Annotated in this window: 151 protein-coding genes, 2 tRNA genes and 4 pseudogenes (1 of these 157 running past the window's edge); 93 read left to right on the top strand and 64 right to left on the bottom strand. The window is 24.0% G+C overall.

Annotated elements, in window-relative coordinates; all coding sequences use genetic code 4:
- From ACE38S_RS07470 to ACE38S_RS07445, 6 genes and pseudogenes are all read left to right on the top strand, one after another.
- On the top strand, positions 1-79 hold the 3' end of the coding sequence (locus ACE38S_RS07470) for a hypothetical protein (RefSeq protein WP_374697066.1). The gene continues 326 nt to the left of window position 1, outside the view; 79 of the gene's 405 nt are visible here — the last part of the coding sequence; the start codon falls outside the window, past its left edge; it ends in the stop codon at positions 77-79.
- A gap of 35 nt (positions 80-114) precedes the next feature.
- On the top strand, positions 115-255 hold the full coding sequence (locus ACE38S_RS07465) for a hypothetical protein (RefSeq protein ID WP_374697065.1): 141 nt from the start codon (positions 115-117) through the stop codon (positions 253-255).
- A 117-nt stretch (positions 256-372) separates the two neighbouring features.
- Positions 373-534 (top strand): hypothetical protein, encoded by a 162-nt coding sequence (locus ACE38S_RS07460; RefSeq protein ID WP_374697064.1) that lies wholly within the window; start codon positions 373-375, stop codon positions 532-534.
- 309 nt (positions 535-843) lie between these two features.
- Positions 844-1,098: a hypothetical protein gene (locus tag ACE38S_RS07455; RefSeq protein ID WP_374697063.1), complete on the top strand. Its 255-nt coding sequence runs from the start codon at positions 844-846 to the stop codon at positions 1,096-1,098.
- A 36-nt stretch (positions 1,099-1,134) separates the two neighbouring features.
- The gene (locus ACE38S_RS07450) at positions 1,135-1,281 is read left to right on the top strand and encodes a hypothetical protein (protein ID WP_374697062.1); all 147 of its coding nucleotides are present in this window, start codon (positions 1,135-1,137) and stop codon (positions 1,279-1,281) included.
- Between the two features lie 1,265 nt (positions 1,282-2,546).
- A pseudogene (locus ACE38S_RS07445) lies at positions 2,547-2,651 on the top strand (IS30 family transposase); the annotation flags it as partial.
- A gap of 507 nt (positions 2,652-3,158) precedes the next feature.
- On the opposite strand, the gene ACE38S_RS07440 reads toward ACE38S_RS07445, so the two are convergent.
- Both ACE38S_RS07440 and ACE38S_RS07435 read right to left on the bottom strand, forming a co-directional pair.
- The gene (locus ACE38S_RS07440; protein ID WP_374697061.1) at positions 3,159-3,368 is read right to left on the bottom strand and encodes a hypothetical protein; all 210 of its coding nucleotides are present in this window, start codon (positions 3,366-3,368) and stop codon (positions 3,159-3,161) included.
- 288 nt (positions 3,369-3,656) lie between these two features.
- Positions 3,657-3,959, bottom strand: coding sequence for a hypothetical protein (locus tag ACE38S_RS07435; RefSeq protein WP_374697060.1), 303 nt, complete (start codon positions 3,957-3,959; stop codon positions 3,657-3,659).
- A gap of 1,293 nt (positions 3,960-5,252) precedes the next feature.
- On the opposite strand from ACE38S_RS07435, the gene ACE38S_RS07430 reads away from it, so the two are divergent.
- The 5 genes from ACE38S_RS07430 to ACE38S_RS07410 all read left to right on the top strand — a co-directional run bounded on the left by ACE38S_RS07430 (position 5,253) and on the right by ACE38S_RS07410 (position 8,800).
- Positions 5,253-5,393, top strand: a complete 141-nt coding sequence (locus ACE38S_RS07430; protein ID WP_374697059.1) for a hypothetical protein — start codon at positions 5,253-5,255, stop codon at positions 5,391-5,393.
- 171 nt (positions 5,394-5,564) lie between these two features.
- The gene (locus tag ACE38S_RS07425; protein WP_374697058.1) at positions 5,565-5,744 is read left to right on the top strand and encodes a hypothetical protein; all 180 of its coding nucleotides are present in this window, start codon (positions 5,565-5,567) and stop codon (positions 5,742-5,744) included.
- Positions 5,745-6,176: 432 nt separating this feature from the next.
- Entirely contained in the window at positions 6,177-6,350 is a 174-nt protein-coding gene (locus tag ACE38S_RS07420; RefSeq protein WP_374697057.1) for a hypothetical protein, read from the top strand.
- Between the two features lie 952 nt (positions 6,351-7,302).
- Entirely contained in the window at positions 7,303-7,992 is a 690-nt protein-coding gene (gene pgsA / locus ACE38S_RS07415) for a CDP-diacylglycerol--glycerol-3-phosphate 3-phosphatidyltransferase (protein ID WP_374697056.1), read from the top strand.
- Positions 7,993-7,996: 4 nt separating this feature from the next.
- Positions 7,997-8,800 carry an SDR family NAD(P)-dependent oxidoreductase gene (locus ACE38S_RS07410; RefSeq protein ID WP_374697055.1) on the top strand — a complete coding sequence of 268 codons (804 nt, stop codon included), beginning with the start codon at positions 7,997-7,999 and terminating at the stop codon, positions 8,798-8,800.
- 578 nt (positions 8,801-9,378) lie between these two features.
- Here ACE38S_RS07410 and ACE38S_RS07405 read toward each other — a convergent pair.
- Positions 9,379-10,329: an IS30 family transposase gene (locus tag ACE38S_RS07405; RefSeq protein WP_374697054.1), complete on the bottom strand. Its 951-nt coding sequence runs from the start codon at positions 10,327-10,329 to the stop codon at positions 9,379-9,381.
- 709 nt (positions 10,330-11,038) lie between these two features.
- Here ACE38S_RS07405 and ACE38S_RS07400 point away from each other — a divergent pair.
- The 7 genes from ACE38S_RS07400 (at position 11,039) to ACE38S_RS07370 (ending at position 19,809) form a co-directional block, all read left to right on the top strand.
- Positions 11,039-12,421, top strand: a complete 1,383-nt coding sequence (locus tag ACE38S_RS07400; protein ID WP_374697178.1) for a DEAD/DEAH box helicase — start codon at positions 11,039-11,041, stop codon at positions 12,419-12,421.
- Positions 12,422-12,556: 135 nt separating this feature from the next.
- Positions 12,557-14,518, top strand: coding sequence for an ABC transporter permease (locus tag ACE38S_RS07395; protein WP_374697053.1), 1,962 nt, complete (start codon positions 12,557-12,559; stop codon positions 14,516-14,518).
- 2 nt (positions 14,519-14,520) lie between these two features.
- Entirely contained in the window at positions 14,521-15,501 is a 981-nt protein-coding gene (locus tag ACE38S_RS07390; protein WP_374697052.1) for an ABC transporter ATP-binding protein, read from the top strand.
- Between the two features lie 128 nt (positions 15,502-15,629).
- Positions 15,630-17,225 carry an MATE family efflux transporter gene (locus ACE38S_RS07385; RefSeq protein ID WP_374697051.1) on the top strand — a complete coding sequence of 532 codons (1,596 nt, stop codon included), beginning with the start codon at positions 15,630-15,632 and terminating at the stop codon, positions 17,223-17,225.
- A gap of 1,286 nt (positions 17,226-18,511) precedes the next feature.
- Positions 18,512-18,706: a hypothetical protein gene (locus ACE38S_RS07380; protein ID WP_374697050.1), complete on the top strand. Its 195-nt coding sequence runs from the start codon at positions 18,512-18,514 to the stop codon at positions 18,704-18,706.
- A 189-nt stretch (positions 18,707-18,895) separates the two neighbouring features.
- Positions 18,896-19,105, top strand: a complete 210-nt coding sequence (locus ACE38S_RS07375) for a hypothetical protein (protein ID WP_374697049.1) — start codon at positions 18,896-18,898, stop codon at positions 19,103-19,105.
- Positions 19,106-19,620: 515 nt separating this feature from the next.
- Positions 19,621-19,809 carry a hypothetical protein gene (locus ACE38S_RS07370; RefSeq protein WP_374697048.1) on the top strand — a complete coding sequence of 63 codons (189 nt, stop codon included), beginning with the start codon at positions 19,621-19,623 and terminating at the stop codon, positions 19,807-19,809.
- Between the two features lie 216 nt (positions 19,810-20,025).
- On the opposite strand, the gene ACE38S_RS07365 is transcribed toward ACE38S_RS07370, so the two are convergent.
- The 8 genes and pseudogenes from ACE38S_RS07365 to ACE38S_RS07330 all read right to left on the bottom strand — a co-directional run.
- On the bottom strand, positions 20,026-20,181 hold the full coding sequence (locus ACE38S_RS07365) for a hypothetical protein (protein ID WP_374697047.1): 156 nt from the start codon (positions 20,179-20,181) through the stop codon (positions 20,026-20,028).
- 66 nt (positions 20,182-20,247) lie between these two features.
- Positions 20,248-20,355 carry a hypothetical protein gene (locus ACE38S_RS07360; protein WP_374697177.1) on the bottom strand — a complete coding sequence of 36 codons (108 nt, stop codon included), beginning with the start codon at positions 20,353-20,355 and terminating at the stop codon, positions 20,248-20,250.
- Positions 20,356-20,499: 144 nt separating this feature from the next.
- Positions 20,500-21,291 carry a lysophospholipid acyltransferase family protein gene (locus ACE38S_RS07355; protein ID WP_374697046.1) on the bottom strand — a complete coding sequence of 264 codons (792 nt, stop codon included), beginning with the start codon at positions 21,289-21,291 and terminating at the stop codon, positions 20,500-20,502.
- A 7-nt stretch (positions 21,292-21,298) separates the two neighbouring features.
- A complete protein-coding gene (locus ACE38S_RS07350; RefSeq protein ID WP_374697176.1) occupies positions 21,299-21,625 on the bottom strand; it encodes a dihydrofolate reductase in 327 nt (108 codons plus the stop codon).
- Positions 21,626-21,636: 11 nt separating this feature from the next.
- A complete protein-coding gene (locus ACE38S_RS07345; RefSeq protein ID WP_374697045.1) occupies positions 21,637-21,744 on the bottom strand; it encodes a dihydrofolate reductase in 108 nt (35 codons plus the stop codon).
- A 24-nt stretch (positions 21,745-21,768) separates the two neighbouring features.
- A complete protein-coding gene (locus ACE38S_RS07340) occupies positions 21,769-21,921 on the bottom strand; it encodes a hypothetical protein (RefSeq protein ID WP_374697175.1) in 153 nt (50 codons plus the stop codon).
- A 62-nt stretch (positions 21,922-21,983) separates the two neighbouring features.
- Complete coding sequence (locus tag ACE38S_RS07335) at positions 21,984-22,187, bottom strand: thymidylate synthase (RefSeq protein WP_374697174.1); 204 nt, start codon at positions 22,185-22,187, stop codon at positions 21,984-21,986.
- A 213-nt stretch (positions 22,188-22,400) separates the two neighbouring features.
- Positions 22,401-22,619 (bottom strand): annotated as a pseudogene (locus ACE38S_RS07330) (thymidylate synthase); the annotation flags it as partial.
- Between the two features lie 1,190 nt (positions 22,620-23,809).
- Here ACE38S_RS07330 and ACE38S_RS07325 point away from each other — a divergent pair.
- From ACE38S_RS07325 to ACE38S_RS07290, 8 genes are all read left to right on the top strand, one after another.
- Positions 23,810-23,941, top strand: coding sequence for a hypothetical protein (locus ACE38S_RS07325; RefSeq protein WP_374697044.1), 132 nt, complete (start codon positions 23,810-23,812; stop codon positions 23,939-23,941).
- A gap of 159 nt (positions 23,942-24,100) precedes the next feature.
- Positions 24,101-24,385 carry a hypothetical protein gene (locus tag ACE38S_RS07320; protein ID WP_374697043.1) on the top strand — a complete coding sequence of 95 codons (285 nt, stop codon included), beginning with the start codon at positions 24,101-24,103 and terminating at the stop codon, positions 24,383-24,385.
- Complete coding sequence (locus tag ACE38S_RS07315; RefSeq protein WP_338954408.1) at positions 24,385-24,516, top strand: hypothetical protein; 132 nt, start codon at positions 24,385-24,387, stop codon at positions 24,514-24,516. The genes ACE38S_RS07320 and ACE38S_RS07315 overlap by 1 nt, the downstream gene beginning before the upstream one ends.
- Before the next feature lie 13 nt (positions 24,517-24,529).
- On the top strand, positions 24,530-24,742 hold the full coding sequence (locus ACE38S_RS07310; protein WP_374697042.1) for a hypothetical protein: 213 nt from the start codon (positions 24,530-24,532) through the stop codon (positions 24,740-24,742).
- Between the two features lie 219 nt (positions 24,743-24,961).
- Entirely contained in the window at positions 24,962-25,753 is a 792-nt protein-coding gene (locus ACE38S_RS07305; protein ID WP_338954774.1) for a hypothetical protein, read from the top strand.
- A gap of 2 nt (positions 25,754-25,755) precedes the next feature.
- A complete protein-coding gene (locus ACE38S_RS07300; protein WP_374697041.1) occupies positions 25,756-26,622 on the top strand; it encodes a recombinase RecT in 867 nt (288 codons plus the stop codon).
- Positions 26,607-27,080 carry a hypothetical protein gene (locus ACE38S_RS07295; protein ID WP_338955207.1) on the top strand — a complete coding sequence of 158 codons (474 nt, stop codon included), beginning with the start codon at positions 26,607-26,609 and terminating at the stop codon, positions 27,078-27,080. The genes ACE38S_RS07300 and ACE38S_RS07295 overlap by 16 nt, the downstream gene beginning before the upstream one ends.
- A gap of 4 nt (positions 27,081-27,084) precedes the next feature.
- Positions 27,085-27,264 carry a hypothetical protein gene (locus tag ACE38S_RS07290; protein WP_338954394.1) on the top strand — a complete coding sequence of 60 codons (180 nt, stop codon included), beginning with the start codon at positions 27,085-27,087 and terminating at the stop codon, positions 27,262-27,264.
- A gap of 25 nt (positions 27,265-27,289) precedes the next feature.
- Here ACE38S_RS07290 and ACE38S_RS07285 read toward each other — a convergent pair whose 3' ends face one another.
- From ACE38S_RS07285 to ACE38S_RS07250, 8 genes are read right to left on the bottom strand one after another with little or no spacing between them, the layout of a single operon-like run.
- On the bottom strand, positions 27,290-27,673 hold the full coding sequence (locus ACE38S_RS07285; RefSeq protein ID WP_374697040.1) for a hypothetical protein: 384 nt from the start codon (positions 27,671-27,673) through the stop codon (positions 27,290-27,292).
- A 45-nt stretch (positions 27,674-27,718) separates the two neighbouring features.
- Positions 27,719-28,369 (bottom strand): hypothetical protein, encoded by a 651-nt coding sequence (locus ACE38S_RS07280; protein ID WP_374697039.1) that lies wholly within the window; start codon positions 28,367-28,369, stop codon positions 27,719-27,721.
- 15 nt (positions 28,370-28,384) lie between these two features.
- Positions 28,385-29,407 (bottom strand): hypothetical protein, encoded by a 1,023-nt coding sequence (locus ACE38S_RS07275; RefSeq protein WP_374697038.1) that lies wholly within the window; start codon positions 29,405-29,407, stop codon positions 28,385-28,387.
- Positions 29,397-30,314: a hypothetical protein gene (locus tag ACE38S_RS07270; RefSeq protein ID WP_374697037.1), complete on the bottom strand. Its 918-nt coding sequence runs from the start codon at positions 30,312-30,314 to the stop codon at positions 29,397-29,399. Before ACE38S_RS07270 ends, ACE38S_RS07275 begins: the two co-directional genes overlap by 11 nt.
- A gap of 6 nt (positions 30,315-30,320) precedes the next feature.
- Positions 30,321-31,043: a hypothetical protein gene (locus ACE38S_RS07265; RefSeq protein WP_374697036.1), complete on the bottom strand. Its 723-nt coding sequence runs from the start codon at positions 31,041-31,043 to the stop codon at positions 30,321-30,323.
- 15 nt (positions 31,044-31,058) lie between these two features.
- Positions 31,059-31,607 (bottom strand): hypothetical protein, encoded by a 549-nt coding sequence (locus tag ACE38S_RS07260; protein ID WP_374697035.1) that lies wholly within the window; start codon positions 31,605-31,607, stop codon positions 31,059-31,061.
- On the bottom strand, positions 31,535-31,732 hold the full coding sequence (locus ACE38S_RS07255; protein ID WP_374697034.1) for a hypothetical protein: 198 nt from the start codon (positions 31,730-31,732) through the stop codon (positions 31,535-31,537). The genes ACE38S_RS07260 and ACE38S_RS07255 overlap by 73 nt, the downstream gene beginning before the upstream one ends.
- A 17-nt stretch (positions 31,733-31,749) precedes the next feature.
- Positions 31,750-32,211, bottom strand: a complete 462-nt coding sequence (locus tag ACE38S_RS07250) for a hypothetical protein (protein WP_374697033.1) — start codon at positions 32,209-32,211, stop codon at positions 31,750-31,752.
- Positions 32,212-32,525: 314 nt separating this feature from the next.
- On the opposite strand from ACE38S_RS07250, the gene ACE38S_RS07245 reads away from it, so the two are divergent.
- Both ACE38S_RS07245 and ACE38S_RS07240 read left to right on the top strand, forming a co-directional pair.
- A complete protein-coding gene (locus ACE38S_RS07245; protein WP_374697032.1) occupies positions 32,526-32,939 on the top strand; it encodes a hypothetical protein in 414 nt (137 codons plus the stop codon).
- Positions 32,940-32,981: 42 nt separating this feature from the next.
- Positions 32,982-33,539, top strand: coding sequence for a lipoprotein (locus ACE38S_RS07240; protein ID WP_374697031.1), 558 nt, complete (start codon positions 32,982-32,984; stop codon positions 33,537-33,539).
- 21 nt (positions 33,540-33,560) lie between these two features.
- Here ACE38S_RS07240 and ACE38S_RS07235 read toward each other — a convergent pair whose 3' ends face one another.
- The 7 genes from ACE38S_RS07235 to ACE38S_RS07205 all read right to left on the bottom strand — a co-directional run bounded on the left by ACE38S_RS07235 (position 33,561) and on the right by ACE38S_RS07205 (position 40,307).
- Positions 33,561-36,764 carry a hypothetical protein gene (locus ACE38S_RS07235; RefSeq protein WP_374697030.1) on the bottom strand — a complete coding sequence of 1,068 codons (3,204 nt, stop codon included), beginning with the start codon at positions 36,762-36,764 and terminating at the stop codon, positions 33,561-33,563.
- A 27-nt stretch (positions 36,765-36,791) separates the two neighbouring features.
- Positions 36,792-37,130 carry a hypothetical protein gene (locus ACE38S_RS07230; protein ID WP_374697029.1) on the bottom strand — a complete coding sequence of 113 codons (339 nt, stop codon included), beginning with the start codon at positions 37,128-37,130 and terminating at the stop codon, positions 36,792-36,794.
- Positions 37,131-37,363: 233 nt separating this feature from the next.
- Positions 37,364-38,185 carry a hypothetical protein gene (locus ACE38S_RS07225; protein WP_374697028.1) on the bottom strand — a complete coding sequence of 274 codons (822 nt, stop codon included), beginning with the start codon at positions 38,183-38,185 and terminating at the stop codon, positions 37,364-37,366.
- Complete coding sequence (locus tag ACE38S_RS07220; RefSeq protein WP_374697027.1) at positions 38,178-38,456, bottom strand: hypothetical protein; 279 nt, start codon at positions 38,454-38,456, stop codon at positions 38,178-38,180. The genes ACE38S_RS07225 and ACE38S_RS07220 overlap by 8 nt, the downstream gene beginning before the upstream one ends.
- Positions 38,456-39,487 (bottom strand): PBSX family phage terminase large subunit, encoded by a 1,032-nt coding sequence (locus ACE38S_RS07215; RefSeq protein WP_374697173.1) that lies wholly within the window; start codon positions 39,485-39,487, stop codon positions 38,456-38,458. Before ACE38S_RS07215 ends, ACE38S_RS07220 begins: the two co-directional genes overlap by 1 nt.
- 57 nt (positions 39,488-39,544) lie before the next feature.
- On the bottom strand, positions 39,545-39,925 hold the full coding sequence (locus ACE38S_RS07210; protein WP_374697026.1) for a hypothetical protein: 381 nt from the start codon (positions 39,923-39,925) through the stop codon (positions 39,545-39,547).
- Positions 39,909-40,307, bottom strand: coding sequence for a hypothetical protein (locus tag ACE38S_RS07205; protein ID WP_374697025.1), 399 nt, complete (start codon positions 40,305-40,307; stop codon positions 39,909-39,911). The genes ACE38S_RS07210 and ACE38S_RS07205 overlap by 17 nt, the downstream gene beginning before the upstream one ends.
- Positions 40,308-40,600: 293 nt before the next feature.
- Here ACE38S_RS07205 and ACE38S_RS07200 point away from each other — a divergent pair, with 293 nt between their 5' ends.
- On the top strand, positions 40,601-41,584 hold the full coding sequence (locus tag ACE38S_RS07200; RefSeq protein WP_374697024.1) for an IS30 family transposase: 984 nt from the start codon (positions 40,601-40,603) through the stop codon (positions 41,582-41,584).
- A 406-nt stretch (positions 41,585-41,990) separates the two neighbouring features.
- Here ACE38S_RS07200 and ACE38S_RS07195 read toward each other — a convergent pair whose 3' ends face one another.
- Together ACE38S_RS07195 and ACE38S_RS07190 are read right to left on the bottom strand one after the other, a co-directional pair.
- A complete protein-coding gene (locus tag ACE38S_RS07195) occupies positions 41,991-42,131 on the bottom strand; it encodes a hypothetical protein (RefSeq protein ID WP_374697023.1) in 141 nt (46 codons plus the stop codon).
- 162 nt (positions 42,132-42,293) lie between these two features.
- Entirely contained in the window at positions 42,294-42,416 is a 123-nt protein-coding gene (locus ACE38S_RS07190; RefSeq protein ID WP_374697022.1) for a hypothetical protein, read from the bottom strand.
- A gap of 928 nt (positions 42,417-43,344) precedes the next feature.
- Here ACE38S_RS07190 and ACE38S_RS07185 point away from each other — a divergent pair.
- Complete coding sequence (locus ACE38S_RS07185) at positions 43,345-43,614, top strand: hypothetical protein (RefSeq protein WP_374697021.1); 270 nt, start codon at positions 43,345-43,347, stop codon at positions 43,612-43,614.
- A gap of 919 nt (positions 43,615-44,533) precedes the next feature.
- Here the strand turns inward: ACE38S_RS07185 and ACE38S_RS07180 are convergent.
- Complete coding sequence (locus ACE38S_RS07180) at positions 44,534-45,484, bottom strand: IS30 family transposase (RefSeq protein WP_374695926.1); 951 nt, start codon at positions 45,482-45,484, stop codon at positions 44,534-44,536.
- A 296-nt stretch (positions 45,485-45,780) separates the two neighbouring features.
- On the opposite strand from ACE38S_RS07180, the gene ACE38S_RS07175 reads away from it, so the two are divergent.
- Entirely contained in the window at positions 45,781-46,254 is a 474-nt protein-coding gene (locus ACE38S_RS07175; RefSeq protein ID WP_374697020.1) for a hypothetical protein, read from the top strand.
- A 709-nt stretch (positions 46,255-46,963) separates the two neighbouring features.
- Here the strand turns inward: ACE38S_RS07175 and ACE38S_RS07170 are convergent.
- The 4 genes and pseudogenes from ACE38S_RS07170 to ACE38S_RS07155 form a co-directional block, all read right to left on the bottom strand.
- On the bottom strand, positions 46,964-47,155 hold the full coding sequence (locus tag ACE38S_RS07170) for a hypothetical protein (protein ID WP_374697019.1): 192 nt from the start codon (positions 47,153-47,155) through the stop codon (positions 46,964-46,966).
- A gap of 92 nt (positions 47,156-47,247) precedes the next feature.
- Positions 47,248-47,418, bottom strand: coding sequence for a hypothetical protein (locus tag ACE38S_RS07165; RefSeq protein ID WP_374697018.1), 171 nt, complete (start codon positions 47,416-47,418; stop codon positions 47,248-47,250).
- Positions 47,419-48,074: 656 nt separating this feature from the next.
- Positions 48,075-48,215 (bottom strand): annotated as a pseudogene (locus tag ACE38S_RS07160) (IS3 family transposase); the annotation flags it as partial.
- 462 nt (positions 48,216-48,677) lie between these two features.
- Positions 48,678-49,628: an IS30 family transposase gene (locus ACE38S_RS07155; protein WP_374697017.1), complete on the bottom strand. Its 951-nt coding sequence runs from the start codon at positions 49,626-49,628 to the stop codon at positions 48,678-48,680.
- 959 nt (positions 49,629-50,587) lie between these two features.
- On the opposite strand from ACE38S_RS07155, the gene ACE38S_RS07150 reads away from it, so the two are divergent.
- The 10 genes from ACE38S_RS07150 to ACE38S_RS07105 all read left to right on the top strand — a co-directional run bounded on the left by ACE38S_RS07150 (position 50,588) and on the right by ACE38S_RS07105 (position 55,905).
- On the top strand, positions 50,588-50,872 hold the full coding sequence (locus tag ACE38S_RS07150; protein WP_374697016.1) for a hypothetical protein: 285 nt from the start codon (positions 50,588-50,590) through the stop codon (positions 50,870-50,872).
- Positions 50,827-51,318, top strand: coding sequence for a hypothetical protein (locus tag ACE38S_RS07145; protein WP_374697015.1), 492 nt, complete (start codon positions 50,827-50,829; stop codon positions 51,316-51,318). Before ACE38S_RS07150 ends, ACE38S_RS07145 begins: the two co-directional genes overlap by 46 nt.
- Positions 51,299-51,697 carry a hypothetical protein gene (locus ACE38S_RS07140; RefSeq protein ID WP_374697014.1) on the top strand — a complete coding sequence of 133 codons (399 nt, stop codon included), beginning with the start codon at positions 51,299-51,301 and terminating at the stop codon, positions 51,695-51,697. Before ACE38S_RS07145 ends, ACE38S_RS07140 begins: the two co-directional genes overlap by 20 nt.
- A gap of 11 nt (positions 51,698-51,708) precedes the next feature.
- The gene (locus ACE38S_RS07135) at positions 51,709-52,167 is read left to right on the top strand and encodes a hypothetical protein (protein WP_374697013.1); all 459 of its coding nucleotides are present in this window, start codon (positions 51,709-51,711) and stop codon (positions 52,165-52,167) included.
- A gap of 17 nt (positions 52,168-52,184) precedes the next feature.
- Positions 52,185-52,526 (top strand): hypothetical protein, encoded by a 342-nt coding sequence (locus tag ACE38S_RS07130; protein WP_374697012.1) that lies wholly within the window; start codon positions 52,185-52,187, stop codon positions 52,524-52,526.
- Between the two features lie 3 nt (positions 52,527-52,529).
- Positions 52,530-53,000 carry a hypothetical protein gene (locus ACE38S_RS07125; RefSeq protein WP_374697011.1) on the top strand — a complete coding sequence of 157 codons (471 nt, stop codon included), beginning with the start codon at positions 52,530-52,532 and terminating at the stop codon, positions 52,998-53,000.
- A gap of 46 nt (positions 53,001-53,046) precedes the next feature.
- Complete coding sequence (locus tag ACE38S_RS07120; protein WP_374697010.1) at positions 53,047-53,409, top strand: hypothetical protein; 363 nt, start codon at positions 53,047-53,049, stop codon at positions 53,407-53,409.
- Positions 53,410-53,442: 33 nt separating this feature from the next.
- Complete coding sequence (locus ACE38S_RS07115) at positions 53,443-54,429, top strand: hypothetical protein (protein WP_374697009.1); 987 nt, start codon at positions 53,443-53,445, stop codon at positions 54,427-54,429.
- 96 nt (positions 54,430-54,525) lie between these two features.
- Complete coding sequence (locus ACE38S_RS07110; RefSeq protein WP_374697008.1) at positions 54,526-55,275, top strand: hypothetical protein; 750 nt, start codon at positions 54,526-54,528, stop codon at positions 55,273-55,275.
- Positions 55,276-55,722: 447 nt separating this feature from the next.
- The gene (locus ACE38S_RS07105; RefSeq protein ID WP_374697007.1) at positions 55,723-55,905 is read left to right on the top strand and encodes a hypothetical protein; all 183 of its coding nucleotides are present in this window, start codon (positions 55,723-55,725) and stop codon (positions 55,903-55,905) included.
- Between the two features lie 14 nt (positions 55,906-55,919).
- On the opposite strand, the gene ACE38S_RS07100 is transcribed toward ACE38S_RS07105, so the two are convergent.
- The 7 genes from ACE38S_RS07100 to ACE38S_RS07070 all read right to left on the bottom strand — a co-directional run bounded on the left by ACE38S_RS07100 (position 55,920) and on the right by ACE38S_RS07070 (position 60,766).
- Positions 55,920-56,423 (bottom strand): lipoprotein, encoded by a 504-nt coding sequence (locus ACE38S_RS07100; RefSeq protein ID WP_374697006.1) that lies wholly within the window; start codon positions 56,421-56,423, stop codon positions 55,920-55,922.
- Positions 56,424-56,435: 12 nt separating this feature from the next.
- Positions 56,436-56,855 carry an ETX/MTX2 family pore-forming toxin gene (locus tag ACE38S_RS07095; protein WP_374697005.1) on the bottom strand — a complete coding sequence of 140 codons (420 nt, stop codon included), beginning with the start codon at positions 56,853-56,855 and terminating at the stop codon, positions 56,436-56,438.
- A complete protein-coding gene (locus tag ACE38S_RS07090) occupies positions 56,774-57,292 on the bottom strand; it encodes an ETX/MTX2 family pore-forming toxin (RefSeq protein WP_374697004.1) in 519 nt (172 codons plus the stop codon). The genes ACE38S_RS07095 and ACE38S_RS07090 overlap by 82 nt, the downstream gene beginning before the upstream one ends.
- A 1,043-nt stretch (positions 57,293-58,335) precedes the next feature.
- The gene (locus ACE38S_RS07085) at positions 58,336-58,566 is read right to left on the bottom strand and encodes a hypothetical protein (RefSeq protein WP_374697003.1); all 231 of its coding nucleotides are present in this window, start codon (positions 58,564-58,566) and stop codon (positions 58,336-58,338) included.
- A 461-nt stretch (positions 58,567-59,027) separates the two neighbouring features.
- Positions 59,028-59,804, bottom strand: coding sequence for a hypothetical protein (locus tag ACE38S_RS07080; protein ID WP_374697002.1), 777 nt, complete (start codon positions 59,802-59,804; stop codon positions 59,028-59,030).
- Between the two features lie 184 nt (positions 59,805-59,988).
- Complete coding sequence (locus ACE38S_RS07075) at positions 59,989-60,627, bottom strand: hypothetical protein (RefSeq protein WP_374697001.1); 639 nt, start codon at positions 60,625-60,627, stop codon at positions 59,989-59,991.
- Positions 60,593-60,766, bottom strand: a complete 174-nt coding sequence (locus tag ACE38S_RS07070; protein ID WP_374697000.1) for a hypothetical protein — start codon at positions 60,764-60,766, stop codon at positions 60,593-60,595. Before ACE38S_RS07070 ends, ACE38S_RS07075 begins: the two co-directional genes overlap by 35 nt.
- Before the next feature lie 66 nt (positions 60,767-60,832).
- Here ACE38S_RS07070 and ACE38S_RS07065 point away from each other — a divergent pair.
- Positions 60,833-61,813, top strand: a pseudogene (locus ACE38S_RS07065) (IS30 family transposase).
- Positions 61,814-62,058: 245 nt separating this feature from the next.
- Here the strand turns inward: ACE38S_RS07065 and ACE38S_RS07060 are convergent.
- From ACE38S_RS07060 to ACE38S_RS07050, 3 genes are all read right to left on the bottom strand, one after another.
- Positions 62,059-62,385: a rhodanese-like domain-containing protein gene (locus ACE38S_RS07060; protein WP_374696999.1), complete on the bottom strand. Its 327-nt coding sequence runs from the start codon at positions 62,383-62,385 to the stop codon at positions 62,059-62,061.
- A 579-nt stretch (positions 62,386-62,964) separates the two neighbouring features.
- The gene (locus ACE38S_RS07055) at positions 62,965-63,165 is read right to left on the bottom strand and encodes a hypothetical protein (protein ID WP_374696998.1); all 201 of its coding nucleotides are present in this window, start codon (positions 63,163-63,165) and stop codon (positions 62,965-62,967) included.
- Positions 63,166-63,726: 561 nt separating this feature from the next.
- Positions 63,727-63,909, bottom strand: a complete 183-nt coding sequence (locus ACE38S_RS07050) for a hypothetical protein (protein WP_374696997.1) — start codon at positions 63,907-63,909, stop codon at positions 63,727-63,729.
- A 720-nt stretch (positions 63,910-64,629) separates the two neighbouring features.
- Between ACE38S_RS07050 and ACE38S_RS07045 the strand changes: the two genes are divergently transcribed.
- The 11 genes from ACE38S_RS07045 to ACE38S_RS06995 all read left to right on the top strand — a co-directional run bounded on the left by ACE38S_RS07045 (position 64,630) and on the right by ACE38S_RS06995 (position 70,578).
- A complete protein-coding gene (locus ACE38S_RS07045) occupies positions 64,630-64,974 on the top strand; it encodes a hypothetical protein (RefSeq protein WP_374696996.1) in 345 nt (114 codons plus the stop codon).
- 111 nt (positions 64,975-65,085) lie between these two features.
- Positions 65,086-65,415, top strand: a complete 330-nt coding sequence (locus tag ACE38S_RS07040) for a hypothetical protein (RefSeq protein WP_374696995.1) — start codon at positions 65,086-65,088, stop codon at positions 65,413-65,415.
- The gene (locus ACE38S_RS07035) at positions 65,403-65,609 is read left to right on the top strand and encodes a hypothetical protein (RefSeq protein ID WP_374696994.1); all 207 of its coding nucleotides are present in this window, start codon (positions 65,403-65,405) and stop codon (positions 65,607-65,609) included. Before ACE38S_RS07040 ends, ACE38S_RS07035 begins: the two co-directional genes overlap by 13 nt.
- Positions 65,610-66,129: 520 nt before the next feature.
- Positions 66,130-66,255 (top strand): hypothetical protein, encoded by a 126-nt coding sequence (locus tag ACE38S_RS07030; protein ID WP_374696993.1) that lies wholly within the window; start codon positions 66,130-66,132, stop codon positions 66,253-66,255.
- Positions 66,256-66,701: 446 nt separating this feature from the next.
- Complete coding sequence (locus ACE38S_RS07025; protein WP_374696992.1) at positions 66,702-67,223, top strand: hypothetical protein; 522 nt, start codon at positions 66,702-66,704, stop codon at positions 67,221-67,223.
- A 164-nt stretch (positions 67,224-67,387) separates the two neighbouring features.
- Positions 67,388-67,537: a hypothetical protein gene (locus tag ACE38S_RS07020; RefSeq protein ID WP_374696991.1), complete on the top strand. Its 150-nt coding sequence runs from the start codon at positions 67,388-67,390 to the stop codon at positions 67,535-67,537.
- Between the two features lie 1,116 nt (positions 67,538-68,653).
- Positions 68,654-68,812: a hypothetical protein gene (locus ACE38S_RS07015; RefSeq protein WP_374696990.1), complete on the top strand. Its 159-nt coding sequence runs from the start codon at positions 68,654-68,656 to the stop codon at positions 68,810-68,812.
- Between the two features lie 361 nt (positions 68,813-69,173).
- Entirely contained in the window at positions 69,174-69,407 is a 234-nt protein-coding gene (locus ACE38S_RS07010) for a hypothetical protein (protein WP_374696989.1), read from the top strand.
- A 178-nt stretch (positions 69,408-69,585) separates the two neighbouring features.
- Positions 69,586-69,840, top strand: coding sequence for a hypothetical protein (locus ACE38S_RS07005; RefSeq protein ID WP_374696988.1), 255 nt, complete (start codon positions 69,586-69,588; stop codon positions 69,838-69,840).
- 39 nt (positions 69,841-69,879) lie between these two features.
- A complete protein-coding gene (locus ACE38S_RS07000; RefSeq protein ID WP_374696987.1) occupies positions 69,880-70,026 on the top strand; it encodes a hypothetical protein in 147 nt (48 codons plus the stop codon).
- A 345-nt stretch (positions 70,027-70,371) separates the two neighbouring features.
- Positions 70,372-70,578: a hypothetical protein gene (locus ACE38S_RS06995; protein ID WP_374696986.1), complete on the top strand. Its 207-nt coding sequence runs from the start codon at positions 70,372-70,374 to the stop codon at positions 70,576-70,578.
- Between the two features lie 1,191 nt (positions 70,579-71,769).
- On the opposite strand, the gene ACE38S_RS06990 is transcribed toward ACE38S_RS06995, so the two are convergent.
- From ACE38S_RS06990 to ACE38S_RS06980, 3 genes are all read right to left on the bottom strand, one after another.
- Positions 71,770-72,153 carry a hypothetical protein gene (locus ACE38S_RS06990; RefSeq protein ID WP_374696985.1) on the bottom strand — a complete coding sequence of 128 codons (384 nt, stop codon included), beginning with the start codon at positions 72,151-72,153 and terminating at the stop codon, positions 71,770-71,772.
- A 280-nt stretch (positions 72,154-72,433) separates the two neighbouring features.
- On the bottom strand, positions 72,434-72,619 hold the full coding sequence (locus ACE38S_RS06985) for a hypothetical protein (RefSeq protein WP_374696984.1): 186 nt from the start codon (positions 72,617-72,619) through the stop codon (positions 72,434-72,436).
- A gap of 123 nt (positions 72,620-72,742) precedes the next feature.
- Positions 72,743-72,901, bottom strand: coding sequence for a hypothetical protein (locus ACE38S_RS06980; protein ID WP_374696983.1), 159 nt, complete (start codon positions 72,899-72,901; stop codon positions 72,743-72,745).
- Between the two features lie 305 nt (positions 72,902-73,206).
- On the opposite strand from ACE38S_RS06980, the gene ACE38S_RS06975 reads away from it, so the two are divergent.
- The 6 genes from ACE38S_RS06975 to ACE38S_RS06950 all read left to right on the top strand — a co-directional run bounded on the left by ACE38S_RS06975 (position 73,207) and on the right by ACE38S_RS06950 (position 75,803).
- On the top strand, positions 73,207-73,350 hold the full coding sequence (locus tag ACE38S_RS06975; RefSeq protein ID WP_374696982.1) for a hypothetical protein: 144 nt from the start codon (positions 73,207-73,209) through the stop codon (positions 73,348-73,350).
- Positions 73,351-74,267: 917 nt separating this feature from the next.
- Complete coding sequence (locus ACE38S_RS06970) at positions 74,268-74,474, top strand: hypothetical protein (protein ID WP_374696981.1); 207 nt, start codon at positions 74,268-74,270, stop codon at positions 74,472-74,474.
- A gap of 264 nt (positions 74,475-74,738) precedes the next feature.
- Positions 74,739-75,128 (top strand): hypothetical protein, encoded by a 390-nt coding sequence (locus tag ACE38S_RS06965; RefSeq protein ID WP_374696980.1) that lies wholly within the window; start codon positions 74,739-74,741, stop codon positions 75,126-75,128.
- A complete protein-coding gene (locus ACE38S_RS06960; protein ID WP_374696979.1) occupies positions 75,106-75,318 on the top strand; it encodes a hypothetical protein in 213 nt (70 codons plus the stop codon). The genes ACE38S_RS06965 and ACE38S_RS06960 overlap by 23 nt, the downstream gene beginning before the upstream one ends.
- Positions 75,299-75,556: a hypothetical protein gene (locus tag ACE38S_RS06955; protein ID WP_374696978.1), complete on the top strand. Its 258-nt coding sequence runs from the start codon at positions 75,299-75,301 to the stop codon at positions 75,554-75,556. The genes ACE38S_RS06960 and ACE38S_RS06955 overlap by 20 nt, the downstream gene beginning before the upstream one ends.
- Positions 75,557-75,584: 28 nt before the next feature.
- Positions 75,585-75,803, top strand: coding sequence for a hypothetical protein (locus ACE38S_RS06950; protein WP_374696977.1), 219 nt, complete (start codon positions 75,585-75,587; stop codon positions 75,801-75,803).
- A gap of 407 nt (positions 75,804-76,210) precedes the next feature.
- On the opposite strand, the gene ACE38S_RS06945 is transcribed toward ACE38S_RS06950, so the two are convergent.
- Positions 76,211-76,561 (bottom strand): hypothetical protein, encoded by a 351-nt coding sequence (locus tag ACE38S_RS06945; RefSeq protein ID WP_374696976.1) that lies wholly within the window; start codon positions 76,559-76,561, stop codon positions 76,211-76,213.
- A gap of 205 nt (positions 76,562-76,766) precedes the next feature.
- Between ACE38S_RS06945 and ACE38S_RS06940 the strand changes: the two genes are divergently transcribed.
- The 10 genes from ACE38S_RS06940 to ACE38S_RS06895 all read left to right on the top strand — a co-directional run bounded on the left by ACE38S_RS06940 (position 76,767) and on the right by ACE38S_RS06895 (position 80,365).
- The gene (locus ACE38S_RS06940) at positions 76,767-76,997 is read left to right on the top strand and encodes a hypothetical protein (RefSeq protein WP_374696975.1); all 231 of its coding nucleotides are present in this window, start codon (positions 76,767-76,769) and stop codon (positions 76,995-76,997) included.
- Between the two features lie 127 nt (positions 76,998-77,124).
- The gene (locus tag ACE38S_RS06935; RefSeq protein ID WP_374696974.1) at positions 77,125-77,640 is read left to right on the top strand and encodes a hypothetical protein; all 516 of its coding nucleotides are present in this window, start codon (positions 77,125-77,127) and stop codon (positions 77,638-77,640) included.
- Between the two features lie 12 nt (positions 77,641-77,652).
- Positions 77,653-77,820: a hypothetical protein gene (locus tag ACE38S_RS06930; protein WP_374696973.1), complete on the top strand. Its 168-nt coding sequence runs from the start codon at positions 77,653-77,655 to the stop codon at positions 77,818-77,820.
- Between the two features lie 294 nt (positions 77,821-78,114).
- Positions 78,115-78,246: a hypothetical protein gene (locus tag ACE38S_RS06925; protein ID WP_374696972.1), complete on the top strand. Its 132-nt coding sequence runs from the start codon at positions 78,115-78,117 to the stop codon at positions 78,244-78,246.
- Positions 78,247-78,279: 33 nt separating this feature from the next.
- Complete coding sequence (locus ACE38S_RS06920; RefSeq protein WP_374696971.1) at positions 78,280-78,585, top strand: hypothetical protein; 306 nt, start codon at positions 78,280-78,282, stop codon at positions 78,583-78,585.
- A gap of 15 nt (positions 78,586-78,600) precedes the next feature.
- A complete protein-coding gene (locus ACE38S_RS06915; RefSeq protein ID WP_374696970.1) occupies positions 78,601-78,912 on the top strand; it encodes a hypothetical protein in 312 nt (103 codons plus the stop codon).
- 276 nt (positions 78,913-79,188) lie between these two features.
- A complete protein-coding gene (locus tag ACE38S_RS06910) occupies positions 79,189-79,347 on the top strand; it encodes a hypothetical protein (RefSeq protein WP_374696969.1) in 159 nt (52 codons plus the stop codon).
- A 188-nt stretch (positions 79,348-79,535) separates the two neighbouring features.
- Positions 79,536-79,727 carry a helix-turn-helix domain-containing protein gene (locus ACE38S_RS06905; protein WP_374696968.1) on the top strand — a complete coding sequence of 64 codons (192 nt, stop codon included), beginning with the start codon at positions 79,536-79,538 and terminating at the stop codon, positions 79,725-79,727.
- A 311-nt stretch (positions 79,728-80,038) separates the two neighbouring features.
- Positions 80,039-80,194 (top strand): hypothetical protein, encoded by a 156-nt coding sequence (locus tag ACE38S_RS06900; protein WP_374696967.1) that lies wholly within the window; start codon positions 80,039-80,041, stop codon positions 80,192-80,194.
- A 27-nt stretch (positions 80,195-80,221) separates the two neighbouring features.
- Positions 80,222-80,365 (top strand): hypothetical protein, encoded by a 144-nt coding sequence (locus tag ACE38S_RS06895; protein WP_374696110.1) that lies wholly within the window; start codon positions 80,222-80,224, stop codon positions 80,363-80,365.
- A 289-nt stretch (positions 80,366-80,654) separates the two neighbouring features.
- Here the strand turns inward: ACE38S_RS06895 and ACE38S_RS06890 are convergent, their stop codons facing one another.
- The 6 genes from ACE38S_RS06890 to ACE38S_RS06865 form a co-directional block, all read right to left on the bottom strand.
- Positions 80,655-80,816, bottom strand: a complete 162-nt coding sequence (locus ACE38S_RS06890; RefSeq protein ID WP_374696966.1) for a hypothetical protein — start codon at positions 80,814-80,816, stop codon at positions 80,655-80,657.
- 954 nt (positions 80,817-81,770) lie between these two features.
- The gene (locus ACE38S_RS06885) at positions 81,771-81,938 is read right to left on the bottom strand and encodes a hypothetical protein (RefSeq protein WP_374696965.1); all 168 of its coding nucleotides are present in this window, start codon (positions 81,936-81,938) and stop codon (positions 81,771-81,773) included.
- 15 nt (positions 81,939-81,953) lie between these two features.
- The gene (locus tag ACE38S_RS06880; protein ID WP_374696964.1) at positions 81,954-82,277 is read right to left on the bottom strand and encodes a hypothetical protein; all 324 of its coding nucleotides are present in this window, start codon (positions 82,275-82,277) and stop codon (positions 81,954-81,956) included.
- A gap of 115 nt (positions 82,278-82,392) precedes the next feature.
- Positions 82,393-82,468: transfer RNA gene (locus ACE38S_RS06875), tRNA-Ala, on the bottom strand.
- A 17-nt stretch (positions 82,469-82,485) separates the two neighbouring features.
- A tRNA-Ile gene (locus ACE38S_RS06870) sits at positions 82,486-82,562 on the bottom strand.
- Positions 82,563-82,678: 116 nt separating this feature from the next.
- On the bottom strand, positions 82,679-83,737 hold the full coding sequence (locus tag ACE38S_RS06865) for a hypothetical protein (protein WP_374696963.1): 1,059 nt from the start codon (positions 83,735-83,737) through the stop codon (positions 82,679-82,681).
- Between the two features lie 525 nt (positions 83,738-84,262).
- Between ACE38S_RS06865 and ACE38S_RS06860 the strand changes: the two genes are divergently transcribed.
- From ACE38S_RS06860 to ACE38S_RS06830, 7 genes are all read left to right on the top strand, one after another.
- Positions 84,263-84,478 (top strand): hypothetical protein, encoded by a 216-nt coding sequence (locus ACE38S_RS06860; RefSeq protein WP_374696962.1) that lies wholly within the window; start codon positions 84,263-84,265, stop codon positions 84,476-84,478.
- 2,148 nt (positions 84,479-86,626) lie between these two features.
- Positions 86,627-86,809, top strand: coding sequence for a hypothetical protein (locus ACE38S_RS06855; protein ID WP_374696961.1), 183 nt, complete (start codon positions 86,627-86,629; stop codon positions 86,807-86,809).
- Positions 86,810-87,036: 227 nt separating this feature from the next.
- Positions 87,037-87,468, top strand: coding sequence for a hypothetical protein (locus tag ACE38S_RS06850; protein WP_374696960.1), 432 nt, complete (start codon positions 87,037-87,039; stop codon positions 87,466-87,468).
- A gap of 42 nt (positions 87,469-87,510) precedes the next feature.
- A complete protein-coding gene (locus tag ACE38S_RS06845; protein ID WP_374696959.1) occupies positions 87,511-87,900 on the top strand; it encodes a hypothetical protein in 390 nt (129 codons plus the stop codon).
- Positions 87,878-88,090 carry a hypothetical protein gene (locus ACE38S_RS06840; protein ID WP_374696958.1) on the top strand — a complete coding sequence of 71 codons (213 nt, stop codon included), beginning with the start codon at positions 87,878-87,880 and terminating at the stop codon, positions 88,088-88,090. Before ACE38S_RS06845 ends, ACE38S_RS06840 begins: the two co-directional genes overlap by 23 nt.
- A complete protein-coding gene (locus ACE38S_RS06835) occupies positions 88,071-88,226 on the top strand; it encodes a hypothetical protein (RefSeq protein WP_374696957.1) in 156 nt (51 codons plus the stop codon). Before ACE38S_RS06840 ends, ACE38S_RS06835 begins: the two co-directional genes overlap by 20 nt.
- A 134-nt stretch (positions 88,227-88,360) precedes the next feature.
- Positions 88,361-88,528: a hypothetical protein gene (locus tag ACE38S_RS06830; protein WP_374696956.1), complete on the top strand. Its 168-nt coding sequence runs from the start codon at positions 88,361-88,363 to the stop codon at positions 88,526-88,528.
- A 286-nt stretch (positions 88,529-88,814) separates the two neighbouring features.
- On the opposite strand, the gene ACE38S_RS06825 is transcribed toward ACE38S_RS06830, so the two are convergent.
- Positions 88,815-89,069: a hypothetical protein gene (locus tag ACE38S_RS06825; RefSeq protein WP_374696955.1), complete on the bottom strand. Its 255-nt coding sequence runs from the start codon at positions 89,067-89,069 to the stop codon at positions 88,815-88,817.
- A 38-nt stretch (positions 89,070-89,107) separates the two neighbouring features.
- Between ACE38S_RS06825 and ACE38S_RS06820 the strand changes: the two genes are divergently transcribed.
- From ACE38S_RS06820 to ACE38S_RS06810, 3 genes are all read left to right on the top strand, one after another.
- Positions 89,108-89,260 carry a hypothetical protein gene (locus ACE38S_RS06820; RefSeq protein ID WP_374696954.1) on the top strand — a complete coding sequence of 51 codons (153 nt, stop codon included), beginning with the start codon at positions 89,108-89,110 and terminating at the stop codon, positions 89,258-89,260.
- Positions 89,261-90,423: 1,163 nt separating this feature from the next.
- Complete coding sequence (locus tag ACE38S_RS06815) at positions 90,424-90,627, top strand: hypothetical protein (RefSeq protein ID WP_374696953.1); 204 nt, start codon at positions 90,424-90,426, stop codon at positions 90,625-90,627.
- A 37-nt stretch (positions 90,628-90,664) separates the two neighbouring features.
- Complete coding sequence (locus tag ACE38S_RS06810; protein WP_374696952.1) at positions 90,665-90,817, top strand: hypothetical protein; 153 nt, start codon at positions 90,665-90,667, stop codon at positions 90,815-90,817.
- Positions 90,818-91,735: 918 nt separating this feature from the next.
- Here the strand turns inward: ACE38S_RS06810 and ACE38S_RS06805 are convergent.
- Complete coding sequence (locus ACE38S_RS06805; protein WP_374696951.1) at positions 91,736-91,876, bottom strand: hypothetical protein; 141 nt, start codon at positions 91,874-91,876, stop codon at positions 91,736-91,738.
- Between the two features lie 752 nt (positions 91,877-92,628).
- Here ACE38S_RS06805 and rplI point away from each other — a divergent pair.
- From rplI to ACE38S_RS06765, 8 genes are all read left to right on the top strand, one after another.
- A complete protein-coding gene (gene rplI / locus ACE38S_RS06800; RefSeq protein ID WP_374696950.1) occupies positions 92,629-93,078 on the top strand; it encodes a 50S ribosomal protein L9 in 450 nt (149 codons plus the stop codon).
- Positions 93,079-93,081: 3 nt separating this feature from the next.
- Entirely contained in the window at positions 93,082-94,467 is a 1,386-nt protein-coding gene (gene dnaB / locus ACE38S_RS06795; protein ID WP_374696949.1) for a replicative DNA helicase, read from the top strand.
- A gap of 69 nt (positions 94,468-94,536) precedes the next feature.
- On the top strand, positions 94,537-95,763 hold the full coding sequence (locus ACE38S_RS06790; RefSeq protein ID WP_374696948.1) for a hypothetical protein: 1,227 nt from the start codon (positions 94,537-94,539) through the stop codon (positions 95,761-95,763).
- A 205-nt stretch (positions 95,764-95,968) separates the two neighbouring features.
- Positions 95,969-96,178 (top strand): hypothetical protein, encoded by a 210-nt coding sequence (locus ACE38S_RS06785; RefSeq protein ID WP_374696947.1) that lies wholly within the window; start codon positions 95,969-95,971, stop codon positions 96,176-96,178.
- A gap of 1,891 nt (positions 96,179-98,069) precedes the next feature.
- A complete protein-coding gene (locus ACE38S_RS06780; RefSeq protein ID WP_374696946.1) occupies positions 98,070-98,216 on the top strand; it encodes a hypothetical protein in 147 nt (48 codons plus the stop codon).
- Positions 98,217-98,223: 7 nt separating this feature from the next.
- Positions 98,224-98,346 (top strand): hypothetical protein, encoded by a 123-nt coding sequence (locus ACE38S_RS06775; RefSeq protein ID WP_374696945.1) that lies wholly within the window; start codon positions 98,224-98,226, stop codon positions 98,344-98,346.
- A gap of 402 nt (positions 98,347-98,748) precedes the next feature.
- On the top strand, positions 98,749-99,792 hold the full coding sequence (locus ACE38S_RS06770; RefSeq protein ID WP_374696944.1) for a rod shape-determining protein: 1,044 nt from the start codon (positions 98,749-98,751) through the stop codon (positions 99,790-99,792).
- 55 nt (positions 99,793-99,847) lie between these two features.
- On the top strand, positions 99,848-100,906 hold the full coding sequence (locus tag ACE38S_RS06765) for a rod shape-determining protein (protein WP_374696943.1): 1,059 nt from the start codon (positions 99,848-99,850) through the stop codon (positions 100,904-100,906).
- A gap of 80 nt (positions 100,907-100,986) precedes the next feature.
- On the opposite strand, the gene ACE38S_RS06760 is transcribed toward ACE38S_RS06765, so the two are convergent.
- Together ACE38S_RS06760 and mnmE are read right to left on the bottom strand one after the other, a co-directional pair.
- On the bottom strand, positions 100,987-101,757 hold the full coding sequence (locus ACE38S_RS06760) for a TatD family hydrolase (RefSeq protein ID WP_374696942.1): 771 nt from the start codon (positions 101,755-101,757) through the stop codon (positions 100,987-100,989).
- An 8-nt stretch (positions 101,758-101,765) separates the two neighbouring features.
- Positions 101,766-103,115, bottom strand: a complete 1,350-nt coding sequence (gene mnmE / locus ACE38S_RS06755) for a tRNA uridine-5-carboxymethylaminomethyl(34) synthesis GTPase MnmE (RefSeq protein ID WP_374696941.1) — start codon at positions 103,113-103,115, stop codon at positions 101,766-101,768.
- 1,442 nt (positions 103,116-104,557) lie between these two features.
- Between mnmE and ACE38S_RS06750 the strand changes: the two genes are divergently transcribed.
- Positions 104,558-104,893, top strand: coding sequence for a hypothetical protein (locus tag ACE38S_RS06750; protein ID WP_374695916.1), 336 nt, complete (start codon positions 104,558-104,560; stop codon positions 104,891-104,893).
- Positions 104,894-106,013: 1,120 nt separating this feature from the next.
- On the opposite strand, the gene ACE38S_RS06745 is transcribed toward ACE38S_RS06750, so the two are convergent.
- The 4 genes from ACE38S_RS06745 to ACE38S_RS06730 all read right to left on the bottom strand — a co-directional run bounded on the left by ACE38S_RS06745 (position 106,014) and on the right by ACE38S_RS06730 (position 107,862).
- Positions 106,014-106,280: a hypothetical protein gene (locus tag ACE38S_RS06745; protein WP_374696940.1), complete on the bottom strand. Its 267-nt coding sequence runs from the start codon at positions 106,278-106,280 to the stop codon at positions 106,014-106,016.
- 431 nt (positions 106,281-106,711) lie between these two features.
- Positions 106,712-106,891 carry a hypothetical protein gene (locus ACE38S_RS06740; protein WP_374696939.1) on the bottom strand — a complete coding sequence of 60 codons (180 nt, stop codon included), beginning with the start codon at positions 106,889-106,891 and terminating at the stop codon, positions 106,712-106,714.
- A 437-nt stretch (positions 106,892-107,328) separates the two neighbouring features.
- A complete protein-coding gene (locus tag ACE38S_RS06735; RefSeq protein ID WP_374696938.1) occupies positions 107,329-107,577 on the bottom strand; it encodes a hypothetical protein in 249 nt (82 codons plus the stop codon).
- A gap of 30 nt (positions 107,578-107,607) precedes the next feature.
- Positions 107,608-107,862: a hypothetical protein gene (locus tag ACE38S_RS06730; protein WP_374696937.1), complete on the bottom strand. Its 255-nt coding sequence runs from the start codon at positions 107,860-107,862 to the stop codon at positions 107,608-107,610.
- 173 nt (positions 107,863-108,035) lie between these two features.
- Between ACE38S_RS06730 and ACE38S_RS06725 the strand changes: the two genes are divergently transcribed.
- A complete protein-coding gene (locus ACE38S_RS06725) occupies positions 108,036-108,170 on the top strand; it encodes a hypothetical protein (RefSeq protein WP_374696936.1) in 135 nt (44 codons plus the stop codon).
- Between the two features lie 244 nt (positions 108,171-108,414).
- Here the strand turns inward: ACE38S_RS06725 and ACE38S_RS06720 are convergent, their stop codons facing one another.
- Positions 108,415-109,278, bottom strand: a complete 864-nt coding sequence (locus tag ACE38S_RS06720; protein ID WP_374696935.1) for a bifunctional 5,10-methylenetetrahydrofolate dehydrogenase/5,10-methenyltetrahydrofolate cyclohydrolase — start codon at positions 109,276-109,278, stop codon at positions 108,415-108,417.
- Between the two features lie 268 nt (positions 109,279-109,546).
- On the opposite strand from ACE38S_RS06720, the gene ACE38S_RS06715 reads away from it, so the two are divergent.
- The 4 genes from ACE38S_RS06715 (at position 109,547) to ACE38S_RS06700 (ending at position 111,848) form a co-directional block, all read left to right on the top strand.
- Positions 109,547-110,497 carry an IS30 family transposase gene (locus ACE38S_RS06715; RefSeq protein ID WP_374696934.1) on the top strand — a complete coding sequence of 317 codons (951 nt, stop codon included), beginning with the start codon at positions 109,547-109,549 and terminating at the stop codon, positions 110,495-110,497.
- Positions 110,498-110,800: 303 nt separating this feature from the next.
- Positions 110,801-110,953, top strand: coding sequence for a hypothetical protein (locus ACE38S_RS06710; protein ID WP_374696933.1), 153 nt, complete (start codon positions 110,801-110,803; stop codon positions 110,951-110,953).
- A 214-nt stretch (positions 110,954-111,167) separates the two neighbouring features.
- Entirely contained in the window at positions 111,168-111,584 is a 417-nt protein-coding gene (locus tag ACE38S_RS06705) for a UPF0236 family transposase-like protein (RefSeq protein WP_374696932.1), read from the top strand.
- Between the two features lie 42 nt (positions 111,585-111,626).
- Positions 111,627-111,848, top strand: a complete 222-nt coding sequence (locus ACE38S_RS06700; RefSeq protein ID WP_374696931.1) for a hypothetical protein — start codon at positions 111,627-111,629, stop codon at positions 111,846-111,848.
- A gap of 898 nt (positions 111,849-112,746) precedes the next feature.
- On the opposite strand, the gene ACE38S_RS06695 is transcribed toward ACE38S_RS06700, so the two are convergent.
- Together ACE38S_RS06695 and ACE38S_RS06690 are read right to left on the bottom strand one after the other, a co-directional pair.
- The gene (locus ACE38S_RS06695; protein WP_374696930.1) at positions 112,747-113,256 is read right to left on the bottom strand and encodes a redoxin family protein; all 510 of its coding nucleotides are present in this window, start codon (positions 113,254-113,256) and stop codon (positions 112,747-112,749) included.
- A 50-nt stretch (positions 113,257-113,306) separates the two neighbouring features.
- Entirely contained in the window at positions 113,307-114,116 is an 810-nt protein-coding gene (locus tag ACE38S_RS06690; protein WP_374696929.1) for a TlyA family RNA methyltransferase, read from the bottom strand.
- Positions 114,117-115,343 lie beyond the last annotated feature (1,227 nt).

The raw sequence follows: 115,343 nt of genomic DNA, 5'->3' as shown, positions 1-115,343 counted from the left end.
ATATACTTTATTAATTTTAGATGAAGATGCAAGTAAATTAAATATTAATGATTATTATAATTTTTATACTTGTATTTAATGACCATGGTTTAAATTTTGGTGGTGATATTAATCATGCACCCCAAGATAGACAATGATTATATCCATCAAACGTTATTAATTTATTATTCACCATATGATGGTGGTTTTTTATGACAAGAAATTACCTTTTCAAGTATTAATAACAAAATTAGTAATAGTGGTTTATCGGTGTAACAATTTATTAAAACATCAGGCGCCCCGGGGAAGGTTATTGTTTTCCTAAAATAACTTATAATGAAAAAATAAATAAAGGCATTGTTGAATTAGATGAGGTTTTATTAAAAGACCCTGGTGTTAGATCAATGACGGTTAAATTTTATGGGTAATCCGACCTTTTTTGATATGCCAGTTATTGATCGACCAATTATTAAAGGTCAATTTAATCCAAAAGTAATGAATTATCGTGATTTATTAATGTATAACACGTATCCTTTTGTCCACCCGACAAAGTAAATACTTATGCTTCACCCAAAGTAAGTTTATATAACATCCAAGGGATTCAACCAATTATGATAACTGGTTATAAAGATTGAAAAACAGATATGGATAGTAAATATGACTTTTTAAATCAAAAAAATAGTTAAATTATTGTTATAACTGATAAAACAAATTCAACAACAACAAATCCCGCTGTTGGCACAACTATTCATACAGAAGATAAGGATTCTAAATTTTATTGATCAAAAAATTGAAAAATAACACCACCAAACAAAATAAAAATAAACGGGTATAGTTGACAATATTATTAGTACTCAAGCATCATTGTATTTTAGAAGAAAAGATGAATTTGATAATACAGTTGACCAAGTTCAAATTGAATATAATAAAATGGGTGCATGTAATGTTTGGGATATTTTAAATATGAATAATTTTATTAACCGTCAAATAACTGCATTACCTTTAAACTATACTCAAAAATTAGTATTTAATCCTTTTACAATAACCGGTGGAGTTGGTAAATTATTAAACTTTATTTCATTTGGTATTCCTTGGGGTTGAGTAATTAATCAAGATTAAAAAACTTGACCTAATTTTCAATGATTAAATGGTTTTATGAGTGCTAATATTTATAGTTTTTATAATGATGCATTTTGAGGTGATAATGTGAAAGATAAAGGTTATTTACCATTTGAAATATTTAAAGAACAAGGGAATATGATAAAGTTGATGCTATCTTTGGAGCAAATGCTACTAGTTTAGGTTTTACAACTTTATTAACTGATAAATTAATGGGTACTGTTTTAACTAAGGATAGTAAACCAACAAATAATATAGTTTATTTAAAATATAATTTAAAATAATTAAATGAAAAAACTAACCAAGTTTATTTAATTAATGAAAAAACCAAAGCAGTTGATGCTCAAACACCAGTTAGTGATAGTGAAAAAGATAATGATTGTGAATTCTTACAAACACCTGATGGAACAAATTGTAGTTATATAATTGATATGTTTTCAATCCAAGCTTTATATAAAGGTAATTTTGAAATTATCTTTTATGCGGATAATACATATACCAATAATGAAAAAGATTATTTAAGATTATCATTACGAAGTTTTAGAGGTAAAACAAAAAGTGTATTAAATAATTATTTACGCAATATGACAACTAATTATAAAACTAGTTTCTTATTACCCCACGACTATGAAATACCAACATTTAATTACCCTGAATATGTATACTATCAGTATAAGTACCATATAAATATAAAACTTATATCAAAGATATTATTCAGGCTAATGCAAAATTACCCATTAACTTTAATTTTACAGTTCAACCACAATGTAAAGTTGGATTAAGTAATTGGTTTTATTTATTTGATTATATAGAAGAATATACGGGGTATTATGAAACTGAAATTGATTTAAAACAAATTGAAACAACAATTCAAAGTGTTAGTAAATTTCAAGATGCTTATAAAACGATTGAAATAAGTAATCTTAATAATTTTTCTATTACCAATAGTACAACTAAAATAGCAAATTATGGTTATTCTAATATAGAATTATTTGTAGGAAGATGACAATGCAATATTAGTGTTGGTGAAATATTTGATTTTAATTTTGAAGAAGATGGAATCAAACAAAAAACAAATGCTAATTTTTATCAAAATAAAATTATTAAAACAGATGAAATTTCAACATAAATTTAAACAATTTGTTATAAGTAAAGTAGATAAATTAGTATCGGTTTCTTTTTCAAAATATAAAACTAAATATCAAGACCAAATAATATTTATTTTTAATGCAAATATTAGATAATAACTTAAAACCCGTTAATAATATTCAAAATGTATGTTTATAAGCATATTATACTAATGATGTAAAATTAAAAATTAGATTTACAAATATTATATTATCAAGGTTTGTAGGAGCTGCTGGTTATCTTAATCGAGGACATAATGCTAATTTAACTTTTTCAAATAGTTCTTATTATTTAAACTTTACCTATAAAAGTAAAAATCAAGTAATAATTACTTTGCAGTGAAATTTAAAAATCATAGTGCTATCAAAATTGTAACAAGATTTAAAGATATTATTATAAACAATAATTTAATAGGTAAAATGAAAATATTTTGCTAAATTTTTATAGGGTAGCATTTTATATAGCAAGAAAAGGACAAAAATATAACAAATATACATCATAATTTATAACAAAAATCATTGAGGAAATTAAACAAAAAGTTGTTGAATAGCAGCAAAACAATATAATCTAAATGCAAATACATTAAAATCTTGATGAGCAAATCATAAAAAAAGGAAACCAAACAATCCTAAAGGACCTAAAATCTCTTTTGTCAAAAGAGATTTATAATATTATAAAACAAGGTATTAACTATTTAAAAACTCCATGATTTTTACAATTAAGCAAATTAAGATGGTTATATAAATAATTATAAGGTAACTTATAAAATTTAAGAAATTAGAACGCTTTAAGAATTTTACTTATATTTTTATTTTAAATCAAACTATTTTATTATCAATATTTATCTCTTATATTTTTCATTTTTAGTATTTTTACACACTAAAAAAATATCTTTTATTTAATTTACATTTTTAAAAGTAATAAATTAAAAACTAAATACTTAAATTTTGAACTTTAATAACTTTAACTAAATTATTTTTATTAACTACAATATTTTTTATTTCTTTATTATTTTTCATATTAGTTTCACTATTAGTTTTAATCATTGAAGCAGTTAATAAATTATTAAAAGTTCTTTTATTATATATTTCGCTTCCTCTATCTTTAACATCTTTTACTTTATGTGAAATATCACCTTCCATATGACAGCCAATATTATTAGAAAGATTTTGATTACAAATACCTTTTTCATTATTTTTAATGTATTTAATTGTTTTTAATAAATAATTTCGTTTATTTTAAATAATATATGGTAAAAGATAATTTAATAAATCTAATATCTCATCATATTTGTCAGTATAAAAATATTGTTTTGCTACATTATATTTTATTTATTGCATTTTATTTCTCTTTCGATATGATCATAAATGTTCAAATTTTTTAACTAAATGATACTTATCTAAATTTATATAAATAATATTATTTTTAAATTATTTCGCAATAGCAATAGCAATAGAAATAGTTTCAATATAATTTGCACCATTACACAAAACTAAAATATTTGTATCTTTTTTAATATTATAACTATGCATTAATTCAATAACTTTATTTATAAATACCTTAATATTAATTAAATTTTTAATTTTATGAGGAATATTATTAATTTCAAAAGTACCTTTTTTATCTTTAATTACTGATATTTTTTCGGTTGATTTTTCCTTATAAAACCCAGTATGTATAGTATAAACTAATATATGTTGTTTAAATTTTTCTTTGGTTTTATTGTATAACATGGTTTGAAATGTATCATCCGCTTGAACATATAAAGTATATACAAGTAATATCTATTTTATTACTTTGATTAATATGAATATAGTCAATTTTACCTAAATCAACATTTTTATAAATATTTAATACCATCATATTACTGATTTTTTAATTAACAACTGTATATACAGTATCATTATATCTTTTTCCATCCCTCATAAATGATAATATTTTTTCTCGCAATGAATTTTCTATTCTTTGTCATTTTTTAAATTTCAAATATTCGTATAACAAAAAACATATACATTTCTTTTTAAAATTTCATCAAAATAATAGTATCTTCTTCGCGTAATAGTTGTTCGTCTTTTTTTTATTAAAGTTTTACTTTTTGTTTATTTTATTTTGTATTTTTGATATTGTGGATCTTTTTTGTTATTTTAAACAATTAATCATCTTTTTCAATTAATTTTTTAGTAATATATTCAATATATTTTTTATCATTTTATTTTTCATAATCTTTAAAAAAGTCAATATTTGTAATCATTTTAGCATTTCCACTTGATAATTATTATCAAATAATAATCACACACTAACTCCACTTTAAATATTTGTCAAATTAATTTTAATAAAAAACAATATTAATAATAATTTTGTAAAGGATGCGACGATAATTATTATTAGATAGTTAATATTATTAACTATCTTTATTTTTATTAAAAAACAGATATGATTATCGCTCTATATATATGTATGGGAAATAAAATAAATAGAAGTTAAAAATAATTAATATTAATTATTTTAATAAGTAATGCAAGGAATCTAATAATCATTCCAATTATCCTACTTTCCTAAAATAGATCTAAAAGCGATTATATATATAATGTCAATAGATCTTGATAAAAAGTTTCAAGATAAGAAAGTTAAATAAATAATATGAAAAAACTTATAGGATTATTAGGGACAATTATTATAACTTGTAACACAGCAAGACCATTAGTTGCCAATAAAAATAATAACAATAAAGATAAAAATTAAAAACATTTTATAAACATTAAATCGCCAAAAAAGACAGGCTTTCAGTGATTTACATTTAGCAGTAAAAATTAAAAACTTAGTTGAAGTTAAATCATTATTAGAACACAAAGCTAATGTTAGTGAAGAAGATTTTTATGGTTGAACACCTTTATTTATTGCAACCATAAATAATTATATAGATATTTTTAAATAATTGTTAAAACAAACCAACATTAATTTTAATATTAATCTTAATATAAAAAACAAACTTCTTGGTGGTATTATTTTGCTTTGATCAGCAAAATATGGTTATAAATAAAATGTACAATTGTTGTTATAATATGGGGTGTGGTGATGATAATGTAACATATAATGAGGATAATACAGGATTAAAATTAGCACATAATCAAAATTATTCAGATATTGTTCAAATTTTATCTGAATAGTTTACAATAAGTTTAATCATATTTATGTTAACTTTCAAATAAAATATAATTATGAAGAAAGTAGGAATATAAAAATGGGGAATAAATTCATCGGTATATGAATTTAAAAAACAAATTGTTTTACTTTATCAAAATGGTAAAACCATTCTTGAAATTTTTAAATAATATAAGGTGTCAAAATCAACTATATATCAGTTAATTGAAAAATTTCATAATTCTGGATTTTTTAAAGCGAAAAATAATCGCACTGTTGAAGAAAATGAACTTGATTGCCTTGCAAAAAGAATTAATCTAATTATAATGAAAAACAACCCTTTAAAGCAAGCATTGCTGATAATTAGCAAAAAATAGAAATTATTAACAATAATAAAGAAAAATATTCCATGCGAAAAATTGGTCAAATAGGATCAAAATTAAAGATAGCAAAATCAACATATTACTATCAAATTAATAAATGTGGCTATTGTTGATGTTAATAATTATGAACAAGAAATTATCAATGCATTTATTATAATGATAATCGCCAAAATTTATGGATCTTGTAAAATTAAAGCTTTTTTAATTTAAAAAAATATTATCTTATCGCGAAGAAAAATTCACCAAATTATGATTAAAGATTAGTTAGTATCTAAATACACCAAATTAAAATATCGTAATCATAATTTGGTGGTTAATAACGACGAAATTAGCAACGTTTTAAACTGTGAATTTAATAATTAATAATAAAACACAACCCAATGAAGTTGTTGTTAGTGATTTAACATATGTTCAAGGTGGTGTTAAATGACATTTGACATTATCCTTTGTTTGTTGATTGACTTGTTTAATCGTGAAATAATTGGCTATAGTGTCGAGACAAATAAAATAGTACAACTAGTGCAAGAAACCTTTTATTCAATTATAAGATCATTAAAACAAATTACGTTATTTCATACTGACTGGGGGCAATGAATTTAAAAATAAAATCATTGATAATATCTTAAGTACTTTTAACACCAAACAATCATTAAGCAATAAAAGGGGGCTATCCTTATGATAATGCTGGGGCTGAAACAATTTACAAAAGTTTTAAAAAATAATTTGTCAAGAGGCAAAAATTTATAAATTTAACCCAATTAAAATACAAATTATTTGACTTTGTGCATTGATATAACAATATTTGAATTCATGGTAGTTTAAATTATTTAACATCTTTTGAATTTATAAAACAACAATACATATAAAAGTGTCATAAAAATGGTTGCCAATCCAGTTTTATTATCTTCCATGCTCCATTCCCTTTTCGCTTTAGTTATATCTTTTTTACTATTGATTTCTTGTTTCTTTATTAACATCCCATACAAATGTTAACCATTGTTTTAACCGTTGCTAATTTAATTTTTTTCTCGCGGTCAACTTGAATTAAACGTTAATGCTAAGGTTGTTGGTTGATTTCGATAAAGAATCGTTGCGAACACAGTCCCAACCGATAAATAGTCTAAATTGACGATTATCAGCATTACCAATAAAACTTATATCAAGATTATTATTAAATGGTTTTGATAAGCAAAAGCCATTGCCTCAGCTGTTTCCTTTGAGAACAACCCCGTATTTTGTAATTATTAGTTGTGGAATATGGCCAAGATTAATTTTAACTTCATTGGTTTACGTAACAATATTTCCTAAAAAACTTGACTAGCATTGGAAATATTTGTTAAAAACAACTAAAAGACTATACGCTATTGATACTCATATGATGCGATTGTTAAATGTTGCTTTTGAAGTAATTGTACTAGTTATTTTACAATTTTTCTTCCCATCTCATAAATTTTATTTAATATTATACATTTATATAATATAATTTATGTAATATAATATGTAAGTAATATTAAAATATCATCAAAGATAGCTTTAGAAAAGAGAACATAAAATGAATTGAGCTAATTATATTACATTAATTCGGATTTTTTTAATCCCAGTTATTATTGTTTTAATTGTAATTGTTCCTTTTGAAAATAATTCATTGTATAACGGTTGAGATCAACGCTTAGTAATTGAAGGGAATAATGTGACTTATTCATTGCCAATTAGTTATTTAATTGATGGAATTTTATTTATTATTGCTAGTTTAACTGATTTATTAGATGGTTATATTGCTCGTCGATATAATCAAGTTACAACTTTTGGGAAATTTTTTGATTCAATTGCCGATAAATTATTAACAAATACTGTTTTAATTGTATTTGCATGTGCTAACATTATTCCAATTTGAATAAGTGTAATTTTAATTGCCCGAGACTTTGTAATTGATGTAGTTCGCCAAATTTTAGCAATTAAAAAAGTAGTAATGGCTGCCAATCAATTAGGACGTATTCGCGCAGCAATGGAAATGTTTGGAATGACAATTTTATTTTTTGTTGGATTTCTTATGTTTAATGGTCATTCTTTACAAAACGGACAATGAGATGAATTTGGATGAGTAAACCAAATTATTATGATTCCAATATATTTATCAACAGTATTATCATTATCGGCGGCTGGTAGTTATATTTTTTTAAATCGAAAAACATTATTTGATATGACCGTTATTAAAAAACCAACATTAAAAAGTATACAATAAACCAATGGTACAAAAAAAGGAAAATAAATTAGAATGAGCTGTTGTTACTGGGTCTAGTAAAGGATTAGGCTATTGTTATTGCGAAGAATTATTAAAACTTGGCTATAATGTTATTGCAGTTGCTCGTGGCACCACCCCTATTGCTATTTTACAAAAAAAATATCCATCTCAATCAATTAAAATGATTAATTATGATTTAAATATTTTAGCAAATTGTCAAAAACTATTTAATGAGGTACAAACAGATAATGTAACAATTTTAATTAATAATGCTGGATATGGAGTTTGAGGTTACTTTAATGAATCTAGTTTAGAACAAGAAATTAATATGATTGATTTAAATATTAAAGCGTTACATATTTTAACAAAACTTTTTGTGCAACGATTTATTAAACAAAACAAAGGTCGTGTTTTAAACATTGGCAGTTTAGCGGCGTTTACCCCCGCTCCAGTCTTTGCTAGTTATTATGCTTCAAAAGCTTATGTTTGAAGTTTAGGCGTGGCAATTAATACTGAATTAAAGAAAACAAAATCACCAGTAAGGGTTATCACCTTATGCCCCGGCCCTTTAAAAACTGATTTTTGAAATCGAAGTAGCAATCAACACAATGCCAAATATCATTCAACTGTCAAAGTAATGAAAACGTCTACTTATGCTCGCAAAAGCATTGTAAAAGGTTTAAAAGTAAAACGAAAAAATTATATTATAACAGGAAGTATTAATAAGATTGTTAAGAAATTAACAAAATGGAGTCCCCAAAATTGAGTTTTAACATCAGTCTATAATTATCAAAGAAAACGAAAATAGAAACAACAATGTTGTTTCTATTTTTATATTTCATATTTTTTATTTTATATATATCCTTCATCAATACTATCAATTTCATTAATAATTTTTTGTTATTATTGTTTTTGTTCTGGCAAATTTGAAGTTATTTTTTTACCCCTTGGTGGATTTATTGTTGTGATATTATCTTTTACAAATTTCACTAATTATGGTGGTGTATTTTCTAATAATTAAATTACTAAGTCTGTAATTTTAGAAAATGCATTTAATAAAACATTTCTTATTTCTTCTGAAGAGATTTTTGCAAGTGCTTAATTATATTATTTTTCTAATTAAGCATTAATTGTTTTTAATTTAGTTACTAATTTTTTATATACTTTAATATGTTCTTCATATTATGCGATCTCTTCTTTTAAGAGATGAATAAAATTCAATGATCTTTTGATCATTTCAGCTTTATCAAAACCCGTTTTAATTAAAATTTTTTGATTAATTGCGTCATGTGATATTTTAAAAGTTTGTTATAAATAACCAATAATTTTTCAGATGATTTTTTTAGTTTGTTTTTTACTTTCGCCTAATTGTAAAGTTAAGTGCAACTAAATTATTTTTCTAACCAAATATTCGATTGGTGAAAGATAATTTAGTATTTTTCTTGGTCTATGGTTTAAAGACAATATAAATTTATGAACTGCATTTTTCGTGGTATTTGAAAAATTAAATTTTTTAGGAAATTTTTCTCTAATTAACCCATTAGTATTTTCATTAGTACCTCTTTGTCAGGGTGAATATGCATTAGCAAAATAAATTTTCACATTTAAATTTTTTTCAAGTTGTTGTCAATTAGCAAATTCTTTACCTCTATCAAATGTTATAGTTTTAACAAGATTATTTGGAAGAATTGATAAATAATGGCTAATGTTTTCGTTAATAACTTTAGTAGTTCTATTTTCAACTAACATTGCTAAAGTAAATCTTGATGTTCTTTCAACTAAAGTTATTAAACATGATTTACTTTTACCTCGCGATGATACTATAGTATCACCCTCTCAATGGCCAACAGTTATGCGATTATTAACATTAACATTTCGTTCTTTAATTGATTTACCATTAAATTTACCGCGATTTTCTTGAGATTTTCGTTTCTTACCTTTTCTTCTTAAATTTTTATTAGTAACCTTTTCAAGTAATCCAGAATAAATTCAATTGTAAATTGTTTTAAAACTAATAATTAATTCTTTATGAAAATTTTTAATTCTTCCATAAATTTGTTCAGGCGATCAACCTAATAATAATTTTTGTTGTACATATTTTACTAATTCTCTATTTTTAAACTTATGAAAATAAACATGTGATTGTTTTCTATTTTCTGCTTTATTTTGTGCAATTAATGAAAAATAATGATTATTATCTTTATTTCTATTAACTTCTCGAATAATAGTACTAATACTTCGATTAAGATTTTTAGCTATTTCACTAATTTTTAATTTAAATTTCAATTGATTCTCAATATAAATTCTTTCATCTATGCCAAGATGTTTATATCCCATATAAAAAACTCCTTACTTTAATTTTTCTAAAATAAACTTAGCATCATGAAATTTTTATATGAAATTTTTTGCAATTTTATTTACTTGCACCTACAAGTATAATTTAGCTTTCATATTAAAATTTTTCTTTTTAATAAAAATTCATTTATTTTAAAATAAGGCGTCCTGTTCGATTAACCAGCAAAAAACAATTATTATAAGATTATTTTTTTATTTTTATATTAAAAAACATAAATTTAGTTGCATTATTGATCGGATGGTATCTTTAAATTTAGAACTTTTATCATAAAAATAGATTAAGTTTTGTTTTTTCTACATAAAATAAAGTTTATTTTTATAAATCCCTTCAAATAAAGGTATTATCCGATCAATAATTCAACTCTTAAACTTATAATATTTTGATGCTGAAAAATTGATAACTCATCTATGGTGCAAAGCTTTAAAGAAAGTGTGAAAGCGATTGGGTTTTACTTTTATTTATTTATTTAATTACCAACAAGATTAACCCCTTGCCGAAATGTCATAGCGTGTGTTTTTTTGCTTGTTTTCATAAAAAAGTGTTGTTAAACCAAAAAACAATATCGGACACTAAAAAACAAGAGGGGCAAAATTAACCACAGCTATCAAAAAATAACATAATTACAAAATGAAATTATTGCTAATTTCATTTTGTAATTATGTTATAATTTTGGTGGTAGGGGGTTAAATTATTAGTAATTTTGATAAATTTGGTTTTAAACGGTTTTTAAATTTAGGTCTTGCCGAATTAAATTTTCCAGCCCCAACGAGTGCACAGGATAAGGTTATGCCGTTATTATTAAAGCATCAAAATGTTATTTGTAAAGCCCACACAGGGACGGGTAAGACATTTGCATTTTGTTTGCCAATTTTAAATAATTTAGATTATGACCAAGCAAATATTCAATGTATTATTGTAACGCCAACGCGCGAGTTAGCGAAACAAATTTACGATAATATCCGTTTTTTTAAAAAATTTCAACCAACATTACAAGTTAATTATTATATTGGTGGTGAAGACATTAAACGGCAAAGTGAACAATTACAACGCACACAGCCACAAATTGTCATTGCAACGCCAACGCGCTTAAAATATTTATTTGATAAACAAAGTTTAAACTTACGAAAATTAACCACTTTTATTATTGATGAATGTGATATGATGTTTGATTTAGGTTTTATTGAAAATGTGGACTATATTTTGAGTAAAGTTAATCCTAGTGTTCAAGTATCGGTTTTTTCATCGACAATTCCCGATGAATTAAAATCTTTCCTAATGAAGTATTTTAAAAATCCCCTTTATTTGGATTTAAGTTATAATCAATTAACAAACCGGAATATTACGCATATCTTAATTACAACCAAACATCAAAAACGAGAAACAATTTTATTAAAGCTTTTAAAAACATTTGACCCATATTTATGTTTAATTTTTGTTAATAAAAAAGAAGAAATTAACAAATACTATGATTTATTATTGGAACATAATTATTCAGTGACACAATTTCACGCAGGTTTAGAACCACGCTTACGCACACAAGTTGTGAAACGAATTCGTAATTTAGAATATAAATATGTTATTGCTAGTGATATTGCAGCGCGGGGAATTGATTTTGTTGGTGTTAGTCATGTTATTTCACTTGATTTACCAAATGATTTAGAATACTATATCCATCGTAGTGGTCGTACTGGGCGAGCAAATTATACTGGGTATAGTTATGTTTTGCATGATACTAAAAATTTAACTTTAGTACAACAATTAATTGCCAAAGGAATTATTTTTGAACCTAAAAAATGAAATAAAGCAGGAGAATTAGTTGAAACTGATATTGGTGGGGATAAACCTAAAAAGAAAGTTCCTCCAGCAGTTAATAATGAAATTAATAAAATTATCCATCGCTATAAATCAAGATATAATAAGAAAAAAGTCAAACCAGGCTATAAGAAAAAACGGAAAGCTGAAATTGTTGAATTTAAAAAACAAATTCGTCGTGATCATATTAAAACATCAATTAAAAAAATTAAAAAAGAAAAAGCAAGAGAACGCGCGATTAAATTATTTGATAAAGATTAGGAATGAAACACCAAATATCTTGTTAAAATTAATTTTTTTAAAAAGTAACAACAGTATTTTTTTTTGTATAATTATTCTGTATTTTTTAAAATTACAAAATATATATAATTTAATTAATACAAGAAGGAGGAAATTATGGAACAGAATGAAACAACGGAAATACTGTATAAGAAAGAAAAAACAAATGTTAATAAAAAAATAATGAATTTTTTTACAATAAAAATGTTTCGTTATAATTTAATTAAAATGTTAAAGGTTATATCGACATGAGTCATGTTTGTTTTAACATTGATTGTCGGATTAATTATGGTTTTATCATTAACGTTCGGGATGGGATATATTGCTAGTGGGGACTATATGGATACTGCCAGATCATTGTTTACAATTTATTCATGAATTTGATATATGTTGTACTTTGGTTTAACCTCAATGTTTATTGGTTTTAAAGTCGTCCAATTAATTCGGGATGAAATTGATGATGGAACATTACTAATTTTTTCATCCATCCCAATATCAAGAACAAGAATGATTATTGAAAAATGATTATCTTTACAATTATTATGTTTAGTTTATTCAGTAACTATTCTATTATTACCACCACTTTTAATATTAGGAACAGGACAAAAAGGGGCTGCGTTTGGAAAAGTAATTTTAAGCAAAATTAACTTTATGATTTTAACAAGTTTTATTTTACAATTATTTTTAACAACAATTGGAATTTTAATTTCGCTAGGATTAAATTCAAAAGGGGTTATTGGAATTTTATTTACCCTTGGTTTTTTAACAGTAATCGGAGCAATGATTCCTTTTATTTATAACACAAGTAAAATGGGGGAAAAATCATCACAATATTTAATTCAAACAGCGGATTTAGCAAAAAATTCCGTCAAATTTAAAGATTATGATGTTATTCAAACATATGATGATTTATTAAATCCAATTGGTTGACCAATTTGAACACAAAGATATGAGAAGATTATTATCGAATCTAACATTACACAAAATATTGGTGAGTTGGAAACAACTAGTTTAGTAAAAGATATTGAAGCGGTAGTTACAAAAATTGGTACAAATTCAATTGCTTGAAACGATTTTATCGCAGAAGCAAAGAAAACACCAACTGTTTATCCGGTCTTATCAAAGTTGATTAATGATAATATTTTACAGTTTGATGGCTATAAGACTCAAAAATTCCTTGGTCTTTCCTTGGAAGCTAGTAATGGGATTGAATTTAAAAATAATGCCGGTAAGGGAATTAATATTTTATCTGATTTTTATAATGATGTTAAATTACCAGAACATATTACTATTTCACAAGAAAAACCATCGACTAATAATAAAATTTCTTTAAGTGTTTTGAAACAAGATAAATTAAAAATTAAAACATCAAAAAATATTTATAAAATTATTAAAGCAATGTATGATAAAGCAATTTTTTCACCAACAGTTATTGGATATGCTAAAAATAGTTGTGCTTCATCAAGCGTAATTTCGCCATATAGTATAACATCACTTATTTATGGTTCATTATCAAGCACCACTAAAAATAAATTTAATAATTTTTATGACAATTTTGAAACGTTTTTAAAATCGAACTTATATAATGAAAATGTTTATATCGATGATTTAGTGATGACGATATATTCGCAATTTGTTTCACAAATGTTGTATTGATTAAATAAAGCAACATATGATAAATATGGTGGTGTTTATGATAAGAAAGCACAAACCCAAAGTGAATTAAATAAAGTTCAGAAAGAACAAACAAATTATAAATTAATGGCATATTTAAATATTTGACAACAATGAGTTGTTATGTGAACTGGAAATGCTAGTGTTAGTGTGTCGGGAGCAGGCTATATAGTTTCTTCAATATTATTACCAGTTAATAATTATTTAAATGTCAAAGTTAATAGTGTTACATACAACGAAAAAGATAAACCAGATAATATTAAAACAAATTATTTTTTAATGGGAAATTTCAATCAGCCGGTGGTATTAGATAGATTAACGAGCATGTATATTGGTTACTTATTAGTAACATTTGGTTTAGCCGGATTAACATTATGATGAATTACAAGAAAGGATTTTGTATAATTGTGAAAGTAAAGAAAAGTAATTTCACACCGAATCCAGATTTAGCAATTGAGATTCATGGATTTACCAAAAAATTTAAGAAATTTATTGCAGTTGATAATATTAGTATGAATGTTGGCAAAGGGAAAATTCATGGTTTTATTGGGCCAAATGGGTCTGGGAAAACAACAACAATTAAATCATTAGTTGGTGCAATTATTTCAACTAAGGGACAGTTTAGCATTGACGGTTTAAAAGCTGGTTCATCAGCAGCTAAAGGAATTATTGGTTACATTCCAGAAAATGCTCGTTTTCCAAAACACTTAAATATTTATAAATATTTAGTGGAAATGAGTTATTTACGTAATGTTAATTATAAAGAAGCTAAAATAAAAGCTAATAAAATTTTAGATAATTTGAATTTATGAAAATTTCGGACAAAAAATCCCAATACATTTTCATCCGGGATGAAGAAAAAGGTTTTATTAGCTCAAGCTTTAATAGCGGATCCAAAAGTATTAATTTTAGATGAGCCAGCGGCTAATTTAGATCCAACATCACGCCAAGAATTGTTTAATGATTTAATTAAAGTTAGAAACGAAGGAAAAACAATCTTAATTTGTTCACATATTTTAACAGAGTTACAAGATCTTGCTGATGAGATTACAATTTTAAATTATGGAAAGGTTGTTTTTTCTGGAAATGTTATTAACCATAGTCAAAATTATTATCAATTTACCGTAATAGAAAAACCGATGTTAGTAAGTTTAGAGAAGGTTGTTAAAAAATTAAATATTCCGGTTATTGAAAAATTAGACAATGCGTTAATTTTACATTTAGAAAGTGGCAATGAGCAAATAAAAAAAATTGCTTATAAAGCTTTTGAAGAAAAAGTAATTTTAATTACCATTAAACCGTTTGTCACAAATATTACCGAAATTTATGACCGTGTTGTCTTTTCAGTTAATAAAAATTTTGGAAAAGCAAGTGCTTTAGCTAATTAATTTCCAATTTTTTAATAAAAATCTATGTAAAATATTTTTTTGAGCTATAATTATAAATGAGGATTATTAATGTAATTTTAAAAATTATTTTACATTGTAAAGTTTTTTATTTTTTATAGGGGGTTAAATTGTCAAAAATTTTAACGATTCGTGAAAAAAAATTACGATTTGAAAAACCTTGAAAAACAATAGCGTACTTTTGTATTCCCACAGTTTTTATAATGGTTATACAGGGGTTATATAATATTGTTGATAAAAGTTTAGCTTTATCATTTGCGACACCGGATTTAATTCACGATCAGTTTTATATTGATGCATATAATCGTTTAAAAAATATTAATGTTACAGAAATACCATTAGCGGACATGCGATCATTTATTAATGTTGCGACCCAATATGCTTCACAAACATATAATTTACAATGATCATTTAGTATTATGATTGGAATGGGTTGTGCAATGAACTTTTCAATTGCTTATGGGCAACGTAATATCCCAGCAATGCGTCGAATTGCTGGGAATGGTCTTTCTGTAACATTTCTTTTTTCAATGTTAGTATCATTTGTTGTTTTTTGTATTGTCTTTCCAGGATGAAATGCTGTTTTTATTACTTCACAAATGGGTAAACATTATAATCCAATTACCGAAAGTTTATGTTGGGAATATTCATTCCCAATGTTAGCGGCGCCACCAATGATGTTTTTAAGTTATTATTTTATTTCATTAATTCGTAGTGAAGGACAAATTAAATGAGTAATAATTATGGTTTTAAGTTCATTATTAATTAATGCTGCTACTGCAATTTTCTTTATGCAAGTTTGTAATCTTGGAATGTCAGGAGCAATGTTAGGAACTGTTTTTTCGTGAACAGTGCAAGTAATTTGAGGATTTATTATTGTTTTTAAAACAAAGAATAGTTATTCAAAATTTTATTGAAGTGATTTATTTCATATTGAAGGGAAAAATATTGCGAATTTTGTCAAAGCAGGGTTACCAAATTTCATTAATAATGCTGCTTTAGTTGTTACCTCGTATGTTGCAACATCCCTTATTGTTCAGTTGCCAAACCAAGGCGAGCACAATGGGGTTGCAGTGTTACAAGAGATTTATTCTTCAATTGTGCCATGAATGACATTGATATTATCAGCGGGAGTTGGTGTAACGCAAGGGGCCCGCAGTATTATTGCTTATAATTATGGGGCGAAAAATAGTGCCCGGATTTGAGAAATTTTAAAACGCGTTAGTTTGTTAATTATTATTTGATTTTCGTTAATGTTAGTTGTCTTTGTTATTTTTGGAAAATATATGATGATGTTATTTGCTTTATCGGAAGAAACGGCAATTAAATATCGTTGATTAATTGTTTTAAACTTTATGACTTACCCGTTTTGTTCATTAACATATATTGCACTAACTTTATTTCAAGGAATTAATCGTTCGTTTTTAGCAACCTTTACTAGTAGTTTACGCTCAACTTTAGTTATTTTACCATTAATTGGAATAGGGTACGGGGTTAGTCGGATCACTGGTAATCCAATTTTTTATTATGTCTTTATTGGTTTAAATGATTTAATTTCAGCGTTAATTATTATTCCAATTTTAGTTTATTATTGAAAAAAATATCATATAAAATTGGTTGATGAAACAGATCCATATTTTAATGAATATCAAGATGATTTACGGAATAAAAAAGTTGTAAAAATAAATCACAAAAATAAAAATTAAGTAGATTGAATATCACGAAGAAAAATTAACCAAATTATGATCGTAATTGTAAATATATTTGAGACACTTTATTAAATATTTTGTATTAAATCCAATTAATTTTTATAATTTAATGATTTTCTTGGTATTAAATTTATTTTCAATGCTATTTTATTTAAATAATCTTGAGAAAATATTAATAAATCTATTTCTTTTGGTAAACTTCGTATCAAAATTCCATTATTATTTTCGTTTAATCCTTTTTGACCAAGACAACCAGTATCAGCAAAATAAACTTTTATTTTACAAATATTTTAAGTTTTTTTCACATAATAAATTATTTACCACGATCAAATGTAATTGTTTTTATTGTGCCAGATGGGTTTGTTTAAAATAAATTTTATTATACTTTCTATGACATCTTTGCTTTTTTGCTATTATTAGTTACTAGCGGGATTGATTTTTAGATCATATATCGGCTAAAGTTATAATTGCTGCTTCCATCCATCGTACATAATATATCTTTAAATATTTTTTTTTCGTTTTTCTTTTAAATATTTACTTGACATTATTCATCCGTCTATTAATTATTTAGAATAATCTTTTCATTGAATTTTAACATAATTTGTATAATTAATAATATTTTGAATATTTTCTGAAATATTTTTAAATTCAACTTGTTTTTAATTTTTTTCATAATTAAAACATTTAATATAAGAATCAAACCTTATTGCTTCACTTGTAATAAAAATAATTTTTGTTAAGTTATCTTTTTTTATTGGATTTTGATTATTTTCATTATCAATAAATGATAAATTTGTAATTGCATTTTTTAAATTTCAAATATTCGTATAACAAAAAACATATACATTTCTTTTAAAAATTTCATTGCGAGAAAAAATATTATCATTTATGAGGGATGGAAAAAGATATGGTGGTGTTATATATAAAGTTTTGAATTAAAAAGTTAGTGATATGACAATATCAAATATTTATAAAAATATTGATTTAGGTAAAATTGACTATATTCATATTAATCAAAGCAATAAAATAGATAGTATACTAGAAATACTTTATGTGTTCAAGTGGATGATACATTTTAAACCATGTTATACGATAAAACCAAAGAAAAATTTAAAGAACATATATTAGTTTCTACTGTACATACCTGTATTAGATAAGGAAAAATCAATCAAAAAATATCAGTAATTAAAGATAAAAAAGGTACTTTTGAAATTAATAATATTCCTCGTAAAATTAAAAATTTAACTAATATTAAGGTATTTACAAATAAAGTTATTTAATTAATGCATAGTTATAATTTTAAAAAAGATACAAATATTTTAGTTTTGGGTGATGGCGCAAATTATATTGAAACTATTACTAATGCTATTACAAAAGAATTTAAAAATAATATTATTTATATAAATTTAGATAAGTATCATTTAGTTAAAAAATTTGAACATTTATGATCATATCGAAAGAGAAATAAAATGCAATAAATAAAATATAATGTAGCAAAACAATATTTTTATACTGACAAATATGATGAGATATTAGATTTATTAAATTATCTTTTACCATATATTATTTAAAATAAACGAAATTATTTATTAAAAACAATTAAATACATTAAAAATAATGAAAAAGGTATTTGTAATCAAAATCTTTCTAATAATATTGGCTGTCATATGGAAGGTGATATTTCACATAAAGTAAAAGATGTTAAAGATAGAGGAAGCGAAATATATAATAAAAGAACTTTTAATAATTTATTAACTGTTTCAATGATTAAAACTAATAGTGAAACTAATATGAAAAATAATAAAGAAATAAAAAATATTGTAGTTAATAAAAATAATTTAGTTGAAGTTCTTAAAGTTCAAAATTTAATTATTTAGTTTTTAATTTATTACTTTTAAAAATGTAAATTAAATAAAAGGTATTTTTTAGTATGTAAAAATACTAAAAATGAAAAATATAAGAGATAAATATTGACAATAAAATAGTTTTATTTAAAATAAAAATGTAAGTGAAACGCGCTTTAAGCGTTCTAATTTCTTAAACTTTATAAGTTACCTATAATTATTTATATGACCATAAATATTATGTTTTTTAAGAACCACTAGTATTAATTGAAAATTTTAAAGATAAATTAAATAAAATTAGAAATAACATTATTAATTTAGAAAATTATATTGATAATTATAAAAAAGAAATTAAAAATAATTTAATTAATGTTCAATATGTTAAACAAAAAACTTTTTGTAAAAAATTAAAAGAAAACTCTGGATCAGAAGTTACGAAAGCAATTAAAAAATTTTAAATAATAATATTTTCAAAAACATAAATATTAAAGGAATTATTACCGATCAAGGTAAATAATTTAGTAACTGAAAAGAAATAAAAAAATTGCTTGTACTATGTTTGTTTTTGTGATGATGGAACACCTATTCAAAAACCACTAGTTGAAATAATTAATAGAGATATTAGACATTGATTTCCTAAAGGAACAGATTTTAACAATATTATGCAACAAGAAATAGATTGAATTATTGATATTATTAACAATAAACCAAGGCTTTGTTTACAGTGATTAAATTAACAACAATTATTTTTAAATTTATCATCACATATTTAATAATTTTTTATTGAATTAATCAAATAATTTATTAAACTATTTTTAGTGTGCCAAAATTAATAAATTTAAGATAAAAATACAATAATTTTAAAAATAAAATTATATTAAATACTTGTTTTTTTGTGTTATAATTTATAATTAAATTTAATAAAGTTTGGTATTGTAATTTACAATTTACATTTAATAATAATCATGAAATTCAGCAAAAGAAAGTTCAATTTTAAAACGAGGAATACTTTTTAGTTTATCAATTGTTACCTTTGTTTGTCCTAATCCATCTGTGCCCCCTCCCGACCTAACATTTTCGCTACTTTTAATTTTAAAAAGAGCAGCCACTAAATGCACATAAATTAAGCTAACTTTATTACCACAACCCCAATTGCTGATAAATGTTTATTAACTTTAAAACCTGGGATTCCACTTAAATCATATACTTTCCTCAGATTCAATTATTGTTTCGGTTAAAAATGAAATTTCGTAAATTGACATTGACTGAAAATAAATTGTCATTAAAAAAGTTGACATTTGATAATCAGAAATAATCCCGTCTTATAACATTTAATAAAAAAGTTAATTTCTTCGCGTAATAATTATTGTCCATTTTTCTTTTTATCAATTAATTTTAAAATATTAACTATTAGATACCTTCTTTTTTTAAGTATTTTTTTTCTTTAATGCATCTTTATATTCAATATAAGCTTTTTTATGATCCACATTTTGATATTGCTTAATTCCTTTTTGAATAATTTGTTTAACATTATTAGCAATTAACTCCGTTGGTTTTGTCATAAATGTATCGGGTTTAATTGGTTTATGAAAAACAACATGCACATACTTATTCCCGCGTTTTTTAAATTCTTTATTAAAAATTAGATAAGAATTAACAATTGAAACAGGAATAATTGGTGCATGAGCTTTTTGGGCAATTTTAAAACTTCCCGCATGGAATTCGCCAATTTCTTGACTACGACTACGTGTTCCTTCAGGAAAAACAACCATTGTTCGCGGTACACGAATTAAGTCATTAGCTTTTTTAATAATTTCTAGTGCTTGTCGAGGATTTTCACGGTCTAAAAATAAAACATCAATTAATGTTAAAAAATTTTTATATGTTCGATTATTTTCTAATTCTTTTTTAGCAATAAAAGCACATGGTGCTGTTTTATTAAAATTATTTAAAGCATACAATAATACTGGATCAACATTTGACTGATGATTTGCAATCATTAAACAACTTTTATCAATTCAATTATCCCGATCATGGGCAATTATTTTAACATCATATACTCATAACATATAACGTGTTCGTTTTTGCACTCAATGATAACGATATTCTTCTGAAACAATATTTGGATCATGTTTAATCTTTTTACTAATACCTATTGCTTTAGTAATTGTTCGCAAAAATCTTGGTCATGTTAGAATAATTTTTCAAATATTTACCATTTTAATTTTATTCCTTTCTCTTATAATATTTTATTAAACATTGTTGATATTCGGCTGTTTTAATTAACGTAAATTGTATTAAATCAAATTCTGGAAAATGAGTATCTAATTTGTAATTTACTTTAATATAACTAATAATTAATTCATCAGCAATTGGTAATGTTGCTTGATAAATCTGTTGACCCCCACAAATATAAATATCCTCTGTTGGATTTTTATAAAAATTAATAATTGCTGATAAATCAGTTACCACTTTAACATCAGGGTGGTTAATTTGATAATCTGGTTTGGTTGTTAAAACTAATGTTTTGCGGTTTGGAAGCAGATGATCAATTCCTTCATAAGTTAAATGCCAAATAAAATTGTTTGTCCACGAGTTGTTGCTTTAAAATGTTGCAATTCTTCAGCGATATGTCATGGTAGTCGGTTATTTTGCCCAATTAAATTTTTCATCAATTGTTCATAATAACTTAATCATTATACCGCAACAGTTCCTTTAATCAACGGGGCTGGTCCACAATCTATCAGTGAGATATATCTTCCAACTTTAAAATAAAATAAGGAAGTAATTGCTGGATTTAATTTTAAAGTTGGTAATTTGCGTGGTGCTCGTGTTAATTGTTTTTTAATTTGATTAAAATGATTTTTATAAATATGACAATCCCCAAAAGTATAGAAAAATCGCCAACCTTTTAATCAACAACTTGGTAATTAAATGAGTTAATAAAGCATAACTGGTAATATTTAAAGTAACACCTAAAAAAAACAACAGCACTACTTTGATATAATTGACAACTAAATTTATTATCTTTTGAAACATAAAATTGCATCAAAGTATGTCGTTTGTGTGGTGGCAAATCCATTTCATCAACTTCCGTTGTATTTCAATCACTAATAATATAACGACGAGAATAATGATTATTTTTTTAAATTATTTAGTAATTTTGATAACTAGCCCATAATCACTATCAAATTTTCGTTATTGTTTTCTATATACTGGTCCTAAATTACCAAACTCCTCAGCAAAATTTACATAAGTCTCAATTTTTTATACAAATTCAGCTAATGTTTTCATTATTATATTTTGTTTATGCTTTATATTTTTCATATGATCATTCATTTCAAATTCGAATATTATGATCAATCAAATATTTAATATTATTATCGCCTTTAATAAATTACATTAATTCATAAACAACTGATTTAAAATGAACTTTTTTTGTTGTTAAAATTGGAAAACCTTCTTTTAAATTAAAGCGCATTTGATAATCAAAAGCAGAAATTGTTATTTTTGTGTTTGTCCGATTATCTTTTTTTGCACATTCTATAAAATAAAATTAGCCATTTTAAAATATTGTTCAACCTTTTTCATCATATTTTCTATTATAACATACTTAAATATTACCTTATTTAAAAATAAAATAATCTAAAAAAACTTAACAAGATTATTTTTTTATGTTATTATATTAATAATTAAAATAGATTAACAATAATGAATAAATTGTTAAAAAAATAATTTAAAAAATAAAATTTTCATTAAGTTTATTTGTTATTGGTACGTTTAATCCCCTAACGTAGTAAATATGAAAATTAAAATTAGTTTGATTATTTCTATATTTTAAGTAATTCAATTAATCAATAAAATGTTATTAATTAAATGGTTTTTTTGTGGTTTTATTCATTATAAAATACCATTTTTTGTATTTATATTATTTTTTGATTTTAGTTCTTGTATCATGTACGATGAAGCGGCAAAAAAACAACTCTTGTTAAATAAAAAGGGTTGTTTTTTTATTTGTAAACCCATAATTATTAATTAATTCAGAGAAAGGACAGCATCTTAAATTCTTAAAATAGAAACTTTTTATTACAACTTTTTCATTAACTTAAAGTTGTTTACACATTTATTAAATATCTTATAAATCTTTACAAAGTGTACCTTTTTTTCTCCAATTTTAAGGTGTTGTCCTTTCTCTGTTTTAGTTAATTAATTTGGCTAATAAATGAAAAAACTTAATATTAAAGGAAGGGATGGGTAATGAAAATTAATAAGCAACAAAACAGTATGTGGTGTTGATAATTGCTATAAATCAATATCATTCATTACCGAAGAATTTTTATCAAATAAAATTTTATGAACTTGTGAAAAACATAAAGATTTATTAAATCGTACAAAAGATAAAAAACAAAAGCGATTTTATCAAAAACTAGAAAATTCAAAAATTATCTTTGATTGAGAAACTGGTTCTTTTAAACTTTGATTTTATAAAACAACTTAATGCAGTGTGGGACGGTTATTTTAAATAACTAAGTGCTTCCATAAGAACATGAGTTTAAACTCATTCCCACAGCCAGCCGAGGCAAGTACTGAAATAGTGTATGAGGAAATATGTAAATCGATGCTAGTTTATTAGAACTAAGCGGTAGTCGTGATAAGTGCAAGGTCAACATCGAACGACAATAAAAATAGAGATGGCCACTTTATAAATAAATTTGCGATAGATATTACTTCTTAGAAGTGGCAGCGGTTTTAAAAAACACAAAGCCAGCACCAGGCTCTTTAAAGTGCAAGTGAATTTATTTTAAAAACTGAACGTTTTGACCTGAAATGGCGCGGATGAAGAGAGAATTCTCTGGCTTTACCTTATAAAAACAACTGTCTATTATTTAATAATATACCGCCACCGCTCACCTTCAGTGAAGCGGATGGCGTAGTAAATAAATAGATAAATATTTATATAACTAATTATCGTTTTGGCACTTTCACTCGGGAGTGAGTGCCAACGAATTAAAAATAGGAGGAAATATAATGACAGAATATAAAAGTTTGTATATTAATAAAACTTGAAATGAAATAACAACATCATTTGATTGAGTTAATTGTCAACCTATTAATTGTCGTATTTCTCATCATAAAAATCATTATGATTTGCAATGTTTAGAATGGGCAAAAATGTATTTAAATTTATTTGAAGATAAATGAGATGTTATTGCTTCTTATATGCAACATTACAAAATTAACGATATTTTAGATTTAGCATCAGATGGTTGAAAAATATTACAAATTGAGAAAAAAATAAAACAAATAAATTAATGGAGGTAATTATAAAAAAGTTAAATAAAAAAATAACAACAAAATTAAATGAATTAATTTTAAGATTATATCCAGTTTCAACGGATGATATTACTGATGAATATTGAGCATTAAACAATAAAAAGAATTAGGAGGAATAAGAAAATGTCATATTGTATTAGTGATTACTTAAATGAAAAATGAATTAATAATAAAGCATTAAAAATTAGTAATAAAGATATTATTTATGCACAAATTGATAGTGATTATGATATGAGTTGAAAATTAAATTTATATCTTAAATTTGGTAATGAAGAAAGACATGTAGGTAATGTTTTATTGTCAACGGATTTTGACTTAAATTTAAAATGATATTAAATTGATAAGGTTAAAATTTTAATAACTGACTATTTATAAGATGAAGAAGTAGATTATGAGATGATAAATTATTAATAATATATGAAAAGATGAAGATGGTAAAATTTATAGCGAAGAAGACTTATTTAATATAGCATTAGAAGAATGTTATTCAGAAGAAAGTGCTTATGAATATATTGATAATTTAATTATGGATATGAATTTGGAGGAAATTTAATAATGGCAGATTTAACATTAAATAATCAAATTAAAAATATTACTTATCCATTTTATTTAAAAGGAAATGATTTTAAAGAATTAAGTTTAAAAGCATTACCAATTAAAGAATGATTTGATAATAACGGTCAAGATTTAGCAGAATTTATTCTTCGCCATCGAAATCATTGAGTAGCCACGAATTATGAAGATGTACGCTTAAAAGATATACCAAGTGTTATTAGTAAAATTGATTTTGTTTTTAGAGAACCATTGGAATTAATAAAAGCTTTCAAAGATGATTTAAATCGAATTCGTACTAATATTATTAATTTTGAAAAATCAATTGAAAATCATAAAATTGAAATTAAAAATAACATTAATCAAGTGCGAATACAAAAACAAAATGAATTATTTAAAGAACAAGAACTAAAAAAACAAGAACTAATAGAACAAGCAAATAATTTAAGTGAAGATATGGGTCTGGATATTGATCAAATTGAAGATGAGCAAGTTCGTGTAATGAAAGAAATTGAACAAATTGATAAATCACTTGACCCAAAACAATTAAAAAAAGTTGGAATTAATTTTATTAAAGAAAAATTATTAATTAAAGATATTGAAATATTAGGTATTAATGATGATTTTTTACAAAATTCCGATAAATTAGAACTTATTAATCTTATTAAAAAATATTTAATTGTTGATGAACAAGTTGTTAAAAATGAAATCAAAGAACAATGAGATAGCAATAAAGATATTAATACTATTGGTGTTAATGGAATTAAATTCAAAATAAATAAAGGAGAGAAATAATTATGAATAATCAAATGGGAATAAAAGAATTAGTAGCGACAGCAATTAAAGCATATGAATTAAATGTTAATGCTAAATATTTACAAGATAATTTAATTGCTTTACAAGAACTAAAATTAAAAAATAATCAAAGTTATATTAATTTGATTGGTAATGCTGATAATGGAAAAATTACAGCCTTAGGAATTATTAATTTAAGTAATAAAAGTTTAATTTTTGGAAAAGATTTTAATATTATTCCATTCAAAAATAAATTAACAACCATTATTGATAGTGGTGTGTTTCAAAAAAGAATGGAACAAGAAAATTGAATGTTAAAAAGAGGAATTATTTATAAAAGTGAAAAATTTGTATGAGATACCGATTTACAAAAACCAAAATTACACGAAATAGATTTTATGACAAATACAAGTCAATATGAAAATATTATTGGCGCTTATGCTTTTGGAATTAATCGTTTAACTGGCGAAACAAAAGGTATTTTATTAAGAAAAGCAGACATTGACCGTTTAAAAAATAGTAGTCCAAGTGGAAATAGTGAATATTCGCCTTGAAATAAATGACCAAAAGAAATGGTTGAAGCAAAATTATATCGTAAATTAGCACAAGAATTAGGTATAGATATTACTGACATTGATTTAGATGAAAAAGAAATTAAAGAAGATGGTAATTTTGATTATATACCCTTTAATGATATTACTGTCGCCAAAAATCAGGGTCAGATAAGTGACGAACCCTTATCAAATAATATAAATATTACCCCATTTTATAGAGAAATAGCGGACACAAACAATAATATAGTTAAAGAAGATGATATTTCTAATGTAGTACCAGTAGTTAACAATGATGAGCAATGAACCACTTGATAAAAATAGGTATTGACCCATCAGGAACCGGTACCAGTGCTATTGTTGTTTATGAAGACAATAAATTAATAGATAAAATGGAATATATACATTATGATTGAATTAAACAAACTGATAATATTTTATATAAATTAATACAAGATGCAATTATTAATATTGAGGATTGTTTATATACATCTGCTAATCCAAGTAAAGATAGGGATGATTTATTAAAAGTAATTGGAACAGTTAAATACAATACAGAAAAAGTACGCAACATTATTAATTGAGTATCACCAAAACATACTAAATCAATTGTTAAAAATATGGAAAATTTAAGTAAATATAATGACAGTTGTATATGAAAATTTGATAAAGATAATAATTTAACTTATCAATATGGTAAAGGTTGATTTTATAATAATGAGAAAATATCTCATCATTTAAGAGATGCAATTATTATTGCTAATTATAAAGGTTAATATTATGAAAGAATCATATAATCAAAAAACAGGAAAATATTATTCTTGTAAAATTCGAAATGTTAATATTTACTTAAATAAAAATGAAGAAAAAGTTTGAAATCAATTATCTAACTTTGATACCTATTCTCAACGAATAGAATATCTTATTAATTTTTATATAAGTCACAACAAAGAAAAATAAAAAATAACCTTAATTGGTTATTTTTTTAAATACTATTTGTTAATTTTCTAATAGAATCTTTTTGTGCTTGTTTTTTGTCGTTTACTTTAACTTGTTTTTTAACGTTTTTAATTTGACCTGTTTTAAGGGCTAATTCTGTTGCATAATCGGGCCCCTGTAAATGTTTTTCGTGGGCAATAACAGCAGTTCTTAATTCTCTAATTTCTGCTTTATATTTTTTAACTTTTTTAGCAGATAAGCCTAGAATCCCAAGACTACCCATTCCACCAGCACCAGCTAATACAAGTAAAGTAATTACTAATTCATTACTAATTTCCATTTTTATATTTCCTTTCTTATTCTTACTCAAACAGTGGCCATCTATTCTTTCGGAACAAAATAATTTATAAATTAAGCTATATATAACCACCCAAAAATATCTACCACCCCTATATATAGTCTATTTTAATAAAATTTAATTATTGGTTTCATAATTATTATTTATATTTAATTTTTTATTATTTTCTTGCTTTTGTTTTTTAATATTTTTATCTTGTATATTTTTAAATATTTCTTCTGTTATACCATCTAAATTATTTCACTGTTTTGCTATTCGTGGTTGAATAACACGCGGATTAATCCGACAATCTAAACAATATCTTAAATGGTCTTTTTTTCATTTTGATTTATCAATTCAAATAATAATTAAAGAAATTATTAAAGTAATTAAAGGTAAAATTGTAAATACTAATCCCATTTTAGATATTTTTAATCGTGGAATATCAATTTTCATATCTACTTTTGGTTTACTACTAGCAACAAATATTCCTTGAATTCCATGGGTAAATAAAGGTGTTAATAAAATAGCGATGCCATTACCTCAATATTGACCATAATTATATCAATCAATTTTACCTTTAATTGCATCAATCATTCCATATTCTAATCAACAATTTAATGCTAAAAATATTAAAGTATAAAAACTAACTACCCAACTACGAATTTTATATTTTCTTTCTCAATCTCTAATATTTTTATGAGTTCAATTATAAGTCGGAATAGGTTCTTTTTTAAATCAATTTCAAGGTAAGGCACCCTTTAATCAAGTTGTTTTATCTTGCTTCATTAATTAAAATCCTTTCTAACTTATATTTTTTCTTTCAATGTGTAAACAAGTAATTGTTCCATCTGTCCCACCAGTACGTATAGCAATAATTCCATCATCTTCTAATTCTACACGATGAGAAAATTTATTTTCTAAATCAAATGACCCAACAGTTATTTTTCCCTTAAAATTTTTGTACGTTGATAAATAATAATTATTTTGCATACTTGTTCCAATTCAAATATTGTATTTATAATTTTCTTTATCTCAATTTTGTATTTCATAATCAAACCTTGTATTATCTAAATCACTAGTGTCAACAATTTCTCAATCTGAAATATTTGTTTTTCAAACCCCATTATCATAATAAATCGTATCATTATCAAACGGAACAACAAGTTTAATATATTCTTTATAATCAATTTTACTATAATCATCAATACTTGGATGAGTAATATTAATAGTATTGTCAGTTTGCACTTTTTCTTTTAAAGAATATAATAATACTTCATAAAATGTTTTTTTAGTTATATGTTTATATTCTTCTTCTCATGGATGAGCATAATTCCCTAAATGATAATTATATGGTCTTGTAATTGTTTTACTAGATATAATATCAATTATTTCACCCGCTAATTTTAAAGCATTTTTAACATCACGAGTAATATTTTCATTTGCTTCGGGGTCATTTGTTTGTGAATATGCTACACCACCTTGTGAAAATGAAGCACTACCTGTTAAATCATTAACTCCTTTTGGCAAATATCAATTCATAACCGCTAATAAACAAGCAGATTGAATATAACTTAATCATTTATCATATTCAATTAAACCAGTATTATCTTTTTTAACTCATGGAAATAAATCTTTTTTATTTATTTTATCTGAAATTGTGCCACCTGATAATCTATCCATTCATAAACTAGTTTTTAAAATAGCATTATAAATTAAATTATCATTATAAGCAGATTGCTTACGGTCATTAATAGGTTGTCAAAGTTTACTTTCTTTAACATCTTTAACTGTTATAAATAACAAATTACTTAAATTATTTTCCATATAAAATACCCCTTAATTGATTACGATATTTATTTCTTAAATTAGATGGTTTATAACTATTAACATTTCTTTGTGTTTTATTAATTGTTTTAATAGTTTGATTAGTTTTATAAAGCATACTTTTAACTAGTGTTTTATATAAATTTTTAATATTTTTAACATCGCTTTTTCGCTCTCGATACCATTTTTTATTATTAATTTCACCAGCAAAATTGAAATTAAAGTGTCCAATCTTTAAATTATTAATAAACCTTTTAATTTGTTGTAATTTTTGAATATGTGGTAATGTTAATTTGATATTTCCTTTTGGATATTTTTCTTTTAATTCTTGTGGTAATCGTTTTTTAATATAATCTCTTAAATGACTAGGTAATCATTTTCTTAATCAATAACGCCAAAATAAAGTTCCAGCATTAGATGCTGCATTACTTAATAATTTTCAAATTTCAACTGGAACACTAGGATAAACATATGGACCATAAAACTTCGGGTGTTTTGCTGTTTTTGTATATATTAAAATAGTTAAATTGCCTGTTAAAGTTAATTTATTTGTTATATTAAACATACCACTATCAAGTCAACTACTATTTAAAGATTGTCAATTAGTATTTAGATAATTTTCTTTTTTAAACTGTTCTTTATTTTTAATATTGTTATCTTTTTCTAATTTATTTAATATTTGCTGTATTTCTTTTTGATGACCTTTTTTAATTAAATTTACATATGTGTAAGGATTTAATCATTGATAAATATCTTCAATTTTATTTGTAATTTTTTGGAAAGGATTAGCATAATATGAAGCAAATTTATTAACTTTATTAATTAAATTAACAAACTTATTTATTAAAGGTTTATTGCCTAAGTTCTCTGCTAATAAAGTTAAAACTCGTAATATTAGTAAATTCATTGTTTATTAAGAATTTTTAATTACTACTTCAATTGACTTTGTTTGACCAGTGGCGTTGTTTTTACCTTCAATTTTCACAAAAACCTTTGTATCATTTGTAATATTTATTGGTCAATCAACACCTTTACTTTCAATAAAGTAATTAAAATCACTTTCAGTTAAAGAATTATTTACTGCTTTAACTGCTTTTAAAATAACATCTTTAAATTGTGGTTTTAATTGGTCAGCTGTTGATTTTGTTGGGTCTGCAATATGAATAGTTGGTTTATCTAATTTATTAATTTTGCTAATATCTATTTTAACTATACTAGGTTCTATATTTGATACCGGGTCTAGATTTTGATTAGGCGCTGAAGTGATAATAGTATAATCAACAGGCACTCTAAATGTTTTATTTAGATTACTTTTAGCAATATCAATTTCTTCTTGTGTTGGTTCTTTTTCTAAAATAATTTTACATGTTTTTGGATATAAAATAGTTGGTGTTGCATATTGCACTTTACCAATTCATTTAGGGTTAGCAGTATCATTATCTAAAACTTGTTGAATAGTATCCATATTAATTGGATATGCTCATACTTGTTTATTAATAATTAAACCATTTACATTAGTAAAATTATAACCTTTATCTCGGTTAACTTGTCCTTTTGTATATGTTTTTTCTAAATGAAAACTTTTCGATATAGGAATACCCATTGCGGTATTTTCATATAATTCACCATTAACCATTGCTTTTAATTGGGCTTATGAACCAATTACTTTTAAATAAGCAGGTGTTAACCCTAAATAAGCTCTTCGCCCTAAAACCATAAACATTTTATCAGTTGGCAAACCAAAATATAGATTACTAATTTGATTTGTTAATTCAATCAAAGTTTCATTTAATGTAAAGAATGCTTTATTTACATCATCTGCATTTTCAGCTGTATAACCACGAAATGGAATTACTTCATATTGACCATCTGCTAAACAATAATCATAAATCCCCTGAATTAATTCACATTCTAAATTAACAAATTTATTCTGTACAATACTAGCAATAGCGTTAGCAATAACACCATTTTTAATATTTTGTTCTATTAATGCCAAGTCAAAAGCCTCATTCATTAATTTTAAATTAAATCTCTTATCAATAGGAACTGGAATTCTTGTTAATCCCATCGTTTGAGTTGCCCCACCATTTGGTAATGCATAATCATTTTGTCATACTACACGATTAGTTAAATTATATAATGCTTGTCCAGCATTTGGTAATCAAGCAACTTGTTCGGCTGTTGCTGTTGCATACTGCATAATACTTGCATATTCATTATATAAAGTCCACGCAATAATGCATTAACCATATCAACATAGGCTTTTTGACCTGTTGTATTACCTTGTAATGTAAAAGGTACTTGTGGCAAATTAATTGTTGCCATAATATTTCACTCCCTTATTATCTAAGGTTTTTAAGTGTATAATCAGTTAACTTTTTAATTTCATCAGGTGTATATGCACCTTTTTCTTTAATAGTTTCAATTTCATTATTTTTATTTTCAACCGAATTTTCAATCATATCTTTAATAAAATTAGTTGGTGAAACTGATGGTTGTTCTTGCACAAACAAATCAGGTTTTAATTCTTTTAAAGTTTGTATTTTTTCAGTTAAAGAATTACCACTAACTTTATTTAAATTAGTTTTAATATCTTCAATTTTAGTAGATGGAACATCTTTAAAAGCCTTTAATTCATCTAATTCATTAGATAATTTAATAAAGTCTTCTTTTGATATAACGTCTTCGCGTTTTTGCACACTTTCTCTAATTTGCTTTGCTTCATTATTAAACTGATTTAAGATATTTTCAGCAATCTCTTCACTTAAACCTTGTTCTATTAATTGTTCTTTTGTAAGTGCCATTTTATAAACTCCTCTTTTTTTATCCTTGTCCGATTAACAAGTCAGCGTAACTCTTTTTTACGGAAAAAGATTAAACCTATGCCTTAATTATATACTATTATTTTACTAATACAATACTTTTTATACATAAAAAAATACTAAACTTAATATATTTTATTACTATTTTAGGTCTTAAAACGCGTAATAAGAAGTATTTAACAAGATAAAATTTTGTAAATAATTCCTAATTTTTCTTGCTTATATATATATATATATATAATGTCAATAGATCTTGATAAAAAGTTTCGAGATTAAGAAAAAGGAGAAAAACAAGTATGAAAAAAATACTTAGTTTATTAAGTGTACTAACTATTAGTGGAACTGCTGTACCAACAACAATTGCCGCTAGCCCTTATCAAAAAGAAGAAAATATCAAAAATATTGATATTAATTATAAAAAAACAAATAATTTAAAAAATTTAAATAGAAATAAAAGAGATTTTTTAGGTATTGGAAGCTGAGTAAGTAATGCTGCAAAAGATACTGCAAACTGAACAATTGGTGCTGCAAAAGATACTGCAAACTGAACAGTAAACGTTTTTGGAAAATGTGTGGATAAAGATACTGGAATAGAAATAGGTGTTGCCACTACAACTGGAGCGGCAGCAGGCGCACCCGGCGGAGGGGTCGGAGCTGGTGTTGGTGCTGCCCGTCGGAGGTTTTGGTGCTGTTACAAATTGTTTAATTAAAGTAACAAACAAAATTATATAAAAAATAAAAAAGAGATAAATATGAAAAAAATATTAAGTATTTTAAGCACAATCCCTTTAATTGGAACAAGTACAACAAGTTTAGTTGCTTGTGATCCTCCACAAAAATATACACCCGAAGAATTAAAAGAACTTAAAGAAAAAAACAAAATAAATACAACAAATCAAGAAATTAAAAACAATTTAGAATGAATATCACCACAAGAAAAACCATTTAATGAAGTTGATGATAAATATTATTATGTAGTATGACACAGTAATTCAAGTGAAAATTGAAGAATTACAAAATTTAAAAATGATACAAAAACATCAAAAGAAAATGGAAAAAGAACAATTGTTAATGAACATGGTGTAGAAAAATTATTTATATTTATGGAAACAAAAGGTTTTATTAAAAATAAAGAAATAAAATTTCCAAAAGATATAACAGTTCAATGAAATTCTTCATTTCATTGAAAATTTAGTCAGCCAAATAGTGAAACAGTTTTTAAATCAGTTTATCGTTGAAATTGTAGTGATCAAAATTTGCCTGCTTTAATTGTTGATAATAATGGTAATGTAAAAGTTAATGGGGAATAAAAAATTATTCTCTTTTTATTTTTATCTTGGTTTAATTGTAATTTTGACAGGATTGTCACCTTTATTTCTAATACCTAATACATCAGGGTTATTAACATCTATTGTAATGTTTTTGTCATTACCAAAATATTTATAAAACTTCATAGTATTATGATTAAGATAAGCTAGTGATAATTCTAAATATAATACTTTTGAAAATCTAATTTTTAATTTTATATCATTAGTATAATATATTTGTAAATATGTTTCCTTAATTTTATCTTCAACTTTATTAGATAATGATGTTATTTGTAATAAAAATAATAAAGTGGCACCATAAGATTCATAAGTACTTTCATACAAATCTTTTGTTAAATCATTAGTATAAGCAGTAACGAAAGTTCTAATATCATTTACTTTTATGTTATCAGTATATAAAGTTATTGTATTATCAAAATTAATATTATCACTTTGTGATAGGCCTACGGAACGTAAATTTACATCAATTAGTGTTTTAAAATTATTTTTACAATCGTCAACACCACCTAAAATATTAACATTTCTATTGGGAATAAAATTTTCTATATTAAGAATTGCACATTCAACTTGTAAATTATTAAGGTTACTTATTTCTATTGTTTTATAAGAACTAATAAATTTATCAATACTTTGAATTGTTGGGTCAATTTGTTTTAAATCAATTTCTAATTCATAATAACTTTCATAATAATTATTATTAAATAAATTATAAAAATTATTTCCTCTAATTATTGAAAGATTATTAGAACACTGTGGTGTTACTGTAATTTTAGTTTTTAATGGCTGTACTTTATTAGCATCCCATATATCTTTTGTATATATTTTATAGTTATATGGTACTGGCGGCAATACATATTCGGGGTAATTAAATGTTGGTATTTCATAATCATGTGGTAATAGAAAACTAGTTTTATAATTAGTTGTCATATCGCGTAAATAATTATTTAATACACTTTTTGTTTTACCTCTGAAACTCCATACTGATAATCTTAAATAATCTTCTTCATTATTTGTATATGGGTTATCAGCATAAAAGATAATTTCAAAATTACCTTTATATAATGCTTGTATTGAAAACATATCAATTATATAACTACAATTTGTTCCATCGGGTGTTTGTAAAAATTCACAATCATTATCTTTTTCACTATTACTAACTGGTGTTTGAGCATCTGCTGCTCTTGTACGTTCATTAATTAAATAAACTCGATTAGTTTTTTTATTTAATTGTTTTAGATTATATGTTGAATAAACTATATTATTTGTTGGTTTACCATTCTTAGTTAAGACAGTACCTACTAATTTATCAGTTAATAAAGTAGTAAAACCAAAGCTAGTAGCATTAGCACCAAATATAGCCCCAACTTTATCATTACCTTGTTCTCTAAATATTTCAAATGGTAAATAACCCTTACCTTTTGAGTTTTCAGACCAAAATGCATCATTATAAAAACTATAAATATTAGCACTCATAAAACCATTAAGTCATTGAAAATTAGGTCATGATTTTTCATTTTGGTTAATTACTCAACCTCATGGAATACCAAATGAAATAAAGTTTAAGAATTTACCAACCCCACCCGGAATAGTAAAAGGATTAAAAACTAACTTTTGCGTATAGTTTAATGGTAATACAGTAGTTTGGCGATTAATAAAATTATTCATATTTAAAATATCTCAAACATTACATGAACCCATTTTATTGTATTCAATTTGAACTTGACCGACAGTATTACCAAATTCATCTTTTCTTCTAAAATATGATGATGCTTGGGTACTAATAATATTATCAACTGTGCCACCATTTACTTTTATTTTGTTTGGTGGCATTATTTTTCAATTTTTAGACCAATAAAATTTAGAATCCTTATCTTCTGTATGAATAGTTGTGCCAACAGTGGGATTTGTTGCTGTTGAATTTGTTTTATCAGTTATAACAATACCTTCACTATTTTTTTGATTTCAAAAATCATATCTACTTTCCATATCTTTTTTTCAACTTTCATAACCAGTTATCATTGTTGGTTGAATCCCTTGAATGTTATATCAACTTACTTCGGGCGAAGCATAAGTATTAACTTTGTCGGGTGGACACGGATACATGTTATACATTAATAAATCACGTGAATTCATTACTTTTTTATTAAATTTACCTTTAATAATTGGTCTCCCAATTACAGGCATATCAAAAAAGATAGGATTGCCATAAAATTTAACTGCCATTGCTCTAACACCCGGGTCTTTTAATAAAATCTCATCTAATTCAATAGTCGATGTATTTGTTTTTTCATCATAAGTTATTTTAGGAAAACAATAACCTTCACCGGGTGCTGATGTTTGAATAAATTGTCGCACTGATAAACCACTATTACTAATTTTGTCATTAATACTTGAAAAAGTAATTTCTTGTCATAAAAAACTACCATCATATGGTGAATAATAATTAATAACATTAGATGGATATAATCATTGTCTATCTTGGGGGGCAGTATTTATATTACCTCCACCAATATTTAATCCACGATCATTAAATACAGTATAAAAATTATAATAATCATTAATATTTAATTTCTCAGCATCTTCATCTAAAATTAATAAAGTATATTGTCTTTCGGTTGATTGTTGAGTAAATACTTGTTCAAATTTAGCTTCTCCAAATTGAACGGAACTCCTATCATCAATCATATAAGCATCTCAATATTTACCAACTTTAACCTCTTTTGTATAAAAGTTATCGGCTTTATTATCATTATTAATAAAATAACTTAATTTATATTGGTTTAAGTATTCTAACATTTTATTACTATCATAAATGTTTTCACCATCAATTAATTTTCAATAAACATTGCTATTTTCATCTTTTAATTTCATAGCAAAGGGTGTTTCATTATTTGCCCATATTGTTGAGTTAATGGATTGTTTACTAAAATCATCAATCGTTAAGATATTGATTTTTTCACCTTTATATTTTTGTACTATTTTTAAACTATCTTGTCATTGAGCAATCGTACTTTCCATATTATCAAATATTCGTGAATAACTACCATAATCACTAGGTTTTGCGTTATTAGGTTTTCATCCTGTTTCAGTATCGGGAATATATGAACTATAAACATTAAAAGGAAATACCATTCAATGTCTGTTATCTCGTATGTTTTCTCTGATATCTATTAAAGTATCGTGGGCGTGTCTTCTTAATTCTTCCATAACACTTGGATTAATTCTACTAATTTGTTAATTCTCCTTAATTTCTGTTCTACCTTGTAAGGCATTTTGATTATTACCAGTTTCATCATATTCCATTAATTTATTATTATGTTCAATTTCTTTGGCTTGTATTTTATCTTGTCATGCTTCTACTTTTTCAAAATATTTTGTTGCTTCTAATTCATCAATATTATCATATTCAGTTATGGCTCTTACTGGTTCCATTGTGCCATTATCTAATCTAGCAGTAATTAATTCATTTTGTCGCATTTGGTCAACTAAACTAGCACTAATAAAATCAAAACCATAAGGGCGTTCACCGCTACCGTCTCATAAACCATAATATTTTAAAACAGTATCAAACATTTTAGTATAATATTGCTTACGATATGCTTGTAAATATGTTTGTTTTTCTAAGTCTTTTGTTTTAGTTAATAATGATTGTGTTTTATTTTGATCATTATCTGATTTATCACCAAATGGACTAGAAAAATGACACGCTAAATATACTTGCTCAATGATCGCTTTTTGGTCTTCAGTATATGTTTCTAAGGTTGGTGTACCTTGTACTACTTGTAAAGATTGCGATAATTGTCCATCTACTGCTGATTGACCTGATTGAATAAAAATATCATCAAAAGCATCTTATAATGCTTTTTTATTTCCCATATTGTATAAGCATTCATTAAACTATCATCTAATACCCCATATCAGTGCGTACGATTAGCTCATCGTTCTTTTGATTTAATATTAAAACTATCTTCTAAATCAAATTGTAATTTATAACAATTCGCCATTGTAGGTCATGGATTTAATGTAGTTGAAGTTGATAAGAATAATGGATTAGGTTCATTTATCATTTCTCAGAAAAGGACTATACCTAATTTATTTTTAAATTCTTGGACTAAAACAGGTCTAACATCATCTTTAATTTGTGTTTTACTTTGTCCAACAACTACCTCATTATTTTTTGGTCAACCTTTAATAACTATTTTATCTTTGGTACAAATTAAATTTAAAATAAATCCACTGTCTGATTGATGATAATTTAATCAAATATCAGCCCCTTGTTCAATTTCATTTATTTTACTTACGCGTGATGTAAAGTTAAATGGGTTAATTCATAAATCAATATTTCCATCTGATGTTTCTAACAAACCAAAGATAGTTTTGCCCATTAAACTTGCTGTTAATTCATTTTTATCTAATTTTTCTTTTATTTTATAAGTTTCATATCATCAATTTAATTTTTCTAAAACGTCTTTACGATGAGACTTAAATAAAATATCTTTACCATTTATTAATCGCATTTGATGACGAGCAATAATATTTGCTAAATTAATTGTTCAATCATAATTATAAAATTTTAAAACACTATTAATATCATTTAAGTTTGGTAAACTAGGGAAAGTATTATTCATTGTTATTTTGCTCCTTTAATTTTAAGATAAGTGCATAATTAATAATATTTACTGTTAATAAATTTGGCTCATTTGCTAAAACTTCTACACATACTTTAATTTTTTGATATTTTTTAATATATTCGTTATATAAATTTAATTTACATATTGCGATATTATCTTTTTTTAATTCTTGACAAAGTCTTTTTTTAACTTGTCCACAAACAGACATATATGGTCTTTTTGCATTTATTACACGTTCATCATGTATTACATAAATATCTTTTTTCATTAAGTTATTCACTTCCTTTGTTGTCATAATTTATAATCTGCTGAACTATTATGTTTAACCATTGGTATTAATTCAAAATGTAAAGCATAAAAATCACTATCAAATGTATCATCGTATAAATCTAACATTCTTTCTTCTCTGGAATCTGGTTTATCTTCTCATTGGATTAATTCATATTGGATTTTACTTACAGAACATTTTTCTCATAATCATTTTAATTGATTGGTATTTATCAACATTGTAAATGCCTCTATACGATGCCTTATTTTAAATTTTTGTTTTTGTGCCGGTTTAAATGTCATATATTGCCCAAAAGTATAATTATATTTCTCTCGATTTAAACTTTGTAATGTTGAATAAGCACTATCATCAACATTTATACTAATACCTTGCTGTATTAAATTAAAGTATTGATTTAATTGATTGTTATAAAACTCTAAAATATCTTTTACTTGTTCTAATTCAGTTTTAAATTGCTGTGTAGCATTTGAATGGGTATACTCAGCAACTTTATATGCTTTTTTATCAAATGAATTATATATTCAAAAACTAGCTGCTGTTGTATGTACCCTAGGGCTAGTAGCATTAGCAATATCAACGCCACCTAATAATTTCGTTGGTTGTATAATATCTGTTACTTGCATAATATCAATATATCTTGCAAAGATTGAGCCACTAGTGTTACCAGGCACTCCTCAACTCCATACTCTTGCTCTTTCAATATCTAACTGTTCTAATCTTAATTGTTCATTAACTTTATCTTGTGGTAATTCATAATTTAATCTTCAACTAGAATAGTGAATAATAATTTTCATATTTCATTTTTCAATATATTTAATTTGTTCATATTTACTACGCATTATTTCTTCATTAAAAGCTAATAATTCATTACAATAACCAACAATATATCGTTTTAAACTTTCAGGATTACATGTATTAATTGTTATTTTATTTTGATACCCACGAATAGCAAACTCTAAATCACTTAAATCTTTTTGTTGAAATTGGTCACATTCTTCTCTTCAATCAATTACTAATTTATACTTATTTAAATCAGCAAATGCTTTTAATTTTTCTTTTCGACTTGGTTAATGTAAACCTTTACAATATATTTTGCTACCATTTAATAAAGTAAAAGTAAAATTTGATAAATTAATACTATAAGGTATATTATTTTCATCTAACATATTTCATATATTTTGAAAGACACTATCTTTTAAATCTTTACTCCAATACATACTAGCAATTATACAAATTGGCTCTTTAATTAATAAACTAATTTTTAATAATTCACCAAACATTTTAATATTTGAAATAGTCTTGCCACTATATTGTGTTCCAATCTGATTAATTTCATTTACTAATTCAAACTTTTTAGTAAATGGATATTTATTACCAATATTACTATTTTGTAATAACCAATAAGGAGTTTCTAATAAATAATTAAAATGATTAAGCATTATTATCACTTTCTTTTTTAATATCTCTAATATCAGTTTGTAAATTCACTATTATTGGTTGTTGGTTATTTAAGTTTAATTCTTTTTCAAGTTCTTTTTCTTGCAGTGAATACTTATAATTGAATGCTCGTTGTCAATATAATTTAGTACCATCAGGTGAACGCATCATATATTCAATTATTTCACTTTCAATTCTATTAATTTGTCTTTCAAGCAAAGGAACTATCTTTTCGCTCGCATAAGTATCATATCGTCATTTGCGAGAAAGGTTGAATTTATTGGTTAAATCATTCAAAGTATAGGGAATATTAGGTTTCTTATCGGCTCAAAATTCATCTATTTTACGCTTAAATGTGCTTAAACTTGCTGTTTTTGGATTAAATTCTTTCATTTTTACTCCTTTTTGCATATTAAAATTGCTATTATTTAATGAATATGATTAAATAAAAGAGTAAATAGAAATGTATAAAAGAACCAACTCGGTTCTTTTTTATTATTTATATTTTATATCAAAATAAAAAAAAGTAAACTTAATTACTTTATTTTTTATAAACAGCTTTAAGAGACAGAATTTACTTACTGTTTATTGTTTAAATTATATACCTATAAAAATATTTGTCAATATAATAATTTCATTTTTTTAATTTAATGTTATAAATAAATTAAAAGATTGGAGACAGAAAAATGCAATACTATACACATGTAAAATTTGATGAGAGATATTTGTTTAAAGATTTATTTTTATCTGATACTTGTAAAAAGAAAAATGGCACACTTAATTTATCTGAAATATCAAGACAAGCGGGTCGTGCAGTTAATACTGTTAAAAGAGAAATTAATAGATTTAAAAATATAGAAGATTATAATCCATATGAAGCGCAAAAAGATTATAAACAAAAGCGTAAAAAATCTATTAAAAAACCACCTACATTTACAGAAGAACAACAAGAATTTTTAAATTTACGATTTAATATTTTTTGTGATTCACCAGCAGAAATTATTCAGCGATTTTTAATAAAGTTTAGTGTCAAATTTCCTTCCTGCCTTAAAACATTTTATAAATGAATTTATTTAGGTCTTTTGGGTTTGTTAAAGAAAAATTTATTAAATGGTGGCAGAAGAAATAGAACAAAGAAAAGACCTGATAATCGTGGTAAATTAAATGAAAGATTTAGGTCAATATGAGATATTGAAAATAAAGAGACTGATGTTGGTTGATTTGAAATGGATACGGTAGTTGGTAAAGACCATCAATCTAGTTGTTTAGTATTAGTTGAACAAAATAGTAAAAATTATTTTGCAATGAAATTAGAAGAAAATACTGCTAATGAAGTTTTAGAAAAACTTGAAGAATTAGTTAGAATTAATGGTTTAGTTGGAAAAATTAAAGGAATTATAACTGATAGAGGAAAAGAATTTAGTAAGTTTGAAGAAATGGAAAAGATTACTGGTTCTAATGTTTATTGTTGTGACCCAGGTTCACCAAAACAAAAACCCTTAATTGAAAGAATGAACCGTGAATTTAGGAAACGATACCTTAAGGGAACGGATTTTAATAATGTTACTCAACAAGAAATAGATTGAGTAATTAATGTTATAAATGAAAAATTAAGACCTTGTTTAAATTGAAGAACATCTAAAGAAGTATTTTTAAATAATTTTAGATAATTTTATTTTAAAAATTTAATAAATTATTTTTTAGTGTGCTTAAATATGCTTAAAATAGACTAAATTTACAAATATTTTAATTTTTTTAAAAAAATAGTTGCATTTATTTTAAATGATGTTATTATCATACTAACAAGAGACAGAATTTGCTGCTTGAATTTACATAATACATCTTTTAATTTTGTTTTAGAATATTGTATATCGCAAGCAATTAAACTTATCATATTTATTCCAATTAAATTAGTTGTTTCTAAAATACTTAATATTTTTTTATGAAAAAAATATTTTATTTTTAAATTGTAAATTCAAATGCAATAGTTTGTTATTTAAAAATAAGGAGTTTTAATCTATATAAAAAGTGTTACATTTGATTTATAATTTACAATTATATTAAAATAACATTGTATTATGCTTTTAATTTTCCATTTATTTCATCATAAATGAATGCCCCCCCACTAAAAGTTATACTATTATCTTCATTAAGAAGAATTTCATCTGATAATAAATTATAATTTTGTAAAATTTGCATTGCTTCTTTAATTGACAATGTAACAGTTAGTTCTTCATTAGAATAACTAACTGTTTTAGCAATAACTGTCCTTATAACTTTTTGTTTTAAATTTAATATATTTTTAGATTTATTAATTATTAATGGAGAATAATCAATTTATAATTTTTCATTTGAGTTAAGTTCAAACTTATTACTAGACTAATTTAAATAATATATAGATGTTTCTTGTTCTTGTTTATTTATATTTGATAAATCAAAATTATTTGATAATTCATTAATAATCTCAGTATTTTCACTAACATTTGGATTTACAAATTCCACCAACTTCATTTAATCATCATAATTTATGCTTCAATCATTTAATTTATTTTCATTGTTTTTATTAATTAGTCCTGTTGCAATTTGAAATGTTAATTTATATTTTGAATTATATACACAAGTGGGTATATTAAATGATTTTACATTTGTAGTCTTATTTATAAATTCTTTATTAGAACATATACTTTTTTTATTAGTAGATTTTGATAATTAATTTATTTTTTTTTGTAACTTCAATATTTGAATAAATTAAATCATCCGTATTAATATTTGCCTAATTGTAAAGTTAAGTGCAACTAAATTATCTTTCACCAATCGAATATTTGGTTAGAAAAATAATTTAGTTGCACTTAACTTTACAATTAGGCTTTTATAAAACAATTTAATGCATTGTGGGCAGTTATTTTAAATAATTAAGTGATTTTTTTTATCACAAAACATGAGTTTAAACTCATTGCCACAGCCAGCCGAGGCAAGTACTGAAATAGTGTATGAGGAAATATGTAAATCGATGCTAGTTTATTAGAACTAAGCGGTAGTCGTGATAAGTGCAAGATCAACATCAAACCACAATAAATATTGAGATGATAACTTTATAAATAAATTTGGTGATAGATATTACTTTTTAAAAGTGGTAGCGGTTTTAAAAACCACAAAAATAGCACCAATCTCTTTAAGGTGCAAGTAAATTTATTTTAAAAACTGAACGTTTTGACCTGAAATGGTGCTGGTGAAGAAAGAGAGTTCTCTGATTATAAAAGTAAAAAAACAACTATCGATTATTAAACAATATACCGCTACTTTTCACCTTTATTGAAAAGGGTGGCATAGTAAATAAACAGATAAATAGATAAATACTTATATAACTAACTATCGCTTTAGAACTTTCACTTTAAAGTAAGTTCCAGCGAATTAAAAATAGGAGGAAAAAATGACAGAATATAAAAGTTTGTATATTAATAAAACTTGAAATGAAATAACAATATCATTTGATTGAGTTAATTGTCAACATTTTAATTGTCGTATTTTCCATCATAAAAATAATTATGATTTACAGTGTTTATACTTTGCAAAAATGTACTTAAATTTATTTAAAAATAAATGAGATGTTATTAATTCATATATGCGACATTACAAAATTAATAATATTTTAGATTTGTCATTAGATGGTTGAAAAATATTACAAATTGATAAAAAATAAATCAAATAATTTAGGAGATTTATATGAAAAAGAAAATTTATCTTAAACAAAAATACTGAGGTTATTGTTTTAAATGCAATATAGAAAATAAATTAAATTAATTAATGCTTAAAAGTTATCCAGTATCACAAGAAGATATTACTGATGAACATTGAGCATTAAACACTAAAAATAATTAGGAGGAATAAGAAAATGTCATATTGTATTAGTAATTACTTAAATGAAAAATTAATTAATAATAACGCATTAAAAATTACAAATAAAGATATTATTTATGCGGAAATTGATAGTGAATATGATTTAGGTTGATAATTAAATTTATATCTTAAATTTGGTAACAAAGAAAGATATGTGGTGATGTTTATTGTCAACAAATTTTAATTTAAATTTAAAATGATATGAAATTGATGAAGTTAAAGTTTTAATAACTGATTATTTATAAGATTAAGAAGTGGATTACAGGGTGATAAATTATTAATAATATATGAAAAGATGAAGATGGTAAAATTTATAGCGAAGAAGACTTATTTAATATAGTATTAGAAAAATGTTATTCAGAAGAAAGTGCATATTAATATATTGATAATTTAATTATGAATATGGAATTAGATGAAATTTAATTATGGCAGATTTAAAGTTAAATAATCAAATTAAAAAATATTACTTATTCATTTTATTTAAAAGGTAATGATTTTTAAGAATCAAGCTTAAAAGCATTACCAATTAAAAATTTAATTGATAATCATGGTCAAGAATTAACAGAGTTTATCTATTGTCATCTTAATCACTATACATTAAATAGTTATCAAGATATACATCAAGATATAAATTTAAAAGATATACCCAGCGCTATTAGTAAATTTTATTTTGTTTTTAGAGAACCATTTTAATTAATGCCTAATTGTAAAGTTAAGTGCAACTAAATTATTTTTCTAACCAAATATTCGATTGGTGAAAGATAATTTAGTATTTTTCTTGGTCTATGGTTTAAAGACAATATAAATTTATGAACTGCATTTTTCGTGGTATTTGAAAAATTAAATTTTTTAGGAAATTTTTCTCTAATTAACCCATTAGTATTTTCATTAGTACCTCTTTGTCAGGGTGAATATGCATTAGCAAAATAAATTTTCACATTTAAATTTTTTTCAAGTTGTTGTCAATTAGCGAATTCTTTACCTCTATCAAATGTTATAGTTTTAACAAGATTATTTGGAAGAATTGATAAATAATGGCTAATGTTTTCGTTAATAACTTTAGTAGTTCTATTTTCAACTAACATTGCTAAAGTAAATCTTGATGTTCTTTCAACTAAAGTTATTAAACATGATTTACTTTTACCTCGCGATGATACTATAGTATCACCCTCTCAATGGCCAACAGTTATGCGATTATTAACATTAACATTTCGTTCTTTAATTGATTTACCATTAAATTTACCGCGATTTTCTTGAGATTTTCGTTTCTTACCTTTTCTTCTTAAATTTTTATTAGTAACCTTTTCAAGTAATCCAGAATAAATTCAATTGTAAATTGTTTTAAAACTAATAATTCATTCTTTATGAAAATTTTTAATTCTTCCATAAATTTGTTCAGGCGATCAACCTAATAATAATTTTTGTTGTACATATTTTACTAATTCTCTATTTTTAAACTTATGAAAATAAACATGTGATTGTTTTCTATTTTCTGCTTTATTTTGTGCAATTAATGAAAAATAATGATTATTATCTTTATTTCTATTAACTTCTCGAATAATAGTACTAATACTTCGATTAAGATTTTTAGCTATTTCACTAATTTTTAATTTAAATTTCAATTGATTCTCAATATAAATTCTTTCATCTATGCCAAGATGTTTATATCCCATATAAAAAACTCCTTGCTTTAATTTTTCTAAAATAAACTTAGCATCATGAAATTTTTATATGAAATTTTTTGCAATTTTATTTACTTGCACTTACAAGTATAATTTAGCATAATTAAATTATACCAATAAATTACATTGGTAACACATATGCGTACAGTGAACTAAGTGATTGTGGATAAATTTATCCAATTACTATTAATTTTTTCAAGATAATAATAGTAAAAAATGATACATAACAGGTAGTCATAATAGTCTTATTTTAAATAATCTTTTATTAGTGAAAGTAGGAAAATAATATGAAAAATATTTTAAGTATTTTAGGTAGTTTTGTAATTGCAGGTATAAGCACATTACAAATAATAAGTTGTAAAATTGATAATGTAAGTGATTGCGAACGAAATGATATTGGTAATTGAAAACAAATGTGTCCAAAAGACCAACCATTTAAAAAAGTTGATAATAAATATTATGTAGTAATTTGAAGAACATCAAAAGAAGATCAATGAAAAATTAATTTATTTAATTTTAGAAATAGTGAATTTACAAATATTGCTAATTATGATGAATATATTGTTCAATACAGTATTAAAAAAGGTTACAATTCAGGTTTAATGCTAGTTAAACAAGCAAAAGTAGGAAATGTATTAATTAAAAGATGAAAAGATGATTCAAAACAACAAGAATTATTTAAATTTTTATATAAATGAAATAATGATTCATTTATTCCAGATTTACCTAAAATAGATGAAAATGGTAATTTAATTGCTTAAAACAAAAATAGGGTTTTATCCCTATTTTTGTTTTAAATTAAAATATGTCATTGGGCTTGTTTTAATATTAAACCTTCCTCTTTCTCAATAACATCCCAATTTAATAATCATCACCTTTAACATGTAATTAATAATTAACACGCATTTTTAATTTAAAACCATTGTTGTAAAATACAATTTGTGTTTTAAAATGAAACCTTGCTTATTTTCCAAAAGGAAAATTTACTTCTTATAAATTATTAAAAATAGAGTATCCATTTTCATTAATATCTTCCTTCTTATTTAATAATATTATTTTATTGTCTAATTCTTTATTCAAATGATTTGTAGGGGTTCCTTGCACATCTGCTAACCACGGCGGCCTGTGGACACATTATTAACAAATATAAAATTATCATAATTATCTTTTGACCTTGTTTTCATTAGGTTGCTCCAAATGTTCCGAAATCAAACAATAAAAAATCAGTTTAATTATAAGATTTGTTATCAGGTGTAGACGATCAACCATTTCTTTTAATTTTAACATTTAATTCACTATCTGCTTTGCTTAATATAATTTGTACTGGATAGAAATTAATACTTGGTGTTTGGCCGGGTAATTTAATAAGCCATTTGTGTGAACTATATCATCTTCTATAAATCGATCTAAATAACTAGGTTAATAAAGAGTTAATCAATCTCGTACTTAATTATTATATAAACTTGTCATTTATAAACTAAAAAAATAATTCATAATTGAATATAGATAATATAAATTAACATCATTTGAAAACATATAAATACGACATACTGTTTTACCTAAATTATAAAACCCAATTAAATCAATAATATATTTACCAATATATTTTTTACCACAACCAACAATATAAGTTAATAGATTTTCACTTTTCATTGTTGTCAAAATAAACTTTCTTCATTAATTAAATAAACACTATATTCATAATTAAATGATTGTGGTATAATTATAATGTTAATTATATAATTTTTCCCATATTATTTAATTTGTTTTTTATCTCATTTTGAGACTGTTATTTTAACTGTTAAAGTAAATAATCAACTTGTATTACTTATACTAGCATCAATAATATCATTTACCTCATCTTGAGTATTATATCTAAAAGCACCTAAAGGTGTGTTTACTTTGATTTTTTGCTTGTGTACCATCGTAACTTTCAACAATATGTCAATAACTTTCATCATAAAAATTATGATTTGCTTTATCTATAAATAAAAGTATACTAGTTTTAATATTTGGATATAAGTTATTAGTATTAATATCAATAGTTTTTCAATAAATCGTGATCTCTAAACTTATTGCATTTAAAAAAATATCAACAATAGGAATATCTCTTTGAGTTCATGCAATACTTTTTGTTATATCTATTGGTAAATTAATAATATAATTAATCATAACACTAAATAAATTTAACATATCTTTTAATTGACCACGATTTTTACTTGGATTAATTGTATTATGTCCATATCAACGTTATATTTAAAATATTAATTTACTCGTACATCAAAATCTTAAATAACTTTATTACCTCTATAATTTAAAGCAATATCTTTAACTGTTAAATTGTTTGAATTATTTTCTTGTGTTAATTTTCTATATGTATTTAAATAACCTTAATAATTATTTTTAATTTATTGGTTAGATTTAACTTGTTTTTTTGTATTATAAATAATTATAGAATAAATTATATAATTTAAGAAATTATAACGCTTTAAACATTCCACTTACAATATTACTTTAAATCAAACTATTTTATTGTCAATATTTATCTTTTATATTCTTCATTTTGGATTGGAAATCATTTTTATGACACTTTTAATATGGACTGTTGTTTTATAAATTCAAAAGGTATTAAATAATTTAAACTACTGTGAATTCGAATATTGTTATATCAATGCACAAAGTTAAATAATTTGTATTTTAATTGGGTTAAATTTATAAATTTTTGCCTCTTGACAAATTATGTTTTAAAATTTTTGTAAGTTGTTTCATCCATAACATTATCATAAGGACAATCTTTATTGTTTAATGATCGTTTGATGTTAAAAGTATTTAAGGTATTGGCAATGATTTTATTTTTAAATTCATTGCCCCCAGTCAGTATGAAATAACGTAATTTGTTTTAATGGTCTTGTAATTGAATAAAAGGTTTATTGCACTAGTTGTACTATTTTATTTGTCTCGACACTATAGCCAATTATTTCACGATTAAACAAGTCAATCAACAAATAAAGGATAATGTCAAATGTCATTTAGCACCACCTTGAACATATGTTAAATCATTAACAACAACTTCATTGGGTTGTTTATTATAATTAAATTCACGGTTTAAAACGTTGCTAATTTCGTTGTTATTAACCACCAACTTATGATTACGATATTTTAATTTGGTGCATTTAGATACTAACTAATCTTTAATCATAATTTGGTGAATTTTTCTTCGTGATAAGATAATATCTTTTCTGATTAAAAAAGCTTTAATTTTACAAGCTCCATAAATTTTGGTGATTTGCATTAAATGCGATGATAACTTTTTGCTCATAATTATTAACATCAACCCATTAGTATTTTCATTAGTACCTCTTTGTCAGGGTGAATATGCATTAGCAAAATAAATTTTCACATTTAAATTTTTTTCAAGTTGTTGTCAATTAGCAAATTCTTTACCTCTATCAAATGTTATAGTTTTAACAAGATTATTTGGAAGAATTGATAAATAATGGCTAATGTTTTCGTTAATAACTTTAGTAGTTCTATTTTCAACTAACATTGCTAAAGTAAATCTTGATGTTCTTTCAACTAAAGTTATTAAACATGATTTACTTTTACCTCGCGATGATACTATAGTATCACCCTCTCAATGGCCAACAGTTATGCGATTATTAACATTAACATTTCGTTCTTTAATTGATTTACCATTAAATTTACCGCGATTTTCTTGAGATTTTCGTTTCTTACCTTTTCTTCTTAAATTTTTATTAGTAACCTTTTCAAGTAATCCAGAATAAATTCAATTGTAAATTGTTTTAAAACTAATAATTCATTCTTTATGAAAATTTTTAATTCTTCCATAAATTTGTTCAGGCGATCAACCTAATAATAATTTTTGTTGTACATATTTTACTAATTCTCTATTTTTAAACTTATGAAAATAAACATGTGATTGTTTTCTATTTTCTGCTTTATTTTGTGCAATTAATGAAAAATAATGATTATTATCTTTATTTCTATTAACTTCTCGAATAATAGTACTAATACTTCGATTAAGATTTTTAGCTATTTCACTAATTTTTAATTTAAATTTCAATTGATTCTCAATATAAATTCTTTCATCTATGCCAAGATGTTTATATCCCATATAAAAAACTCCTTGCTTTAATTTTTCTAAAATAAACTTAGCATCATGAAATTTTTATATGAAATTTTTTGCAATTTTATTTACTTGCACTTACAAGTATAATTTAGCTTATATTAAAAAACATAAATTTATTTGCATTATTCATCGGATAGTATATTTAAATTTAGAATTTTTATCATAAAAACAGATATTATTCTGTTTTCCCTACACAAAATAAACGATATTTTTATAAATTTCCTTTTAAATAAAGGTATTATCCGATGAATAATGCAACCCCTAAAACTTAATATTTTTTGATGCTTAAAGATGGATAACCCATCTATGGCACGAAGCCTTAAAGAAAGAAAGTGTGAAAGCGAATGGATTTACTATCCTATTTATTTCTTTAATTCTCGGCAAGATTAATCACTTGCGAAATGTCAGAGCATGTGTTTTTTGGCTTGTTTTCATAAAAAGAGTGCTGTTAAACCGAAAAAAAACAATATCGGACACTAAAAAAACAAGAGGGTTGGAAAACTCCAAAAGGTTATTTTCTTTATATAAAGTTGTCTAAGGATGGATGAAGCGTAATTAATAACTAGGTAAACTGTTTTTTGTTTATTTCCGTATGGGGGATAAACTCTATCAAAATATCCTATCCGCTCCCGCTCACCTTCAAAGTGAAGCGGGCGGCGAAGTAATTAAATACTAATAAAATAAATTACTAAATATCAAAATATTAACCAATAAAGGAATATTATGTTTTTTTACAGAAAGGAAAATATTTGATGAAAGCAAATTATAAACTTTTTTCTTACTACCAACAAATAAAAAAGCAAGATGTTGTAGTACAAAAAAACACAATAAAAAAAATGAAAGTAAATTACAAGAATTAATGATACGAGCTTATCCGGTAACGGTAAATGATATTAATGATGAAATTTGAGCAACAAATAAAAAGAATTAAGGAGTATAGATAAATGACAAAATATAAAAGCTTGTATATTAATAAAACTTGAAATGAAATAACAATATCATTTGATTGAGTTAATTGTCAGCCTGTTAATTGTCATATTTCACATCATAAAAATCATTATGATTTGCAATGTTTAGAATGAGCCAAAATGTACTTAAATTTATTTAAAGACAAGTGAGATGTTATTGCTTCTTATATGCAACATTACAAAATTAACGATATTTTAGATTTAGCTTCCGATGGATGAAGAATATTACAAATTGAGAAAAAAATAAACCAAATAAATTAAAATATATTATTGCAATTGACCCTGTTGGAGTTGGTCAAACTGGTATTATTATTTATAACGTTTTACAAAAGAAAATAATTAATAATATTACCTTTCATTCTAAAAATGAAGAAGAAGCAATAAATAATATCTATTTAATATTAAATGAATTTAAAAATAAAACTTGTTCTTATTTAAATAAAGTTCTTGTAATAATTGAAGATTATCAACTTCATAAAGGTTTAAAAATAAAAAATCCATTATCTACTCCTAAATTTATTGGTGGTTTAAAAGTTTTATGTAAATATCGATTTAATTTAAATTATTTTTTACAATCACCAGTTGTTAAGAAAAATTATGTTTATAAAGGAAATATTAAAATGACAGAGCACGAACACGATGCTTGGAAACATTTACAATATTTTTTATCAAAAGGAGTTGATAAAAATGGCACAAACAAAAAGTAATTTACCTAAAAAATCAATAACTAATAAACCTAAAATGAAAAATAAAAGAGTTAATAAATTAGAATTAACTGTTAGATTACATGAAAATCCTATTAAAACTAAAATTAAGGCATTGGTTGCTGGTGGTGTTGAAGTTGATGCTTGCTCTGCTAAATGTCAATGAGACGGATTAAATTATTCAACATTATCAATATATAGTCTATCTATTTTAACCGAGTTTTTGAAATTAAAAAAAGATGATGAAATAAAAATTAAAGGCTCAGTATTTAATCAGTTAAATATAAAAACTAAACGCTATTTTTTATCTTTTCGAGTAGATAGTTTTGAAATTATACAAAAAGCGATTAGAAAAAGAACAAATACAAATATTAAAAAATAGGAGGAAAAACGATGGCATTAAAAAATGTAAAATATGTTCTTATTAATGAAAATAATGAACCAACTAAAAATGAAGATGGTAGTTTTGATATTAAAAATGCTGAAATTATTTTGGAAAATATTGATGAAGTTGAAGAATTTAATGCAAGTAATTTAGAAAATAGTAATCAACAAATCAACGAACTACGAACAAAAAATACTGAATTAACTTCACAAATTAAACAACAAACAATTCAATTAAAACAAATTGAAGTAATTGACTTTATTAATTCTTTAACTGATAATGAAGAATTTAAAAATGTTTTATTAAAGTCTTATGATATTACTGATGATATTGAAATCATTAAAACACAATTTCAAAGTGTTTATGATGAATTAATTAAGGTACAAACAGTTAATACTGGTGGCGTACCAAAAGTAGAAAACAAAGAAAACAATATTTTAGATACAGACAATGTATTTAATAAATAGAAAGAAGGAAATAAATTATGGCACAAAACCCACAAAGAATTTTTGGTGATATTGCTAACCAAGCAACAAAACAAGACCGAGAAACATTTGAACAATGATATTTACAAACTTATCAACAAAAATTTAGTTGAGAAGCTTTATTTGCGTGAAAAGAAGCAAATAAATTTGGTTTAACATATAAAAGAAAGAAAAATATTAAATACAATGAAGGTTTAGGAACTAACGGACAAGTATTTAATGCCGATGATAATCTACTAAAATATTCAACAGTGGAATTTGAAGATGGAATTGTTGAATTAGATACAATTTTAACTTTTGCTCGTAAATTATACCCTGTAGAAAGTGATTTTAATCCCTAATCTTTGGCTGCTGATATTGAGCAAGCAATGGATACTGAAGTTGCTTATAAACGCAATAAAATTTTAGAAATTATTAATAAAGAAACAGTTACAACTATTAAAGGACAAAAAGCAGATGATACAAACGCTTTACAAATTCATGATGAAATTATGGATAAAATATATGAAAATGGCTTTACTCCATCAGAAACAGTTGTTTTAGGTTCGGCTGATTTTATTCGTGGAATTCGTAATAAATTACAGTTACAACTTGGAGCAAATGACCAAATAAATAGTGTAATCACAACAAGTGGAGCAATGAAAACTGTTGAAGGAACAACATACTATATGGTGCCTAAAAATTATCAATTATTAATAAAGATGGTTCAGAAGGAACAATTAGTTTATTACCAGAAGGTGTTAATGCAATTGCCTTTAAATTTAGTAAAAAATATGGCCCTCTTATCTTACGCAAAAAAGACCATACTCCATTAAGGGTTGGTGCTGCTGCATTAGGCACTGGAATGGTAATACTTTAATTATGGAAAGAGTTTTATATTTAGGGGGAGCGGTAGTTGAACCGAAAGGAATTATTAAACATATCGTTGCTAAAATTGATATTAGCAAAATTAATAAATTAGATAAACCAACTATTCATGTAACAGACCCAACACAAGCAACAGCAGAACAATTAAAACCACAATTTAAAGATGCTGTTTTAAAAGCAGTAAAAACAGTAGATAGTTCTTTAACGGAAAGTGATTATGATTACTTTATTGAAAGCAAAGGTGAGGATTGACCAATTAATATTACAAATGATAAAACTGTTGAAGTTCAAATTCAAGGTAAAAATAACGCTACTGGTCAAACAAATCCGATTGATGTTAAAATTAAAAATTCTTAAGTACTAAAAATAGTACTTTTTCGTTTGATAGATATGCCAATTGGAACATCTAAAACAGCCCTTATTTATGCTGTTAAAAAAAATCCAACTAGATTGTCAATCCAACAACAAGAAAAAAGTTTTGGTTTACAGTTATTAGAATTTTTAGGAATTCAAGTTTTAGCCCTTGGTTTATCAGTTTTAACTGGTGGTATTGCATCTGCTTTTGGTTTTGGTGCGGGATTATCTAATTTTGCTGCAGCATTTATCTCATTTGGAGTAGAAACAGTAACAGATTTTGCTGTAAATCAAATATATGATAGTTTAACATCAGAAGTAACTGCAAAAAGTACTGCCTTAAATTTATTACCAGCAATTGGTGGTGTTGGTAAAATAACACGAGCAGCTCGAACAACTAGAATTTTAAAATTATCAAAAGAAACTAAATTACTTGAAAAATTAAGTGTAATAACTGCTAATAACTTAGAAGATGTTGTAAGACAAGTTACAGGTAAAAAAATTTTATCTGATAAATTAATATTTGATTTTACAAAGCAGGCTAATAATGAAACTTTATTATATACAATTGGTAAATTAGCCCGCAATGATTTTTATAAAGGTTTTAAAGTTTCTAAAATAAACACAATTAATAATTTGTTAAAAATTGAAAAAAACCTTCAAAAGATAAGTCCGACGTTAGTTCAAAAAATACCCCGCATAAATGAAAAAAACGCCAATAAATGACTATCTGAATACGAGTTAAATATTGATAAAATAAGCAAAATTAGTACTAATGAATGATATAACATTATGGCTAATCTTCATCAAAAAGGTGTTGGTAAAAATTTACTATTAAGCGCTAATTTAATGCGCGGCAGTAAAATATATCATAATAAATTATTAAATATCTTGCATCAAACACCAATTAAATTAAATAATGTTTTAAATCATTTAAACCCAAATTTTTATCTTCAAAAAGTAACTAAAAAATTATTAGCTCCAATTGAAAAACAAATAATTACGATTAAAAAAAGTAATTAGTAAAATTACAAAGAAAACTAAAAAAATATTTTCTAATTTTGAAACAAAAGCCATTCAAAAAAGACAATTATTATACCGTTTCCTTATGGTTCTGAGGTGTTTTTAGCCGTTAAAATTGTTCCTTTATCAGTTGCGGGTGAAGTTTGTGTTGCTTTAACAATATATTATAAAAACCCTAAATATGCCCCTATTGTCGTTATGACAACTTTAATCAAAGCAGAACAATTTGTTTTATCTCCTGAACCGTTTAAATTCTATATGAACAGTGAGTGGTTTATTGGTTGGGGATTTAATAAAACAAGTTTGTTTAATTTAGTTTCTTTTGCACCGGTTCCTTATCAGCAAGTAGTAAAAGATAGTTTTAAAATATATCGGACAATTGCTAAGATATTAAAGTTACAAGAACAATTTAAAAATAACTTTAATAAAGATAAATTGTTAAATACGCTAGAAGATAGTGCTGTTGCTAGTTTACTGGGCGGTGGCGTAGCATTTCAAACATACAAGCAACTAAGAACAAAACAAGATTTAAACAAAACAATTAAAACGCTAAATTATACTTGTAAGTGCAAGTATAATTTAGCAAATATATATAAATCTGCTATTGTTGCATTTTCTCATTGATGAGATAGAAGTGATGATTATTTTAAATCAGTTTATCTTTGAAATAATGATAGCGAGCCAAATACACCATTTATTTCACCTAAAATAGAACAAATTATAGATTGAAATTTAAAGAATCAAAATAATATCAACAATGATGATAATGAAATTAAAGTAACTGTTAAAAACAAAGATATTTCAGAAAATCATATTTATCAATTAGAAGCAAATTATTTTAATTAATTATCTATAACAAATGAATTAGAAACAAACAATATTCCTTCTCTTATTCCTGCTGAAATTAAATTATCAGATGGAGAATATGGCAAATATTTAACAAATTTAATTATTTCTAATGATAAAATAGAAGACTATTTAAACTATTTTTCGCAACAAGATAAATTACTTTATTCAAAAACAGTTTGGACAAGTATAACTAAAAATTTAGTTGAAGATAATATTAAAATAATTTATTATATTAAACTATTTGATTTAAATCAAATTGAAATATCAGGCATATGGGGCTATGGAAATTATGATATTATAATCTTTATAGAAAAAACAAATGAAAAAATTATTGAAGGAAAAGATATAAACTTAGAATTAATTCAAAATACTCCGATTGGAACAAAAGTTAATGGAAAAGATAGAAATACATATCTTCAATTAATTGAAGATAATACTTGATATTTGTATAAAAATGGCGTTGAAGATGAAAACTCATATTCAAATATAGCGGTTGTTAATTTTTTAAAACAATCAAATAGTATAATATTTTCCTATCCATATATAAAAGAACAAATTAATATTAATAATTTAGAATTATTTAATAAAAACAATGAAAAACTATCATTAATTAATTTAGAAATATAAAAAGTTATTTAAATTTATAAATTTAAATAACTTTTTAATTTATTTTTAACACCTATATTTGGCTCGCTATCATTATTTCAAAGATAAACTGATTTAAAATAATCATCACTTCTATCTCATCAATGAGAAAATGCAACAATAGCAGATTTATATATATTTAAATTAATACCCTTAATACCTGAATTAGTTAAATTTAAATTATAACCACTTAAATTATCAAGATTTCTTTTTCCTGCAGGAATATTTAAATCTATATTATTTTTAAATTTAACAATTCTTCAATCACTATTATTATCACCACACCACACAACAAAATATCATTTATTATCAATTTGATTAAATGGTTTTTCTTCTGGTGCTATTCATTCTAAAATACCATCTTTTGTTTTTATATTATTTTTTTCTTTTAGTTCTTTTAATTGTTTTTCACTATATAGTGATGTATTACAAGCAATTAAACTTGTTGTACTTGTTCCAATTAAAGTGATTGTTCCTAAAATACCCAGTATTTTTTTCATTATTATAATTTTTTAGACATTCAAAGGAATAATCTTTCCAATTTTAGTACTGTGAATAATTATTTCTTTCTTAATTTTAATATCATAACAAAAATTTATACTATCATCATTGTTTATTTTTATTTTTGAAGGTAAAATGCTTTTTTCTAATAAAGCCTTCATGACATCTTTAATTGAAATAGCAACCACAGTTTCATTATTATTTTCATTAATAATTTTTGCACTAACTGTACCTTCAACTTTTTGAAAAATATTTAAAATAATTTGTATATTATTTTTTCATGAATTATTATAAATTGTAATTTTACTGTGGGCAGGTATTTTTACTGGTTGAGATGGAATATTTACTGTTATAGTATTTGTATTTGTTTTAATTTTTGTATCGGCAGAACTTGAAGTCTCTGATATGGTATAGGTTTTTGACCCCCTCATGTATATCCGCCTCCAACTTCAATTCCAACTTCAACTTTTCCTTCTGTAACAAATGGTATACCAGCCGAACCACTAGCTTTTGTTGTAATTTTAGTATTTACATTTGCACTTCAATTCTTATTATCTGCTGTCGAATCTGATTTAGAAAATCCATTCATTTTTTGAATTGTATTTGTTTCTGTAAATTGTTTAGAACAAGAAATAGTATATTGAATTTGTTCAATATCAGTATCATTTATAAATGTTGATTCAGAATTTTTACAAACACTTTCAAGCTCTTTTTCTAAATTAAATGATTTATTTTTTTGTATTTCTTCTATAAAAATATTAGATACTATCAAATTTTCTAAATTAATATTTGAAATATTTTTTATTTTATAATGGGGGTTTTGTTTTTTATAATATAAATGTATTCCTTTTTCTACTTCATCTTTCATATTAATAATACTAAAATTATTTAATTCAAATGGATCATATTCATAAACATTATTATCATCTGATCCAATATAAAGTTTATTATTTAATATAACACCAGAAGAATGAACTTGTCCATTTGTTGTAATTACAACTTTTTGTTTTCTTATTAAAAATGGATCATATTCATAAACATTATTATCCAGTGAACTAAAATATAATTTATTATTAAATACAAACCCTGAAGTAAAATGATTATTTGCAATTATTACAACTTTTTGTTGTTCTGTTGCTGGATCATATTCATAAACTTTATTATCATCTGATCCAAAATATAATTTACTATCAAATACAACACAAGAATAAGTAAAATGATTATTTGCAATTATTACAACTTTTTGTTGTTCTGTTGCTAGGTTATATTCGTAGACTTTATGATCAAATGAACCAAAATATAATTTATTATTATATACGATCTTAGAAGATCAAATTTGTCCATTTGTTGTGATTACAACTTTTTGTTGTTCTGTTGCTGGGTTATACTCGTAGACTTTGCCATCTAATGAACCAAAATAAAGTTTATTATTTAAGATAACACCAGAAGAATTAATAATACCATTTGTTGTGATTACAACTTTTTGTTGTTCTGTTGCTGGGTTATATTCGTAGACTTTGCCATCTAATGAACCAAAATAAAGTTTATTATTTAAGATAACACCAGAAAAATGAAAAACTCTATTTGTTGTGATTACAACTTTTTGTTGTTCTGTTGCTGGGTTATACTCGTAGACTTTGCCATCTCATGAACCAAAATAAAGTTTATTATTTAATATAACACCAGAAGAATGAACTTGTCCATTTGTTGTAATTACAACTTTTTGTTGTTCTGTTGCTGGATTATATTCATAGACTTTGCCATCTCATGAACTAAAATAAAGTTTATTATTTAATATAACACCAGAAGAATCAATAATACCATTTGTTGTAATTACAACTTTTTGTATTTTTGTTTCTGGATCATATTCATATACTTTATAATCTTCTGATCCAAAATAAAGTTTATTATTTAAGATAACACCAGAAGAATTAATTGCACCATTTGTTCTAATAACGATTTTTGTTGGTTTGTATTTTCTTCTCTTTTAAATCTAGCTAAAACTTCTAGATTGTTTGCTTGTAAATCATTAATATCACTATTTAATTTTTCTCGTTTTCGATAAGAACTAGCAGCAATTGTTGTTGGTACAGCAGTTCCACTAATTGTTAATACACTTAATAAACTTAAAAGTTTTTTCATTTAATATATTTTCCTTTCTTTTATCCTGAAGCTTTTTATCAAGATCTATTGACATTATATATATATATATATATGCAAGTCAAGCACTTTAAATATATTTTAGAAAGGAGATTCATTTAGAATAATTATTATTGTGATTATATTACACTAATCTGGGCTCGCGGTGATTTTCATAAGTTTGTGATAAAATGCCTTAAAGTTTAAAAAAACTTTTGCAAGCTTTTTCAAAATTCTTGGGAAAAATTCTAAGCGTTAAGCGAAGAATTTTATAAAGGTTCCTAAATTTGTTTGAAAGAACCTCAAAACTTTTTTTAAACTTTAAGGCATTTTATCACAAACTTATGAAAATCAACCGCTCGCCCAAAACCTAAAAAAATCTGCTATTACAGATTTAATAAAAATATAGATAAAAATTAAGTGAAATATTCTCTAATCTTATTTCAATAATATTATAACATATTTTATATTCTCATTTTAAAACGATACGGATAAGAACCATAAAACAAAGCATCATATGGGTCATGATACATTTTACTATCGGGGGTGTTTGTTTTGCTATTGCTAAACCTTAATTCACTAATGCACTTATCTAAAAATGGGAAGTTATCTAATGTGCCATATATTTTGCCTTTAACAAACATTTTTCTTATTCATGTTACACGATTAATTATGCCCGCTTCTTTATTTAGTGATGTTTGATGTTTTTTGGCTTTAAACATTTTAATTTTATAACCTAAATAAGGATAAATATCTTCTTGCAATTTTTGCATAAAGTCATGAGCATTAATATCATAATGAAATGTAGCATATTCAAAACCATCAAATTTATCAAATGTATTAATTATTCATTGTCCGTAATATTCAACTATTTCATTTAAATTCATTGCGTTTTTTGGTGTAACAACATTTTCTTCAATTAAATACTTATCATATTCATTATTTTCATTAATTTTATAACCACTAAATAAAAACACCGTATGGTCTTCACTACCATTAGCATAATCGATACCAATTGAATGACTATTAAATTGATATTGTTTTGTATTGGTATTATAAAAATCTTGTAGATTATAATCTTTAATATATTTACGATAATTTCGTAAAACATAAATACCGGGGTCATTATCATTATATTCAAAACCATAGTATTCAAGTTCAAATAAATCGGGTCGTTCTTCTTTATTTGCTAAAACAAGTTTTTTTGTAATATCAGGTATTTTATTTCAAACAGCCCCCATTGTTAATCGTAAATTAAAAACACCTAAATCATTAAATGCTTGTTTATTTTCTGAATATACTTGATTGTGTTCTTTTAAAATAGTTTTAATTCTTTCATTTAATGGTAAAAATGGAGTTACAAATTTTTCATAAAATACATGGTATTTATCAAAGGGATTAAAAGTAAATTGATTAGAATATATTTTATGAAAATATGTTGTTACAGTTATGTATTTTTTTTGCTATATTATCTCATTCTTGAAATGTCCAAGATAATTCTTTGACTGGAATGGGATTATATAAATTATATTGTTCATTATCATTTTCATCCGTATATTTTTCATAAGATACTTTTAATCTTTTAGAACGGAACATTGAAACTCTTAAATTATTATATCTTTTATCTAGTTCTTTATCGGTTAAAATTTCTTTTTCTTCGGCATGGATCATTTCGTCAGTTCATGCCGATATAATCCCGCTTCCCTTACCAACTTTCCCCATAATTTTATTGCCATTCGCATATCCCGCAAAAGTAATACAAACACCACTAGGAAAAACAATTTCGCCACCTTCTTTAACATTTTTAGGTCAAACAATTCTATTTTCATTTTCGGGTCCTATATCAATTCCATATTTATCATATAGATAGTTACATACATTAATTGTATCGCCAAATGTAGTATCTTCATGGGTATTGGCATATCTTCGTAAAATATTAGATGAAGCATCGGTAAAATTAAAAGCAAAAAATAATTTTTCTGCTAAATAATTTCATGTTTTATTAGTACCTCTTCCAGCTGAAACAAATTTAAAAAAAACTTGGCGAAGTAAAATATCGAGCATAAGTATCACCAACAAAGTCTTTAAATACTTCTCAATCAAAACCAAAATTATAATCACTAAAATTTAAATCATATTTTTTATTTAAATGTTCATAACTAGTAATTCATTTTTTGTTGTTAACTTTACTAAATTCTTGCATATTTATTAACCTCTTTATTTTATATATAATACATTATAAGAAAAAATGAAGGGAATTTGTATAAAAATGAGAAAATTTAAACATTTAATATTTGATGAACGAAATTTATTTAAGGATTTATTGTTATCTGATAGTTGTAAAAAGAAAAATGGCACGATTAATTTATCTGAAATAGCAAGACAAATGGGCCGCGGGATTAATACTGTTAAAAGAGAAATTAAGCGATTTAAAAATATACAAGATTATAAGCCATCAGATGCTCACAAAGATTATAAACAAAAGCGTAAAAAATGTATTAAAAAAGTACCCGAATTTACAAAAAAGCAGTTAGACTTTATTAAAACAAGATTTAATAAGTACCGTGATACACCCGAACAACTTATTTATCGTTATTTTATAGAATTTGGTATTAAATTTCCTGCTTGTGTTAAAACTTTATATAAATGAATTCGCTTAGGAAAATTAGGGTTAAGAAAAGAAAATTTGCCTCATCATGGTAAAAAATATAAAACAAAACAAAAACCAGATAATCGTGGGAAATTAATTAATTTTAAATCAATTTGAGATATTGAAAATAAAGTTTCTAGTGTTGGTTGATTTGAAATGGATACTGTTGTGGGAAAATACCATCAATCTAGTTGTTTGGTATTAGTTGAACAATCAAGTAACAATTATTTTGCAGTTAAATTAAAAAATCATACCGCTAATTAGGTTTTAGTAAAATTTAAAGATATTATTATAAATAATAATTTAATTGGAAAAATTAAAGGAATTATAACTGATAGAGGAAAAGAATTTAGTAAATGAAGAGAAATGGAAATATTTGCTGAAACACAAATTTATTTTTGTGATCCCGGTAAACCACAACAAAAACCATTAATTGAACATATGAACGGCGAATTTAGATATTGACTTCCTAAAGGAACTGATTTTAATAATGTTAGTCAAAAAATAATAGATTGATTAGTTAATGTTATAAATGATAAACTTCGACCGTGTTTAAACTGAATAAGTGCAAAAGCAATGTTTTTACAAAATATTAAATAAATTTATTAGTTAAAATTTAATAAATCATTTTTAGTGTGCTTAAATATATTTAAAATAAGATGAAATTACAAAAATTTATTTTTTTTTGAAAAAATGGTTGCAATTTATTAAAAATATTTTATTATTAATTTAACAATATATAAATTTGCCGTTTGTATCTACAGAGCGCCTATAAAGAAAAATATTATTATCTTTATTAATAGACTTTTCCCATTGTATTAAAAATTTTCAATTAAAACTTTTTTTTATTTCTTTGTTGTTTGTTCTTCTCACCGATAGTAACCATAAATTCCAGTTGTTAAAACATAAGCATTTTGATATCCTAATTGGCGTAATTCTGATGCAGTTTCACTACTACGGTTTCCTCCATTACATAAAGTAATAATTAACTGGTCTTTATCTGGTAAATAGCGGGTTGGATCTTTAAGTAAATCAAAAATGTAAACATTAGTTGAATTAGGAATTTTATTCAAGGTTTTAAATTCAACATTAGTGCGGACATCTAATAATAACGATTTGTCTTTTTCAATATAAAAAGTAGCATTATCAAGATAAATTGGTTTTTGGTTCATTTTATTCTCCTTATTTTTTGTATTATGACGCTGTTTATATACAAACGGCAAATTTATATATTGTTAAATTAATAATAAAATATTTTTAATAAATTGCAACCATTTTTTCAAAAAAATATTTTTTGATTATTTTATTTCATTTTAAGTACATTTAAGCATACTAAAAATAATTTATTAATTCCTCTGGAATATAAATATATTTTATACACCCATCCACCCTATTGAATATTTTGTATTAAATACAATGAATTTTTATTATTTAATAATTTTCTTGACATTAAATTTATTTTCAATGCTATTTTATTTAAATAATCTTGATAAAATATTGATAAATCTATTTATTTTGGTAAACTTCGTCTCAAAATTTCATTATTATTTGGTCGTATAAATTATCTTGGGGTATTAAATTAATACCTTAAAAATTGTGGAATAATATATCACTTACTTAATTAGATTATATTACTTTCAATTTTATTGTCAATATATTTTTATATTTTTTTAAATTTTTCCACAACAAAAATACACTTTTATTAAAATTATTTAATTTCTTATATGAAAATAATAAAAATATAAGCTTAATTATAAATTATTATTTACAAAATTATTAACTGAATAATTAAATTTATTTTCTTCTAATAGTTGTTCACTAATATTAAATAAATTAATTTTATTTTTTAATCCCATCATACTAGCATTTAATTTATTTCTAATGGTTTTTTCACTATAAATAGCTTTTTTTATCATAGTGCCTTTTGAATAATGAAAAATATTATCCTCCATATGACAATCAACATTATTTCATAGTGTTTGATTTATGGCTCCTTATTTATTATTTTTAATTAATTTAATAGTTTTATTCAAAAAATCTAATTTAGCATCGCTTATAAAAGATTTACTATCTTTTAAGAATTGTAGTAATTCTTCATATTTATCATTATAAAAACAATCAACGGCTTTATGATATGCATCAATATTTTCCTTATTTTTATTTTTATAGGAATATAATTTTTAAAATATACTTGTAAGATGGGAATTTATCTATTGTATAGTTAATTTTATTTTTAGGAAAATATTTATACATAAAATTTTTAGTATTTTTAATTAAAAATACACCATCACCTAAAATCCATAATTTCAATATTGGGTGTCATGTTGTAATTAGTTTAAATTAAGGTAAATAATTTTATAAGAAATGGTTTTAAATTTGGCTCTTTTTTAAAGATAATATGGAATATTATCTTTAAAAAACACCTAATTTATTTGCAATTGCAGGTCTTTTTACGGTATATTTTTCTTCATCATATCCCAGCATGTACAGTAGATACTATAGTTGTGTTTTTTCTAATTTTTTGTTTTTTTTTTTTTTGCATCTAACATTTTCAAATAAGTACAGTCCATTTGAATATATAAAGTGTGCAAAATATCTATTTTTTTATTAGTTTTATTAACGTAATATTCTTCATCTGTTTTTGCGTTTTTCATAATATTAAATATTGCCATTAAACTAATTTTTACATGTTCCATAGTATTTAAAATATCATTATATATTTTTTTATCAGTAATAAATTATAATATTTTTCTTTAACATCATTAGTTACTCTTTTTCATTTTTCAATTCCAACAATTAAATCTAAAAGAAAAACATATTCTTCTTTACCTATTTCTGGATTAATTTTAAAATATCTTCTTCTTTTAAAGTTATTTCTCCTTTTAAAATTATTACTGTTATTTCAATTTTGTTTTTTACTTTATATTATTTTAAACTTTTATCATTCTTATAATTTTTAAAAATTAATTTATTATAATTTTTTAAATTTTGTTTAATCAAATCGATACTTTGTTTATCTAATAAGATATTAGAGTTGTTAAAAAAGTTTTCATCAATATTTATCATTTTTTACCCTTTTTTCCATAGTTTAGGACTTTATTATAAAAAATAATAAAAATGCAAAAAAATAATAATTTTTATTTAGTATGTTATAATTTAAGCGTTAATTATTAGCAAATTAATTTAACTGAAAAAATTAAAGTAATTTACTTTTTTGTTTTGATGTAAATTATCAATAACAATTAAATAACCATAGCGGTTCTTTATTATATTTTCATATATGGTTTACTCTTTTATTTAATCATATTTATTAAAAAATAGCAATTTTAATATGCAAAAAGGAGTAAAAGTGAAAAAATTTAATCCAAAAACAGCAAATTTACGAACATTTGAGCGTAAAATAGAGCAGTTTTGACGTGATAAATTACTTATATAATATTTTTTTTTATTTATATACTTTGAATGATTTAACCAATAAATTCAACCTTTCTCGCAAGTTAAGATATGATAGTTACGCGAGTGAAAATATAATTTCTTTATTTGAAAAACAAGTTGATAAAATAGAAAGTGAACTTATTAAACAAATGGTTAAAACACCAGAAAGTACTAGGTTGTTATATTGACAGTGTGAATTTAATCATAAATATTCACTGCAAGAAAAAGAACTTGAAAAAGAATTAAACTTAAATAATCAACAACCAATAATTATTAATTTACAAACAGGTGTTAGAGATATTAAAAAAAGTGATAATAATACTTAATCATTTTACTTATTTATTAGAAACTCCTTATTGGTTATTACAAAATAGTAGTATTGACAATAAATATCGCATTTACTAAAAAATATTAATTAGTTAATGAAATTAATCAAATTGGTACACAACGTAGTGGTTAGACTATATCAAATATTAAAATGTTTGGTTGAATTATTAAAAATTAATTTATTAATTAAAGAACCAATTTGTATAATTGCTAGTGTGTATTGGAGTAAAGATTTAAAAGATAGTATGTTTCAAAATATATGAAATATGTTATATGAAAATCATATCCCTTATACTATTAATTTATCAAATTTTACTTTTACTTTATCAAATGATAGCAAAATATATTGTAAAGGTTTACATTCACAAAGTCGGAAAGAAAAATTAAAAGCATTTGTTGATTTGAATAAATATAAATTATTAATTGATTGAAAAGAATAATATGACCAATTTTAAAAAAAGATTTAAGTGATTTAGATTTTGTTATTAGTTGTTATCAAAATAAAATAACAATTAATACATGTAATCCTGAAAGTTTAAAACGATATATTGTTGACTATTGTAATGAATTATTATCTTTTAATGAAGAAATAATTCATAGTAAATATGAAAAAATTAAATATATTAAAAAATAAAATATGAAAATTATTATTCATTATTCTAGTTGAAAACTTAATTATTAATTACCACAAGATAAAGTTAATGAGCGATTAAGATTGTAAAAAATTAGATATTGAAAGAGCAAGAGTATGGGATTGAGGATTACCAGACAACACTAGTTAATCAATCTTTGCAAGACATATTTATATTATGCAAGTAACCGGGGATATTATTAAACCAACGAAATTATTAGGTGGTGTTGATATTACTAATGCTACTAATCCAAAAGTACATACTACTACTAGTTTTTGATTATATAATTAAATTTGATAAAAAAGCTTATAAAGTAGCAGAGAATATACGCATTAAAATGCTACACAGCAATTTAAAATTGAATTATAACAAGTAAAAGATATTTTATAGTTTTATAATAATAAATTAAATCAATACTTTAAATTAATACAACAAGGAATATCAATAAATGTTGATGATAGTGCTTATTCAACATTATAAAGTTTAAATCAAAAGAAATATAATTACTCTTTTGGGCAATATATGACATTTAAACCAGTACAAAAACAAAAATTTAAAATAAGACATCGTATTGAAACATTTACAATGTTGATAAATACAAACCAATTAAAATGATTATGAGAAAAATGTTCTGTAAGTAAAACATAATATGAATTAATTAAATGATAAGATAAACCAAATGCCAGAGACGAACGAATGTTATACTCATATGATGTGATAAATTTGATAGTGATTTTTATACTTTACATTTTGAATTAATATCAATGGTTAAACATAATAGTTCAGCAGATTATAAATTATAACAACAAAGGGATTAAATAACTTAATTAAAAAAGATATTCATGTAAATACATGATGAGCGTGTAATAAATGCAAAAGACCATATATATCTGTTTGCGGACAAGTTAAAAAAACTTTGTCAAGAATTAAAAAAGATAATATCGCAATATGTAAATTAACTTTATATAACTAATATATTAAGAAATATCAAAAAGTTAAAGTGTGTTTTCAAGTTTTGGCAAATGATCCAAATTTATTAATAGTAAATATTATTAATTATGCACTTATCTTAAAATTAAAGGAGCAAAATAACCATGAATAATACTTTATCTGTTTTACCAAACTTAAATGATATTAATAGTGTTTTAAAATTTTATAATTATGATTGAACAATTAATTTAGCAAATATTATTGCTAGCCATCAAACGCTATTAATAAATGGTAAAGATATTTTATTTAAGTCTCATCGTAAAGACATTTTAGAAAAATTAAATTTATGATATGAAACTTATAAAATAAAAAAATTAGATAAAAATGAATTAACAGCAAGTTTAATTGATAAAACTATTTTTGGTTTATTAGAAAATAGTGATGGAAATATTGATTTATGAATCAACCATTTTAACTTCATATCACGCGTAAGTAAAATAAACGAAATTGAACAAGATGCTGATATTTGATTAAATTATCATCAATCAGATAGTGGTTTTATTTTAAATTTAATTTGTACCAAAGATAAAATAGTTATTAAGGATTGACCCAAAAATAACGAGGTAATTGTTGGGCAAAGTAAAACACAAATTAAAGATGATGTTAGACCTGTTTTAGTTCGATAATTTAAAAATAAATTAGGTATAGTACCTTTTTGAGAAATGATAAATGAACCTAACCCTTTATTTTTATCAACTTCAACCACTTTAAACCAATGGCCTACAATGGCAAATTGTTATAAATCACAATTTAATTTATAAGATATTTTTGATATTAAATTGAAAGAAAGATGAGCATATCGTACACGCATTGATATGGTCAATTAGATGATAATTTAATGACTGATTATAACAAAGGTAATAAAAATGTAATACAAAATGTTTTTGATGATATTTTTATTCAATCAAGTCAATCAGCCGTATATGGTCAATTATCCTAATCTTTACAAATGGTGCAAGGCACACCAACCTTATAAACATATACCGAAGACCAAAAATCCATTATTGAGCAAAAAAAATATATTTAGCATGTCATTTTTATAGTCCATTTGACGATAAATCAGATGGTGATCAAAATAAAACCCAATCATTATTAACTTAAAAAAACAAAAGACTTAGAAAAACAAGCCTATTTACAAACATACCGTAAGCAATATTATACTAAAATGTTTGATACTGTTTTAAAATATTATGGTTTATGAGATGGCACAGGCGAACGTCCTTATGGTTTTGATTTATTAGTGCTAGTTTAGTTAACCAAATGTGACAAAATTAATTAATTACTGCTAGATTAGATAATGGTACAATGGAACCAATAAGAGCCATAATTGAATATGACAACATCGATGAATTAGAAGCAACAAAATATTTTAAAAAAATAGAGGAATAACAAGATAAAATGCAAGCCAAAGAGATCGAACATAATAATAAATTAATGTAATATGATGAAATTGGTAATAATCAAAATTCCTTACAAGGTAGAACAGAAATTAAGGATAATTAAAAAATTATTATAATTAACCCACAGGGGTTATCGAATAATTAAGAAAACAGACCACAATACTTTAATAGATATAAGAGAAAACATAAAAGATAACGGACATTGAAATGGTATTTTCTTTTAATGTTTATAGTTCGTATATCCCCGATACTAAAACAAGTTGAAAACCTAATAACGCTAAACTAAGTAATTACGGTAGTTATTCACAAATATTTGATAATATGGAAAGTACGATTGTTTAATGACAAGATAGTTTAAAAATAGTACAAAAATATAAAGGTGAAGAAATTAATATCTTAACGATGGATGATTTTAAAAATCATCCAGTTAACTCAACTATATGAGTAAATAATGAAACACCTTTCACTATAAAATTAAAAAATAAAAATTGCTATTTTTATTGAAAATTAATTGATGGTGAAAACATTTATGATATTAATATAATGTTATAATACTTAAATCAATATAAATTAAGTTATTTTATGGATAATGATAATAAAACTGATAATTTTTATATACAAAAGAGGTTAAGATTGGTAAATATTGGGATGCTTATGTGATTGATTATAAAAGTTCAATTCAATTTGTAGAAGCTAAATTTGAACAAGTATTTACTCAACAATCAACCGAAAGACAATATACTTTATTAATTTTAAATGAAGATGCAAGTAAATTAAATATTAATGATTATTATAATTTTTATACTTGTATTTAATGACTGTGGTTTAAATATTTGTGTGGTAGTAATATTAATTATGCACCCCAAGATAGACAATGATTATATATATCAAATGTTATTATTAATTATTATTAACCTTATGATGGTAGTTTTTTATGACAAGAAATTACTTTTTCAAGTATTAATAACAAAATTAGTAATAGTAGTTTATCTGTATAAAAATTTATTAAAACATCAGGCGCCCCGGGGAAGGTTATTGTTTTTCTAAAATAACTTATAATGAAAAAATAAATAAAGGCATTGTTTAATTAGATGAGGTTTTATTAAAAGACCCTGGTGTTAGATCGATGACGGTTAAATTTTATGGGTAATCCGATCTTTTTTAATATGCCAGTTATTGATCGACCAATTATTAAAAGGTCAATTTAATCAAAAAGTAATAAATTATTGTGATTTATTAATGTATAGCATGTATCATTCTTGTCCACCCAACAAAGTAAATACTTATGCTTCACCCAAAGTAAGTTTATATAACATTCAAGGGATTCAACCAATTATGATAACTGGTTATAAAGATTGAAAAACAGATATGGATAGTAAATATGACTTTTTAAATCAAAAAAATAGTTAAATTATTGTTATAACTGATAAAACAAATTCAACAGCAACGAGTCCCACTGTTGGCACAACTATTCATACAGAAGATAAGGATTCTAAATTTTATTTATCAAAAGATTGAAAAATAACACCACCAAACAAAATAAAAATAAACGGGTATAGTTGATAATATTATTAGTACTCAAGCATCATTGTATTTTAGAAGAAAAGATGAATTTGATAATACGGTTGATCAAGTTCAAATTGAATATAATAAAATGGGTGCATGTAATGTTTGGGATATTTTAAATATGAATAATTTTATTAACCGTCAAATAACTGCATTACCTTTAAACTATACTCAAAAATTAGTATTTAATCCTTTTACAATAACCGGTGGAGTTGGTAAATTCTTAAAATTTATTTCATTTGGTATTCCTTGGGGTTGATTAATTAATCAAGATTAAAAAACTTGACCTAATTTTCAATGATTAAATGGGTTTTTTATGAGTGCTAATATTTATAGTTTTTATAATGATGCATTTTGAGGTGATAATGTGAAAAATAAAGGTTATTTACCATTTGAAATATTTAGAGAACAAGGTAATATGATAAAGTTGGTGTTATTTTTGGAGCAAATGTCACTATCTTAAGTTTTACAACTTTATTAATCAATAAATTAGTAGGTATTGTTTTAACTAATGATGATAAACAAACAAATAATATAGTTTATTAAACATATAATTTAAAACAATTAAACAAAAAAACTAACCGAATTTATTTAATTAATTAACTAACCAAAAGTGGTAAATGATCAAATACCAGTTGGTCGTAGTAAAAAAGATAATGATTGTGAATTATTACAAACACCCGATTGAACAAATTGTAGTTATATTATTGATATGTTTTAAATACAAGCATTATATAAAGATAATTTCAAAATTATCTTTTGTGCTTATAACCCGTATACTAATAATTAAGAGGGTTATTAAAGATTATTGGTATGAAATTTTCGTGAAAAAACAAAAAGTACATTAAATAGTTATTTACGCGATATGACAACTAATTATAAAAATAGTTTATTTATTTTACCCCACAACTACAAAATATCAACATTTAATTACCCAAAATATGTATTACAACCAGTTCCGTGTAACTATAAACCATATACAAAAGATATTTTAGATTGAAATAAACAAATTTAAATGTTATTTTCCACACTTTATCATAGTAACTGTGTTCAAATATCCAAACCTTATGATAAAGCCAGTCATAATTATTTTGATGAAAATATTACATATTATTCAAATTGTTAATTTTAAATTGATTTAAAACAAATTGATCCAACAATTCAAAGTATAGACAAATTTATTGGTTCTTATAATACAATAGCTTTATACAATGATAATATAATAGTAAATAATATTTTACATTTGCTACTGGATATACAAATGGTGTACCAACTGATAAAGATTATAGAAATAAAATTAGAACTGCATATGAATGAGAGAACGTATTTTTTTATCTTTTTCTACAAGTAACAAAAATATAAAATAATGATAATAATAAAATTAAAGAAACATATTTACAAGATTATTATACTAATGATTTAAAATTAAAGATTAGGTTTTCAAAAAATGTTATTCCTAAATTTATGGGGGTCGAGGGTTACGGAGATATTTATTACGTGGGGACATCAGTATTTCCTACATCATAAAGTGAAAATATAATATTTAGTACAAATAATGTAAAAATACACAATATTAGAAACACATCTAATTTTGCTATTAAAATTACAATTAATCCAATATAAAAAATATAGGAACAATTAAGTTTATATATGTTCTTTCCAATCAATAATTTTTCCAGTATCTTTGTTTATTGTTGGTATTTCTGGTTCATTATCGCCATTTCAACGATAAATTACTTGATTTACATAAAACCTCCACCAAATGCTATGTAATTATTTTCTGTTACAACAGCAAAAGATATTTTTTCTTTATCAATAGCAAATATATTTTCATTTTTATATTTAAAAAAGTAAATAATAGCATATAATTTATGAATTTTTTTATTAAATTCATTTTTATATTAATTTTTATTAACTAAGGATCAGTTATTATTTTCTGATGGTTTTGTTAACATTGGTGTTGATTGTTATTTCTAATCATAATAATATTTATATTTATTATTATCATTTTGACAACTAACTAAACTTGTTGTACTTGTTGTTCCGATTAAAGTGATTGTTAATAAAAGACTTAATATCTTTTTCATATTTATCCTTTTTTATATAGTTGTGTTTGTTAATTTAATTAAAAATGAAAATAAAATTTGTTTATTTCCATTTATTTATAGTTTAATAAACTTTATTTAATTTACTTATTACTATTAAATTAATTATTTCTAATATCAATATTAATTTTTGTTTCATATGAATTTTGTGTTTTTTCAATATTTTCTATTGTTTTATTTATATTTTTTAAAAATTGATCTTGATCTAATGAAACATACTTCACGGGGAGTTTTTCAAATTCATTTTTATAATTTAATAATTCTGTTTTAAATTGATTAATTTCATTTTTTTCATTTAAATCTTTTTTAAAATTATTTATGTTTTCATTACAAAAATCAAAATATTTATATATTTTCCCGTCTACTGTACCAAAATATAACTTATTATTAAGTTCAATACCATTAGATGGTAAACCAACATTTTCATTGTTAATAATAATTTTTTGATATCCTGATATATAATCAGTACTCATAAACATTACCATCAGTTGAAGCAAAGTATACTTTATTGTTAAATGTTAATCCTCTTAAATGAGATTGACCTTTCATATTTATAACTGTTTTTTATAATTTGCTATTGGATCTATTTCGTGAACTTTACTATCAGATACAAAATATAATTTATTATTTAATACAGCGTCATCAGATCATATATCACTCTTATTCCCTATTTTAATAACAAATCTATTTTGTTTTGTTTGTGGATTATATTTATATATATATTGCCTTCATTATTTGAACAAAAATATATTTTATTATTTAACACTAGTCAAAGGTTCGGATTTTATCTAAGTTTTGAATTATTTTTTGTTGTCCTGTTGAAGTGTCATATTCATAAACATTACTATCATTTGAACTAAAATATAATTTATTATTTAAAGCCACGCCAGAAGTACGAAAAATACTATTTGCGTTTATAATTATTTTTTTGTTGTTCTGTAACAGAATCATATTCATACATTTTTCCATTTATTGTAGTAAAGTATATATTATTATTTAATACAATAAGAGAAATAATTTGATATTTATCACCTATATCATTTAAATCAACAATTATTTTTTATAATTAATTTTTTATCTTTTACTTATTTTTAAATTTTTAAAATTATTTACAAGTAAATGGTTAATATCATTTAATTTTTCTTCTTTTTGATAAGTACTAGCGGCAATTGTTGTTGGTATGAAAGTTACACTAATAGTTAATAAACTTAATAAACTAAGTAACTTTTTCATACTTGTTTTTCTCATTTTCTTTTATCTTGAAACTTTTTATATATATCTACTATGAGTAGATATATATAAAAGCAAAATTAGGAATTATTTAAAAAACTTTATCTTTAAAATGCAATTAATTAGCGATTTTAAGTGCTAAATTAGCAATAAAATATACTAATTTTAGTATTTTTTTTATATATAAAAAGTATTGTATTAGTAAAATAATAGTATATAATGAAATTATAGATTTAATATTTTTTCATAAAAAAGAGTTTATGCTGACTTGTTAATCGAACAAGGATGAAAAAAGAGGAGTTTATAAAATGGCACTTACAAAAGAGCAATTAATAGAACGATGTTTAAGTGAAGAAATAGCAGAAAATATCTTAAATCAGTTTAATAATGAAGCAAAGCAAATTAGAGAAAGTGTGAAAGCTAATGGATTTTACTCCTATTTATTTCTTTAATTTTCAGCAAGATTAATCCCTCGCGAAATATCATAGCGCGGGGGTTTTTATCTTGTTTTCATTAAAAGAGTGCTGTTAAATCAAAAAACAACATCGGACACTAAAAAAACAAGATGGTTGTAACTCCAAAAGGTTATTTTATTTATATAAAGTTGTCTGGGGATTGATGAAGCGTAATTAATAACTCCTCAGTAAACTTTTTTTCTTCCTTGGTGGGGGGGATAAACTATGTCTAAATACTAAATAACCTTATAGCTGCCGCGCCGCGCTTCACTCTGGTGGTTAGCAGGCGGCGAAATGAATAAATACTAAAATAAAATACATTATTTACTAAATATCAAAATATTAACCAACAAAGGAATTTTCTGTTTATTTAAAAAAATAAAAATAAATAAGGAAAATATTATGGAAGAATATAAAAGTAAATATATTAATAAAAATTAAAATAAAATAACAACATCATTTGATTGAGTTAATTGTCAACCTGTTAATTGTCGTATTTCACATCATAAAAAGCATTATGATTTATAATGTTTATAATAAACAAAAATGTATTTAAATTTATTTGAAGATAAATGAGATTTTATTAATTAATATATGCAAAATTATAAAATTAATGATATTTTAGATTTAGCAACAGAAGGTTGAAAAATATTACAAATTAATAAAAAAATAAAACAAATAAATTAAAATATATTATTGCAATTTATCATACCGGAATTGGACAAACCAATATTATTATTTATAATGTTTTGCAAAAGAAAATAATTAATAACATTACTTTTAATTATAAAGATGAAGAATAAGCAATAAATAATATATATTTAATATTAAACTAATTTAAAAAGCAAACCTGTTTTTATTTAAATAAAGTTCTTGTAACCTATCCAAATATTAAAAAATAAAGAGGTGAAACAATGATAAAAAATGTAAAATATGTTCTTATTGATGAAAATAATGAACCTATTAAAAATAAAAATGGTAGTTTAGATATTAAAACTGCTGAAATTATTTTAGAAAATACTACCAAAGTTGGAGAATTTAATGCAAGTAATTTAGAAAATAGTAATCAACAAATCAACGAACTACAAACAAAAAACACTAAATTAATTTCACAATTATAACAACAAACGCTACAATTAAAACAAATTGAAGTAATTAACTTTATTAATTATTTAACTGATAATTAATAATTTAAAAATGTCTTATTAAAATCTTATGATATTAATGATGATATTGAAGTTATCAAAGCACAATTGCAAAGTGTTTATGATGAATTAATTAAAGTTCAAACTGTTAATACTGGTGGCGTACCAAAAACAGAAAATAAAGAAAAAAAATTATAGATACAGACAATGTATTTAATAAATAGAAATAAGAAAAAAATTATGACACGAGACCCAAAAAGAATATTTGGAGATATTACTAATCAAGCAACAAAAAACGATTGTGAAGCATTTGACCAATGATATTTACAAACTTATCAACAAAAATTTAGTTGAGAAGCTTTATTTGCGTGAAAAGAAGCCAATAAATTTGGTTTAACATATAAAAGAAAGAAAAATATTAAATATAACGAAGGTCTAGAAAAAGATGGTCATGTATTTAATACCGATGATAATTTATTAAAATACTCAACGGTGGAATTTGAAGATGGAATTGTTGAATTAGATACCATTTTAACTTTTGCTCGTAAATTAGACCCCGTAGAAAGTGATTTTACCCAATCTTTGAGCGGTTGATATTGAACAAGCAATGGATACCGAAGTTGCTTATAAGCGCAATAAAATTTTAGATATTATTAACAACGGAACAGTTACCACTATCCAAGGACAAAAAGCAGATGATACAAACGCTTTACAAATTCATGATGAAATTATGGATAAAGTATATGAAAATGGTTTTACCCCATCAGAAATGGTTGTTTTAGGTTCGGCTGATTTTATTCGTGGCATTCGCGCGTGATAAATTACAACTACAATTTGGAGTAAATGACCAAATAAACAGTGTAATTGCAACAAGCGGGGCAATGAAAACGGTTGAAGGAACAACATATTATATGGTTCCAAAAAAATTACCAATTATTAATAAAGATGGTTCAGAAAGAACAATTGAATTATTATCAAATGGTGTTAATATAATTACCTTTAAATTTAGTAAAAAATATGACCTCTTATTTTACACAAAAAAGACCATACTCCGTTAAGAGTTGGGCGGCGGCATTAGGGACTGGAATGGTAATACTTTGATTATGGAAAGAGTTTTTATATTTGGGCGGAGCAGTAGTTGAGCCAAAAGGAATTATTAAACATATTGTTGTCAAAATTGATATTAGTAAAATTAATAAATTATATAAACCAACTATTCATATTGAAGATTTGACACAAGCAACACCAGAACAATTAAAACCACAATTTAAAGATGTTTTTAAAAACAGGAAAAGCCATAAATAATTATTTAACTGAAAATGATTTTTATTGCTATATTAAAACCAAAAGCAAAGATTAACCAATTAATATTTATAAACGATAAAATTGTTAAAGTAAAATTGAGGGTAAAAATAAAGATACTGGTCAAACAAAACAGATTTATGTTAAAATTAAAAATTATTAATTAGTACTAAAAAATAGTACTTTTTCGTTTCGGATAGATATGCCACTTGATCGGAACATCTAAAACATCCCCTATTTGTGCTGTTAAAAACAGCTACCAACAATATTATCTGCTAAACAACAAGAAAAAGTTTTGGTTTATAATTATTATAATTTTTAGGAATACAAGTTTTAGTCCTTGATTTATCGGTTTTAATTGGTGAGATTGCTTCGGCTGTTGGATTAGAAGCAAAATTAGATAATTTTGCTTAAGCATTTATCTCATTTGGAATAGAAACATCAACCGATTTTGCCGTAAATCAAATATATGATAGTTTAAACTTCCGAAGTGACAGCAAAAGTACTGCCTTAAATTTATTACCAGCAATTAGTGGTGTTGGTAAATTAACGCGCGCGGCTCGAACAACTATAATTTTAAAATTAGCAAAAGAAAAAACTAAACTACTTGAAAAATTAGGTGTAATAACTGCTAATAACTTAGAAGATGTAGTCGGACAAGTTAGTGGTAAAAAGATTTTATCTGATAAATTAATTTTTGACTTTACAAAGCGGGCTAATAACGAAACTTTATTATATACAATTGGAAAATTAGCCCGCAATGATTTTTATAAAGGTTTTAAAGTTTCTAAAATAAACACAATTAATAATTTATTAAAAATTGAAAAAAACATTCAAAAAATAAGTCCGACGTTAGTTCAAAAAATACCCCGCATAAATGAAAAAAACGCCAATAAATGACTATCTGAATACGAGTTAAATATTGATAAAATAAGCAAAATTAGTACTAATGAATGATATAACATTATGGCTAATCTTCATCAAAAAGGTGTTGGTAAAAATTTACTATTAAGCGCTAATTTAATGCGCGGCAGTAAAATATATCATAATAAATTATTAAATATCTTGCATCAAACACCAATTAAATTAAATAAAATTTTAAATAATTTAAACCCAAATTTTTATCTTCAAAAAGTAACTAAAAAATTATTAGCTCCAATCGAAAAACAAATAATTACGATTAAAAAAAATAATTAATAAAATTACAAAGAAAACTAAAAAAATATTTTCTAATTTTGAAACAAAAGCCATTCAAAAAAGACAATTATTATACCGTTTCCTTATGGTTCTGAGGTGTTTTTAGCCGTTAAAATAGTCCTTTTATATGTTTTATGTTATTATGATGGGGCCGCCCCGAGCGGAGAAAAGTTGCTGCTTTTTAACAATATATTATAAAAATCCTAAATATGCCCCGATTGTTGTGATTACTACTTTAATCAAAGCCGAACAGTTTGTTTTGTCCCCTGAACCTTTTAAATTCTATATGCATAGTGAGTGGTTTATTGGTTGGGGATTTACAAAAACAAGTTTGTTTAATTTAGTTTCTTTTGCTCCACTGGCTTATCAACAAGTAGTAAAAGATAGTTTTAAAATATATCGAACAATTGCTAAGATATTAAAATTGCAAGAACAATTTAAAAATAACTTTAATAAAGATAAGTTGGTGCAAACATTAGAAGATAGTGTGATTACTAGTTTATTAGGTAACGGACTAATATTTCAAACATATAAAAAACTAAAAACAAAACAAGATTTAAGCAAAATAATTAAAACAAAAACAATGTCAAGTAGTAAAAAGTTTATCTTAAATAAAATCAAAACAAAAAGAAAGCAGTGATAAAGAGATGATTAAATGTTAAATGAATTATGAGCAAATGTTACTTTGGAAAATTATAATAATTTTAATCCAATAACAGGAAAAATTATCCAAGTTCCCGTTCGTTATAATAAATTCTTTAAAGGTGATGTCGAATTATGATTTAAAACTTTTGCATTAAGAGCCCAAAATATAATTAATTAATATTTAAACTATCCATTTTTAAAATTAAAATTTGAAACATTTAAAGACCCGTTATTAAAAAATTTGTATTAATATGGTATTTATTACGGTTTAACATTGAATATTTAATCGTATTCCAATTTAATTCTTTACTTCAGAAAATATGAGTGTCAATGCTATTAGCTATTCTTCACAAAATGACCTGATGGCAACATGACAAGGTTTATTACCTACTTATGCAAAGTCACTTGCTAATTTAACAACTTTAAAGAAAATGTTTTATTCTTTTCAAGAATTAAGGTATTGATTTAACAAATGATCGATTTAAAAGCATACTATATTCAGTTAGAAGTTGATGCATTACTAGATAAGGTTTTTATCGAAAAAATTAAAGATGATAAACTTGCAAAATTTAAAGAAAAACTTTTAGAAGAATTAAAAAAATAATTGTTATACCAGATGCGCCAAATTGAGAACAAGTTGACATTGGTGATTTTGTACCAAATAGTGATCATTCTTTCTTATGACATTAAAAATTATGATAAAGATAATTATAGTTATCAAGTTTTTGTTCAAAATGATGAAAATAATCCAACTGGCGGATATGGCGGTATGGTTACAACACATCCTAAATTTTCGTTTTCTGTTAAAGTTCCAATTGAAACAAATGATGGATTATATTTTTTTGTATCATTTTTTCAAGGGAGAATTATATCATATAAAGATAAACGCGGAACACCCGCTAAAATTCAATCATTATATATTCAAAGAAAAAAAGTAATTTAGAAGGGAGATGATTTTATGTCAAAAGCAACTATTAAAGATGTAATTATGTTTTTGAAAATCTTTGGAGTTTCATCCTTGTTTTTTATTGCCGGAATTATTATTTGTTTTTTGGGCCCTACTAAATTAGGGATTGCTTGACCTACATATGTAATTATTGGTGCAATGCTTAATAGTTTTGGGGTAATTGTTTTAATTATTGAAACAATTAGATTTATCAAAACACATAAAAAAGAACAAAAACAAGACAGCATTGAAGATGTTATTAAAAATAAGAAACAAATAAAGAGATGTTATAAATGGGATTGTTATCAGCAAAAAATAAATTAAAAAATAGTTATGATATTGATAGTTATTAGCTTAATTTAGCATCAACGATTACTAATCATAAAAATGATATTTTTCAAAAACATAATAAGATTTTAAAAAAATAATTTGTGAAGATAATGCTAATTTTTAAATATTGCGTATTTAAAAATTAGCATTATAATCCTGTTACTAATCAACAAATAAATTATCAATTAATTAATAAATTTTTAAAAATGCAGTACTTTACTAATAAGAATTGATATAACGAATATAAAATTAATAAGAATGGTAAGGGGTGTGTATTTTATTTTTGCTAATAATTCAAAACTTAATTTTATTACTATTGATTTTTATAATGACCAGTATGATGAATTAGGTAATTTAGTTTCTTGTACTTTTGATTATGACCTTTATCTTAAAAATGACCAGAGTGTTTTTATTACTGAAAAATTATAAATTGATTATGCAACTAAACAAGTAAAAGTTATTATAAAGTTAAAAACATAATTATACAGTAATATTACCGACTTATATTTTAATTGGATAAGTTACAAATAAGTTTGACCATATTTATGTGGACTTTCAAATAAAATATAATTATGAAGAAAGTAGAAATATAAAAATAGGAAGAAATTCATATACCGATGAATTTAAAAAAACAAATTATTTTACTTTATCAAAATGGCAAAACCATTCTTGAAATTTTTAAGGAATATAAGGTGTCAAAATCATCTGTATATCAGTGAATTGAAAAATTTCATAATTCTGGATCTTTTAAAGCAAAAAATAATCGCACTGTTGAAAAAATTAACTGATTGCCTTGCGGAAAGAATTAATCTAATTACGAATGGAAAAACAACCTTTTAAAGCAAGCGGTGCTAATAGTTGATAAAAAATAGAAATTATTAACAATAATAAAGAAAAATATTCTGTGAAAAAAATTGGTCAAATAGGATCAAAATTAAAGATAGCAAAATCAACATATTACTATCAAATTAATAAATGTGGCTATTGTTGATGTTAATAATTATGAACAAAAAGTCATCAATGCATCCAATGATAATCGAAAAATTTATGGATCTTGTAAAATTAAAGCTTTTTAAATCAGAAAGATATTATCTTATCGCGAAGAAAAATTCACCAACTTATGATTAAAAATCAGTTAGTATCTAAATGCACCAAATTAAAATATTATAATCATAAGTTGGTGGTTAATAACAACGAAATTAGCAACGTTTTAAACCGTGAATTTAATAATAAACAACCCAATGAAGTTGTTGTTAGTGATTTAACATATGTTTAATGTGGTGCTAAATGACATTATCTTTGTTTGTTAATTAACTTGTTTAATCGTGAAATAATTGGCTATAGTGTCGAGACAAATAAAACAATACAACTAGTGCAAGAAACCTTTTATTCAATTATAAGACCATTAAAACAAATTACGTTATTTCATACTAACTGGGGTAATTAATTTAAAAATAAAATCATTGACAATACCTTAAATACTTTTAACACCAAACAATCATTAAGCAATAAAGGCTGTTCTTATGATAATGTTATGGATGAAACAATTTACAAAAGTTTTAAAAAATAATTTGTTAAGAGGCAAAAATTTATAAATTTAACCAATTAAAATACAAATTATTTAACTTTGTGCATTAATGTAACAATATTCGAATTCACGGTAGTTTGAATTATTTAATACCTGTTGAATTTAGAAAAAACAACAGTCCATTATAAAAGTGTCCTAAAAAGGGCTGCTAATCCAGTTTATTTAGCATTATCCATCAACAATTGTTGATGGATAATGCCTCTCCTCTCCTCTCTCCTTTTCAAATTAAATATGTTACATCAATATATAGCATTGAAAACCTTGTTTTTATATCATTGAATTTACAATTAATTAAATCAGGATATTGCAATAAAATTTTTTATTTATTTATTATGTTTATATTTCATTTTTCTTCTCATTTTTATTACATATTCAGGTTGTATTTGATTATTAATCATAATTATTAAAACTTTTTTTGAATTATATTTTATATCATAATCTTCATTTAAATATTTAGTAATTCTTCGATGTCCAAATTGTTTTAAATTTTTTCATAGACTTTTACAATATCATTTATTATTTTTTATCTTTTTGCTACTGTCATAATTTTTATATTTATCTCAATAACTACGTTTTAACTCCGTTATTTCTAGTAATAATTTTATTGAATATTCACGACAATTTTGTTTAATAAAAGAGACGATTATTAATTTGTTTAATTGTAAAAGTCGTGGAGCTTTTTTAGTAACTCATACCTTGTTTTATAATATTATAAAACTATTTTGGTAAAAGATATTTTAGATCATTTAGGAATATCTAATTTCCTTTTTTATGATTTACTCATTAAGATCTTGCTGTATTTTCATTTATATTACATTGTTTTGCTGCTATTCAACAACTTTTTTGTTTAATTTCCTCAATGATTTTTGTTATAAATTTTGATGTATATTTGTTATATTTTTGTCCTTTTCTTGCTATATAAATGCTACCCTATAAAAATTTAGCAAAATCTTTTTATTTTACTTACTTTTTGGGGTGCACTCTTTTTTATTTTTTTAACAAATATCTAATAAATATAAATATAAGGCTGTTTTTTTAAAAATTATATTTAACCGTTTTTTATCACCAGTATCTTCTTGGTGTGTTAAATAATTACGATATTTTGTATATTGCATAAAACTAAAAATATAATATTTTAATTTAGGATTAAAATCTTTAATTTCAACGCACTTTTCTTTTTATTTTGTTACTGTTACTACTAAAACTTATTTTATTTTAAACCAAAACATTTAAATTTTAACTCGTTATTAATTGTATCGACAACTTAAATTGCAAATAAATCTAATAATTCATAAATTTTTGTTAAATAACTATTAAAAGCAACTGACTTATAATTATTTAAAGCACTAATAGTAGATCCATTAGTATCTATTGATAAATTAGTAATATTTAAAGTATATTCACAAAATTTTAATAGCTCTGAATCTTCCATAAAAAAATTATCAATTTAATTTATAATTAAATTGATAATTTTTTGACTCTTTTTTCTTATTTTTTTTCTTAACTCTAAGTAAAGATTATTTGTTAAATAAATATTATAACTTTCTTTAATAATTCATAAATCACGTAATTCACTATTATAATTTAAATTAATATCGAAAAACACAATTGCCTTGTCAACATTCATTTCAAATAATTTCATTGATGAATTATCTAATGATGATTTAATAAAATAATCGTTAACTATTGTTAATCATCCCACTAATATTTCTTTAAAATTCGTTAAAAAATATGCATATTTTTCGTTTTTATTATTATCAAAAATTGCCATATCACACCCTTGTTTATATTATGTTTTACATTAAATGTATTATACTAAAAAAAATAACTTTACTAAAGGGTTCCTTTTGAAAAATTATGGTAATATTGACAATTATAAATTTAAATGGTGGACCCGAACGGGATCGAACCGTCGACCCCCTGCGTGCAAGGCAGGTGCTCTACCGGCTGAGCTACGGGCCCAAAAATATGATAAAAAATGGTCGGGCTAAATGGACTTGAACCATCGACCTCACCCTTATCAGGGGTGCGCTCTAACCAACTGAGCTATAGCCCGGAAACCTAAATCATTATAACATTAAATTTGTTCAAAAAACAACCATAAATTTAAAATATTTTAAAAAAATAAAAAGCAAAGTACTTTTCTTTTTATTTCACAATTGGTTATAAATCCTAAATATCAAAAGATCCTCTACGTTTTTCTTTTTTAATATTTTGTTTCTCTAATTTTGTTTGCATTTTTGCTGATTTTAATTCTTCTTTCATTAACCGCTTGGTTTCTTTTTTAGAAGTTTTAACATTACGATTAAAATCATTATCATTAACAAAATTAAATAATTCATCATCATTATCTAAATTAATTGAGTTCGCCGCTTGTTGCGGTTGCTCTATTTGTTGTTTTTGCTGATTAAGAAAAACAGGGTCTGTAACAAAAACTTGTTCATAATATGATTGATTATTGGGTGGTTGTTCTTGATTTCCTTTTTCACAACTTGATCTTATAGGTTCCTCTGAACTCACCACCGAATTATTATTATATTTTTGTTCAACAATTGGTTCATCAAAAGGTACACCCCTTTTATTTTGGTTCATACCTGACCCATAATTATATTCTTCCGTTGGGAATTTATTTATTTGTTCTTTATACCTACGTTCTAAAGACCCATTATTTTCTTGTGGTAAAATGCTTGGTTCTTTTCTTAAATCATTATTGTTTTTGATATTAAAATCACTATTTGGTTGAAAATTATTATTAAAATTATCATAATAATTTGAATTATTATGGCAACAAGAACAAGTGCCACCACAATTATTATTTTGTGGTCCGTAGTAGTTTGGAAACATTCCTGAATATACCCCACCTTGTCACATTCCATTTCCCGTTGATGGATGTGAATGTGATGGCATCGTTGGATAAAATTGATATGGTTGTGGCATTACTTGCTGAGATGAAGCTGGTTGTTGAATAAAAAAGAATTGTGGTAAAGCACCATTAGTAGTCGGATATGGGGGGGGGGTAATAATCTGTTGCGGATTGTTTGCATATTGAGGTGCAGAAACCCCTGTTAAATAACCATTTGGATAAGAAGTAACCGGCGATAATGTTAAAGTACTGATAAATAATTCTGCATCACGACGACTTCTAAAAAGTGCAACTTCACTATTAGTATCATTTGACTTTATTAAATATCCTTCTTCATTTGGTAAGATATAAAAGCCATTATTATTCATTTTTGCACCCCATTTACCCAATTTTATATAAAATATACTTTATACCGTACATTATATCATAAAAATCAAAAAAAAATATAATATCATATTTATTTTTTAAAGAGAAGAAGTATAATTAAAAATTAAATTGAATCTAACGTTTCTAATCGTTCTAAAAATCTATTGATAGCTTTATTTTAATCCTGTTTTCATAATTGCAACAACGATATTAGTTAAAATTTTATGTATATTGTAAACCAAACGCAACACTTTATGAAAAACAAAGTGTTGCGTTTGGTTTACAATATACATAAAATTAAATGGGACAGTTAAACAAATAAAAATATTGTGTTAAATTTAAAATTTAAAAAAAGAGAAATAACAAAGTGTATCAAAAAATCACAATAGAAAAATTAATTTCAATCCAACAATATCAAAATTTTAATTATTAAATTAGAAAAACAGTTTATAAAATAAATCAAAGTAAAATAACTGTCCATAAAATTTATAAAATGTTGGCCGCTGATTTAAACTCAATTGAAATTTATGAAAATAGTAATAAAAACAAAAAAAGTCAGTAGCAAACAAAAAATATTAAATAAAATTTACCTCGAAATTATTAATTATTTAGTTAATTATGAACACTATTCACTAGATATTAATACAAATATAATAAGAAATATTAACAAAAATTTTATCTGTTCAAAGACTTTATTTATGTTTACCTTTTCTCGTTATAATTTTAATAAAAAAATTTATTAAGAAAAGGTAAACATAAACCACATAATAAAACAAAAAACCACAGAAAAGTTAATAATTGTCAAACAATTATTGAACGTAATATTGAATTTTCAAATATTAAAATATGAATGTCTCTGGTCATCTAGAGGGAGATACTATAGTTGGTAAAAACCATAAAATAGCAATTATAACTTTAGCCAATATATGATCCTAAAATATCAATCCCACTAGTAACTAATACTAATAACTAAATACTAGCAAAAGCAAAGATGTCATAGAAATTATAATAAAATTTATTTTAAACAAACCCATCTGGCACAATAAAAACAATTACATTTTATCGTGGTAAAGAATTTATTATGTGAAAAAAACTTAAAATATTTGTAAAATAAAAGTTTATTTTGCTGATAATGGTTGTCATATCCAAAGAGGATTAAACGAAAATAATAATGGAATTTTGATACGAAGTTTACCAAAAGGAATAGATTTATCAATATTTTCTCAATATGACTTAAATAAAATATCATTGAATTTATTTTCAATGCTAAAAAATCATTAAATTATAAAAATTCATTGGATTTAATATAAAATATTCAATAAAGTGTCTCAAATATATTTACAATTACGATCATAATTTGGTTAATTTTTCTTCGCGATAAGATAATATCTTTTTAAATTAAAAAAGCTTTAATTTTACAAGCTCCATAAATTTGGTAGTAAGAAAAAATTTATGTTTTATAAAAATTATAAATAAAGTAATTAAATGTAAATTAAGTAATCGCTTATTGAAGTGATTTTTTATTTGCATTATTGATCGGATATTATCTTTAAATTAAAAATTTTTATCATAAAAACAGATTTTTTACTGTTTTACCTACACAAAATAAAGGATATTTTTATAAATTTCTTTTCAAATAAAGGTATTATTCAATCAATAATGCAACTATCAAAATTAATATTTTAATGCTTAAAGATTGATAACTCATCTATGGCACGAAGAATTAAAGAAAGTGTGAAAGAGATGGATTTACTCCTATTTATTTCTTTAATTTTCGACAAGATTAATCCCTTGCGAAATGTTATAGCATGTGTTTTTGGGATTGTTTTCATAAAAAGAGTGTTGTTAAAAACCAAAAAAACAATATCGGACACTAAAAAACAAGATGGTTGTAACTCCAAAAGGTTATTTTCTTTATATAAAGTTGTCTAGGGATGGATGAAGCGTAATTAATAACTAGGTAAACTATTGTTTGTTTCCGTACGGGATAAACTTTATCTCTAAATATAAAGTTTTAGTATCGCCACCACCCACCACCCACCCATGAAGTGATGTGGGTGGTGGGTGGTGGAAATTTAACTAATTAAATAAAAATATAAATATTCTTACTAAATATCAAAATATTAACCAATAAAGGAATTTTCTGTTTATTTAAAATAATAAATTAGAATAAAATATTATACAATAATATAAAAATAAATATATCAATAAAAATTAAAATAAAATAACAACATCATTTGATTGAGTTATTTGTAAAGCTGTTGGTTGTCGTATTTTCCATCATAAAAATCATTATGATTTACAATGTTTAAAATAAACAAAAATGTATTTAAATTTATTTGAAGATAAATGATAAATATTATTAATTAATATATACAACATTATAAAATTAATGATATTTTATGTTTAGCAACAGAAGGTTGAAAAATATTACAAATTAATAAAAAATAAAACAAATAAATTAAAATATATTATTGCAATTGACCCTTCTGGAATTGACCAAACTGATATTATTATTTATAATGTTTTGCAAATTAAAATAATTAATAACATTACTTTTAATTCTAAAGATGAATAATATTAAATAGATAATATCTATTTAATATTCAATAACTTTCAAAAGCAAATTTGTTCTTATTTGAATAAAGTTCTTGTACTAATTGAAGATTATCAACTTCATAAAGGTTTAAAAATAAAAAAACCCATTATCTACTCCTAAATTCATCGGTGGTGTACAAGTTTTATGTAAATATCGATTTAATTTAAATTATGTTTTACATTCACCAGTTGTTAAAAAAATTATAGCTATAAAGGAAATATTAAAATAACAGAACATGAATACGATGCTTGAAAACATTTACAATATTTTTTAACAAAAGAAGTTGATAAAAATGGCACAAACAAAAAGTAATTTACCAAAAAAATCAATAATTAATAAACCTAAAACAAAAAATAAAAGAATTAATAAATTAGAACTAACTGTTAGATTACATGAAAATCCAATTAAAACCAAAATTAAGGCGCTGGTTGCCGGTGGTGTTGAAGTTGATGATTGTTCAGCAAAATGTCAGTAAAATGGATTAAATTATTCAACATTATCAATATATAATCCACCATTTGTATTTGATTTTTTAAAATTAAAAAAAGATGATGAGATAAAAATTAAAGGCTCAGTATTTAATTAGTTAAATTTAAAAACTAAACGATATTTTTTATCTTTTCGAGTCGATAGTTTTGAAATTATAAAAAAGGCGATTAGAAAAAGAACAAATACAAATATTAAAAAATAGGAGGAAAAATAATGGTATTAAAAAATGTAAAATATGTTCTTATAAATGAAAATAATGAACCTCTTAAAAATGAAGATAATAGTTTGGATATTAAAACTGCTGAAATTATTTTAGAAAATACTGCTGAAATTGAAGAATTTAATGTAAGTAATTTAGAAAATAACAATCAACAAATCAACGAAATACAAACAAAAAATACTGAATTAATTTCACAATTAGAACAACAAACGCTGCGATTAAAACAAATTGAAATTAATAATTTTAATAATTATTTAACTGATAATGAAGAATTTAAAAATGTCTTATTAAAATCTTATGATATTAATGATGATATTGAAGTTATCAAAGCACAATTGCAAAGTGTTTATGATGAATTAATTAAAGTTCAAACTGTTAATACTGGTGGCGTACCAAAAACAGAAAATAAAGAAAAAAAATTATAGATACAGACAATGTATTTAATAAATAGAAATAAGAAAAAAATTATGGCACGAGACCCAAAAAGAATATTTGGAGATATTACTAATCAAGCAACAAAAAACGATTGTGAAGCATTTGACCAATGATATTTACAAACTTATCAACAAAAATTTAGTTGAGAAGCTTTATTTGCGTGAAAAGAAGCCAATAAATTTGGTTTAACATATAAAAGAAAGAAAAATATTAAATATAACGAAGGTCTAGAAAAAGATGGTCATGTATTTAATACCGATGATAATTTATTAAAATACTCAACGGTGGAATTTGAAGATGGAATTGTTGAATTAGATACCATTTTAACTTTTGCTCGTAAATTAGACCCCGTAGAAAGTGATTTTACCCAATCTTTGAGCGGTTGATATTGAACAAGCAATGGATACCGAAGTTGCTTATAAGCGCAATAAAATTTTAGATATTATTAACAACGGAACAGTTACCACTATCCAAGGACAAAAAGCAGATGATACAAACGCTTTACAAATTCATGATGAAATTATGGATAAAGTATATGAAAATGGTTTTACTCCATCAGAAACAGTTGTCTTAGGTTCCGCTGATTTTATTCGTGGCATTCGCGCGTGATAAATTACAGTTACAACTTGGAGCAAACAACCAAATAAATAGCATAATAACAAAAAGTGGGGCAATGAAAACTGTTGAAGGAACAACATACTATGTGGTTCCTAAAAAATTACCAATTATTAATAAAGATGGTTCATAAAAAACGATTGAATTATTATCAAATGGTGTTAATATAATTGCCTTTAAATTTAGCAAAAAATATGACCCGCTTATATTATACGCAAAAAAGACCACACTCCGTTAAGGGTTGGGGCGGCGGCATTAGGGACTTGAATGGTAATACTTTGATTATGGAAAGAGTTTTTATATTTGGGCGGAGCAGTAGTTGAGCCAAAAGGAATTATTAAACATATTGTTGTCAAAATTGATATTAGTAAAATTAATAAATTAGATAAACTAACAATTCATGTTACAAACTCAACAAGTACAACACCAGAATAATTAAAACCACAATTTAAAGATGTTTTTAAAAAACAGTTAAAGCGGTAAATAGTTCTTTAACTAAAGGTGATTTTGATTACTTTTTTGAAAGTAAAGGTGAAGAATGATCAATTAATATTACAAATGATAAAATTGTTGGAGTTAGAATTGAAGGTAAAAACAATGCTACTGGTCAAACAAATCCGATTGATGTTAAAATTAAAAATTCTTAAGTACTAAAAAATAGTACTTTTTCGTTTGATAGATATGCCAATTGGAACATCTAAAACAGCCATTATTTATGATGTTAAAAACAGTTACCAACAATATTATCTGCTAAACAACAAGAAAAAAGTTTTGGTTTATAATTATTATAATTTTTAGAAATACAAGTTTTAGTCCTTGATTTATCGGTTTTAATTGGTGAAATTGCTTCGACTGTTGGATTAGAAGAAAAATTATCTAATTTTGCTTCAGCATTTATCTCATTTGGAATAGAAAAAGCAACCGATTTTGCCGTAAATCAAATATATAATAGTTTAAACTTCCGAAGTGACAGCAAAAGTACTGCCTTAAATTTATTACCAGCAATTAGTGGTGTTGGTTAAATTAACGCGGGCTGCTCGAATAACTATAATTTTAAAATTATCAAAAGAAACTAAACTACTTGAAAAATTAGGTATAATAACTGCTAATAACTTAGGAGACGTTATCAAACAAATTACAGGTAAAATATTACATCTGATAAATTAATATTTGATTTTACAAAACAGGTTAATAATGAAACTTTATTGTATACAATTAGAAAATTATCCCGAAATGATTTTTATAAATATTTTAAAGTTTCTAAACTAAACACAATTAATAATTTGTTAAAAATTGAAAAAAATATTCAAAAAGTAAGTCCTACATTAGTTCACAAAATATCACGAATAAATGAAAAAAATACCAATAAATGGTTATCTTAATACGAGTTAAATATTGATAAAATAAGCAAAATTAGTACTAATAAATGATATAAAATTATGGTTAATCTTCATAAAAAGGTGTTGGTAAAAATCTAGTATTAAATACTAATTTAATGCGGGTCAGTAAGATATATAACAATAAATTATTAAATATTTTGCACCAAACGCCAATTAAATTAAATAAAGTTTTAAATCATTTAAACTAAAATTTTTATCTTCAAAAAGTAATTAAAAAATTATTAACTCCAATTGAAAAACAAATAATTACGATTAAACAAAAAATAATTAATAAAATTACAAAGAAAACTAAAAAAATATTATCTAAATTTGAAACTAAGGCTATTTAAAAAGGACAATTATTACCGTTTCCTTATTGTTCTGAGGTGTTTTTAGCCGTTAAAATAACCCTTTTATCTGTTTTGTGTTGTGTTGTTGGCCGCGCGCGGGCGGGGGGAAGTTTTGTTGCTGCCTTATAACAAAATATATTATAAAAACTTCAAATATGCTCCAATTGTGGTTATGACAACGTTAATCAAAGCAGAACAGTTTGTTTTGGCTTCTGAACCATTCAAATTCTATATGAACAGCGAATGGTTTATTGGTTGGGGATGTACAAAAACAAGTTTGTTTAATTTAAGTTTCTTTTGCACTACTTGCTTATCAACAAGTAGTAAAGGATAGTTTTAAAATATATCGAACAATTGCTAAGATATTAAAATTGCAAGAACAATTTAAAAATAACTTTAATAAAGATAAATTGTTAAATACGGCCAAAGATAGTAGGTTATTAGTTTGTTGGGTGATGAAATAGTATTTCAAACACACAAGCAACTCAGAACAAAACAAAATTTAAACAAAACAATTAAAGAAAGAACACTATTAAGTAGTAAAAAGTTTATCTTAAATAAAATTAAATTAAAAAGAAAGCAATGATAAGGAAATGATTAAATGTTAAATGAATTATGACAAAATATTATTTTGAAAAATTATAATAATTTTAATCCAATGACAGGTAAAATTAACCGGGTTCCAATTCGTTATAATAAATTATTTAAAGGTGATGTCGAATTATGATTTAAAACTTTTGCCTTAAGGGCCCAAAATATGATTAATTCATATTTAAACTATCCATTTTTAAAATTAAAGTTTTAAACATTTAAAGACCCATTATTAAAAAATTTGTATTAATATGATATTTATTACGGTTGAAAATTGAACATTTAATCGTATTCCAATTGAATTCTTTACTTCAGCAAATATGAGTGTTGGTGATATTAATTATTCTTCACAAAATTACCTGATGGCAACATGACAAGGTTTATTGCCTACCTATGTAAAATAGTTGGATAATCTAACAATTTTAAATAAAATGTTTCGTACTTTTCAAGAAGAAGGCATTGATTTAATAATGATTGATTTAGAAGCATAATATACCAAGTTATAAGTTGATGCCTTACTAAATTGATAGTTTACAATAAGTTTAATCATATTTATGTGGACTTTCAAATAAAATATAATTATGAAGAAAGTAATAATATAAAAATAGGAAAAAATTCATATACCGATTAATTTAAAAAACAAATTATTTTACTTTATCAAAATGGTAAAACCATTCTTGAAATTTTTAAGAAATATAAGTTGTTAAAATCAACTGTATATAGGTGAATTGAAAAATTTCATAATTTTGGATCTTTTAAAACAAAAGATATAAACTTTTTTACCATTATCAATGGTGGGAATTGGAGGTACGGATATTTCAAATTTATTATTTTTATCATTACTATCAATAATTATATTTTTACTATCATTATCTAAATTATATTCATATACTTTTCCTTCTGAAACATAGAATAGTGCGCCCATTTTAGTAAGTACTAATAAAAAATATTTATTATTTTTTTAAAAAAATCTTTTTCTTTACAATTTAAATACTATATATTTCATTTTATAACATTTTTTATATATTATTTGTGTGGATTATATATTTTATTATGGATTATAGCTTTCTTAAGTAATGAATGAAAACTTTTTATAACAATAATATTATCTGCATAGTGGTATTTTTCCTTTATTGAAGTTATAATACCGTTAGATAAACATTTATTGTGATAAATAGCGAATTTATATTGATATTCGTGATCTGAGTGAATTATTATGCCATTCAGATCTTTTTTATCAATTTTATTTTATTAATTGCATAATTTAAATTATCTATTACTAATTTATTTTTGTTATATTTAGATAACTTTACACCAACTATTTATTTAGTATATTTATCAATAATTGTTGATTGATAATATCTTTCTCCTTTTCAAATTAAATATGTTACATCAGTATATAGTACTAAAAATCTTGTTTTTATATCATTGAATTTACAATTAATTAAATCAGGATATTGCAATAAAATTTTTTATTTATTTATTATGTTTATATTTCATTTTTCTTCTCATTTTTCCTACATATTCAGGTTGTGTTTGATTATCAATCATAATTATTAAAAATTTTTTTGAATTATATTTTATATCATAATCTTTCTTTAAATATTTAGTAATTCTTCGATGTCCAAATTGTTTTAAATTTTTTCATAGACTTTTACAATATCATTTATTATTTTTTATCTTTTTGCTACTGTCATAATTTTTATATTTATCTCAATAACTACGTTTTAACTCCGTTATTTCTAGTAATAATTTTATTGAATATTCACGACAATTTTGTTTAATAAAAGAGACGATTATTAATTTGTTTAATTGTAAAAGTCGTGGAGCTTTTTTAGTAACTCATACCTTGTTTTATAATATTATAAAACTATTTTGGTAAAAGATATTTTAGATCATTTAGGAATATCTAATTTCCTTTTTTATGATTTACTCATTAAGATCTTGCTGTATTTTCATTTATATTACATTGTTTTGCTGCTATTCAACAACTTTTTTGTTTAATTTCCTCAATGATTTTTGTTATAAATTTTGATGTATATTTGTTATATTTTTGTCCTTTTCTTGCTATATAAATGCTACCCTATAAAAATTTAGCAAAATCTTTTTATTTTACTTACTTTTTGGGGTGCGCTTTTAAATAATTCGTTTTTTTTTTTTTATTTATAATTATTTTAAGAAGTTTTTCCGTTATAATTTGTAGTAGGTGATTATGATGAAAGTTATTTTAGTGAAAGATGTTGAAGGTAGGGGTAATAGTAATGACGTGATTGAAGTTTCTGATGGATATGCTAAAAATTATTTAATTAAAAAGGGATTTGCCATTCCAACAACTCCGGCTAATTTAGCGAAGTTAAATGTCGTATTATCTCAACAAGTAGCTCAAGCAGCGGCGACAAAAGCAACTTTAGAGGAATTAAAAACTGCATTAGAACAATTAACATTAAATTTTAAATTAAAAGTACATGATAACAAAACATTTGGAAGCGTTTCTTTAACAAAAATTGAAGATCGTTTAGAAAAAGAATTTGATTTAAAAGTTGATAAAAAAAAATTTATTGATAATAATAATTTGACAAGTTTTGGTCTACATTATTTAAAAATTAAATTAACTAAAAATATTATCGCAACATTAAAAGTAATGATTGAAAAAAGAGGAAGTTAATTGATGGAAAATTTAAATAAAATAGAAATAAGTAAAACTGAAATAAATAAAATTAATGTTATTAGTGATGCCGAAAAAAATGTTTTAGCAATTATTGCCCATTCAATTGGTGCTGCTGAAGAAGTCTTTTCGATTTTAAACGAAGATGATTTTACTGTAATGAATTACAAAGTGATTTTTAAAGCTTTACAAGAACAATTTTTAGCAAGGGTTGCGATTAATGTTACAACATTGAGTAATTATATGTTAAAAAATAATATTTTGAATAAAATTGGCGGAATTGAATTTTTAACGGATTTATTTCAGTCATATACAACGGATACTAATTTATCAGAATATTTAGATATTATTATTAAAAATACAACATCACGTCGTTTAAAAGCAGTTGTTAATAAGATTAACATGTACATTGATGCTCATCAACCGATTGATGAAGTTGTTAGTCGGGCCGAAAAAGAAATTTTAGATGTTAAAAAAGAACGGAAAGGTAATTTATTTAAAACATCTTATGATGAAGTGGACAAAGTGTTACACAAAATTGAATTATTGGAAAATTCCGGAGAAATTTTAACAGGAAGTCCGAGTGGTTTTCATGATTTAGACCGTATGACTTCAGGATTTCAAAAAGGGGATTTTATTATTTTAGCAGCGCGACCATCAATGGGGAAAACTGCTTTAGCGTTAAATTTTGCTGTTAAATCAGCTGCTCAATCAAAGAAAGCTGTTACAATTTTTTCTGTTGAAATGCCAGCGGAACAATTAATTCAAAGAATGTTAGGGAGTTATTCAACGGTAGATTCGGTTAAAGTTCGAACAGGAAAAGGTTTACAAAGTTGTGATTGAAAAAATATTACCAAGGCGGCAGATTTTTTAAAACAGACAAAGTTATTTATTGATGATACGCCTGGTTTAAAGGTTATTGAGTTGCAATCAAAGTTACGGAAATTATGCCGAGAAAATGAAGTTGGATTAGTTGTAATTGATTACTTACAATTATTAAGCACCGGAACGCATTTTGGTGATTCGCGACAGCAAGAAGTTTCCACAATTTCACGGCAACTTAAAGCTTTAGCACGTGAGTTGGAAATACCAATTATTTGTTTATCACAATTATCACGGTTAGTTGAAAAACGAGAAGATAAAAGACCAATTATGTCTGATTTACGTGATTCAGGGGCAATTGAACAAGATGCCGATATTATTATGTTTTTATTTCGAGAAGAATATTATACTGCCCGTGATTCAGATAAGTTAGAATTAGGGGGGCCAGAAACTGAAAAAGCACAATTAATTTTATCAAAGCATCGAAATGGACCAACTGGTAACGTTGAATTGTTGTTTGTAAAAAAACATGGGTCGTTTACTGATTTTAGTTTGCAAAATACATAAACTTAAGATAGTATATTATTCAGTGAAAAGAATAATTATTAAATTAGTGTTTTAGAAAAGAGGTTTATAATGATTAAGCTACTATCAATTTTTACAGCATCAGTGTTATGTTTAACATCATTATCATCGCTTGTTGCATGTGGTGGAACCCCACGTGGTAGTCCAGTTTCTGTTTTTATATATAATGGGGATCAAAAATTTAGTCATTCTCCAACAGCAACCAGTAAATCAACAAATGGAATAGACGATGCCACTAAATCAGGAAAAGATGAAACCGATGCTCCTTTTGAATATAGTTTACAAGGAGGCCAAATGGGCTTAGTTAATAATGTCCTTAATCCTTTTTTACATGGAATAAATTTAACAAAAGACAATAGTGTAACAACTGGTAAAGGTACAAAATGAAGTGATGAACAAGTTGCTGCTGGGTTACAAAGGCAAAAAGATAACTTAATTGCCAAGGCGAAAAGTGATATGACAGATACTCTTGATAGTAGTAAGAAAATTAATCAAAAAGAAATATGAGAAGCTTTTTATAATGATTATTCAACTAGTTATGATTCAAATTATGTGCAAGTAGCTTTACTTGCCAATGAAAATCAAGCAATTCAGAATTCAACAAATAAAAATTTAATGACAACAACCGGAAATCCAGAAAAAACAAACGAAAAAGATTGAGTTAAAGAGTATACTTGACCTACTACTAGTAAAAAAGGGATTTTTACCCCACCATCATTAAAAACATTTTCACCAGTATCATCAATTATTGAATGGTTAAATAATCCTAAAAATGGATATAATGAGGGTTATGATAAAATTGAACAAAATCGTGGTTATCAATCAACCCGTTATGTTGCAATTATTATTTCAAATGTCACAATTCGTTTAGAATTCCAAGGGGAACACCATCGTTTTACCTTTAATGCAACAATTGATAAATTAGTCGTTTATGCTAATTACTTAGTTTATCTTAATCCAAACAATAAGAATAATAAAGCAACTTATGGTCATCAATGATTATTCCTTGGTTATGGTTTCTATGACTTTGATGATTTAAAGGATGATGATTATCACCGTTATAATTTAAATGATATTCCAAATGATGTTAAAATTAATCCTGATATTCAAGTGGCATTAGGATTTGTTAAAAAAGGGGATGAAAAAGGAATCTTAACAACAGATGAAGATAAAGAGGTTGACAAAAATGGCCAATTTCCAAGGCAAAAATCAGATTATACTTTCCCAGCTTTAAAATGAAAAATTAATGTTGATTCAATTACTAATAAATATAAATAATGAACATTAAATTTTTTACCATTGGAGCCTTAGATAAAAAATATTTAGTGATGGTTGTGAAACCTTTATTGAACAAATTAAACATTATGCTAAATTAGAAATTATTGAATAAAAAAACTAATAATAAAAATGAACAAGTGACAATTAATGAACAAACACAGGATTAGTAATTAATAAACCATTAGATTATCCGGATTATTATAAAGTGATATTAGCGTCACAAAGGAATATTTTAAAAAGTGATCAAATTTCAATTTGTATCACTAAAGTAAGAAATTTTAAAAAAGCAAGATTATTATTTATTGTTGGCAATGGTCATTATTTTAATCGTGAAATTCAAACAAAGGTTAATTTCCAATTAAGTTTTGGGGCGATAACATTATCCGCATCAATTGTGTCAGTTAGTATTTGTTAGAACAAATATATCGTAGTTTTAAAATTATTAATAATGAGGTTTATCATAAATAAGGTTAAAATTTTAAAAAAGAACCCCGAGGTTATATTTTATTACTTGGTTATTTTTTTATTTTATCGGGATTGTTCCATCATGGCAATTTTTCGTTTCCGCGACAATTCGGACAAAGCGACTGTATTTTTTCTAATAGTAATTGTCAATAATAGGTACTATTCTTTCACTAACTTAATAAGTTTAAATAAGTTAGCAACAGTAATATTATTAACATCAATATAGTTGGGTTATCTGTTTGAAAGAATTGCTTCTGTAATTGATTATTCTTTTTTTGTATTTAACAAAATTTTATACATTGGATTTTTTATCAATTATTTTTTTGATCTAACGGTGGTCTTTTACTAATTTTCCAATAAATTTCATGGACTCGGGATGTCCTTCCGAGTCAAACTTTCAAATTCGATTTTGATCATTTGTGCTCTATGTTTTTGATTTTTTTTGACAACGAAAATCATTGTCATTACCATTATTTTTTTCATATAATGGTTTTATCTGTTGTTTATTTTGTTATTTTACTCCCTGCTTTTAATATGTAATTATACTAATTTCATTATAATATTAATTATAACGATATTAAAAAAATAAGCGAAAAAGATAACATATTTCTAATTTTTTTCAAAAAATGTAAGATATCGCACTAATGGTGGTTATTCAAAATATTTAGCACATCGAATTACAAATTTAGAGAAATAAAGCAACAATAATAGTTGTATAAGTGGCAGTATTGAATTTGATACATATAATGACGGCATTGCTAATAAAGGCCGAATTTAACTAAAAACTGTATATTATATAAGTAAATTTCTAGTTAGTTTAATCGCTGATTATGGTACATGAGAGTTTAAATTTACCTATTAATACAATGAGATAGTAAAATTTACAATTGATTTATTTGATATTACTGATCAATTTAAATAGTTGATAGCCCTTATTTTATAAAGATTTTTATTTGTCAAAATGTCTTAACGCTCAGGTGCGGTTTTTCTAAAAAAATATTTTCCTTGACTCCCATTTAAAAATAGTGGGGAATAATATATATCTAAAAATCAGAATGTAATGAAGATTTTAATAGATTTATAATTGTATAGTATTTTAATACTTTTAGAATATGCCATAAGAAAAAAAATAATATAAATTGAGATGAACAAAAATATAATTTTAACATTGATGTACTAGCTAAGATTTTTATTTAAAAATTTTATTATCTAATATCACAGCCATCAATTTTTAAAATTTTAACTGAGACAAAGGGATTTGGAAAATAATATCTTATTTGTTTTGTTTATTAAATTTATTTTACACGTGAAATTTTTTAGATTTAAATTGTTTACTAACAAGATATTGTTGCATATCAGCAAAATACAATTACTATAAAAAAACCGACAATAGTAATTAATGATTTAAAAGATTACGTAGTAACTATCAAATAAATTGTTTCAAAAAAATTATAAAGAAAAAGTTAGTGATAATAGATTTTAATATATTTGACCTAACGGAAGAATTATTAAAATAGTTGGTTTTGACAATGGGAGCGAACAAAAAAAGGAGGAGATGTGTAACAATAGGGGATATTCTTTTTGGTCTTAATGAAGTAATCCTTTTGGACACAACAATACTTGATGAAAATGAATATTTATATCGATTGTTTAATATGATAATTAAAATCTCAAGAATAAAAAATATCATCACATTAAAATAATTAATTCCTAAATTAATTACACCGATAATGAAATAACAATGCAATTATATAAAAAACAAGTTATAATTTTTTGATTTAATAAATATAATGATGATCATATAATCTATTAAACATTTGTGTAGTATACTTTTCCGTTGTATGATGAAGTTAAAAAAACTAGATGAAAATGATATTTCTTATTTTAATTATCCAAATTATATGAACAGAATAGGGGTAACTGTTGTTCGTGGCACCACCAAAGTAAATGGTAAAAACCTTAGCCAGAGAGTTTTTGATTTAGAATAATTATTAAATGAAAATAAGACAGGAAGGAATATATGATTCATTTTTTTGTGGAATAAAAAAACAATTTAATGTTGAACGTTATAATTATAAAAATGATTTAATTATTGGTGTTAAATTTTTTGAACTATAAATTGTAATGCAAATATAGAATTTTATTAAAAAAATAATAAAGTGCTTTTTGTTTTGTAAAAAATACTTATATTAATTAGATTAATAGTTAGATTAAATGGGTTACAATAAGTTTATTTTGTGTATGGAAAACAGAATTTAATCTGTTTTTATGATAAAAGTTTTTAATTTAAAGATAATATCCGATTAATAATGAAAATAAATTTATGTTTTTTAATATAAAAATAAAAAAACACTTTATTTTTCATAAAATGTTGCATTTAGTTTACAATTTACATTATAATTAGTATGTGTTGTATTATCTGTTTAAAATTAAAATAGAGACCTGCAATTCATTTTACTGATTAATTAATTAGATTAATATAATTAATTAATTTAACAAGAAACAGGAGGACAAAATTACATGGCTTTATTTAATGGTGCAAAAAAACCAACTTTCGTTTCAATGGATTTAGGAACTGCTAATACATTAGTATATGTTTCTGGTTCAGGAATCGTTTACAATGAACCATCAATTGTTGCTTACAGAATTAAAGAAAACATAATTATTGCTGTAGGATCCGAAGCTTACAAAATGATCGGAAAAGGAAATAAGTCAATTCGCATTGTTAAACCAATGGTCGATGGAGTTATTACTGATATTCGTGCAACTGAAGCACAATTAAGATATATCTTTACAAAACTACGTATTACAAAACAATTAAAACATTCAATTATGTTGTTGGCTTGCCCATCAATAATTACTGAATTAGAAAAAGCTGCTTTAAAAAAAATCGCGGTAAACTTAGGAGCATCTAAAGTTTTTGTTGAAGAAGAAGTTAAAATGGCTGCTTTAGGCGGTGGGGTTGATATTTACAAACCTGCTGGAAACCTAATTATCGATATGGGGGGAGGAACAACAGATATTGCTGTTATAGCCTCAGGAGATATCGTATTATCAAAATCAGTTAAAGTTGCTGGAAACTACTTAAATGATGAGGCACAAAAATTCATTCGTTCACAATATGGTCTAGAAATTGGATCAAAAACTTCAGAACAAATTAAAATCGAAATTGGATCATTATCAAAATATTCTGACGAAAGAAGAATGAAAGTTTACGGACGTGATGTTGTGTCAGGATTACCAAGAGAAATTGAAGTAACACCAGAAGAAATTAGAGAAGTATTAAAAATACCAGTGTCAAGAATTATTGACTTGACAGTTCAAGTGTTAGAAGAAACACCACCAGAATTAGCTGGTGACATCTTCGGAAATGGAATTACAATCTGTGGTGGAGGGGCTTTAATTAAAGGAATTGACCGTTACTTTACAGATACATTACAATTACCATCAAAAATTGGAGAACAACCATTATTAGCTGTTATTAATGGAACTAAAAAATTCGAATCAGACATCTTTGATATCTTAAGATTAGAATCAATGAATGTTAAAGAATTAAATTACTAGAATAATCATTCGTTTGATTATATATAGTTATTAACTTGTTAAGGAGGAAAAAAACGTGAGACCAGAAACTAGACCATTTATTTCTCTTGACTTAGGAACCGCTAATGTCTTAGCATATGTTTCAGGACAAGGTTTAGTCTACAATGAACCATCATTAATGGCTTATAACAATAAAAATAATAGTTTAATTGCTTTAGGAAAATCTGCCTATGATATGGTAGGAAAAACACACGGAGATATCAGAATGGTAACACCATTGATAGATGGGGTTATCGCAGACATGGATGCTGCACAAGATTTATTAAAACATATCTTTTCAAAAATGAAAATGATGAATATTTGAAAAAATGCTATTGTATTATTAGCGTGTCCAAGTGGGGTTACTGAACTTGAAAGAGAAGCATTAAAAAATGTTGCTAAAGGAATGGGAGCTGAATTAGTTATCATCGAAGAGGAATCTAAAATGGCCGCTTTAGGAGCAGGAATTAATATCGAATTACCTAAAGGACATTTAATAATTGATATTGGGGGAGGGACAACTGATTTAGCTATTATTTCATCAGGTGATATTGTAGTTTCAAGATCAATTAAAGTTGCCGGAAACCATTTTGATGATGATATTCGTAAATACATTCGTTCAGAATATAACATTGCTATTGGGCAAAAAACAGCTGAAGATGTTAAAAAATTCATTGGTTCATTAGTTAAATACCACAACGAAAGATCAATGCAAATCTACGGACGTGATATTGTTTCAGGATTACCAAAAGAAGCAAAAATCTCTTCAGAAGAAATAAGAAATGTTTTATTAAATGCATTTTCTAAAATTACAGACTTAGTAATTGAATTATTAGAAAATACACCACCAGAATTAGCTGGGGATATTATGAGAAATGGAATTACAGTTTGTGGTGGAGGATCTTTAATTAGAAATATTGATAAATATTTCTTTGATATCTTCCAATTACCAACCAAAATAGCTTCAGATCCATTAAATTGTGTTATTGAAGGAACAAAAATTTTCGAAAAAACAATTAAGAAAAATATAGAAAATGGTTTATATAATTTCCAAGAAAAAGGATTATTATCATCATTAGGTAAAAAAAGAAAATAAATTGAAACAAAAAACATTAGGTTATAACCTAATGTTTTTTGTTTCAATTTATTTTTAATATTTTGAATTGAAAAATTAATTTAATCAAGTTTAAATATTTTTCGAGCATTTTTATTAGTAATACGGATCATTTCCTCAACTGGAATATTCTTTAATTCTGCCAACTTTTTAATTATATACATAATAAATTTAGGATAATTCTTTTCGCCACGGTATGGGTCGGGGGTTAGATATGGTGCATCAGTTTCCACTAAAATTTTATTTAATGGGACCATTTTTGCAATTTCCCGTAATTGCTCGGCATTTTTAAAAGTAATATTGCCAGCAAATGAAAGATAAAATCCTAAATCTAAAAATTTTTGTGTCATTTCCATTGATCCATTATAACAATGTATTAAACCTTGTGTTACTTTTTGTTCTTTTAATATTTCATAACAATCATCGTATGCATCACGGCAATGGATTTCAAGCGGAAGCTTATGTTCTTTCGCTAATTCAATTTGTTTAATAAATCAATGCTTTTGCAAATCTGGAGAAACAGTTTTATGAAAATAATCTAAACCAACTTCACCAACCGCAATTATTTTATCACTATTTAATAGCTTATCTAATTTTTCTAAATCTGAAACACCATATTTAGCAACATCAGTTGGATGAAAACCAATTGTTGCAAAAACATTATCATACTGCAAAGCATGACGTACTGCCGCTTGGCTAGAATCTAAATCATATCCAACGTTATTAAGTCAATATACACCACTAATTTTAGCGTCAGCAATAATTGCTGATGTTTCTTCATTTTCATATTCATGGGACATTAAATGACAATGTGTATCAAAGATTCCTTGCATATTTTCCCCTATTTTCCTAGACAATACTTATTAAAAATTGTTGTTAATAAATCGTCTTCATAATTTTCACCTATAATATCACCCAATATTTCTCAAGCCTCATGTAAGTCGACATTAATAATATCAACCGGAAATCCACTCGCACTATTATTATATGCATTTTTTATTGCATTTGCTACCCTCTCTAATAAAGAAACTTGTTTTATATTTGATAAAACTAGTTGATCATCTTTTGTAATCTGAGTTGTATTATATAAATTTAAAATTTTGTCAATTAATGCTTTAATATCCCGCTTTAAAGCTGAAATAATCAGAATATTTTGTTCTAAATTATCAGTTTGAGATTGTGGAACAAATAAATCATTTTTATTTAAAACTAAAAAGTACTCTTTATCTTTAATTAATTCTTTAAGATCTGGATTTAAATTAATTAAATCCTCATAATTATCCGCAACAATTAAAATTAAATCAGCATTAATAGCTTGTTGGAAAGCCTTATCAATTCCAATTTGTTCAATTTTATCAACTGCTTCACGCAACCCAGCAGTATCAATAATATTTAATGTTAATGCTCCCAAATTAATTTTTCCCTCAACAATATCTCTTGTTGTTCCTGGTAAATCCGAAACAATCGCTTTATCCTCATTCATTAAGGCATTTAATAATGATGACTTTCCAACATTTGGTTTCCCTAAAATTAAAACATTAATTCCATCATTAATCATTTTCCCAACTTTACTAATATTAACTAAATCGTTAATCTTTTGTTCTAACCCTAATAACTGTTGGTTTAATTCTTGCGTTGTCAAATCACAAACGCCATCATATTCAGGATAATCAATATTTACTTCAATATTAGCAATAATATCTAATAACTGATTGCGATAAGTAATGATTAAGTGCGTATTTTTATTTTGTAAATTGTTTAAAGCAATTTTTGCACTGGTATCATTTGTTGCGTTTATTAAATTATTAATAGCATCCGTTTGAATTAAATTAAGCTTACCATTCAAAAATGCTCGTTGAGAAAATTCACCTCTGTTTGCTAAGCGCGCACCATTTTTTAACAATAATTTAATAATATTGTTTGTAACTAATACGCCCCCATGACAGTTTATTTCAATAATATCTTCCCCAGTAAAAGAATTAGGCTTTTTAAAACAAACTAAAATAACATGGTCAATAATTTCGTTACCATCTTTTAAATAACCATAACAAACTTGATTACCATGAGGAGTAACCTTTTTTGAAAAAATTTTATTAATAATTTTATAACCATCAATTCCCGACATACGAATAATGGCAATTGCTTGTTTAACCATTGCAGTTGCCGGGGCAATTATTGTATCTTCAAACATTTTATAAAACTCCTTTTTTACCTCATTACATTATATCAAACTATAAATTATAAATTCAAGTCTTAAAAATTAATTTATTTTGGTTTTTGTTGCAACTTTTTCAGTCAAATTTATTTTTGAATTAATCCACTATTTAAAAAATGTTTTATCTTTGATAAGTTAAGAATTTAACTATATCAAAGATAAAAAATATAAAATCACCATTAATAAAAAAATCAATAATTTTATGTAAATTTAATAAATAAAAAACGGAAGCATATAAATTGTTTAAAATCATTGGTGTTTCCATAAATAATTAATTATAACAAAAACTAATTTAAAGATAATGTTTTAATACATTTTTTAAACTTTTTGGCGTAATTATCTATGGTAAAATTAATCGTATGATGTTTTTTTTATTTATTAAAATCACTATGAAAATAATAAATAAGAGGGGAGAGAATGTCCGATGAACATATTTTCAAAAACAATTTCTAATTTGAATATCTATTTATTAATGATAACGTTACTATACTTTCTTATTATTTCAACATTGTTGATATTAATTAAAAAATTTATTAATAGTAAAATTTAAAAATTTTCTGGCAGATTTTTTCGATGAATTAAAAGTAGTTTATATACTAGTTTAACTTTAATTAAAAACGTCGGAATTATTTTAACTATTTTTGTTGTCTTTTATCGGAATAATCCTTATTGGAATAATATTAATTAATTCAAAAAAATCAGTAATTCAAAGATTAGGTTACTTTTTCAGCGTTGGCGATGGTTTACTCTTTTATTGTGTGTGTCTTTCTCGCCTTTAATCTTTATAAAAACTGCTAGTATTAGTGATAAACTAATGATTTTTGTTTTAATAATACTATTCATATTTTTTGGTTTTAGCAGTGGTTTACTATTAATTGGATCAATATTTGACGTCATATCAGCAAAAACTGAGATTAATAATTATAAACATAAAGTAAAAATTAATAAAAATATTAGTTAATTTTATTTTATTAGAAATTGTAAATTAAAATGCAAAACTTTGCATATTCTTGAATTGTAAAATTAAATGGGACAGTTAAACAAATAAAAATATTGTGTTAAAATCCAAATTTAAAAAAGGATAAATAACACAGTGTATCAAAAAACACAATAGAAAAATTAATTTCAATCCAACAATATCAAAATTTTAATTATTAAATTAGAAAAACAGCTTATGAAATAAATCAAAGTAAAAAACTGTCCATATAATTTATAAAATGTTGGCTCTGGTTTAAACCAAATTGAAATTTATTAAAATAGTAATAAAAACAAAAAAGATGGTCGCAAAAAAACATTAAATAAAATTTACCTTTAAATTATTAATTATTTAGTTAATTATTAACACTACTTCACCAGATATTATTACAAATATAATAAGAAATATTGACAAAGATTTTATCTGTTCAAAGAATTTATTTATGTTTAACTTTTATCGTTATAATTTTAATAAAGAAAATTTATTACGAAAAGATAAAAATAAACCACATAATAAAACAGAAAACCATAGAAAAGTTAATAATTGTCAAACAATTGTTGAACGTAATATTGAATTTCCAAATATTAAAGCAATAAATGTCTTTGGTCATCCAGAGGGAGATACTATAGTTGGTAAAAACCAAAAAATAGCAATTATAACTTTGGTTGATATATTATTTAAAACATCAATCCCACTAGTAACTAATAGTAGCAAAAGCAAAGATGTCATAGAAATTATAATAAAATTTATTTTAAACAAAAACCACCTAGCACAATAAAAACAATTACATTTGATCGTGGTAAAGAATTTATTAGGTGAAAAAATTTGAAAATATTTATAAAATAAAAGTTTATTTTGCTGATACTGGTTGTTCTATCCAAAAATAATTAAACGAAAATAATAATGGAATTTTGAGACGAATTTTACCAAAATGAATAGATTTATCAATATTTTCTCAAAATTATTTAAATAAAATAACATTGAAAATAAATTTAATACCAAGAAAATCATTAAATTATAAAAATTCATTGAATTTAATACAAAATATTCAATAAAGCGCCCTAAATATATTTACAATTAAGGTATTAAAACTCCTTATTTTTAAACTTAATCGTTAAGCAAAGTATACTCATTCAAATGCTACTCAGCAATTTAAAAATAAATTAGAAAAAGTAAAAGATATTTTAGAGTTTTATAACAATCAATTAAATCAATATTTTAATTTAATACAAACAAGGTATATCAATAAATGTTGATGATAGTGCTTATTCAACATTACAAAGTTTTAAATCGAGAGAAATATAATTACTCTTTTGGTCAATATATAACATTTAAACAAAGCACAAAAACAGAAATTTAAAATAAGACAACCGTATTGAAGCATTTATAATTTTAATAAATACAAACCAATTAAAATTATTATGAGAAAAATGTTCTATAAGTAAAACACAATATGAATTAATTAAATGATAAGATAAACCAAATGCCAGAGAAGAAAAAATGCTAGACTTATATGGTGATATATTTGATAGTTATTTTTATACTTTACATTTTGAATTAATATCAATGGTTAAACATAATAGTTCAACAGATTATAAATTATAACAACAAAGGGAGTAAATAACTTAATTAATTAAAAAAAGATATTTATGTAATACATGATGAGCGTGTAATAAATGCAAAAAACCATATATGTCTGTTTGTGGACAAGTTAAAAAAATACTTTTGATTAATAACCTTTTTTAGGACACTTTTTATATGGACTGTTGTTTTCTAAATTCAACAGGTATTAAATAATTTAAACTACCATGAATTCAAATATTGTTATATCAATGCACAAAGTCAAATAATTTGTATTTTAATTGGGTTAAATTTATAAATTTTTGTTCCTTGACAAATTATGTTTTAAAATTTTTGTAAGTTGTTTCATCCATAACATTATCATAAGAACAACCTTTATTGTTTAATGATTGTTTGATGTTAAAAATATTTAAGGTATTATCAATTATTTTATTTTTAAATTCATTGCCCAAGTCAGTATGAAATAACGTAATTTGTTTTAATGGTCTTATAATTGAATAAAAGGTTTCTTGCACTAGTTGTACTATTTTATTTGTCTCGACACTATAGCCAATTATTTCACGATTAAACAAGTCAATTAACAAACAAAAATAATGTCATTTAGCACCACATTAAACATATGTTAAATCATTAACAACAACTTCATTGGGTTGTTTATTAATTAAATTCACAGTTTAAAACGTTGCTAATTTCGTCGTTATTAACCACCAACTTATGATTAAAGATTAGTTAGTATCTAAATGCACCAAATTAAAATATCGTAATCATAAGTTGGCGAATTTTTCTTCGCGATAAGATAATATTTTTCTGATTTAAAAAGCTTTAATTTTACAAGATCCATAAATTTTACGATTAGCATTAAATGCGCTGATAACTTTTTGTTCATAATTATTAATATCAACTATAGCCACATTTATTAATTTGATAGTAATATGTTGATTTTGCTATCTTTAATTTGATCCTATTTGACCAATTTTTCGCATGGAATATTTTTCTTTATTATTGTTAATAATTTCTATTTTTTGCTAATTATCAGCACTGCTTGCTTTAAGGGGTTGTTTTTCATTATAATTGGATTAATTCTTTTCGCAAGGCAATCAAGTTCATTTTCTTCAACAGTGCGATTATTTTTCGCTTTAAAAAATCCATAATTATGAAATTTTTCAATTAACTGATATATAGTTGATTTTGACACCTTATATTATTTAAAAATTTCAAAAATAGTTTTGCCATTTTGATAAAGTAAAACAATTTGTTTTTTAAATTCATATATCGATGAATTTCTTCCTATTTTTATATTCTTACTTTCTTCATAATTATATTTTTTTTTGAAAGTCCACATAAATATAATTCAACTTATTGGAACTTATACAGTTTTGTTTTGATAACGGTTAAAAACTCTATACATTGCATTGTTAAAACTTTGTAAACCAACATTAAAAATAGTGAAAACAATAATGAAAATAAAATCAATAAATCACGTTTGCTTGTACTCGCGATGCACCTGGAATCATTGGATTATTATCAATATTTAATAATGGATAAGGATAATCCTAATCGATATTTACATCTTGTGTTCAAGCGGGCCGCTTGAACAATAAATAACATACATTAAATAAAAAAATGGATAACTTAAAATAACTCATCAGTCTTTTGCAAAAATTCTTTTGTTCAACTCAAACGATGATCATCAAATGACAAGAAGGTATAACCAAAAAAGAGAATTGGCATGATAATTGACATAATAAAATGATTAACAATTGTACAACTAATTTTATCTTTACTATAATCAGCAATTGTTACTGCTCCGTTTTTATAATCAATGATAATTCCAATTCAAAAAATAAAAAACATTAATAAGTTTCAATTTATAATACTCAATTTTGCATTGGTGGAGAAAAATCAACTTTTTTATTCACGATGATGATTAAAAACGGCTAATAATAATCAAACAATCGTTATAATATTAACTTGTACAGAATAAAAACTTAATAAGATATTATAATTTTGTAAACTAGTAAGGTTTGTTCATTTAACACATCAAAATTTTTTAAAAATATCCATATAAAAACCATAAGTTAAAAAAGTAAAAGCTAAGATAGCAATTATTATTTTATAATATCAAAGATAATCTTTGTATCAAATTCGAAAATTTAAACGTTTCATAATTCCTCCATGATATATTTACATATTATCATAAAAATTATTTTTTAGTTACGTTACCTAACAAATCAATTGGGTCCTTTTTTATTTTAAAATAATTTTGTTTCGTAATAAAATTATTAGTTTTTATAAAATGTTTTGATATAATATTAATAAGTTAGAAAAAATGTGAGATAATGATAAATAAAATTAAATTTGAAATAATGAAATCTTTGATTGCTTTTGATTTAACAATTATTATGCAACACGAAATTAGCGATGATATTTTAAATAATTTATCAGTGAATGCGGTAAAATTATCAAATATTTAGGCCGTGTCAAGGCTTATTATTCAACATTATTAAATAAACCAGAAGCATAACTTAATACTATTGTGCAAAATTATAAAAGTAAAATCCGTAGTAAATTAGTGCATAAATTATAAATTTATTGTTGTCCTGATTTATAATTTATTTTTAATAATTCATTAGATAATACTAATAGTATTGAATCAATTTTACAAAATTTAAAATAACAAGAACTTTAATAAAAAAGCGGGTAACCCGCTTTTTTATTTTAAATTTCAGTTTGATTTATATGGTAAAGATATAAAATATTTTCTAATAATGAAGAAATTGTCATTGGCCCAACCCCGCCGGGGACGGAGGTAATCATTTTTACTTTTGGTAAAACGTTTTCAAAATCAACATCGCCACATAAATTATTATGTTCATCCCGATTAATACCAACATCAATAACAATAGCGTCTTCTTTAATCATTGATGCTGTTACAAATTTTGCTTTTCCAACTGCAGAAATTAAAATATCAGCTTGCTTTGTTAAAGCAGTTAAATCCTTTGTTTGTGAATGACAAACCGTTACTGTTGCTGAAGCATTTATTAAGATATTAGCAAGAGGTTTTCCAACAATATTACTACGACCAAGAATAACAGCGTGTTGCCCAGATAATTGAATTTGATAGTGTCTGAACAGGGCCATAATTCCTTTGGGTGTTCCCGGTAATAGATTATAATGACCAAGCATTAAATTTCCCAAGATTTCAGGTTTGAAACCATCAACATCTTTTTTTGTTGCAATTGTATTAATAATCTTTTCACTATTAATATGCTCTGGTAAAGGAAGTTGAACAAGAATAGCGTCAATCTCTGCATTATTGTTCAATTCATCAATAATTTTGATTAATGCTGTTTCAGAGAAAGTATCGAGATAATTTAAAACATTACAATTAATGCCAACTTTTTCACAAGCAATTTTTTTATTTTTAATGTAAGTACTACTTGCTTTATTATTACCAATTTGAATAATAGTTAAGGCAGGAATTCGTTGTTCTGCTGCTTTTATTTTTGTAACTTTTTCCGTAACTTTTGTTTTAATTAATTCACTAACCATTTTCCCATCAATTATTTTTGTTTTATCCATCAAATTTTCGCTCTTTTCTATGCTAAAATACTTTTATATGAATAATTGTATCTGAAAGGGTTATAAAATTAAATACATATTAAAGCGCGTAAAATATTCGTTGGTGGGATTTTCCAAAAAATAAGAAAAAGACAAAAATAAAATTATGTCTTTTTTAATTGCTAAATTATACTTGTAAGTGCAAGTAAATAAAATTGCAAAAAATTTCATATAAAAATTTCATGATGCTAAGTTTATTTTAGAAAAATTAAAGCAAGGAGTTTTTTATATGGGATATAAACATCTTGGCATAGATGAAAGAATTTATATTGAGAATCAATTGAAATTTAAATTAAAAATTAGTGAAATAGCTAAAAATCTTAATCGAAGTATTAGTACTATTATTCGAGAAGTTAATAGAAATAAAGATAATAATCATTATTTTTCATTAATTGCACAAAATAAAGCAGAAAATAGAAAACAATCACATGTTTATTTTCATAAGTTTAAAAATAGAGAATTAGTAAAATATGTACAACAAAAATTATTATTAGGTTGATCGCCTGAACAAATTTATGGAAGAATTAAAAATTTTCATAAAGAATGAATTATTAGTTTTAAAACAATTTACAATTGAATTTATTCTGGATTACTTGAAAAGGTTACTAATAAAAATTTAAGAAGAAAAGGTAAGAAACGAAAATCTCAAGAAAATCGCGGTAAATTTAATGGTAAATCAATTAAAGAACGAAATGTTAATGTTAATAATCGCATAACTGTTGGCCATTGAGAGGGTGATACTATAGTATCATCGCGAGGTAAAAGTAAATCATGTTTAATAACTTTAGTTGAAAGAACATCAAGATTTACTTTAGCAATGTTAGTTGAAAATAGAACTACTAAAGTTATTAACGAAAACATTAGCCATTATTTATCAATTCTTCCAAATAATCTTGTTAAAACTATAACATTTGATAGAGGTAAAGAATTTGCTAATTGACAACAACTTGAAAAAAATTTAAATGTGAAAATTTATTTTGCTAATGCATATTCACCCTGACAAAGAGGTACTAATGAAAATACTAATGGGTTAATTAGAAAAAAATTTCCTAAAAAATTTAATTTTTCAAATACCACGAAAAATGCAGTTCATAAATTTATATTGTCTTTAAACCATAGACCAAGAAAAATACTAAATTATCTTTCACCAATCGAATATTTGGTTAGAAAAATAATTTAGTTGCACTTAACTTTACAATTAGGCAATTTGATAGTAACTTTTTTAACAACTTTAATATTTTATTAGATAAACAAAGTGTTGATTTGATTAAACAAAATTTAGAAAATTATGATGAATTAATTTTTAAAAATTATAAGAATGATGAAAGTTTGAAATAATATAAAGTAAAAAACAAAATTGAAATAACAGTAATAATTTTAAAAGGATAAATAACTTTAAAAGAAGAAGATATTATAAAATTAATCCAGAAATAGGTAAAGAATAATATGTTTTTCTTTTAGATTTAATTGTTGGAATTGAAAAATGAAAAGAGTAATTAATGATGTTAAAGAAAAAATATTATCATTTATTACTGATAAAAAAATATATAAGGATATTTTAGATACTATGGAACATATAAAAATTAGTTTAATGACAATATCTAATATTATGAAAAATGCAAAAACAGATGAATAATATTACATTAATAAAACTAATAAAAAAATAGATATTCCGCATACTTTATATATTCAAATGAATGGTACTTATTTGAAAATGTTAGATGCAACAAAACAAGGAAGAAAAAAGATAAAAAAACACACGATAGTATCTACTGTACATACTTGGATATGATGAAGAAAAATATACTGTAAAAAGACCTGTAATTGCAAATAAATTAGGTGTTTTTGAAATGGATAATATTCCAGATTATTTTAAAAAAGAAGCAAATTTAAAACCAGTTCTTATAAAATTATTTACTTTAATTGAAACTCATTACAACTTGACACCCAATATTGAAATTATGATTTTAGGCGATGGTGCATTATGAATTAAAAATACTAAAAATTTTATGCATCAATATTTTCCTAAAAATAAAATTCAACAGACAATAGATAAATTTCATCTTACAAGTAGATTTAAAAAATTATATTCATTTCAAAATAAAAATAAGGAAAATAGAGAAACATATCATAAAGCCATTGATTATTTTTATAATGCTAAATATAAAGAATTATTACAATACTTAGAAGATAGTAAATCTTTTATAAGTGATTATAAATTAGATTTTTTGAATAAAACTATTACATTAATTAAAAATAATGAATAAGGTGTCAAAAATCAAACACTATGAAATAATGTTGGTTGTCATATGGAAGGTGATATTTCTCATTATTGAAAAGGCACTATGATCAAAAAATCCATTTATAGTGAAAAAACTATTAGAAATAAATTAAATGCTAATATGATGGGATTAAAAAATAGAATTGATTTATTTAATGGTAATGAACAACTATTAGAAGAAAATAGAATTAATTATTCAGTTAATAATTTTGTAAATAATAATTTACAACCAAACTTATATTTTTATTAGTTTTATATAAGAAATTAAATAATTTTAATAAAAATACATTTTTATTGTGGAAAAATTTAAAAAAATACAAAAATATATTGACAATAAAATTAAAAGTAATATAATTTAGCTAAGTAATTGGTATATTATTTCACAATTTCTAAGGTATTAATTTAAAACCCCAAAATAATTTATGCGACCAATTAATAATAGTTGGGATATCCTACTTGAATTTACATAATACGAAAATAAAAAAATAACATAACAATAATTGTTTTTTGGGTTCATCATACAGGACGCCTAATTAATAATTTCAAGATAAATTTTATTTAATATTTTTTATTTGCAACCAACTTTTTTGTCTTTATTACTATTTTCATAAATTTCAATTTAGTTTAAATCAGCGGCCAACATTTTATAAATTTTATGATTTTATGGACAGTTATTTTATTTTGATTTATTTCATAAACTGTTTTTCTGATTGAATAATTAAAATTTTGATATTGTTGAATTGAAATTAATTTTTCTATTGTGATTTTTTGATACATTGTGTTATTTATCCTTTTTTAAATTTGGATTTTAACACAATATTTTTATTTGTTTAACTGTCCCATTTAATTTTACAATTTAAGAATAAATAAACCATTTATTAAAATGGTTTATTTATTCTTATTAAATCTCTGAGTTTTTCAAAACCCTTCTTTTTTCATGCGACCAAAAATCGGCGCTAATGGTAAACATAAATGCCAATAAATGACAATAATTACAATTAATAGTTGATACAAATTTTGTTATATATTTTTAATAAAAATTAACAATGCTATTCCTTTCAATAATATTCATTATTAAGGAATTGGTGAAATAATTTGGTAATTTATAAAAAAACAAAAAAACTATAAGATAAAAGAGAGTTTTTTTTTTATTTTTGTAATGTAGTTAAAAATTGATAAACTTCATCATAATTTGGTTCTAAAGAAACTAGTGACACAATTTGTAAATAAATTGTTTCATTATTTTGATTCAAAACTATAACACTACGTGCTAATAAATTATTAAAAGTAAAATATAACTTTGTGTAGTTACCAAATTCACGATAATTAGTATCTGATAACAAAATATGTTCTGAATTAATAAATCCCGAGCAAGCGCGTTTTAAAGCAAACGGTAAGTCTCGTGAAATTGTTATTAATTGAACATCATTATATTTGCTAATAATTGTTTCATTAAATTGCTTTGTTTGAGTTAAACAAACACTGGTATCAATACTAGGCACTGATGAAATCACTTTATATGCTTTAGTTACCGTTGTTGTCAATTCAAAATCTTTTCAATCAACCATATCGGCTTTAAATATTATCTTATCACCAACTTTGAGGTGATCTTTTGCTAGTAAAGTTGTAACATCACAACTCATTGTTCCAACTGCCATAAAGTTTACTACCCCCTTCTGCTTTGAACATATTATATCTTAAAATGTTATTAAAATAGTAAACTATTTCAAGCATTTTCAATTATTGTTGTAATCATTTGATCAAAAAGATGGTTAATTGGTTTTGTTACTCGTTGTAATAAACAAATAAATTCAATGTTTTTCTTCTTATTTCCTAAAATCGGGGAGTAATCACAATTAATAACACTAAAACCATTATCAATAGCTAAATTAAATATTTTCTTAATAACATCATAATGAACTGTTTTTTGATTAATTTTCCCTTTATTAACCATTTCTTTGGTACTCTCAAATTGGGGTTTAATTAAGAAAAAAGCATAACGATTTAATAACAAAATATCTTTTAATGTAGGGGTAATTTTATCTAATGAAATAAATGAAACATCACAACAAGCAAATTCAATTTGATCAGGGGCAAATAATTCTTTCGTAACATACCGAAAATTGGTTTTTTCTAATGAAACTACTTGCGAATTACTTCGTAATTTTCAAGCTAATTGATTTGTTCCAACATCAACCGCATATACTTTTTTAGCATGATTTTGTAATAAACAATCAGTAAAGCCACCCGTTGATGCGCCAATATCAAGACAAATAAGATTATTAACTGTTAAGTTAAAAGAAGTTAAACCTTTTGCTAACTTTTCTCCCGCGCAAGAAACATATTTTAATGTCTCACCCCGTAAAGTAATAATACTATCGAGTTGGACTAATTCACCTGCTTTTAAAGCAGGGACATTATTTACTAACACATTATTAGCTAAAATCATCGCCTTCGCTTTTTCTTTGGAAGGAGATAAATTATTATTAACCATCAATTGATCTAATCGCATTTTCATTCAAATTTATTCCTCTTTCATTTACTTTTATTAAAAGCACGTTGGTTTTGATGACCAAAATAATAACCAATGTTTTCGTGTTTTTGTTTTGTAATAAGTTTATAAAATAGTATCTTGGCTAAAATATAATTAGTAATTTATTTAAAGAAATAAATACCATATGATAATGACCATTATAATGAAACAAAGTTTTGATTAATTTTAGCTTCAATAATTTTTAAATAATTACTAATAATATAATTACATTATAATAATATATTATTAATATTATTATATTTAAAAAAATAATATATTGTTTGAGGCAACTGATACTTTTGTACTAAAGAAGCCATATTTTTATGAATAATTAATTACTGATTATTTAGGTCTATTATAATATCAACTGGTTTTCATAACAGTACATATTTGATTTTCCTTGATAAATTTAATAAACGTTATTTGGTGTCTTGTAACATTTGCCATTTTTTACTAATTTATTATTTGATTAATTATAATAATTAAATTTATTGTGTTTCAACTTATCACCCACTTGACTAAAATAATTATATCAAATTTATTCCAAAGAAAAAATAATTTAAATAGTTATTTTAAATCCTTATAAATTGATTAAATAAATGTTTTGAAAGTTTATAAATAATTTCTTTTTTCATAATACCTGTGATTTTAATTTTAGAGCCATTATTATCTCTTTTTCATATAAAAAACAAAATGGATAAAAAGTTTCAATATAATTAATATGAACATAGGAATCTTTATCAATAAAGTTTGCTTTAACATGAATATTTTCAATATATATTTTATTATTTCCATCATTATCTTTTAATGATTTAATCGACAAAGCATTAATAATATTATGGTAGTATAAATAAAAGTAAGATAAAAATATAAAAATTAGAAATTAATTAACGCAAAAGCAACACCATTTACATAAAAGTGGTATTTTTTGTTTTTAACAATAAATATTTGAAATGGTGAAATGGTAATATCCTTTTTAATTAGTTATAATCATTTCAACTTCTTTGTTTTAATTAATTTTAATAATATATTTATTAAATTAAAGTATTGCCATTTCACTATTTCAAAACACTTTTAAAAACTTAATAGTATTTTTCAGTGTTCCATTTTTACTATTTTGCATATTTTTAATGTGCCAAAATTTATTTTTACTATATATTTAATATATTTATTAAAAAGACAGAGAGATAAAGAAATAAAAATATTAATATT

Origin of the sequence: Spiroplasma endosymbiont of Polydrusus formosus (assembly GCF_964263245.1) — a bacterium.
GTDB lineage: Bacteria > Bacillota_I > Bacilli_A > Mycoplasmatales > Mycoplasmataceae > Spiroplasma.
The sequence above is the reverse complement of the archived record's forward strand: the minus strand, read 5'-3'. Positions and strand labels throughout refer to the sequence as shown.